General features: G+C 66.4%; 122 protein-coding genes, 1 tRNA gene and 2 pseudogenes (2 of these 125 cut by a window edge). 56 read left to right on the top strand and 69 right to left on the bottom strand.

Going from position 1 to position 108,332, the window contains the following annotated elements; genetic code table 11:
* The 3 genes in view from QQK43_RS03420 to QQK43_RS03410 are tightly spaced (at most 52 nt apart) and all read left to right on the top strand, a layout consistent with a single transcriptional unit that may run on beyond the window.
* Positions 1–602, top strand: partial view of a histone deacetylase family protein gene (locus QQK43_RS03420; RefSeq protein ID WP_234263375.1) — the 3' portion only. It extends 352 nt beyond the left edge of the window; 602 of the gene's 954 nt are visible here — the last part of the coding sequence; its start codon lies beyond the left edge, outside the window; the stop codon is at positions 600–602.
* A 52-nt stretch (positions 603–654) separates the two neighbouring features.
* A complete protein-coding gene (locus QQK43_RS03415; RefSeq protein WP_234263374.1) occupies positions 655–1,434 on the top strand; it encodes an enoyl-CoA hydratase in 780 nt (259 codons plus the stop codon).
* 8 nt (positions 1,435–1,442) lie between these two features.
* Complete coding sequence (locus QQK43_RS03410; RefSeq protein ID WP_234263372.1) at positions 1,443–2,756, top strand: mechanosensitive ion channel family protein; 1,314 nt, start codon at positions 1,443–1,445, stop codon at positions 2,754–2,756.
* A 3-nt stretch (positions 2,757–2,759) separates the two neighbouring features.
* Here the strand turns inward: QQK43_RS03410 and QQK43_RS03405 are convergent, their stop codons facing one another.
* The gene (locus QQK43_RS03405) at positions 2,760–4,046 is read right to left on the bottom strand and encodes a TRAP transporter large permease subunit (RefSeq protein ID WP_284306689.1); all 1,287 of its coding nucleotides are present in this window, start codon (positions 4,044–4,046) and stop codon (positions 2,760–2,762) included.
* Positions 4,043–4,531, bottom strand: coding sequence for a TRAP transporter small permease (locus QQK43_RS03400; RefSeq protein ID WP_284306688.1), 489 nt, complete (start codon positions 4,529–4,531; stop codon positions 4,043–4,045). The genes QQK43_RS03405 and QQK43_RS03400 overlap by 4 nt, the downstream gene beginning before the upstream one ends.
* 330 nt (positions 4,532–4,861) lie before the next feature.
* On the opposite strand from QQK43_RS03400, the gene QQK43_RS03395 reads away from it, so the two are divergent.
* The 4 genes from QQK43_RS03395 to QQK43_RS03380 all read left to right on the top strand — a co-directional run bounded on the left by QQK43_RS03395 (position 4,862) and on the right by QQK43_RS03380 (position 9,684).
* Positions 4,862–5,617 (top strand): electron transfer flavoprotein subunit beta/FixA family protein, encoded by a 756-nt coding sequence (locus QQK43_RS03395; RefSeq protein ID WP_234263369.1) that lies wholly within the window; start codon positions 4,862–4,864, stop codon positions 5,615–5,617.
* Between the two features lie 127 nt (positions 5,618–5,744).
* Entirely contained in the window at positions 5,745–6,674 is a 930-nt protein-coding gene (locus QQK43_RS03390; protein WP_284306687.1) for an electron transfer flavoprotein subunit alpha/FixB family protein, read from the top strand.
* 136 nt (positions 6,675–6,810) lie between these two features.
* A complete protein-coding gene (locus tag QQK43_RS03385; protein ID WP_284306686.1) occupies positions 6,811–8,601 on the top strand; it encodes an acyl-CoA dehydrogenase in 1,791 nt (596 codons plus the stop codon).
* 102 nt (positions 8,602–8,703) lie between these two features.
* Positions 8,704–9,684: an NAD(P)H-dependent flavin oxidoreductase gene (locus tag QQK43_RS03380; protein ID WP_234263364.1), complete on the top strand. Its 981-nt coding sequence runs from the start codon at positions 8,704–8,706 to the stop codon at positions 9,682–9,684.
* Between the two features lie 62 nt (positions 9,685–9,746).
* Here QQK43_RS03380 and QQK43_RS03375 read toward each other — a convergent pair whose 3' ends face one another.
* Both QQK43_RS03375 and QQK43_RS03370 read right to left on the bottom strand, forming a co-directional pair.
* Positions 9,747–12,035 (bottom strand): penicillin-binding protein 1A, encoded by a 2,289-nt coding sequence (locus QQK43_RS03375; RefSeq protein WP_284306685.1) that lies wholly within the window; start codon positions 12,033–12,035, stop codon positions 9,747–9,749.
* Between the two features lie 133 nt (positions 12,036–12,168).
* Positions 12,169–12,244 (bottom strand) — tRNA-Lys (locus QQK43_RS03370).
* Positions 12,245–12,576: 332 nt separating this feature from the next.
* On the opposite strand from QQK43_RS03370, the gene QQK43_RS03365 reads away from it, so the two are divergent.
* On the top strand, positions 12,577–13,212 hold the full coding sequence (locus tag QQK43_RS03365; protein WP_284306684.1) for a class I SAM-dependent methyltransferase: 636 nt from the start codon (positions 12,577–12,579) through the stop codon (positions 13,210–13,212).
* A gap of 3 nt (positions 13,213–13,215) precedes the next feature.
* Here the strand turns inward: QQK43_RS03365 and QQK43_RS03360 are convergent, their stop codons facing one another.
* The 3 genes from QQK43_RS03360 to QQK43_RS03350 are packed head-to-tail and all read right to left on the bottom strand — an operon-like array spanning position 13,216 to position 15,705.
* Positions 13,216–14,649: a sensor histidine kinase gene (locus tag QQK43_RS03360; protein WP_284306683.1), complete on the bottom strand. Its 1,434-nt coding sequence runs from the start codon at positions 14,647–14,649 to the stop codon at positions 13,216–13,218.
* A complete protein-coding gene (locus tag QQK43_RS03355) occupies positions 14,646–15,329 on the bottom strand; it encodes a response regulator (protein WP_284306682.1) in 684 nt (227 codons plus the stop codon). Before QQK43_RS03355 ends, QQK43_RS03360 begins: the two co-directional genes overlap by 4 nt.
* 10 nt (positions 15,330–15,339) lie before the next feature.
* On the bottom strand, positions 15,340–15,705 hold the full coding sequence (locus tag QQK43_RS03350) for a PepSY domain-containing protein (RefSeq protein ID WP_234263359.1): 366 nt from the start codon (positions 15,703–15,705) through the stop codon (positions 15,340–15,342).
* Between the two features lie 120 nt (positions 15,706–15,825).
* On the opposite strand from QQK43_RS03350, the gene QQK43_RS03345 reads away from it, so the two are divergent.
* The 3 genes from QQK43_RS03345 to QQK43_RS03335 are packed head-to-tail and all read left to right on the top strand — an operon-like array spanning position 15,826 to position 17,531.
* Positions 15,826–16,239, top strand: a complete 414-nt coding sequence (locus QQK43_RS03345) for a DUF1924 domain-containing protein (protein ID WP_284306681.1) — start codon at positions 15,826–15,828, stop codon at positions 16,237–16,239.
* A 28-nt stretch (positions 16,240–16,267) separates the two neighbouring features.
* Positions 16,268–16,783 carry a diheme cytochrome c gene (locus QQK43_RS03340; RefSeq protein ID WP_284306680.1) on the top strand — a complete coding sequence of 172 codons (516 nt, stop codon included), beginning with the start codon at positions 16,268–16,270 and terminating at the stop codon, positions 16,781–16,783.
* 13 nt (positions 16,784–16,796) lie between these two features.
* Positions 16,797–17,531 (top strand): cytochrome b/b6 domain-containing protein, encoded by a 735-nt coding sequence (locus QQK43_RS03335; RefSeq protein ID WP_284306679.1) that lies wholly within the window; start codon positions 16,797–16,799, stop codon positions 17,529–17,531.
* Between the two features lie 22 nt (positions 17,532–17,553).
* Here the strand turns inward: QQK43_RS03335 and gntR are convergent, their stop codons facing one another.
* A complete protein-coding gene (gene gntR / locus QQK43_RS03330; protein WP_284306678.1) occupies positions 17,554–18,573 on the bottom strand; it encodes an HTH-type transcriptional regulator GntR in 1,020 nt (339 codons plus the stop codon).
* Positions 18,574–18,732: 159 nt separating this feature from the next.
* On the opposite strand from gntR, the gene QQK43_RS03325 reads away from it, so the two are divergent.
* From QQK43_RS03325 to QQK43_RS03300, 6 genes are all read left to right on the top strand, one after another.
* Positions 18,733–19,254 carry a gluconokinase gene (locus QQK43_RS03325; protein ID WP_284306677.1) on the top strand — a complete coding sequence of 174 codons (522 nt, stop codon included), beginning with the start codon at positions 18,733–18,735 and terminating at the stop codon, positions 19,252–19,254.
* Between the two features lie 3 nt (positions 19,255–19,257).
* Positions 19,258–19,749, top strand: coding sequence for a TRAP transporter small permease subunit (locus tag QQK43_RS03320; protein WP_284306676.1), 492 nt, complete (start codon positions 19,258–19,260; stop codon positions 19,747–19,749).
* A 6-nt stretch (positions 19,750–19,755) separates the two neighbouring features.
* Entirely contained in the window at positions 19,756–21,048 is a 1,293-nt protein-coding gene (locus tag QQK43_RS03315) for a TRAP transporter large permease (RefSeq protein ID WP_234263351.1), read from the top strand.
* Between the two features lie 41 nt (positions 21,049–21,089).
* On the top strand, positions 21,090–22,106 hold the full coding sequence (locus tag QQK43_RS03310) for a TRAP transporter substrate-binding protein (protein WP_234263350.1): 1,017 nt from the start codon (positions 21,090–21,092) through the stop codon (positions 22,104–22,106).
* A 108-nt stretch (positions 22,107–22,214) separates the two neighbouring features.
* The gene (locus tag QQK43_RS03305; RefSeq protein WP_284306675.1) at positions 22,215–22,934 is read left to right on the top strand and encodes a hypothetical protein; all 720 of its coding nucleotides are present in this window, start codon (positions 22,215–22,217) and stop codon (positions 22,932–22,934) included.
* A gap of 90 nt (positions 22,935–23,024) precedes the next feature.
* Positions 23,025–24,341 carry an enoyl ACP reductase FabMG family protein gene (locus QQK43_RS03300; RefSeq protein WP_284306674.1) on the top strand — a complete coding sequence of 439 codons (1,317 nt, stop codon included), beginning with the start codon at positions 23,025–23,027 and terminating at the stop codon, positions 24,339–24,341.
* Between the two features lie 33 nt (positions 24,342–24,374).
* Here QQK43_RS03300 and QQK43_RS03295 read toward each other — a convergent pair whose 3' ends face one another.
* From QQK43_RS03295 to QQK43_RS03225, 15 genes are all read right to left on the bottom strand, one after another.
* Positions 24,375–24,860 carry a low molecular weight protein-tyrosine-phosphatase gene (locus QQK43_RS03295; RefSeq protein WP_284306673.1) on the bottom strand — a complete coding sequence of 162 codons (486 nt, stop codon included), beginning with the start codon at positions 24,858–24,860 and terminating at the stop codon, positions 24,375–24,377.
* A gap of 43 nt (positions 24,861–24,903) precedes the next feature.
* Entirely contained in the window at positions 24,904–25,284 is a 381-nt protein-coding gene (locus QQK43_RS03290; RefSeq protein WP_284306672.1) for a methylglyoxal synthase, read from the bottom strand.
* A 211-nt stretch (positions 25,285–25,495) separates the two neighbouring features.
* On the bottom strand, positions 25,496–27,094 hold the full coding sequence (gene pgi / locus QQK43_RS03285) for a glucose-6-phosphate isomerase (RefSeq protein ID WP_284306671.1): 1,599 nt from the start codon (positions 27,092–27,094) through the stop codon (positions 25,496–25,498).
* Positions 27,095–27,171: 77 nt separating this feature from the next.
* On the bottom strand, positions 27,172–27,813 hold the full coding sequence (eda, locus tag QQK43_RS03280; RefSeq protein ID WP_234263344.1) for a bifunctional 4-hydroxy-2-oxoglutarate aldolase/2-dehydro-3-deoxy-phosphogluconate aldolase: 642 nt from the start codon (positions 27,811–27,813) through the stop codon (positions 27,172–27,174).
* Positions 27,814–27,836: 23 nt separating this feature from the next.
* Positions 27,837–29,672 carry a phosphogluconate dehydratase gene (gene edd, locus QQK43_RS03275; protein WP_284306670.1) on the bottom strand — a complete coding sequence of 612 codons (1,836 nt, stop codon included), beginning with the start codon at positions 29,670–29,672 and terminating at the stop codon, positions 27,837–27,839.
* Between the two features lie 67 nt (positions 29,673–29,739).
* Complete coding sequence (gene pgl / locus QQK43_RS03270; RefSeq protein ID WP_284306669.1) at positions 29,740–30,441, bottom strand: 6-phosphogluconolactonase; 702 nt, start codon at positions 30,439–30,441, stop codon at positions 29,740–29,742.
* Between the two features lie 107 nt (positions 30,442–30,548).
* Positions 30,549–32,033, bottom strand: coding sequence for a glucose-6-phosphate dehydrogenase (gene zwf, locus QQK43_RS03265; RefSeq protein WP_234263341.1), 1,485 nt, complete (start codon positions 32,031–32,033; stop codon positions 30,549–30,551).
* Positions 32,034–32,183: 150 nt separating this feature from the next.
* Positions 32,184–32,780 carry a hypothetical protein gene (locus QQK43_RS03260; protein WP_234263340.1) on the bottom strand — a complete coding sequence of 199 codons (597 nt, stop codon included), beginning with the start codon at positions 32,778–32,780 and terminating at the stop codon, positions 32,184–32,186.
* Positions 32,781–32,849: 69 nt separating this feature from the next.
* Positions 32,850–33,497, bottom strand: coding sequence for a hypothetical protein (locus QQK43_RS03255; RefSeq protein WP_234263339.1), 648 nt, complete (start codon positions 33,495–33,497; stop codon positions 32,850–32,852).
* Positions 33,494–33,880, bottom strand: a complete 387-nt coding sequence (locus QQK43_RS03250; RefSeq protein ID WP_234263338.1) for a GtrA family protein — start codon at positions 33,878–33,880, stop codon at positions 33,494–33,496. The genes QQK43_RS03255 and QQK43_RS03250 overlap by 4 nt, the downstream gene beginning before the upstream one ends.
* Complete coding sequence (locus QQK43_RS03245) at positions 33,861–34,832, bottom strand: glycosyltransferase (protein ID WP_234263337.1); 972 nt, start codon at positions 34,830–34,832, stop codon at positions 33,861–33,863. The genes QQK43_RS03250 and QQK43_RS03245 overlap by 20 nt, the downstream gene beginning before the upstream one ends.
* Positions 34,829–35,785 carry a UDP-glucuronic acid decarboxylase family protein gene (locus QQK43_RS03240; protein ID WP_284306668.1) on the bottom strand — a complete coding sequence of 319 codons (957 nt, stop codon included), beginning with the start codon at positions 35,783–35,785 and terminating at the stop codon, positions 34,829–34,831. Before QQK43_RS03240 ends, QQK43_RS03245 begins: the two co-directional genes overlap by 4 nt.
* Entirely contained in the window at positions 35,782–36,993 is a 1,212-nt protein-coding gene (locus QQK43_RS03235; RefSeq protein ID WP_284306667.1) for a hypothetical protein, read from the bottom strand. The genes QQK43_RS03240 and QQK43_RS03235 overlap by 4 nt, the downstream gene beginning before the upstream one ends.
* Positions 36,977–37,375 (bottom strand): hypothetical protein, encoded by a 399-nt coding sequence (locus QQK43_RS03230; RefSeq protein WP_284306666.1) that lies wholly within the window; start codon positions 37,373–37,375, stop codon positions 36,977–36,979. Before QQK43_RS03230 ends, QQK43_RS03235 begins: the two co-directional genes overlap by 17 nt.
* Positions 37,376–37,470: 95 nt before the next feature.
* A complete protein-coding gene (locus QQK43_RS03225) occupies positions 37,471–38,088 on the bottom strand; it encodes a hypothetical protein (protein WP_284306665.1) in 618 nt (205 codons plus the stop codon).
* A gap of 88 nt (positions 38,089–38,176) precedes the next feature.
* Between QQK43_RS03225 and QQK43_RS03220 the strand changes: the two genes are divergently transcribed.
* Both QQK43_RS03220 and QQK43_RS03215 read left to right on the top strand, forming a co-directional pair.
* Entirely contained in the window at positions 38,177–38,767 is a 591-nt protein-coding gene (locus tag QQK43_RS03220) for a DUF2975 domain-containing protein (RefSeq protein WP_284306664.1), read from the top strand.
* A gap of 2 nt (positions 38,768–38,769) precedes the next feature.
* The gene (locus QQK43_RS03215) at positions 38,770–39,006 is read left to right on the top strand and encodes a helix-turn-helix domain-containing protein (protein ID WP_234263331.1); all 237 of its coding nucleotides are present in this window, start codon (positions 38,770–38,772) and stop codon (positions 39,004–39,006) included.
* A gap of 31 nt (positions 39,007–39,037) precedes the next feature.
* Here the strand turns inward: QQK43_RS03215 and QQK43_RS03210 are convergent, their stop codons facing one another.
* Positions 39,038–40,540 (bottom strand): protein adenylyltransferase SelO, encoded by a 1,503-nt coding sequence (locus tag QQK43_RS03210; protein WP_284306663.1) that lies wholly within the window; start codon positions 40,538–40,540, stop codon positions 39,038–39,040.
* Positions 40,541–40,739: 199 nt separating this feature from the next.
* Between QQK43_RS03210 and QQK43_RS03205 the strand changes: the two genes are divergently transcribed.
* The gene (locus QQK43_RS03205; RefSeq protein WP_284306662.1) at positions 40,740–41,507 is read left to right on the top strand and encodes a tRNA-uridine aminocarboxypropyltransferase; all 768 of its coding nucleotides are present in this window, start codon (positions 40,740–40,742) and stop codon (positions 41,505–41,507) included.
* 37 nt (positions 41,508–41,544) lie between these two features.
* Here the strand turns inward: QQK43_RS03205 and QQK43_RS03200 are convergent, their stop codons facing one another.
* Entirely contained in the window at positions 41,545–41,925 is a 381-nt protein-coding gene (locus QQK43_RS03200) for a DOPA 4,5-dioxygenase family protein (RefSeq protein WP_284306661.1), read from the bottom strand.
* A 46-nt stretch (positions 41,926–41,971) separates the two neighbouring features.
* Positions 41,972–42,295, bottom strand: a complete 324-nt coding sequence (locus QQK43_RS03195; protein ID WP_234263327.1) for a DUF2322 family protein — start codon at positions 42,293–42,295, stop codon at positions 41,972–41,974.
* Positions 42,296–42,398: 103 nt separating this feature from the next.
* Between QQK43_RS03195 and QQK43_RS03190 the strand changes: the two genes are divergently transcribed.
* Entirely contained in the window at positions 42,399–43,364 is a 966-nt protein-coding gene (locus QQK43_RS03190; RefSeq protein WP_284306660.1) for a M14 family metallopeptidase, read from the top strand.
* On the opposite strand, the gene QQK43_RS03185 is transcribed toward QQK43_RS03190, so the two are convergent.
* Entirely contained in the window at positions 43,357–44,298 is a 942-nt protein-coding gene (locus QQK43_RS03185; protein ID WP_284306659.1) for a hypothetical protein, read from the bottom strand. The genes QQK43_RS03190 and QQK43_RS03185 overlap by 8 nt on opposite strands.
* A 178-nt stretch (positions 44,299–44,476) precedes the next feature.
* Between QQK43_RS03185 and pcp the strand changes: the two genes are divergently transcribed.
* The 3 genes from pcp to QQK43_RS03170 all read left to right on the top strand — a co-directional run bounded on the left by pcp (position 44,477) and on the right by QQK43_RS03170 (position 46,261).
* Positions 44,477–45,166: a pyroglutamyl-peptidase I gene (gene pcp / locus QQK43_RS03180; RefSeq protein ID WP_284306658.1), complete on the top strand. Its 690-nt coding sequence runs from the start codon at positions 44,477–44,479 to the stop codon at positions 45,164–45,166.
* A gap of 203 nt (positions 45,167–45,369) precedes the next feature.
* Entirely contained in the window at positions 45,370–45,696 is a 327-nt protein-coding gene (locus QQK43_RS03175) for a BON domain-containing protein (RefSeq protein ID WP_284306657.1), read from the top strand.
* Positions 45,697–45,877: 181 nt separating this feature from the next.
* Positions 45,878–46,261, top strand: coding sequence for a response regulator (locus tag QQK43_RS03170; protein WP_284306656.1), 384 nt, complete (start codon positions 45,878–45,880; stop codon positions 46,259–46,261).
* Positions 46,262–46,325: 64 nt separating this feature from the next.
* Here the strand turns inward: QQK43_RS03170 and QQK43_RS03165 are convergent, their stop codons facing one another.
* Complete coding sequence (locus tag QQK43_RS03165) at positions 46,326–46,958, bottom strand: response regulator (RefSeq protein WP_284306655.1); 633 nt, start codon at positions 46,956–46,958, stop codon at positions 46,326–46,328.
* Positions 46,959–47,003: 45 nt separating this feature from the next.
* Here QQK43_RS03165 and QQK43_RS03160 point away from each other — a divergent pair, with 45 nt between their 5' ends.
* Complete coding sequence (locus QQK43_RS03160) at positions 47,004–48,356, top strand: CHASE3 domain-containing protein (RefSeq protein ID WP_284306654.1); 1,353 nt, start codon at positions 47,004–47,006, stop codon at positions 48,354–48,356.
* 147 nt (positions 48,357–48,503) lie between these two features.
* A complete protein-coding gene (locus QQK43_RS03155) occupies positions 48,504–48,908 on the top strand; it encodes a hypothetical protein (protein WP_284306653.1) in 405 nt (134 codons plus the stop codon).
* A 190-nt stretch (positions 48,909–49,098) separates the two neighbouring features.
* Here the strand turns inward: QQK43_RS03155 and QQK43_RS03150 are convergent, their stop codons facing one another.
* Positions 49,099–49,506, bottom strand: a complete 408-nt coding sequence (locus QQK43_RS03150; RefSeq protein ID WP_234263632.1) for a phage holin family protein — start codon at positions 49,504–49,506, stop codon at positions 49,099–49,101.
* Between the two features lie 348 nt (positions 49,507–49,854).
* On the opposite strand from QQK43_RS03150, the gene QQK43_RS03145 reads away from it, so the two are divergent.
* Positions 49,855–50,184 (top strand): hypothetical protein, encoded by a 330-nt coding sequence (locus QQK43_RS03145; protein ID WP_234263318.1) that lies wholly within the window; start codon positions 49,855–49,857, stop codon positions 50,182–50,184.
* A gap of 40 nt (positions 50,185–50,224) precedes the next feature.
* On the top strand, positions 50,225–51,112 hold the full coding sequence (locus QQK43_RS03140; protein WP_284306652.1) for a hypothetical protein: 888 nt from the start codon (positions 50,225–50,227) through the stop codon (positions 51,110–51,112).
* Positions 51,113–51,143: 31 nt separating this feature from the next.
* On the opposite strand, the gene QQK43_RS03135 is transcribed toward QQK43_RS03140, so the two are convergent.
* Together QQK43_RS03135 and QQK43_RS03130 are read right to left on the bottom strand one after the other, a co-directional pair.
* On the bottom strand, positions 51,144–51,470 hold the full coding sequence (locus QQK43_RS03135) for a hypothetical protein (RefSeq protein WP_234263317.1): 327 nt from the start codon (positions 51,468–51,470) through the stop codon (positions 51,144–51,146).
* Between the two features lie 79 nt (positions 51,471–51,549).
* Positions 51,550–52,440, bottom strand: coding sequence for a restriction endonuclease (locus QQK43_RS03130; protein ID WP_284306731.1), 891 nt, complete (start codon positions 52,438–52,440; stop codon positions 51,550–51,552).
* Positions 52,441–52,637: 197 nt separating this feature from the next.
* Here QQK43_RS03130 and QQK43_RS03125 point away from each other — a divergent pair.
* Positions 52,638–52,866 (top strand): annotated as a pseudogene (locus QQK43_RS03125) (3'-5' exonuclease); the annotation flags it as partial.
* A 15-nt stretch (positions 52,867–52,881) separates the two neighbouring features.
* Here QQK43_RS03125 and QQK43_RS03120 read toward each other — a convergent pair.
* From QQK43_RS03120 to QQK43_RS03085, 8 genes are all read right to left on the bottom strand, one after another.
* Positions 52,882–53,043 (bottom strand): hypothetical protein, encoded by a 162-nt coding sequence (locus QQK43_RS03120; protein ID WP_284306651.1) that lies wholly within the window; start codon positions 53,041–53,043, stop codon positions 52,882–52,884.
* The gene (locus QQK43_RS03115; protein ID WP_284306650.1) at positions 53,040–53,426 is read right to left on the bottom strand and encodes an ATPase; all 387 of its coding nucleotides are present in this window, start codon (positions 53,424–53,426) and stop codon (positions 53,040–53,042) included. The genes QQK43_RS03120 and QQK43_RS03115 overlap by 4 nt, the downstream gene beginning before the upstream one ends.
* 161 nt (positions 53,427–53,587) lie before the next feature.
* On the bottom strand, positions 53,588–54,193 hold the full coding sequence (locus tag QQK43_RS03110) for a plasmid pRiA4b ORF-3 family protein (RefSeq protein WP_284306649.1): 606 nt from the start codon (positions 54,191–54,193) through the stop codon (positions 53,588–53,590).
* Between the two features lie 9 nt (positions 54,194–54,202).
* Positions 54,203–54,550, bottom strand: coding sequence for a HepT-like ribonuclease domain-containing protein (locus QQK43_RS03105; protein ID WP_284306648.1), 348 nt, complete (start codon positions 54,548–54,550; stop codon positions 54,203–54,205).
* On the bottom strand, positions 54,540–54,848 hold the full coding sequence (locus QQK43_RS03100; protein WP_284306647.1) for a nucleotidyltransferase family protein: 309 nt from the start codon (positions 54,846–54,848) through the stop codon (positions 54,540–54,542). Before QQK43_RS03100 ends, QQK43_RS03105 begins: the two co-directional genes overlap by 11 nt.
* A gap of 103 nt (positions 54,849–54,951) precedes the next feature.
* Positions 54,952–55,140, bottom strand: a complete 189-nt coding sequence (locus tag QQK43_RS03095; protein ID WP_284306646.1) for a hypothetical protein — start codon at positions 55,138–55,140, stop codon at positions 54,952–54,954.
* 75 nt (positions 55,141–55,215) lie between these two features.
* On the bottom strand, positions 55,216–55,467 hold the full coding sequence (locus QQK43_RS03090; RefSeq protein ID WP_284306645.1) for a DUF2442 domain-containing protein: 252 nt from the start codon (positions 55,465–55,467) through the stop codon (positions 55,216–55,218).
* Positions 55,460–55,726 (bottom strand): DUF4160 domain-containing protein, encoded by a 267-nt coding sequence (locus QQK43_RS03085; protein WP_284306644.1) that lies wholly within the window; start codon positions 55,724–55,726, stop codon positions 55,460–55,462. The genes QQK43_RS03090 and QQK43_RS03085 overlap by 8 nt, the downstream gene beginning before the upstream one ends.
* Before the next feature lie 138 nt (positions 55,727–55,864).
* Here QQK43_RS03085 and QQK43_RS03080 point away from each other — a divergent pair, with 138 nt between their 5' ends.
* Entirely contained in the window at positions 55,865–57,691 is a 1,827-nt protein-coding gene (locus tag QQK43_RS03080; RefSeq protein WP_284306643.1) for a 3'-5' exonuclease, read from the top strand.
* 17 nt (positions 57,692–57,708) lie between these two features.
* Here QQK43_RS03080 and QQK43_RS03075 read toward each other — a convergent pair whose 3' ends face one another.
* From QQK43_RS03075 to QQK43_RS03020, 12 genes and pseudogenes are all read right to left on the bottom strand, one after another.
* Positions 57,709–58,590: a GIY-YIG nuclease family protein gene (locus QQK43_RS03075; protein WP_284306642.1), complete on the bottom strand. Its 882-nt coding sequence runs from the start codon at positions 58,588–58,590 to the stop codon at positions 57,709–57,711.
* A 7-nt stretch (positions 58,591–58,597) separates the two neighbouring features.
* A complete protein-coding gene (locus QQK43_RS03070; RefSeq protein ID WP_284306641.1) occupies positions 58,598–59,314 on the bottom strand; it encodes a phospholipase D family protein in 717 nt (238 codons plus the stop codon).
* A 127-nt stretch (positions 59,315–59,441) separates the two neighbouring features.
* Complete coding sequence (locus QQK43_RS03065) at positions 59,442–60,860, bottom strand: hypothetical protein (RefSeq protein ID WP_284306640.1); 1,419 nt, start codon at positions 60,858–60,860, stop codon at positions 59,442–59,444.
* Positions 60,861–60,907: 47 nt separating this feature from the next.
* Positions 60,908–61,216, bottom strand: a pseudogene (locus tag QQK43_RS03060) (glutamine--tRNA ligase); the annotation flags it as partial.
* A 218-nt stretch (positions 61,217–61,434) separates the two neighbouring features.
* Positions 61,435–62,280 carry a hypothetical protein gene (locus QQK43_RS03055; RefSeq protein ID WP_284306639.1) on the bottom strand — a complete coding sequence of 282 codons (846 nt, stop codon included), beginning with the start codon at positions 62,278–62,280 and terminating at the stop codon, positions 61,435–61,437.
* Between the two features lie 117 nt (positions 62,281–62,397).
* Positions 62,398–62,613 (bottom strand): hypothetical protein, encoded by a 216-nt coding sequence (locus tag QQK43_RS03050; protein WP_284306638.1) that lies wholly within the window; start codon positions 62,611–62,613, stop codon positions 62,398–62,400.
* A 173-nt stretch (positions 62,614–62,786) separates the two neighbouring features.
* Positions 62,787–63,371 (bottom strand): ATPase, encoded by a 585-nt coding sequence (locus QQK43_RS03045; RefSeq protein ID WP_284306637.1) that lies wholly within the window; start codon positions 63,369–63,371, stop codon positions 62,787–62,789.
* 6 nt (positions 63,372–63,377) lie between these two features.
* A complete protein-coding gene (locus QQK43_RS03040) occupies positions 63,378–65,234 on the bottom strand; it encodes a glutamine--tRNA ligase/YqeY domain fusion protein (RefSeq protein WP_284306636.1) in 1,857 nt (618 codons plus the stop codon).
* A gap of 20 nt (positions 65,235–65,254) precedes the next feature.
* Positions 65,255–66,406, bottom strand: coding sequence for a glycoside hydrolase family 19 protein (locus QQK43_RS03035; RefSeq protein ID WP_284306635.1), 1,152 nt, complete (start codon positions 66,404–66,406; stop codon positions 65,255–65,257).
* 13 nt (positions 66,407–66,419) lie between these two features.
* Positions 66,420–67,004, bottom strand: a complete 585-nt coding sequence (locus QQK43_RS03030) for a hypothetical protein (protein ID WP_284306634.1) — start codon at positions 67,002–67,004, stop codon at positions 66,420–66,422.
* Between the two features lie 15 nt (positions 67,005–67,019).
* Positions 67,020–68,153 (bottom strand): glycoside hydrolase family 19 protein, encoded by a 1,134-nt coding sequence (locus tag QQK43_RS03025; protein WP_284306633.1) that lies wholly within the window; start codon positions 68,151–68,153, stop codon positions 67,020–67,022.
* The gene (locus tag QQK43_RS03020) at positions 68,150–68,770 is read right to left on the bottom strand and encodes a hypothetical protein (RefSeq protein ID WP_284306632.1); all 621 of its coding nucleotides are present in this window, start codon (positions 68,768–68,770) and stop codon (positions 68,150–68,152) included. The genes QQK43_RS03025 and QQK43_RS03020 overlap by 4 nt, the downstream gene beginning before the upstream one ends.
* A 266-nt stretch (positions 68,771–69,036) precedes the next feature.
* Between QQK43_RS03020 and QQK43_RS03015 the strand changes: the two genes are divergently transcribed.
* Together QQK43_RS03015 and QQK43_RS03010 are read left to right on the top strand one after the other, a co-directional pair.
* Positions 69,037–69,405 carry a hypothetical protein gene (locus tag QQK43_RS03015; protein WP_284306631.1) on the top strand — a complete coding sequence of 123 codons (369 nt, stop codon included), beginning with the start codon at positions 69,037–69,039 and terminating at the stop codon, positions 69,403–69,405.
* A gap of 150 nt (positions 69,406–69,555) precedes the next feature.
* Entirely contained in the window at positions 69,556–70,008 is a 453-nt protein-coding gene (locus tag QQK43_RS03010) for a hypothetical protein (RefSeq protein ID WP_370465206.1), read from the top strand.
* Positions 70,009–70,028: 20 nt separating this feature from the next.
* Here the strand turns inward: QQK43_RS03010 and QQK43_RS03005 are convergent, their stop codons facing one another.
* The 4 genes from QQK43_RS03005 to QQK43_RS02990 are packed head-to-tail and all read right to left on the bottom strand — an operon-like array spanning position 70,029 to position 72,819.
* Positions 70,029–70,865, bottom strand: a complete 837-nt coding sequence (locus QQK43_RS03005; protein WP_284306630.1) for a LytR/AlgR family response regulator transcription factor — start codon at positions 70,863–70,865, stop codon at positions 70,029–70,031.
* A complete protein-coding gene (locus QQK43_RS03000) occupies positions 70,862–71,920 on the bottom strand; it encodes a sensor histidine kinase (protein WP_284306629.1) in 1,059 nt (352 codons plus the stop codon). The genes QQK43_RS03005 and QQK43_RS03000 overlap by 4 nt, the downstream gene beginning before the upstream one ends.
* A 48-nt stretch (positions 71,921–71,968) precedes the next feature.
* Positions 71,969–72,244, bottom strand: coding sequence for a 2TM domain-containing protein (locus QQK43_RS02995; protein ID WP_284306627.1), 276 nt, complete (start codon positions 72,242–72,244; stop codon positions 71,969–71,971).
* A 29-nt stretch (positions 72,245–72,273) separates the two neighbouring features.
* Positions 72,274–72,819, bottom strand: a complete 546-nt coding sequence (locus QQK43_RS02990) for a DUF6622 family protein (RefSeq protein WP_284306625.1) — start codon at positions 72,817–72,819, stop codon at positions 72,274–72,276.
* Between the two features lie 200 nt (positions 72,820–73,019).
* Here QQK43_RS02990 and QQK43_RS02985 point away from each other — a divergent pair, with 200 nt between their 5' ends.
* Positions 73,020–73,601, top strand: coding sequence for a DUF1439 domain-containing protein (locus tag QQK43_RS02985; protein ID WP_234265063.1), 582 nt, complete (start codon positions 73,020–73,022; stop codon positions 73,599–73,601).
* A 27-nt stretch (positions 73,602–73,628) separates the two neighbouring features.
* Here QQK43_RS02985 and QQK43_RS02980 read toward each other — a convergent pair whose 3' ends face one another.
* The 7 genes from QQK43_RS02980 to xisR form a co-directional block, all read right to left on the bottom strand.
* Positions 73,629–75,581, bottom strand: a complete 1,953-nt coding sequence (locus QQK43_RS02980) for a PAS domain S-box protein (RefSeq protein WP_284306624.1) — start codon at positions 75,579–75,581, stop codon at positions 73,629–73,631.
* Between the two features lie 108 nt (positions 75,582–75,689).
* Positions 75,690–76,529 (bottom strand): alpha/beta fold hydrolase, encoded by an 840-nt coding sequence (locus QQK43_RS02975; RefSeq protein WP_284306622.1) that lies wholly within the window; start codon positions 76,527–76,529, stop codon positions 75,690–75,692.
* Positions 76,530–76,857: 328 nt separating this feature from the next.
* Complete coding sequence (locus QQK43_RS02970) at positions 76,858–77,688, bottom strand: proteasome-type protease (protein WP_234265066.1); 831 nt, start codon at positions 77,686–77,688, stop codon at positions 76,858–76,860.
* Positions 77,685–80,363, bottom strand: coding sequence for a DNA mismatch repair protein MutS (gene mutS / locus QQK43_RS02965; RefSeq protein ID WP_284306621.1), 2,679 nt, complete (start codon positions 80,361–80,363; stop codon positions 77,685–77,687). Before mutS ends, QQK43_RS02970 begins: the two co-directional genes overlap by 4 nt.
* Positions 80,364–80,416: 53 nt before the next feature.
* Positions 80,417–81,664: a tyrosine-type recombinase/integrase gene (locus QQK43_RS02960; protein WP_284306620.1), complete on the bottom strand. Its 1,248-nt coding sequence runs from the start codon at positions 81,662–81,664 to the stop codon at positions 80,417–80,419.
* 5 nt (positions 81,665–81,669) lie between these two features.
* Positions 81,670–81,900, bottom strand: a complete 231-nt coding sequence (locus tag QQK43_RS02955; RefSeq protein ID WP_059401377.1) for a helix-turn-helix transcriptional regulator — start codon at positions 81,898–81,900, stop codon at positions 81,670–81,672.
* Positions 81,901–82,023: 123 nt separating this feature from the next.
* Entirely contained in the window at positions 82,024–82,227 is a 204-nt protein-coding gene (gene xisR / locus QQK43_RS02950; protein WP_284306619.1) for an excisionase family protein, read from the bottom strand.
* Positions 82,228–82,441: 214 nt separating this feature from the next.
* Here xisR and QQK43_RS02945 point away from each other — a divergent pair, with 214 nt between their 5' ends.
* Together QQK43_RS02945 and QQK43_RS02940 are read left to right on the top strand one after the other, a co-directional pair.
* Positions 82,442–82,753, top strand: a complete 312-nt coding sequence (locus QQK43_RS02945; protein WP_284306618.1) for an HU family DNA-binding protein — start codon at positions 82,442–82,444, stop codon at positions 82,751–82,753.
* Positions 82,754–82,824: 71 nt separating this feature from the next.
* A complete protein-coding gene (locus QQK43_RS02940; RefSeq protein ID WP_284306617.1) occupies positions 82,825–83,280 on the top strand; it encodes a helix-turn-helix domain-containing protein in 456 nt (151 codons plus the stop codon).
* A gap of 4 nt (positions 83,281–83,284) precedes the next feature.
* Here the strand turns inward: QQK43_RS02940 and QQK43_RS02935 are convergent, their stop codons facing one another.
* Positions 83,285–84,133 carry a hypothetical protein gene (locus QQK43_RS02935; RefSeq protein WP_284306616.1) on the bottom strand — a complete coding sequence of 283 codons (849 nt, stop codon included), beginning with the start codon at positions 84,131–84,133 and terminating at the stop codon, positions 83,285–83,287.
* Positions 84,134–84,550: 417 nt separating this feature from the next.
* On the opposite strand from QQK43_RS02935, the gene radC reads away from it, so the two are divergent.
* From radC to QQK43_RS02920, 3 genes are all read left to right on the top strand, one after another.
* A complete protein-coding gene (gene radC / locus QQK43_RS02930; protein WP_284306615.1) occupies positions 84,551–85,057 on the top strand; it encodes a RadC family protein in 507 nt (168 codons plus the stop codon).
* A 230-nt stretch (positions 85,058–85,287) separates the two neighbouring features.
* On the top strand, positions 85,288–85,638 hold the full coding sequence (locus QQK43_RS02925) for a DUF2958 domain-containing protein (RefSeq protein ID WP_284306614.1): 351 nt from the start codon (positions 85,288–85,290) through the stop codon (positions 85,636–85,638).
* Positions 85,598–85,981, top strand: coding sequence for a hypothetical protein (locus QQK43_RS02920; protein ID WP_440589171.1), 384 nt, complete (start codon positions 85,598–85,600; stop codon positions 85,979–85,981). The genes QQK43_RS02925 and QQK43_RS02920 overlap by 41 nt, the downstream gene beginning before the upstream one ends.
* A gap of 130 nt (positions 85,982–86,111) precedes the next feature.
* On the opposite strand, the gene QQK43_RS02915 is transcribed toward QQK43_RS02920, so the two are convergent.
* Together QQK43_RS02915 and QQK43_RS02910 are read right to left on the bottom strand one after the other, a co-directional pair.
* Entirely contained in the window at positions 86,112–86,423 is a 312-nt protein-coding gene (locus QQK43_RS02915; protein ID WP_284306613.1) for a hypothetical protein, read from the bottom strand.
* Positions 86,424–86,572: 149 nt separating this feature from the next.
* Complete coding sequence (locus QQK43_RS02910) at positions 86,573–86,794, bottom strand: hypothetical protein (RefSeq protein ID WP_284306612.1); 222 nt, start codon at positions 86,792–86,794, stop codon at positions 86,573–86,575.
* A 558-nt stretch (positions 86,795–87,352) separates the two neighbouring features.
* Between QQK43_RS02910 and QQK43_RS02905 the strand changes: the two genes are divergently transcribed.
* The 5 genes from QQK43_RS02905 (at position 87,353) to QQK43_RS02885 (ending at position 92,887) form a co-directional block, all read left to right on the top strand.
* Positions 87,353–88,177 carry a DUF932 domain-containing protein gene (locus QQK43_RS02905; RefSeq protein ID WP_284306611.1) on the top strand — a complete coding sequence of 275 codons (825 nt, stop codon included), beginning with the start codon at positions 87,353–87,355 and terminating at the stop codon, positions 88,175–88,177.
* Positions 88,178–88,251: 74 nt separating this feature from the next.
* Positions 88,252–90,324 (top strand): ParB/RepB/Spo0J family partition protein, encoded by a 2,073-nt coding sequence (locus QQK43_RS02900; protein WP_284306610.1) that lies wholly within the window; start codon positions 88,252–88,254, stop codon positions 90,322–90,324.
* Between the two features lie 61 nt (positions 90,325–90,385).
* Entirely contained in the window at positions 90,386–90,595 is a 210-nt protein-coding gene (locus tag QQK43_RS02895) for a hypothetical protein (protein ID WP_284306609.1), read from the top strand.
* Between the two features lie 314 nt (positions 90,596–90,909).
* Positions 90,910–91,782: a DMT family transporter gene (locus QQK43_RS02890; protein ID WP_284306608.1), complete on the top strand. Its 873-nt coding sequence runs from the start codon at positions 90,910–90,912 to the stop codon at positions 91,780–91,782.
* A gap of 790 nt (positions 91,783–92,572) precedes the next feature.
* On the top strand, positions 92,573–92,887 hold the full coding sequence (locus QQK43_RS02885) for a DUF736 domain-containing protein (RefSeq protein WP_284306607.1): 315 nt from the start codon (positions 92,573–92,575) through the stop codon (positions 92,885–92,887).
* 369 nt (positions 92,888–93,256) lie between these two features.
* Here the strand turns inward: QQK43_RS02885 and QQK43_RS02880 are convergent, their stop codons facing one another.
* Positions 93,257–93,550 (bottom strand): helix-turn-helix domain-containing protein, encoded by a 294-nt coding sequence (locus QQK43_RS02880; RefSeq protein WP_284306606.1) that lies wholly within the window; start codon positions 93,548–93,550, stop codon positions 93,257–93,259.
* Between the two features lie 314 nt (positions 93,551–93,864).
* Here QQK43_RS02880 and QQK43_RS02875 point away from each other — a divergent pair, with 314 nt between their 5' ends.
* The 9 genes from QQK43_RS02875 (at position 93,865) to QQK43_RS02835 (ending at position 101,319) form a co-directional block, all read left to right on the top strand.
* Positions 93,865–94,215 (top strand): DUF2958 domain-containing protein, encoded by a 351-nt coding sequence (locus QQK43_RS02875; RefSeq protein WP_284306605.1) that lies wholly within the window; start codon positions 93,865–93,867, stop codon positions 94,213–94,215.
* Positions 94,216–94,554: 339 nt separating this feature from the next.
* Entirely contained in the window at positions 94,555–95,313 is a 759-nt protein-coding gene (locus QQK43_RS02870; RefSeq protein ID WP_284306604.1) for a DUF2285 domain-containing protein, read from the top strand.
* Between the two features lie 125 nt (positions 95,314–95,438).
* Positions 95,439–95,720, top strand: a complete 282-nt coding sequence (locus QQK43_RS02865) for a helix-turn-helix domain-containing protein (protein WP_284306603.1) — start codon at positions 95,439–95,441, stop codon at positions 95,718–95,720.
* Between the two features lie 26 nt (positions 95,721–95,746).
* The gene (locus QQK43_RS02860) at positions 95,747–96,580 is read left to right on the top strand and encodes a replication initiator protein A (protein ID WP_284306602.1); all 834 of its coding nucleotides are present in this window, start codon (positions 95,747–95,749) and stop codon (positions 96,578–96,580) included.
* Between the two features lie 289 nt (positions 96,581–96,869).
* Positions 96,870–97,508 (top strand): ParA family partition ATPase, encoded by a 639-nt coding sequence (gene parA, locus QQK43_RS02855; protein ID WP_284306601.1) that lies wholly within the window; start codon positions 96,870–96,872, stop codon positions 97,506–97,508.
* A complete protein-coding gene (locus QQK43_RS02850; protein WP_284306600.1) occupies positions 97,505–97,789 on the top strand; it encodes a chromosome partitioning protein ParB in 285 nt (94 codons plus the stop codon). The genes parA and QQK43_RS02850 overlap by 4 nt, the downstream gene beginning before the upstream one ends.
* Positions 97,786–98,319: a DUF2840 domain-containing protein gene (locus QQK43_RS02845; protein ID WP_284306599.1), complete on the top strand. Its 534-nt coding sequence runs from the start codon at positions 97,786–97,788 to the stop codon at positions 98,317–98,319. The genes QQK43_RS02850 and QQK43_RS02845 overlap by 4 nt, the downstream gene beginning before the upstream one ends.
* Positions 98,316–98,915, top strand: coding sequence for a S26 family signal peptidase (locus QQK43_RS02840; RefSeq protein WP_284306598.1), 600 nt, complete (start codon positions 98,316–98,318; stop codon positions 98,913–98,915). Before QQK43_RS02845 ends, QQK43_RS02840 begins: the two co-directional genes overlap by 4 nt.
* 436 nt (positions 98,916–99,351) lie before the next feature.
* Positions 99,352–101,319: a relaxase/mobilization nuclease and DUF3363 domain-containing protein gene (locus tag QQK43_RS02835; RefSeq protein WP_284306597.1), complete on the top strand. Its 1,968-nt coding sequence runs from the start codon at positions 99,352–99,354 to the stop codon at positions 101,317–101,319.
* 127 nt (positions 101,320–101,446) lie between these two features.
* On the opposite strand, the gene QQK43_RS02830 is transcribed toward QQK43_RS02835, so the two are convergent.
* From QQK43_RS02830 to QQK43_RS02820, 3 genes are all read right to left on the bottom strand, one after another.
* Positions 101,447–101,926 (bottom strand): thiolase family protein, encoded by a 480-nt coding sequence (locus QQK43_RS02830; protein ID WP_284306596.1) that lies wholly within the window; start codon positions 101,924–101,926, stop codon positions 101,447–101,449.
* 158 nt (positions 101,927–102,084) lie between these two features.
* The gene (locus QQK43_RS02825) at positions 102,085–103,713 is read right to left on the bottom strand and encodes a PHA/PHB synthase family protein (protein WP_284306595.1); all 1,629 of its coding nucleotides are present in this window, start codon (positions 103,711–103,713) and stop codon (positions 102,085–102,087) included.
* Between the two features lie 100 nt (positions 103,714–103,813).
* Positions 103,814–104,992, bottom strand: coding sequence for a thiolase family protein (locus QQK43_RS02820; protein WP_284306594.1), 1,179 nt, complete (start codon positions 104,990–104,992; stop codon positions 103,814–103,816).
* 235 nt (positions 104,993–105,227) lie between these two features.
* Here QQK43_RS02820 and QQK43_RS02815 point away from each other — a divergent pair, with 235 nt between their 5' ends.
* From QQK43_RS02815 to dctP, 4 genes are all read left to right on the top strand, one after another.
* Positions 105,228–106,193, top strand: coding sequence for a helix-turn-helix domain-containing protein (locus QQK43_RS02815; RefSeq protein WP_284306593.1), 966 nt, complete (start codon positions 105,228–105,230; stop codon positions 106,191–106,193).
* A 143-nt stretch (positions 106,194–106,336) separates the two neighbouring features.
* Positions 106,337–106,897: a TRAP transporter small permease gene (locus tag QQK43_RS02810; RefSeq protein ID WP_284306592.1), complete on the top strand. Its 561-nt coding sequence runs from the start codon at positions 106,337–106,339 to the stop codon at positions 106,895–106,897.
* A complete protein-coding gene (locus QQK43_RS02805; protein WP_284306591.1) occupies positions 106,894–108,192 on the top strand; it encodes a TRAP transporter large permease in 1,299 nt (432 codons plus the stop codon). Before QQK43_RS02810 ends, QQK43_RS02805 begins: the two co-directional genes overlap by 4 nt.
* Before the next feature lie 22 nt (positions 108,193–108,214).
* Positions 108,215–108,332, top strand: partial view of a TRAP transporter substrate-binding protein DctP gene (gene dctP / locus QQK43_RS02800; RefSeq protein ID WP_284306590.1) — the 5' portion only. Its footprint extends 887 nt past the window's final position; 118 of the gene's 1,005 nt are visible here — the first part of the coding sequence; the start codon lies at positions 108,215–108,217; its stop codon lies off the right edge, out of view.

The raw sequence follows: 108,332 nt of genomic DNA, 5'->3' as shown, positions 1-108,332 counted from the left end.
CGGTGATCGCCGGCGAACTGGCCAACGCCTTCTGCGCCGTCCGGCCGCCCGGCCACCATGCCATGCGCGACAAGGCGATGGGCTTCTGCTTCGTCAACAACGTGGCGGTGGCGGCCAAGTACGCGCTGGAGCGGCACGGCCTCAAGCGCGTGGCCATCATCGACTTCGATGTGCACCATGGCAACGGCACCGAAGACATCGTGGCCGGCGACGATCGCATCCTCATGTGCAGCTTCTACCAGCACCCGTTCTACCCGGAATGCGAGCACTCGAACGCGCCCAACCTGGTGAACCTGCCGGTGCCGGCCTACACCCGGGGCATGGAGATCCGGGAGCTGATCGACATGATGTGGTTGTCGCGCCTGGATGCCCACCGGCCCCAGATGCTGTTCATCAGCGCGGGCTTCGACGCGCACCGCGAAGACGACATGGGCCAACTGGGCCTGGTCGAGAACGACTACATCTGGATCACCGAGCGGCTGATGGAGGTGGCGCGCCGCCATGCCGGAGGGCGCATCGTCAGTTGCCTGGAGGGTGGCTATTCGCTGAGCGCGCTGGCGCGCAGCGTCGAGGCCCACCTGCGGGTGCTGGCCGGAGTCTGAGCGCCGGCGGGCATCGGGCGCCGTTTCTCTGTCTGCCGTGGAAACCGAACGCATGAACGACGACATCCTGCTGCACACCCGCGATTCGCGGGGCGTGCACACCCTGACCCTGAACAACCCGCGTGCCTTCAACGCCCTGTCCGAGGCCATGATGGCAGCGCTGCAGCGGGCGCTGGACGCGGTGGCGGCCGATCCGCAGGCGCGGGCCGTGGTACTGGCCGCCAGTGGCCGTGCTTTCTGTGCCGGGCACGACCTCAAGGAGATGCGGGCTCGGCCCGAACTGGCCTATTACCAAGCCCTGTTTGCCACCTGTTCGCGCCTGATGCTGACGATCCGCAAGCTGGAAGTGCCCGTGATCGCGCAGGTCCATGCGCTGGCCACCGCGGCCGGCTGCCAACTGGTGGCGCAATGCGATCTCGCGGTCGCGGCCGATGGTGCCACGTTTGGCGTGAACGGCATCGACGTGGGCCTGTTCTGCGCCACGCCCGGGGTGGCACTGTCGCGCAACATGGGCACCAAACAGGCGATGGAAATGCTGCTCACGGGCGACTTCATCAGTGCCGAGCAGGCCCGGGAGCGCGGCCTGGTCAACCGCGTGGTGGCGGCCGATGATCTGGCGGCGGAAGTGGAACGGCTGGTGGTCCGCCTGCTGGGCAAGCCGCGTGAGGCCCTGGCCATGGGCAAGGGGCTGTTCTACCGCCAGCTTGAAACCGGCCTGGAGTCGGCCTACCAACTCGCGGGTCAGACCATGGCCTGCAACATGATGCACGCCGTGGCGCAGGAAGGTGTGCAGGCCTTCATCGACAAGCGCGCGCCGGCCTGGAAATCCTGAGAACGCCCATGCCCATGACCGATTCGCCCATGCTGGCACCGCGCCCCATCGACGACCTGCAGGGCTGGTTGCTGGCCTTTGGACAACCCACGGTGCTGATCGAACTGGCTGCGCTGGCGGTTTGCGCGCTGCTTGCCTGGGGGCTCGCGCGCGTGCTGCGCGGCGCCCTGTCCGAGCGGGAAAGCCGCAATTCCGTGCTGTTCGGGCGCCGCATCGTGGACGGCGCGCTGTTCCCGATGCTCTGGCTGCTCTTCGGCTACATGGCCCGCGCGGCCCTCATCGCCCACCTGCCGCTGGCGGTGTTCCGGGTCGCGATGCCCGTGCTGGTTTCGCTGGTGATCATCCGCGTGGGGGTCAAGGTGCTGCAACTGGCCTATCCGGCCGCGCCCTGGGTGCGGGTGCTCGAGCGCACCCTGTCCTGGATGGCCTGGGGCTCGATGGTGCTCTGGGTCAGCGGGCTGTTGCCGCTGGTGCTGGAAGAAATGGAGCAGATCACCTGGAAGCTCGGCACCAGCACCATCAGTCTGCGAACCCTGGTGGAAGGGGTGGTGACCGCCAGCGGCGTGCTGATCCTGGCGCTGTGGCTGTCTTCGGTCATCGAGGCGCGGCTGCTGCGCACGGCGGTGGGTGGTGACCTCTCGCTGCGCAAGGCGCTGAGCAACGCGACGCGGGCGTTGCTGCTGTTCATGGGGCTGATCATTGCGTTGTCGGCGGTCGGTATCGATCTGACGGCGCTGTCGGTGTTCGGCGGGGCGCTGGGGGTCGGTATCGGCCTTGGGCTGCAGCGCTTGGCCGCCAACTACGTCAGCGGCTTCGTGATCCTGGCCGAGCGCAGCATGCGGATTGGCGACAACGTGCGGGTCAGCGATTTCGAAGGCCGTATCACCGACATCAAGACGCGCTACACCCTGGTGCGCTCCGGCTCGGGGCGCGAAGCCATCGTGCCGAACGAAATGCTGATCACCAACCGGGTCGAAAACCTCTCGCTGGCCGACCCGCGCGTGTGGCAGTCCACCGTGGTTTCGGTGGGCTACGACAGCGATGTCGACCTGGTGCGGCGCCTGCTGGTCGAGGCTGCGCTGAGCCAGCCGCGCGTGCTGCGCGACCCCGGGCCGAGCGCAGCGCTGTCGGCTTTCGGCGCCGATGGCCTGGAGTTCACGCTGGGGTACTGGATGGCCGACCCCGAAAACGGCCAGCTCGGCCTGCGCTCGGGCATCAACCTTGCCATCCTGGCCGCGTTCCGCGAACACGGCATCGACATTCCGTACCCGCAGCGCGTGGTGACGACCAAGGTGATTGACGCGCCGGCGCGACCTGGCTGAGCTTCACGCCCGCAGGGCTGGCAGGTACAGCGCGAGCCATGGGCAGGCCAGCAGCCAGAAACCCAGCAGGGCCAGGGACAGGGCAAAAGGCCGCAGGCCCTGTTGCAAGGCGACCTGGCTCATGCCCGGCCATCGGCGCTGCAGCACTGCCGGAACCGGGCGACCCGGCGAGAGGACCGAACCCAAGGCCACCCAGGTGGCGAACAGCACGCCCAGCCAGACCGGGTGAGCGCCGGCAGCGGTCATCGCAGGGACCAGCAGGCCCAGACCGGCCAGAGCTTCGGCCAGGGGATGGCGCAGCCAGCACAGGGCGAATGCGGTCAGCAAGGCCACCAGCAAGGCCGCCGCCGTCGGGCTGGCGGCTGCCGACACGGTGTCGGCCAGCCAGTCGGGCAGGCCGGTGGCGGCCAGAAACGCCATCAGCCACAGGCTGCCCACCGCGAAGGTGAAGAGCACGGCCGTGGTCTGCACGCTTTCCAGCAGGCACTCCATGAGCCCCCGCGGCGTCATGCGCCTCCGCCAGGAGGCCAGCAGCAGCGCTGCCGCCGCGCCCAGTGCCGCCGCTTCGACCGGGCTGAACGTGCGGCTGAGCAGGCCGCCCATGGGCAGCACGAGCAGGACCAGCGGCGTCAGCAATGACCGCATGGTCTGCGCCAACGTGGCCGGCAGGCCGGGCAGTGCTGGCCCAGCGGAAGGGTCGCGCCAGACGAGGATCACTACCGTGACACACAGGCCCGCCAGCGCCAGCAGGCCAGGCACGAGCGCCGCCGTGAACAGCGCGTAGGGGGATGTGCCGGTGACCAGGGCGTAAAGCAGCAGGGTCGATGAAGGCGGCCACAGGCTGGCGATGGCGCTGCCCGATGCCAGGGCGCCAGTGGCCAGGCTCTCGCGATAGCCCTCGGCCTGCATCCGGGGATAGGCGGTCGCCGAGGTGGCGAGGGCGGTGGTCATGGAAGACCCGCAGAGACCACCGAAAGCCCCCGAGGCGAGAACGCCGGCCAGGGCGAGGCCGCCGGGCCGGTGGCCCAGACGGCCAGCGATGGCGGCGTACAGGTCGTCGGCCAGTCCCGCTCGTTGACACAGATGTCCCATGAGGCTGAACAGCGCGATGGCGGCGATCAAGGGATTCAGTGACGTGCCCATCAGCACCAGACCGATCTGCTCCGGCAGCGCCCCGGGCGTGATCAGCGCCAGGCCTGCCACCCCGGTCATCACCATGGCCATGGCCACGGGCACCCCGCAGCGGCTGAGCAGCAGCAGGGTCAGCCATCCCGAGAGGGCGAGACTCATGGTGCAGGGCCGTTGGCCGCATCGGGCAACGGGCGCGCAGGGGGGCAGAACATCCGCACGGCGTGGACCCCGGCGGTCAGCAGCAGCCAGCCGGCCATGAACCGGGTCAGCGGTGTCAAGGCGAGCTGAAGAGGGAGCGCTGGTTCCATTGGCAAAGGGGTCTGGCGGACCAGGAGGACGGCCAGGGCCGCGAAGGTGACGGCGCTGGCGAGGTGGACCAGCCGGTCCATCACGGGGCGCAGCCAGATGGGCAGGCGGATGTGTGGGGCGGTGATGGGCTCACCATGCACCGACACCAGTGGCAAGGCCGAGAACACCACCAGCACCATCAGCAGGGCACCCAGTTCAGCGGCTCCCGGGAACGGTGCACCCAACCCCCTGCGCCCCGCTGCGTCGAACAGTGTCAGGCACAGGAAGGTGAACAGGGCGGTGGCGGACAACAGGCCGGATGACCAGCGCAGCCATCGGTCAAGGGGGTAGAGCATGGAGGGAGGGGTAGGAGGCGGAAGCCGGGCGGTGCAAGCAATCGGCGTACCGGATCAGAAGCGCCGTGACTGGCGCCAGACTTACGGACTCAGGGTGTGCCGGGTTATGCCGTCGAGGCGGCGCACTGGTCGGCCACTGAACGCAATCACGCGGGCCACTTGTCTCTTATAATCGGAAAAAAGCACGATCGTTCTATTTTCTCCCGCGAAAGTAGCCGGTTTCTCCGAGGTGCGGCAGTCGGTCCCCCTACAATCGGTGTTGACGCGCACGTCAATTCGCCGGTGCCACAGGCATCGCCACAACCAGTATCGAAACAGGAGCAAGTCAACATGAAGGTCATCGTCCCCGTCAAACGCGTGGTGGACTACAACGTGAAAGTGCGCGTCAAGAGTGACGGCAGCGGCGTGGACATCGCCAACGTGAAGATGAGCATGAACCCGTTCGACGAGATCGCGGTGGAAGAGGCGGTGCGCCTGAAAGAAAAAGGCGTGGCCACGGAAGTGATCGCCGTCTCCTGCGGCGTGGCCCAGTGCCAGGAGACGCTGCGCACGGCCATGGCCATCGGTGCCGACCGCGCGATTCTGGTCGAGACCCCGGCCGAGCTTGACCTGCAACCCCTGGCGGTGGCCAAGCTGCTCAAGGCCCTGGTCGACAAGGAACAGCCCGGCCTGGTGATCCTGGGCAAGCAAGCCATTGACGACGACGCCAACCAGACCGGCCAGATGCTGGCGGCGCTGGCGGACCTGCCCCAGGCCACCTTCGCCTCCAAGGTCGAAGTCGCTGGCGACAAAGCCCAGGTCACGCGCGAAATCGACGGCGGCCTGGAAACCCTGGAAATCACGCTGCCGGCGGTGGTGACCACCGACCTGCGCCTGAACGAGCCGCGCTACGTGACGCTGCCCAACATCATGAAGGCCAAGAAGAAGCCCCTGGAGACGGTCAAACCCGAAGACCTGGGGGTGGACGTTGCTCCGCGCCTGAAGACCTTGAAGGTGACCGAACCCCCGAAGCGCGGCGCCGGCATCAAGGTGCCCGATGTCGCCACGCTGGTGGACAAGCTCAAGAACGAAGCGAAAGTGATCTGACCCCCCCGCGCCGCCTGCGGGGTCACCCCCCAGGGGGCGCGCCTGGTGACCCGGCGAAGCCGGCTCCACGGGCGCCTCGTCAAAGACCTTTTGCTCGATCCGTATCTGATTTCAAGGAATTCACGTCATGACCGCACTCGTCATTGCCGAACACGACAACCAAACGATCAAGGGCGCCACGCTCAACACCGTCACCGCCGCCGCGGCCTGTGGCGCTGAGGTGCACGTGCTGGTGGCCGGCGCCAACGCCGGTGCTGCCGCAGCACAAGCGGCCCAGATCGCCGGTGTCGCCAAAGTCATCCACGCCGACGGTGAAGGCTTCGCCCACGGCCTGGCCGAGAACGTCGCCGCCCAGGTGCTGGCCATCGCCGGTAACTACAGCCACATCCTGTTCCCGGCCACCGCCGGTGGCAAGAACGTGGCCCCGCGCGTGGCCGCCAAGCTCGACGTCGCCCAGATCAGCGACATCACCAAAGTCATCAGCGCCGACACCTTCGAGCGCCCGATCTACGCCGGCAACGCCATCGCCACCGTGCAAAGCAGCGACGCCACCAAGGTCATCACCGTGCGCACCACCGGCTTTGACGCCGCGGGCCAGGGTGGCAGTGCGGCGGTGGAAACCGTGGTGGCCGCCGCCGGCAACGGCAAGAGCAGCTACGTGGGCAGCGAGATCGCCAAGAGCGACCGGCCCGAGCTGACGGCGGCCAAGATCATCGTCAGCGGTGGCCGGGCCCTGGGCAGCAGCGAGAAGTTCCAGGAAGTGATGACGCCGCTGGCCGACAAGTTGGGCGCGGCCATCGGTGCCAGCCGTGCGGCGGTGGACGCGGGCTACGCGCCCAACGACCTGCAGGTGGGGCAGACGGGCAAGATCGTGGCGCCGCAGCTGTACATCGCTGCGGGCATCTCCGGGGCGATCCAGCATCTGGCCGGGATGAAGGATTCGAAGGTGATCGTGGCGATCAACAAGGACCCCGAAGCCCCGATCTTCAGCGTCGCCGACTACGGCCTGGAGGCAGACCTGTTTGCCGCCGTGCCGGAATTGGTCTCCAAACTCTAAGCATTCCCTTCAACCACAACGCTGGAGCCAAGGCCCCGATCCAGCGACAGCCACGGAACCGGCTTTGCCGGGCCGTTGGCTGTGCCCCCTAGAGGGGGTGACGCGCAAGCGGCGCGGGGGTGTTCCAGGAGACCTCATGAGCTACGTCGCCCCCCTCAAAGACATGCTGTTCAACATTCAGCATCTGGCCCGCATCGACCAGGTCGCGCAGTTGCCGGGCTTCGAGGAGGCCGGCCTGGAGACTGCCCAGGCGGTGCTGGAGGAGTGCGCCAAGCTCAATGAAGGGGTGATTGCGCCGCTGAACTTCGAAGGCGACAAGAACCCGTCGTTCTGGAAAGACGGCCAGGTCACGACGACGCCCGGTTTCAAGGCGGCCTACAAGCAGTACGCCGAGGGTGGCTGGCAGGGGCTGCAGCATCCGGTGGATTTTGGCGGCCAGGGGTTGCCCAAGACCATCGGTGCGGCTTGTGGCGAGATCCTCAACAGCGCCAACATGAGTTTCGCGCTGTGTCCGCTGCTGACCGATGGGGCCATCGAGGCCTTGCTCACCGCTGCCAGCGACGACCTCAAGGCGACCTACCTGGAAAAGCTGATCAGCGGCGAGTGGACCGGCACCATGAACCTGACCGAGCCGCAGGCCGGTTCGGACCTGGCGGCGGTGCGCACGCGCGCCGAGCCGCTGCCCGATGGCACCTACAAGATTTTCGGCACCAAGATCTTCATCACCTACGGTGAGCACGACATGGCCGACAACATCGTCCATCTGGTGCTGGCCCGGGTGCAGGGTGCGCCGGAGGGCGTGAAGGGCATCAGCCTGTTCGTGGTGCCCAAGTTCATGGTCAACGCCGATGGCTCGCTGGGCGCGCGCAACGACGTGCACTGCGTCTCGATCGAACACAAGATGGGCATCAAGGCCTCGCCTACCGCCGTGCTGCAGTACGGCGACCACGGCGGCGCTGTCGGCTATCTGGTTGGCGAAGAGAACCGTGGCCTCGAATACATGTTCATCATGATGAACGCGGCCCGCTACGCGGTGGGTGTGCAGGGCATCGCGATCTCCGAGCGTGCCTACCAGAAGGCCGTCGGCTATGCCAAGGATCGCGTGCAGAGCCGCCCGGTCGACGGCAGCTTCACCACCGCCGCGCCCATCATCCACCATGCGGACGTCAAACGCATGCTCATGACCATGCGCGCCGCCACCGAAGGTTGCCGTGCGATGGCCAGTGTGGCCGCAGCGGCCTACGATGCAGCGCACCACCACCCGGACGCCGGGGTGCGCAAACAGAATGCCACCTTCTACGAATTCCTGGTGCCGCTGGTCAAGGGCTACAGCACCGAAATGAGCCTGGAGGTCACCAGCCTGGGGGTGCAGGTGCACGGCGGCATGGGCTTCATCGAAGAGACGGGCGCCGCGCAGTATTACCGCGACGCCAAGATCCTGACCATCTACGAAGGCACGACCGCCATCCAGGCCAACGACCTGGTGGGCCGCAAGACCGCCCGCGACGGTGGTGCCACCGCCAAGGCCATTGCGGCACAGATCGAAAAGACCGAAGCCGAGCTGGCCGCGAACGGCAGCGCCGATGCGCTGGCCGTGGCCAAGCGCCTGAAAGCCGCGCGGCTCGCGTTCATCGATGTGGTGGACTTCATCGCCGCCAACACCAAGGCCAACCCCAACGCCGCCTTTGCCGGCAGCGTGCCTTACCTGCTGCTGGCCGGCAACCTCATGGCCGGCTGGCAACTGGCGCGCGCGCTGCTGGTGGCGCAAGCCCAGGCGGCAGCCGGCAACGATGCCGGCTTCATGCAGGCCAAGGTGATCACCGCCCGGTTTTATGCCGACCACATTCTCAGCCGCGCCCCGGGTGTGCGCGACGCGGTGGTCGAGGGCGCTGACGCCGCGACCGCTTTGGCGGCCGAAGCCTTCTAAGTTTTTGCTTGTGCTCTGTCACCACCGGCCTGTCCCCGCATCGACAGGCCGGCGGGTGGTGCTCGCCCAGAATCGATGGCAACTTTCAATCCAGGAGACGACATGACCCCCCGCCAACGCTACCTGCCCCCGGTGCTGCAGAACCTGCCGTTCCCGGTGATCGGCTCGCCGCTGTTCATCATCAGCAACCCCAAGTTGGTCATTGCCCAGTGCAAGGCCGGGGTGGTCGGCTCCATGCCCGCACTCAACGCGCGCCCGGCCTCGCAGTTGGACGAGTGGCTGGCCGAGATCACCGAAGCGCTGGCGGCGCACGACAAGGCGAACCCCGACAACAAGGCGGCCCCGTTCGCGATCAACCAGATCGTGCACAAGAGCAACGATCGCCTGGACCACGACATGGAACTGTGCGCCAAGTACAAGGTGCCGGTGATCATCACCAGTCTGGGGGCGCGCGAAGACGTGAACCAGGCTGTGCACGCCTGGGGTGGCGTGGTCATGCACGACGTGATCAACAACGTGTTCGCGCACAAGGCGATCGAGAAGGGCGCGGACGGCCTGATTCCGGTGGCTGCAGGCGCGGGAGGGCACGCCAGCGTCAAGAGCCCGTTCGCCATGATCCAGGAGATCCGCGAGTGGTTTGATGGGCCCGTGGCGCTGTCGGGCTCCATCGCATCGGGCGGTGCCATTCTGGCGGCGCAGGCCATGGGTGCCGACTTTGCCTACATCGGTTCGGCCTTCATCGCCACCGACGAGGCGCGTGCCGTGGATGGCTACAAACAGATGATCACCGAGTGCAACTCGGACGACATCGTCTACAGCAACTTCTACACCGGCGTGCATGGCAACTACCTCAAGGGCAGCATCCGCAATGCCGGCATGGACCCTGAAAACCTGCCTGAAAGCGACCCGAGCAAGATGAATTTCGCCACCGGCGAAGGCTCCAATTCGGCCAAGGCCTGGCGCGACATCTGGGGTTGTGGCCAGGGCATCGGCGCGATTCGCGAGGTGGTCCCTGCGGGGGATCTGGTGGCACGCTTCCGGCGCGAATATGCCGAAGCCAAGGCCCGGATCTGCGGGGCGTGAGAAGCGCGACCGGACGACTGGCAATCACACCCAAAAAGCCGACCTGAGGTCGGCTTTTTTTGTCAGGGCCGGAACCAGTCTTTCAGGTGGTCCAGCAGCGTCGGCGGCCCTGCGTACTGGGTGCCTCCGGCATCGGTGATGTCGGCCACCGCACCGCCCTGTTGCCATTCGGCATAGAGCCAGTCGGTTTCTGACCGGACCACCCCGGCCGGCGGAGCGGGCTCCGGGACCACCGGAACGCCCTTCAGTGCGGTGCCCATGTAGTCGAGCCAGATCGGCATCGCCAGACGGCCACCGGATTCGTGATCGCCCAGGCTGCGCGGTTTGTCGTAGCCCATCCAGACCACGGTGGCGAGCGACGGCTGGTAGCCGGCGAACCAGGCATCGACCACATCGTTGGTGGTGCCGGTCTTGCCGTGCAGGTCCGGCCGTTGCAGGGTGGCCTGGACGCGCGCGGCGGTGCCGACACGGGTCACATCGGCCAGCAGGCTGTTCATGACAAAGGCGTTGCGGGCCGGTATCGCGCGGGTCTCCTCGTTGAGGGCGGGCGGCGGCGGTGCTTCGAACAGCACCTTGCCCTGGGCGTCGGTGATTTTTTCCACCACCACGGGGTCGACCAGCCAGCCCCCGTTGGCGAACGTGGCATAGGCGCGCGTCAGCTGCATCGGCGTCACGAGGCCGGTGCCCAGGGCCAGCGTGAGGTTGTCCGGCTGGCGCGAGGCATCGATGCCAAAGCGGGTGACCCAATCGCGCGCGCGGTGCGTGCCGGTGTGCTGCAGCACGCGCACGCTCACCAGGTTGCTGGAGCGGGCCAGTGCCTCGCGCACCGAGATCGGACCGCCTGCCATGGTGCCTCCGGAATTGTTCGGGCTCCAGCCGTTCGCCGCGGTGAAGGGCAGGTCGTCGACCAGGGTGGCGGGCATGACGCGCTCTTCCAGTGCCGCCGAGTACAGGAGGGGTTTGAAGGCCGAGCCTGGCTGGCGCCAGCTCTGGGTCGCGTGGTTGAAGGGCTGGCGGCTGAAGTCGAATCCGCCGACCAGGGCACGCACGCGTCCGGTGCGGGTGTCCATCGCGACCAGGGCCGCTTCGGCTTCAGGCCATTGCGTCAGGCGCCAGGTCTTGCCCTCCTGCACGACCCGCACCACCGAGCCCCGGCGGATGCGCAAGGCCTCCTTGGCCTTGGCCCCGAGCCCGGCCTGGGCGGCGCGCAAGCCTTCGCCGGTGATGCGCAGTTGCTCGCCTGTGGCCAGTTGCACCTGGGCTTCGCGGGTCGATGCCGAGAGCACGATGGCCACGCGCAGCACTTCGTCGTCGCGGTGATCCTTGAGCGCCTCGGCCGCCGCGCGCTCCAGTTCGGCACCGCCGCCAGCCGCCAGGGTTTCCTGTGCCTCGGGGCCGCGCCAGGGTGCCCGGCGATCCTGGGCCAGGACGCCACGCTGTACCGCCGCATGCGCGGCGCGCTGATCCTCGGCGCGCAAGGCGGTGTAGACGCGGATGCCGCTGGAATAGGCTTCCGTGCCGAAGCGCTCGACCACCGTGCGGCGCGCCATCTCTGCCACGTGAGGGGCCTCGACACTGCGCTGGTTGCGTGGGCGAATCACCAGCTTTTCGGCTTTGGCGGCCGCCAGTTGGGCGTCGTCGATGACGCCGACGGTGCGCATGCGTTGCAGCACCACGCGCTGACGGGCCACGGCACGGTCGAAGTTGGCCACCGGGTTGGCGTAGTAGGGGTTCTGCGGCAGGCCGGCGAGCAAGGCGGTTTCGGCCAGCGACAACTGGTCGAGCGACTTGCCGAAATAGGTTTGTGCGGCAGCGGCAAACCCGTAGGCACGCTGTCCGAGGAAGATCTCGTTGAGATAGATCTCCAGGATGCGATCTTTGGACAGTTCGTCCTCGACCTGCAGTGCCAGCAGGATTTCCTTGGTCTTGCGCTCGATGCTGAATTCGTGCGTCAGCAGCATGGTGCGCACCAACTGCTGGGTGATCGTCGAAGCGCCCTGTCGCCGCCCGCCGGTCAGTGCGGCGACAACGGCCCGGGCAATGCCCTTCGGGTCGACCCCGCTGTGTTCGCGGAAGCGCGCGTCCTCGACCGCCAGGACCGCGTCCTGCAGGCGCTGGGGAATCCGGGTCAGCGGAACATAGATGCGGCGCTCGGTGCCGAACTGCGCGATTTCCTCACCATCGGCGGTGAGGACTTGCAGGGGCAGCTTGGGGGTGTAGTGGACGATGCGGTCGATCGGCGGCAGGTCCACCAGGGCCGCATGCGCAGGCACCGGGGACAGCGCCATGCCCGCAGCCCAGCCCGCTGGTAGCAGGGCGAGCAGCGCGCGTCGCGAGAGCTTGGAAGACATGGCCGGGATTGTCCGGTGCGTGTGTGAAGCGTGTGGGCGGTGGCGCCAGGCTGTCTGTAACGGCCTGTAAACCAAGACCCTCGAGCGCCATAGACGAAAGGCCTGCAGTCCGGAGACTGCAGGCCTTGCATTTTGGTGGGTCCTGTAGGATTCGAACCTACGACCTACGGATTAAGAGTCCGCTGCTCTACCAACTGAGCTAAGAACCCGTCGAGCCTTGAATTATAGCGTGTTTTTCGGGACTTTTGCAGGCCGGTCAAAAAAACACAAAGAGGACGGCTGGCTGGAGCGGGGCACTGTCCCGTTTTTGCACCCGAGTGCCGGGTCAGCCTGTCAAGTCTGGTCGTTGCATCGCCGCCAAATCCGTTGTGTTTAATTGTGTTTAATTAAGTGCCCGTAAGCGTGGTGCCACAATACGCCAGCCTCTGGAGGGGGGGCGGGGGGTTGCCGGCCACATGGCGGCAGCCGTGAACAACATACGCTGACACGGTACGGAATGTCGATTGCTCTGAAGCGCTGGAAACGACTGGCCAAATGCACCTTGGCCGCTTACATGCCCGAATCGGTGGTGGCGCTCCTGCCCTATGAGGTTCAACGCCACAGCGTGACGGACTGGGATGTGGCCTACGGGCAGGGGCACTGGAACTACCTTTACCGATCCAGCGAGCTGGCGCGCTACGGCACGATCGTCAGCTTCAGCCATCGCTTCACCCAGGGGGGGCCGGTGCTGGACCTGGGGTGCGGAGAGGGCATTCTGAAGCTGCACCTCAACCCCGATACCTATGCCCGCTACGACGGGGTCGACCTTTCGAGCGAGGCCATCGGCAAGGCCCAGCAGATGCCGGCCGATGGCAAGAGCCGCTTTGTGGCTGCCGACATCGAGGTCTTTGAGCCGCCCGAACCCAGCGACGTGATCATCTTCAACGAGGTGCTCTACTACCTGGCCGATCCGTTGAAGGCGGTGCAGCGCTACGAGGCCTTTCTCAAGCCCGGCGGTGTGTTCATCGTGTCGATGTTCGACATGCTGAAGTCGCGCAAGATCTGGCGTGAGCTGGATGGTCACTACGCCTTGCTGGAAGCGTCGCGCGCTGTGAATCATGGCGGGCACTCCTGGTCGATCCGGGTGTACCGGCGCCGTGTCGAGCAGGCCGAGCCAGCCGCTTTGCCGGCCGCCTGAGGGTCAGGCGGCTGCAGGCAGCGTCAGGCGCGCCAACAAGCCGCCGCCGGGCGCCGTTTCCAGGGCCAGCCGGCCCCCGTAAAGCTGGGCCAGTTCGTCGACAATGGCCAGGCCCAGGCCGGAGCCGGCCATCGACTCGTCCAGACGGGCACCGCGTGCCAGCACCGCCTGGCGGACGTCGGGTGCAATCCCCGGACCATCGTCCACCACCTCCAGTTGCAAGCCAGGGCCGTTCGTACCCGGCATGGGGGCGTGTTTCTGTGCCTGGATGCGAACGGTGTGCCGGGCCCATTTGCAGGCGTTGTCCAGCAGGTTGCCCAGCATTTCCTGCAGGTCCTGCTCTTCCCCGGCAAAGCTCAGGGTGGGCGGAATACCGGCCATGTCGATGGAAAGGTCCCGGTCGGCATGCACGCGCTGCATCACCCGGACGAGCCCCGCCACGGTGGGCGCCAGCGGGGTGCGCAGGCCGGGCAGGCGCTGGGCGCCGGCTGCGCGGGCGCGTGCGAGGTGCCAGTCGACTTGGCGCCGCACGGTATTGGTCTGCTCCTGCACCAGCCGCGCCAGCGGAGCCGATGCCTCGTTGCCCGGCTGGCCGGCGGCCTGCGACAGCACGGTCAAGGGCGTTTTGAGCGCATGCGCCAGATTGCCGGCCTGGGTGCGGGCCCTGGCCACAATTTCGGCGTTGCGGTCCAGCACGCCGTTGAAGTCGTCGATCAGGGGCTGGATCTCGGCCGCAAAGTTGCCGTGCAGGCGGGTGTCCTGCCCTTCCCGTACGCGTTTGAGTGCGGTCTGCAGGGCGCGCAGCGGGGCCAGGCCCATGCTCACCTGGGCCAGGGCGGCGATGGCCAGCAGGGCCCCGAGCAGGCCGAGCGACGCGGCCAGCACGCTGTTGAAGCGGGCCACGGCCTCGTGTGCCTCCTGGGTTTCTGATGCCACCACGAGCCGCCAGCGGGTGCCTGGCTGCTCGGCCACCGACAGCGAACGCTCCAGCATCAGCACCGGAACGCTGCGGGGACCGTGTCCCTCGTGCACATGCACCACGCCGTCGGCGACCGCGTCGTCCGGCATCTGCAGCGTGGTGTCCCACAAGGATCGCGAACGCAGCACGGCCGGCCGGATGCCATCGGCGGCGGGTGCCAGGCGGTCGATCTGCCAGTACAGCCCGCCGAAGGGCCGCTGCCAGCGGGGGTCGGTCAGCGTCTGCGTATCGATCTGGGGCTGGCCGCTGGCGTCGAATTCCAGCTGGGCGGTGAGTTGATCGAGCTGCCGGCGCAGCGCGTTTTCAAACTGGCTCATCACGTGCTCGCGGAACAGGCTGGCGAGCATCAGGCCGGCGAGCGTGAGCGCCACGGCGAGCGCTGCCAGCGTCGCGGCCAGCAGGCGCCAGCGCAGCGAACTGCGCCAGCGAGGGGTGGGGCGGGGCGGGGCGCCCGTCATGTCATCGACGGCTGGAGAGGGCTGTCGGTGGTCAGGCGGTAGCCCATACCGCGCACGGTTTCGATGCAGTCGGCGGGCAGCTTGCGCCGCAGGCGGGCCACGAAAACTTCGATCGTGTTGGAGTCGCGGTCGTGGTCCTGGGCATAGATGTGTTCGGTCAGCTCGGTGCGCGAGATGACCTGTCCGGGCCGGTGCATCAGGTAGTCCAGCACCCGGTATTCGTGGCCGGTGAGGGTCACCGCCACGCCGTCCACCGTGACGCGGCCGCTGCGTGTGTCCAGGGCCAGCGCGCCGCATTGCAGCACGGGCGAAGCCTGGCCATGGGCGCGGCGGATCAGCGCTCGCACGCGGGCCAGCAGCTCTTCCATGTGAAAGGGTTTGGTGAGGTAGTCGTCGGCACCGGCGTCGATGCCCGCCACCTTCTCGTGCCAGTTGTCGCGTGCGGTAAGGATGAGCACGGGCATGGTGCCGCCTTCGTCGCGCCAGCGGCGCAGCACGGTCAGGCCGTCGAGCACCGGCAGGCCGAGGTCGAGCACCACCGCGTCGTAGGTTTCGGTGTGCCCCAGGTGGTGGGCATCGCGGCCGTTGTCGGCGCTGTCCACGGCATAACCGGCGTCGGTCAGCGCCGCGCCCACCTGGGCACGCAGTGTCGGTTCGTCTTCGACCAGCAACAGGCGCATGGCGGCTCTCTCAGCGGTGGTTGTGGCGGCCGCGGTCTTCGCGCTGCTTGCTGCGCAGGGTCTCGGCGGTGCGGGCGTCGATTTCCAGCTTGAGCAACTGGCCATTGGTCTGCAGCAGCTTGATCTCATACACCCAGCGGCCGTCCTCGCGGTCCAGTTCGACCTCCAGCACCTGACCGGGGTGGTCGCGTTCGAGGCGTTCGAGCACGGTGCGCAGCGGCAGCACCTCGCCCGCGGTCACCGCCTGGCGGGCACGTTCGTGGTCGTCGCGGTCGGCCCAGGCCGGTGGCAGCACCAGGGCCGCCACCGCGATCAGCACCGCCGGCAGCCGGCGCCGCCGGGGCGGGGTGCGGTGGGCAGGGGGTGACGCGGGCATGCGGCCATTGTCGTTGACGGCCCTGAATGGCAGATGAATGCGGGCTTCAGCACGGGTTCAAGCAGGGTTTTCAAGAATGCCTTTCACCGCCCTTCAGGGGCTTTCATCAGGAGTTATGTCATGCCATATCCGACAAGGGCCCGCACCGCCGGGCTGATTCTGGCCGCATCCGCCGCGCTGGGTGCGCCTTGGGCACAGGCGGGTGACACCACCGCCGCCGACCAACTGATTCGCTGGAGTGTGCAGGCAGGTGCGGGGGGCGACCCGGCACGGGGCCAGGTTTTCTTTGACCGCCGGCATGGCGGTGAATGGTCGTGTGCCTCGTGCCACGGTATGCCACCCACCGGCACAGGCCGCCACGCCAGCACGGCCAAGTCCATCGCGCCGCTGGCCCCGGCGTTCAACGCCAAGGCCTTCACCGAAACGGCCAAGGTGGACAAGTGGCTGCGCCGCAATTGCAAGGATGTGCTGTCCCGCGAATGCAGCGCGGCCGAGAAGGCCGATGTGCTGGCCTATCTCTACACCCTGCGCTGATGGCGCCACGCAATCTGGGAGCCCCATCATGGTGACTGACCCGTTTTTCCGCACCGCGCTGCTGACCGCTGCCGGGACCGTGCTGTTGGCGGCATCAGCGCACGCCGACGGCCCACGCGGCTGGCCGCCGGGCATGCCGCCGGCCTATGTGCAGGAGTGCGCGGCCTGCCACACCGCGTATCCGCCTGGCATGTTGCCCGCTGCCTCGTGGCAGCGTGTCATGGCAGGCCTGGACCGGCACTACGGCACCGACGCTGCGCTTGACGAAGCCGCGGTGAAGCAGATCGGTGGCTGGCTGCAGGCCCATGCCGGCAGCCACCGCCGGGTGGCCGAGTCGCCGCCGGAGGACCGCATCACCCGTTCGCGCTGGTTTCTGCGCAAACACGACGAGATCGCGCCCGCCGTGTGGCGCCTGCCCAGCGTGGGCAGTGCGGCGAACTGCGGGGCCTGCCACACGCGCGCCGACCGGGGTGACTACGACGAAGACTTCCTGCGCATGCCCGCCGGCCTGAGTGACGGCCAGCGCCGTGCGTGGCGCGACTGAAAGGCGAATGGCGATGCACACCCCTTCATCCGACACCTTGGCCGGCGCGCCGGCATCGACCGCAGCGCCGCGTGCTGCCGCACCCACCCGCCGCGTGACCGATGCGCCCACGCGCCTGTTCCATGCCCTGTTCGCACTGTGTTTTCTGGGCGCCTACCTCACGGCCGACAGCGAGCACTGGCGACGGGTGCACGTGACGCTGGGCTACGCCCTGGCAGGCTTGCTGGTGTTCCGCGTGCTGTACGGCACGATCGGCCCCCGCCATGCGCGCCTGGGCCTGCTCTGGCGCCGGCTGGCTGGCGCGCCCGCCTGGGGGCGCTCGCTGATGGCGGCGTGGCACCAGCGCTCGTTCGCCACGGGTGCGATGCGGCAGGGCCAGAACCTGCTGATGGCCCTGGCCATGGGGGCCTTGCTGCTGCTGGCCCTGCCGGTCGCGCTCAGCGGCTACGCCACCTACAACGACTGGGGCGGACACTGGCTGGAAGAGCTGCACGAATTTTTGGCTGAGGCCATGCTGATGGCGGTGTTTGCGCACCTGGCGTTGCTGGCCGGACTGAGCCTGCTGCGTGGCAGCAACCTGGCGCGGCCCATGCTCAACGGCCGCGTCGAAGGCCGGGGGCCGGACCTCGTGCCGAACGACCGGCGCTGGCTGGCCGCCTGGCTGTTGCTCGCCGTGCTGGGCTACTTCGCGTGGGAGGGCTGGCACGCGCCCGTCGGGCAGGCGCTGTCGGGTTGGTTGCTGCCCTGACCGATCGCCCCGGGCGCCGCCCTCAGGTGCTTTCGCGCACCGTGAGTTCGAAACCCAGGTCCAGCGCCGTGGTGGCGGGCGTTTCACCGCGCATCAGGCTCAGCAGCATGCGGGCCGCGGCTTCGCCCATGGCGCGCCGCGGCGTGCGCACCGTGGTCAGGGGCGGCAGCATCTGGTCGCTGCCCGACAGGTCGTTGAAACCGGCCACCGCCACGCGCCCCGGCACCGCCACGCCCTGGCGCAGGGCGGTGAGCAAGCCACCCTGCGCCAGGTCGTCGTTGCAGAAAAAGATGGCGTCGCAGTCCGGGTGTTGCTGCAGCAGCTCGGCGAACAGCTCACCGCCCAGCCGCATCGACGAGGGCTCCGGACTCAGGCGCTCCAGCCGCGGGTCGTACAAGCCCGCCTGCCGCAGGGTGCGGCGGTAGCCCTCGGCGCGCTGCATGGTGCGCGGGTCGAGCTGCGCGGCCACGAAGGCGATGCGCCGCCGGCCGCGTTCGAGCAGATGGCGGGTGATGGCTTCGCCAGCGTCTTGCTGCGAGAAACCGGCGCAGTACACGCCCGGCGCGCGCGCCAGCTCCATCAGGTGCACGCAGGGCACGTGGCCGATGAGGCGGCGCGCGGCCTCGGTGCGGTCGAAACCAGTGAGCAGCAGGCCGGCGGGCCGGTGGGCCAGGTAGGTGCGCAGCAGTTGCTCTTCTTCGTCGGGGCGGTAGTGGGTGACCCCGATCAGCGTCTGGTAGCCGTGGGGCCAGAGCGTGGACTGCACCGCTTCCAGCACGTCGACAAACAGGGCGTTGGACAGCAGCGGCACCAGGATCGCAACCTGATGGCTGCGCTGCGACGCCAGGGCGCGCGCCGCCGGGTCGGGCACGTAACCCAGTGACTCGGCGGCCTGGCGCACGCGGTCGGCCAGCTCGGCCGCCACGCCGCGCTCGCCACGCAGCGCGCGCGAGGCGGTGATCGGGCTCACGCCGGCTTCGCGGGCCACGTCGGCCAGGGTGGTCCGGCCGCTGTGACGGCGGCGGCGTTCGGTGTTGCTCAAGGGTTTTCCCGTATGACTGGGTGAAAGACTGTCGGTAGGATAGCGCTACCAGTTTCATCGCACAAGCTGGGCCGCCGGTTGTATCCCTTGAAGGAACAAAAAAGTGGGCCCGCAACGATGGGGCATTTTTTTTGATGTTGTTTGGATAGCGCTACCAATATGTCGATATCACCCAATCCTGTGCACCTCGTGGTCATGGGTGTGGCCGGTTGTGGCAAGTCCAGCCTGGGGCAACGGCTGTCTGCCGGGCTGGCGCTGCCCCTGATCGAGGGCGACGATTTCCATGCGCCCGAGAGCGTGGCCAAGATGCGGGCCGGCCAGGCGCTGACCGATGCCGACCGCGAGGGCTGGCTGGACCGGCTGGCCGCGCAGTTCGCGGCCCATCCGCGCGGCATGGTGCTGACCTGTTCGGCGTTGAGACAGCGCTACCGTGATCGCTTGCGCCAGGCGGTGCCGGATCTGCGGTTCGCCTTTCTGGCCCTGACGCCCGAGCAGTCCCGAGAGCGTGTGGCCGCGCGCACCGCACACCTGTTTCCGGTCAGCCTGGTGGACAGCCAGTTCCAGACCCTGGAAGACCCGAGCGGCGAGCCCGGCGTGCTGCGCGTGGATGCGACGCAGCCGCTGGACGCGCTGACCCTGACCGTGACCCGCTGGCTGGCCGGCGAGCGGGTGGAGGCCTGAACCATGGACCAACCTGTTTCCCGATTCCAGTCCCTGGCCAGCCATGCCATGGCCGCCTGCCTGGCGGTCATGGCGCTGGCCGTGTTCCTCAATGTCGTGCTGCGTTATGGCTTCGGCAGTGGTGTGGCCGCCAGCGAGGAGCTGTCGCGCCTGCTGTTCGTGTGGATGGTGTTCATCGGTGCCACGGCGGCCTACGCCCGGGGCGAGCACATGGCCTTCACCGCCTTGCTGCGGCCGCTCCGCCATCGGGCTTTCATGCCGGTGCTGGCGCGGCTGATCCACGCGCTGGTGCTGCTGGCCTGCGGGTTCGTGGCCTGGGGGGCCTGGCAGCAGGTGGTGGTGGGGCTGGACAGCCACAGCGTGATCCTGAAGTACCCGACCGCGCTGCTGCCGTTGCCGGCGCTGCTGAGCACCGCGGCCATCGGGGTAATGGCGTTGGGGAACCTGTTGCGTGGGCGTCTGCCCGATTTCGGCCACGAAGCCGAGGTGGAGTGAACGGCCATGACACTGGAAGCACAAGCCTTCATCGTCTTCTGCCTGGGCATGGTGGTGTTCATGGGTATCGGTGTGCCCATGGCCTTTGCCCTGGTGCTCACCGGGGCCGGCATGGCCTGGGTGCTCGGGTTCTGGGACACCCAACTGCTGGCGCAGAACCTGGTGGCCGGGGTCGACAGCTTTCCGCTGCTGGCCGTGCCCTTCTTCATCCTGGCCGGTGAGCTGATGAACGCGGGCGGCATCAGCCGCCGCATCATCGAGATGGCGCGCGCCTGGGTCGGCCACATCCAGGGTGGCCTGGGATTCGTGACCATCGGTGCGGCCATGCTGATGGCCAGCATGAGCGGTTCGGCCCTGGCCGACACGGCGGCGCTGGCCACCATCCTGCTGCCCATGATGAAGTCGCACGGCTATCCCATGGGCCGCTCGGCGGGCCTGATGGCCGCCGGCGGCATCATCGCGCCCATCATCCCGCCGTCGATGCCGCTGGTGATTTACGGGGTGACCACCAACACCTCGATCTCGCAGCTGTTTCTGGCCGGCATCGTGCCGGGCGTCATCATGGGCCTGGGCCTGGTGATCGCCTGGAAGGTCGAGTGCCGGCGCCTGACGGTGCGGCAGGACCCGCCCATGCCACTGGCCGGTCGCCTGCGGGCCACGGCCAAGGCCTTCTGGGCCCTGCTGATGCCGGTCATCATCATCGGGGGCATGAAGACGGGGGTGTTCACGCCCACCGAAGCGGCCGTGGTGGCCGCCTTCTACGCGCTGGTGATCGCGACCCTGGTGCACCGCGAAATGACGCTGGTGCAACTGCACGGCGTGCTGTCGCGGGCCGCCAAGACCACCGCCATCGTGATGTTCCTGTGCGCCGGCGCGCAGGTGGCTAGCTACATGGTCACGCTGGCCGACCTGCCCACGGTGCTGACCGGCTGGCTGGGCGACCTGACCGAAAGCCCCAAGCTACTCATGCTGGTGATGATGCTGTTGCTGGTGGTGGTCGGCACCGCGCTGGACCTCACGCCCACCATCCTGATCTTTGCGCCGGTCATGCTGCCCATCGCCGTCAAGGCGGGCATCGACCCGGTCTATTTCGGCCTGATGTTCGTGCTCAACGGCACCATCGGCCTGATCACACCGCCCGTGGGCACGGTGCTCAACGTGGTGGCCGGCGTCGGCCGCCTGCGCCTCGACGAGGTGATCCGCGGGGTCAACCCGTTCCTGGTCGTGTATCTGGCCATCCTGCTGGTTTTCGTCGCCTTTCCGCAGATCGTCATCGCGCCCGTCGCGTGGCTGCGCTGAGGCTTTTCCTCCGCTCCCCATCCTCTTCTGGAGACATTCGCATGAAAGTGATCCGTCGCACCGTACTGGCCGCCGCTGCCGTGGCCGCCCTGGCCGCGCCCTTTGCCGCGCTGGCGCAGGACATCAAGCCCCGCCTGATCCGCTTCGGCTACGGCCTGAACGAGCAGTCCAACCAGGGCCGCGCCGTCAAGCTGTTCGCCGAAGAGGTGGAAAAGGCCTCCGGCGGCAAGATGCGCGTGCGCGCCGTGGGTGCGGCCGCGCTGGGACCGGACACGCAGATGCAGCAGGCGCTCATCGGTGGCGCGCAGGAAATGATGGTCGGCTCCACCGCCACCCTGGTGGGCATCACCAAGGAAATGGCGATCTGGGACACCCCCTTCCTGTTCAACAACGCCAAGGAAGCGGACGCCGTGCTCGACGGCCCTGTGGGCCAGAAGGTGATGGACAAGCTGCAGGAAAAGGGGCTGGTGGGCCTGGTGTACTGGGAAAACGGCTTCCGCAATCTCACCAACAACAAGCGCCCGGTGGCCAAGCTGGAAGACCTGGACGGCATCAAGCTGCGCGTGATGCAGAACGACGTGTTCCTCAACAGCTTCAAGACCCTGGGCGCCAATGCCGTGCCGCTGCCGTTCTCCGAGCTGTTCACCGCGCTGGAGACCAAGACCGTCGACGGCCAGGAGAACCCCTACAACACCATCGTGTCGTCCAAGTTCTACGAGGTGCAGAAGTACCTGACCGTGACCAACCACGTCTACAGCCCCTGGATCGTGACCGTGAGCAAGAAGTGGTGGGATGGCCTGAGCGCTGCCGAGAAGAAGGTGCTGCAGGATGCGGCCGTCAAGAGCCGCGACTTCGAGCGCCAGGACACGCGCGCCGAAGGGGCCAAGGCGCTGGCCGACCTGAAGGGCAAGGGCATGCAGGTCAACGAGCTGCCGCCCGCCGAAGCCGCCCGCATGCGCGACAAGCTCACCGCGGTGAACGCCGGCATTGCCGCCCAGGTGGGTGAAGGCCTGTGGAAAGAGGTGCAGGCCGCCGTGGCGCAGGCCCGCGGCCACTGACTTGGCGGGCTCGACCGCACGCCCGCACCGCCCAGCCGGCCCTCCGGGGCCGGCTTTTTCGGGGATGGCGGGGGCGCGGCGGCGGCAGGGGCTCGCTACCATCGCGGCATGGATCGATACACGCAAGAATGGCAGCGCCTGTACGCCGTGCCCGGCGGCGCGGCCGATGGGGCCGACCTGGTGGGTGCGCAAGGGCAGGTGCGAGCCCTGGTGCTCGAACTCGCGCGGCCGGCCGACTGGTCGCTGATCGGCGCGCTGTGGCGCGGGGTGCAGGCCGATCTGGACTGGCCCGCTCCGGCCATCGCGGTCAACGGGCGCGACGGCTACCAGCTCTGGTTCTCGCTCGCACAACCGGTGGCGCCGGCCCAGGGCCGGGCCCTGTTGCACGCGCTGGTGCAGCGCTACCTGCCCGAAGTGCCCCCGGGTCGCCTGGGCCTGTGGCCGCAAGGAGCGGCCCCGGCGGTCGAGCACGCGCCGCCCGTGCCCCGCGCCATGCCCGATGGCGAGCGCTGGTCGGCCTTTGTGGCGCCCGATCTGGCGGCTGTGTTCGGGGACGAGGCGGCACTCGACCTGCCGCCCGGTGCTGACGCCCAGGCCGACGTGCTGGCCCGGCTGGCGCCGCTGCAGCCCGGGCAATGGGCGCCGCTGCTGTCGATGGCGGCCGAAGCTCCGCGGGCGGCACCGGTTGCAGACGCTACGGACGGCCCGGCTGCCCTGGGTGAACACACCGGGCCGAGGCCGTTTCTGCTGGCCGTGATGAACGATGCCTCGGTGCCGATGGCTCTGCGCATCGAGGCCGCCAAGGCCTTGCTGGCGGCCGGCGGCTGAGCGTGGCCGGCCCGGCTCCGTTAGAGTACGCGGTTTGGCGCAGTGCGCCAGCCCCTGTCGGACACCGATAACAACAGCGAGTTAGACACCGTGAACGGTCCTATTCCCCTCACCCAACTCCCACAGCCCCACCAGTTCCGCGCCGGCGATGTGTTCGTGCTGTTCGGCGAACTGTTCGGCCGCGGTTACGCCAACGGCTTGGTGGCCGAGGCCCGCCAGGCCGGCATGACCATCATCGGCGTGACCGTTGGTCGCCGCGAGGCCGACGGCAGCCTGCGCCCGCTGACCGGTGAAGAGCTGGCTGCGGCAGAAGCCAACCTGGGTGGCCGCATCATCAACGTGCCGCTGATGGCCGGTTTCGACATGGATGCGCCGGCCGGCACCCCCACGCCGACCGAGTTGCTGGGCGCGCTGTCGATCAAGACCTGGACCGAAGACAAGCTGGACTGGGACCACATTGCGCGCTGCCGCGAGGTCGGTGTGAACCGCTTCAAGGCCTCGGTGGCGCAGGTGATGGCCACGCTCGACGGCCTGATTCCCGACGGCGCCAAGGTGTTTTTTGCCCACACCATGGCCGGCGGCATTCCCAAGGCCAAGGTGTTTCTGGCCATCGCCAACCGCGTCTACAAGGGCCGTGGCGACCGCCACCAGTCGTCCCAGGAACTGCTCGACAGCGACCTGGGCAAGCTGATCCTGCAGAACTTTGACGAAGTGTCGGCCAACACTTTCGGCCATCTCATCGACGGCAGCGCGGCGATCCGCGAGCGCATGGAGCGCACCGGCGGGCAGGTGTGTTATTCGGCCTACGGCTACCACGGCACGCGCGTGCTCATCGGCGACGAATACCGCTGGCAGACCTACAGCAACTACACCCAGGGCTACGCCAAGATGCGCCTGGAGCGCATCGCGCAGGACGCCTGGGCGCGCGGCATCCGCGCCACCGTTTACAACTGCCCGGAGATCCGCACCAATTCGTCGGACATCTTCGTGGGCGTGGAGCTGCCGCTGTTTTCGCTGCTGCGCGCGCTGCGCCGGGAAGCCCCGGGCGCCTGGACCGAGTCGCAGTGGGACGCCTGCCGCGAACTGCTGACCGACCCGGCCAGCATTGAGACGGTGATGCAGACCATTGCCGACTTCTACGCCAGCGACGTGATGCAGGCTTACGGCAACTTCGCCGCCTGGCCCATGCCCAACAGCCAGGGCCTGGCCGACCTGATGATCGGCGCGTCCGACACCATCACCGGCCTGCACAAGGACCGCTGCGCGCTCATCACCGACCTGCTGAGCACCCGTGTGATCGAGGCCACCGGCCCGCTGATGTTCAACGCCTCGGCTGCACCGTCGGGCCCGGTGCTCTGGCTCGATCACGACATCATCGCGCAGCAACTGCGCGTGCTCAACGGCTGAACACGGCCACCGCGCGGCGGCCGCGCCGCGCTTTCAGAGCCCGTGCTCGCGGCGCAGCGCGTCCAGCAGGCCGGTGCAGCTGTCTTCGATGAGGTCGAGCACCCGCTCGAAACCCGCCGCACCGCCGTAGTACGGGTCGGGCACCTCGCGCGCTTTCAGCGTCCGCGCGTGCGAAGCCAGCAAACGCAGCTTGTGGGCGTGTTCGGGCGGGCACACGTGCAGTGCGTCGCGCAGATTGGCCTCGTCCATCACCAGCACGTGGTCGGCGGCGACGCAGTCGTCGGCACCCAGGTGGCTGCCGCGCAGGTCCGACAGGTCGTAGCCCCGGCGCGCCGCATGCTGCTGGCTGCGTTCATCGGGTTCGGCGCCGACGTGGTAGCCGTGTGTGCCGGCCGACACCACCGCGATACGACCGGTCAGACCCGCCGCCTGCACCTGCTGGCGGAACACCCCGTGGGCCGTCGGGCTGCGGCAGATGTTGCCCATACAGACGAAGAGGACGCGGATGGGACGGCTCATGGCGGCTGGCTCCGGGGCAAGTGGTCAGGGCGGTTCCGCTGCTTCAGGCGCGGCTGCCGGTGGCCGCCAGGTGCTGCAACAGGATCCGCGCGGACGCCACGTTGGTGGCGCACGGCACGTTGTGCACGTCGCAGGCTCGCACCAGGGCGTTGATGTCCGGCTCGTGCGGCTGGGCGGTCATGGGGTCGCGCAGGAAGATGACCAGATTCACCTCGCCCATCGCCAGGCGGGCGCCGATCTGCAGGTCACCGCCCAGGGGGCCGCTGAGCAGGCACTCGACCGGCAACCCGGCTTCGGCCTGCAACCGGCGGCCGGTGGTGCCGGTGCCCACCAGGGTGTGCTGCCGCAGCAGCGGGGCGAACGCGGTGGCCAGGGCCACCATGTCGTCTTTCTTGTGGTCGTGGGCGATGAGGGCGATCTTCATGGCGTCAGTCCGGGTGGGGTGCGGTGCCGGGCGTGGTGCGCACCACTTCCCCTCTTCTGGATGCCCGCGTGCGCGGGCATGACGGGTGTGTGGCGCCCGCTACCCACGCGGTGGCGCGTGGGGGCCGACGACCGCAGCGAAGGGCCGCTCCCGAGCCAGGTCAGCCCCCTCGGGGGGCAGCAACCCGCGCAGCGGTGGCGCGTGGGGGCCACTACCCGTTTTCCATGGCTTTGGCCATGGTCTTGCCCAGCTCCACGCCCCACTGGTCGTAGGCGTTGATGCCCCAGATGGCGGCCTGCACGAACACCTTGTGTTCGTACAGCGCGATCAGCGCGCCCAGGCGGTGTGGGGTCAGGGCATCGAGCCAGATCACGCTGTTGGGCACGTTGCCGGGGAAGCTGCGCTGGCTCACGAACTCGGCGGCCTGTTCGGGGTCTCGGCCTTCGGCGATCAGGGCCTGCAGCGTGGCGGCTTCGTCGCGGCCCACGGCCAGTGCCTGCGACTGCGCGCGCAGGTTGAGGTTGACCACGCGGTGGTGTTCGGCGGCCAGCGGCAGCGGGGTGTCTTCGGTGTCGACGCCGATGAACTCCACCGGCACGCGGTGCGTGCCCTGGTGCAGCAACTGGAAGTAGGCGTGTTGTCCGTCGATGCCCAGTCCACCCCAGAGGATGGGGCCGGTTCCGCTGTCACAGGGCTGGCCGTCCTTGCGCACGCGCTTGCCGTTGCTTTCCATGTCCATCTGCTGCACGAAGGGCGCAAAACGGACCAGGCGGCTGGGGTAACACGCGAGCAGCTGCGTCGGGCAGTTCAGGAAGTTGCGGTTCCACACGCCGCTCATTGCCAGGATGACGGGCAGGTTCTGCGCCAGCGGGGCGGAGCGGAAGTGCGCGTCCATGGCCTGGCCACCGGCCAGGAATTCGCGGAAGGCGGTGGATCCGATGGCCAGCGCCAGCGGCAGCCCCAGCGCGGACCAGACGGAATAGCGGCCGCCGACCCAGTCCCAGAAGGTGAAGGTGTGCGCTTCGGGATAACCGGCGGCGGCCGATTTCCGGGGCGCGGCGGTGATGGCCACCAGGTGCGCGCTTTGCGCCGTGCCGGTGATGCCACCGTCGTCCAGCCAGCGCCGCGCGGTGGTGGCGTTGGTCATGGTTTCCTGGGTGGTGAAGGTCTTGCTCGCGACGATCAGCAGCGTGGTGGTCGGGTTCAGGCCGCGCAGCGTGTGGTAGACCGCCCAGGCATCGGGGTTGCTGACGAAGTGCACCCGCAGCCCGGTCTGGCTGTCGCTGCACAGCGGTGCCAGCGCGTCGGCCGCCATGCGCGGGCCGAGGTCGGAGCCGCCGATGCCGATGTTCACCACGTCGGTGAAGGCGGCGCCGGTGCTGCTTTTCAGGTCGCCGGCGCGCACGCGGTCGGCGAATTCGCACACGCGGTTCAGTTCGCTTTGCACCAGGCCCTGGATCACGGTGCCCCAGGGGGCGGCATTGCCCTTGGCGCAGGGCGTGCCGCGCAGGGCCACGTGCAGCACCGCGCGCTGCTCGCTGGTGTTGATGGCCTGGCCGGCAAACATGGCGTCGCGCTGGCTTTCCACGCCGGCTTCGCGGGCGAGGGTGGTCAGGGCGGACCAGATGGCCTCGTCAAAGGCCTGGCGCGTGAAGTCGATGCGGATGCCGGTGCCTTCGGCGGCGGCCTGCAGCGCCGCGCGGCCGGGCTGGGCAAGGCGCTCGCGCAGGTGCGGCTGCGGGGCCGCGGCCAGTTGGGCGAGTTGCTGCCACGCGGGCAGGGTGGTCGGGGACGGGACGGGCGCGTTCATGGGCGGAATCGGTAGTCCGGCAAGTGTCGCACGCGGCGGGGGCCGCGCCGCAAGGGCGAAGGTGGTGAGGCGGGTGCTCAGGCCAGCGTCGCGGCGATGTCGGTGGCTTCGCGGGCCAGGCGCGTGATGCGTTTCCAGTCGCCTGCGGCCAGCGCGTCGGCGGGTGTGAGCCAGGAGCCGCCGGCCATGGCCACGTTGGGCAGTGCCAGGAAGTCTTTCAGGTTGTCGGGGCTGACACCGCCGGTGGGGCAGAACATCACGTCGGGAAGGGGCGCACCCAGGGCCTTGAGCATGCCCAGGCCGCCGGCCTGCTGCGCCGGGAACAGCTTCATCAGCGAGAAGCCCTGTTCGCGCCGGTGCATGACTTCGCCGGGCGTCATCACGCCGGGAATGAAGGGCAGCCGGGCCGCTTCGACGGCGGCCACCAGCGCGTCCGTGGCGCCGGGCGAGAGCGCGAAGGTGGCGCCGGCGTCGATCACCTGCTGCACCTCGGCCACGCGGGTGACGGTGCCGGCGCCGGTGTGCATGTCGGGTACGGCCTTGGCCACGGCTTCGATGGCTTTCAGCGCAGCGCCGGAGCGCAGGGTGATCTCGACCACGTCGATGCCCCCTTCGAGCAGCGCGTGCGCCAGCGGCACGGCATGGGCCGGGTCCTGGAGCACGATGACGGGCACGACGCGGGAGGTGAACGCGGGGCGGGTGAAGCAGGTGGTGGTCATGGGGCGGGGTTCCTGAAAAGAGATCAGCCGAACAGCGGCGAGCCGCCCGATTCGGCTTCGCCCGCATGGGCGCGGAACAGACCGAACAGCTCGCGGCCGGTGCCGTGGGCGTTGTGCGACAGGTCGGGGTGGGTGACGCTGCGGGCCGCGAGCGTGGCGGCGTCCACCTCAAGTTCGAGCAGACCGCGCTCGCAGTCGAGCGTGATCAGGTCGCCGTTCTGCACCTTGCCGATGGGGCCGTCGCACAGGGCTTCGGGGCTGAGGTGGATGGCGGCGGGCACCTTGCCCGAGGCGCCAGACATGCGGCCGTCGGTGACCAGCGCCACTTTGAATCCCTTGTCCTGCAGCACGGCCAGCGGCGGCGTGAGCTTGTGCAGCTCGGGCATGCCGTTGGCGCGCGGGCCCTGGTAGCGCACCACGGCGACGAAGTCCTTCTCCAGTTGGCCGGCCTTGAACAGATCCTGCAGTTCCTGCTGGTCGTGCACCACCACGGCCGGGGCGCGCACCACACGGTGTTCGGGCGCCACGGCCGAGACCTTGACCACGCTGCGGCCCAGGTTGCCTTGCAGCAGGCGCAGGCCACCGTCGGCGCTGAACGGGTCGGCCACCGGGCGCAGCACGGCGGTGTCGCCACTGGTGGCGGGCACATCGCGCCAGGCGAGCTGGCTCTGGCTGTCGATCGTCGGCAGCCAGGGCTCCTGCGTGTAGGCGGTCAGGCCCGGGCCCATGACCGTGGTCACGTCGGCGTGCAGCAGGCCGTAGGCCAGCAGCTCGCGCATCAGGAAGCCCATGCCACCGGCGGCGTGAAAGTGGTTCACGTCGGCCTTGCCGTTGGGGTAGACACGCGCCAGCAGCGGCACCACGGCCGAGAGTTCGGCGAAATCGTTCCAGTCGATCACGATACCGGCCGCACGCGCCATCGCCACCAGGTGCAGCGTGTGGTTGGTGGAGCCGCCCGTGGCCAGCAGGCCGACGATGCCGTTGACGAGGGTTTTTTCGGTCACGATGTCGGCCAGCCGGATGCGCGGCTGGCCGGTCTTGCCGGTGTTGGCCACGGCGCGCTCCAGCGCGGCCCGGGTCAGCGCTTCGCGCAGCGGCGTGCCGGGGTTGACGAAGGACGAGCCTGGCAGGTGCAGGCCCATGATCTCCATCAGCATCTGGTTGCTGTTGGCGGTGCCGTAGAAGGTGCAGGTGCCGGGCGCGTGGTAGGCCTGGGCCTCGCTCTCCAGCAGAGCGTCGCGGCCCACCAGGCCCTGCGCGAACTGCTGGCGCACCTTGGCCTTGGCGTCGTTCGACAGGCCGCTGACCATGGGGCCGGCAGGCACGAACACGGTGGACAGGTGGCCGAACTGCAGCGCGCCCATGAACAGGCCGGGCACGATCTTGTCGCACACGCCGAGCATGAGCGCGGCGTCGAACACGTTGTGCGACAGGCCCACGGCGGTGGCCATGGCGATCACGTCGCGCGAGAACAGCGACAGTTCCATGCCCGCTTCGCCCTGGGTGATGCCGTCGCACATGGCGGGCACGCCGCCAGCCACCTGCGCGGTGGCGCCGACGGTGCGCGCGTGGGCGCGCAGCTGTTCGGGGTAGTGCTCGAACGGCTGGTGCGCCGAGAGCATGTCGTTGTAGGCGGTGACGATGCCGATGTGCGGTGCGCGCTCGGCGTGGATCACCAGCTTGTCGGCCGCAGGCAGCGCGGCCGTGGTGTGGGCCATGTTGGCGCAGCCCAGGCCGGCGCGTTGCGTGCCTTGATGGGCCTGCGCGTCCATGGTCTGCAGGTAGCGGCTGCGCGGGCCGGCGCTGCGCTCGGTGATGCGCCGGGTGACGTGTTCGAGGATGGGGTGGAGGAACGGCATCGGGGGGCTTTCAGGGGTGGGGCGCCAGGGCAGCGGGGCTTGTGGACGCGGGTGCTCGTGGGCGGGCTCAGCCCAGCCAGACGCTGACCGGAGTGCGGTCCTGGTTCAGCACCAGCGACACCGGCAGCGCCACGTCGGCCTGTTCGCGGGCGCGGCGGTACACCGCGTACTTGGCTTCGCCGGCCAGCGCCAGCAGCAGTTCGCGCGCACTCAGCAGGGCGTGAAGGGTGAAGGTCAGGCGCGCGTGGGGGGCGGTGTCGGACACCACCCAGGCCAACTGCTCGTCGGTGGCCATCGCGCGGGCGAAGCCGGCAGCGCCAGGAAACAGCGACGCGGTGTGCCCGTCTTCGCCCATGCCGAGCAGGGCCACGTCCAGCGGCCAGGGCAGGGGGTCGATCCGGGCGGTGGCGTCGTCGACCAGCGTGTCGAGCACGACCGCGGTCAGCTGCGGCGTGATTTCACCGAAGAACGGCAGGAACCGCGCCTGGGCGGCCGCCCCCTGCAACAGGTGGCGCTGCACCAGTCCGGTGTTGCTGTCGGCGTGGCCGTGCGGGACCACCCGTTCGTCCACCAGCACCACGGTCACGCGGGACCAGTCCAGCACCTGCCCGCGCAGGGCCTCGAACACCGGAATGGGCGATTTGCCGCCCGACACCGCCAGGCTGGCCTGCCCGCGTTCGGCGATGGCGGCCCGCAGCGCGTTGGCGATGTGCGCGGCAATGGCCGCCGATGTGGCGTTGGGGATTTCGGAGACGGCAGACGATGGCATGTCCATGGCTTTGTGTCAGAACACCGTGGAACCGGCTTTGCCGGGCCACAGGTGTGCCCCCTTGAGGGGGGATGCGGCTACGCGCAGCGAGCAAGCGACGGGGGTGGTCATGATTCTTCCACCCACGAAGACCCTTCGCGCGCCATCAGCGCCGACGAGGCGGCGGGCCCCCAACTGCCGGCGGTGTAGGGCTTGGGCTTGTCGCCCAGCTGTTCCCAGCCTTGGATGATGGGTTCGACCCAGGCCCAGGCCGCTTCCAGTTCGTCGCGCCGCATGAAGTGTGTCAGCCGGCCCTTGATGACGTCGATCAGCAGACGCTCGTAGGCTTCGGCGCGGCGTTCGGTGAAGGCCGACTGCAGGTCGAGGTTCAGGCCCACGGGCCGCAGCCGCATGCCGCTGCCCGGTTCCTTGGCCATCAGCTGCAGCTGGATGCTTTCCTCCGGTTGCAGGCGGATCTGCAGGCGGTTGACCGACTTGTGCGGCGACTCGTTGAAGATGGAGAAGGGCTGGTCGGCGAACTCGATGATGATTTCCGAGCGCCTCTCGGCCAGGCGTTTGCCGGTGCGCAGGAAGATCGGCACGTTGGCCCAACGCCAGTTGTTGATGTAGGCCTTGAGCGCGACGAAGGTTTCGGTCGTGCTTTCGGGCGGAATGTTCTCTTCCTGCAGGTAGCCGATGGCCACCTCGCCGGCAGAGGCACCGGCGGTGTACTGGCCGCGCACCGTGTCGCGGGCCACGTCGGCGGCGAGCATGGGCCGCAGCGAACGCAGCACCTTGAGCTTTTCGTCGCGCACCGCATCCGGGTCGAGCGATACCGGGGGCTCCATGGCCACGATGCACAGCAGCTGCAGAAGGTGGTTCTGCACCATGTCGCGCATGGCGCCGGTACCGTCGTAGAAGCCGGCACGGCTGCCCACACCCACGCTTTCGGCCACGGTGATCTGCACGCTCTTGATGGTGGGCGCGCGCCACAGCGGCTCGAAGATGCTGTTGCCGAAGCGCAGCACCATGAGGTTCTGCACCGTTTCCTTGCCCAGGTAGTGGTCGATGCGGAAGACCTGGTGTTCTTCGAAGTACTGGCCCACGTCGTCGTTGATCTGGCGTGCCGAGGCCAGGTCGTGTCCGAGCGGTTTTTCCAGCACCACGCGCGAGCGTTCGTCGATCAGTTCGGCCCCGTGCAGGTTGGCGCAGATGCCCACGAACAGGCTGGGCGCGGTGGCCAGGTAGTACACCCGGTCGGAGCCGGGCTGCAGATGGGCCCGCAGCTCGGGGAAGTCGCCGGGTTCGGTGGCGTCGATGCAGAGGTAGGTCAGGCGGCGCAGGAAGGTCGCCCAGGTCTGGTCGTTGTAGGCCTTGGGCTCGATGAAAGCCGGCACCTTCTCCTGGATGAAGTGGAGAAAGGCGGCCCGGTCCCAGCCCTGGCGGCCCAGGGCGTGGATGTGGGTCTGCTCGGGCAGGTTGTTGTGCAGGTGCGCCATGTACAGCGCGGGCAGCAGCTTGCGCACGGAAAGGTCGCCGACCCCGCCGAAGATCACCAGGTCCAGCGGGTTGTCGGGCAGGGTGGCAGGGGAATGGGGGGACTGGGTGCGCACGGGTTACCTCTTGGTGGCCGAGTTTAATGTAATTAAGTTACATGACGGGTACATTTTCGATCCGACCGAACGCCAGGCGGTGGCACCGGCTCCGACACGCCTGCCGCCGTGCGCCCGGTGCGGGGCCATGCAAGAGCCGTTCCCGCCCGCTCAGTGCCAGACGGTGCTGTATTCGAGCAGGGTTTCCGTGATCAGGGGACCGCTCGCGGGGGCATCGACCCGGAAGACGGCGAGGCGGCCGTGGCGTTCGCAGGGCTGGCAGAACTTTTCGGCCACCGCGTAGTGGGCGCGGTCGAAGTAGTCGTCGAAGAGCACGGTGGTGCCTGCGTCGGCGCTGATGAGCGAATGCAGGAAGCAGGCGACGCGGAAGCGCCCGTCGATCAGCACCAGATCGGGGTGCAGGCCGCGTGCGCGGGCGGTCTGCCAGGGCAGGGTCGGGTAGCGCCAGAAATCGGCCGCGTGGTCGCGGCTGAGCGGGGTTCCCCAGGGGCCTACCGGACCGAGGTCGCAATGCAGGAGAGAGCGGTCGCAGGGGCTGCCGTCGGTGGCCTGCTGCACGCGCTGCAGCCAGGCAGGGTCGGTCTCGACCGTCACGATGTGGTTCAGGCCCGGTGTCCGGCAGGCCAGGACGGTGCTGCCGCCGCTGCCGAACTCCAGGTAACAGCGGCTCTGGGCCAACGCCGTCTGGAAGCGTGCCAGCCCTTCGGGCTCCATGTGGGGCAGATGGGGGACGGGGATCTCGGTCATGCAAAAGGGGCCAGACGCCAGGAGAGAAGGCCAACGCGGGCAGTGGGGGCGCTTCGAAAGCGGTCCGGTCTATCCACCGCTCCCGGCAGCGCCGTCAGCGCGGTTCGCCGGAACCTCAGGGCGTGCCTGACAGCGGTAGTCGGTGATGGCTTCGCTGTGGCGGAAGGGGTCGGTCAGGTCGTCCGCGTACTGCCCCATCAGCAGCCGCTGGTGCGGCAGCCAGTGCGCACGGAAATAGCGGCTGAAGTGCGCGAGCCGCTCCCCTTTGGGGGTGAGCTGCACGCAGCCGTCGCGGATGTCGATGGTGCCCGAGGCCAGTTGTTCGGTCAGGCGCACGTCCACCAGGCGGTGTTCCTTCACGTATTCCTGTGTGAATACCTGGGCGAAGGCGTCCTGGCGGATGCCGCCCCCGCGCTGCTGCAGTTTTTCCAGGATGTAGAAGGAGAGCGAGCGGTCGATCACCGTGGGCACCGAGATCGCGGCGGCATAACCGGCGAGCAGCCAGATGACGAACAGCAGCCATTTCTCGAAACCACCCAGGCGCCGGAACAGACTGGTCATCAGGAACAGCGCGGTGGCCGCGGCCGCGATCACGGCGTCGCCCAGGGCGGCGTAAAACACCACGTCGACGCGGAAGAAGCGGATGTGCACCGCGTAGGTGAGCACCAGCAGCGCGACGAACAGCACCGAGGCGGCCAGCGACTGGATCAGTTTCATGTCTTGAACACCAGAAATTTGTTGCCGAGGTAGCTCAGTGTCACCTGCAGGCCGGTGGCGAGCACGAAGCCGAGGCGGTAGTCCCAGCCCTGCCAGTCGGTCCACAGCAGCAGCACCAGGCCATGCAGCAGGGCGATGGCACCGTACAGACCGGAGAAGCGCAGGAACTGGCCCGCCAGCGTGCCCTGGGCCTGCCGGAACACGAAATAGCGGTTGCCCAGGAACGAGGCGCCGATGCCGAACACCGCGCCCAGCATGTTGGCCAGGGCCGCCGACGGCAGGCCCAGCACCTTCAGGCCGATGCTGAGCACCGCATAGTGCACGGTGGTGGCGAGCACCCCGTTGGCCACGAAGCGCAGCAGTTCAGGCGCGATCAGCGTCATCGGCCGGGTGCGTGGGAATGACGGCGGCAACGAAGTCGCGGTAGCCGATGGCGGTGGTGACGGTGCCGCCCCGCACCACGCCGGTGAGCATCAGCGTCATGAGGGCCAGGGCGCCGGTCTGCAGCAGCATCAGCACCAGCAGCCCGAGCGCGACCGAGAACCAGCCCGGCGTGGAGTAGCCGGCCAGCTTGAGCAACACCGCGGCCACGATGCCGGCCAGCGCGGCCCCGGCGATCAGCCCGCAGGCGATGCCCACCCGCACCAGCACGTCTTCGGCGAACACCATCAGGCCCTTGAAACCGTGCAGCACCAGACCCACGAAATTCATCTTGGACTGCCCGGCGTAGCGCGGGCCGCGGTCGAGCGGGCAGGCCCGGGTGCGCAGGCGCGAACCCAGCACCGCACCGGCCACGTGGATCGACAGCTCCTGCATGGCCACCAGGCGCCGCGCGGCGGCGGCCTTGAGCGCCATGAAGTTGCCGAACGCGATCGGCCGGCCGGTCATCAGGCGGAAAAAGCGCTTGTAGATGGCGTAGAAGGCCTTGAAGCGCAGGGTTTCGACGCGGCGCTTGCGCTGGGCCACCACCACGTCGACCTCGGCGTCGTCCAGGCCCTGCAGCAGCGCGGGCATGGTGGCAGGCAGGTCTTCGCCGTCGGAATCCATCACGACCACGCGCTGGTGATCTTGCAGCGATTCGCAGGCATGGGCCAGGCCGATGGCGATGGCCCGCTGGTGGCCGACGTTGCGCCGCAGGCGCAGCACCGCCCCCTGCACGCCGGCCGCGCGCAGGCTGTCAATGTCCAGCGGCTGGCGCACGGAACCATCGTCCACGGCGAGCACGAACAGGCCTTGCGGGAACTGGGCGGCCAACTCCTGGAACAGCCGGGCGCTGGCCTCGCGGTCTTCGAAGACCGGCGTGACGACGATCAGGGTACGGTCGGCGGGGATCATCGGGCGAGTAGGGTGCGGAAGTAGTCGATGGTGCGCTGCAGGCCGGGCTCCAGCGCGATGCGGGGCTCCCAGCCCAGATGCTGCCGCGCCAGGCCGATGTCGGGCCGGCGCTGCTGGGGGTCGTCCGAGGGCAGGGGTTTGAACACCAGCTTCGAGGGACCGCCCACCAGGCGCAGCACGGTTTCGGCCAGTTCGCGGATCGTGAACTCGCCCGGGTTGCCGATGTTGACCGGTCCCACGAAGCCCGCGGGGGTGGCCATCATGCGCACGAAGGCCTCGATCAGGTCGTCCACGTAGCAGAAGCTGCGCGTCTGCGAACCGTCGCCGTAGAGGGTGATGTCCTCGCCGCGCAGCGCCTGCACGATGAAGTTGCTCACCACCCGGCCGTCGTTGGGGTGCATGCGCGGCCCGTAGGTGTTGAAGATGCGCACCACCTTGATGTCCACGCCGTGCTGGCGGTGGTAGTCGAAGAACAGGGTTTCGGCGCAGCGCTTGCCCTCGTCGTAGCAGGAGCGGATGCCGATGGGATTAACGTGGCCCCAGTAGCCCTCGACCTGCGGGTGCACCTCGGGGTCGCCGTAGACCTCGCTGGTGGAGGCCTGCAGGATGCGCGCCTTGGTGCGTTTGGCCAGCCCCAGCATGTTGATGGCGCCGTGCACGCTGGTCTTGGTGGTCTGCACCGGGTCGCGCTGGTAGTGGATGGGCGACGCCGGGCAGGCCAGGTTGTAGATCTCGTCGACCTCCACGTACAGCGGGAAGGTGACGTCGTGGCGCATCAGCTCGAAGTGCGGGTGCGCCAGCAGGTGGGTCACGTTGTCGCGGGCACCGCTGTAGAAGTTGTCGGCGCACAACACGTCGTGGCCGTCGGCCAGCAGTCGGTCGCACAGGTGGGAGCCCAGGAAACCGGCGCCGCCGGTGACCAGGATGCGTTTGCGGTTGGCGATGCGGTTCAAGCGGTGGGCTCCGTCAGGCGGGACAGGGAAGGGGTGGCGACGGCCGGGGCTGCGCGCCAGTGTGTGAGCGCCCAGGCCAGGAATGTCACCAGCGCCAGGTTGACCACCAGCAGCGTCCGGGACACGCTGGTGCCCAGGTGCCAGTCGAGGTTGTGCGGGGTCATGAGGTAGACGCCGAACAGCAGCGCCGCGTAGCCGAGCACCACCAGCGCGCCCCCCAGCACAGGGCGCTGCTGCCGGCCGAACCAGGCCAGCGCCAGTGCCGCCATCAGGAACGGCGCGCTGTGGCGGAGGAACTGGGCCAGGATCAGGGGGGCCGAAGTCCCGTCCCGCAGCCGCTCCAGTGCCTGCTGCAGCGGACTCCGGACGAACAGGTCGTTGCCGATCCGGGCTTGCCAGACGTGCAGTTTCCACAGCAGCAGGTAGACCAGGAAACCGGCGGCGCAGGCCGCGAGCACGCGTCGCCAGCGCGGGCCGGTGAAGGCCATCAGCGCCACCAGGCCTGCTGCGGGCAGGCCTTCGTTCTTGGTCAGCGTCAGGGCGGCGATCAGGAGCGCCAGCAGCCAAGTGAACACCGGCCGTTGGGCCGGGGGCACATCCGGCGTTTGCAAATGGGCCGCCACCGCGAGCGCGGCGCCGAAATACAGCCCGGTCAGCGCGTCGACGTAGCCATTGATCAGCAAGGGGCCGGCGAGCGCCAGCACCGCCGTGAACCACAGGCCCCAGGCCAGGGCATTCCTGAGCAGCAGCCCTATGAGCAGCAGCACCGGCGCGGTGGTGGCGAAGATGGCCAGCTTCGGAAAGATTTCGTTCCAGTGCCGTAGCCCGCGCGCGAACGAAGCGGCCATCGCCGGCACCAGCACCGGGTAGTCGTTGTGGCTCCAGGCGGCGTAGTTGTCCAGGGGCGCGGTCGCGGAGCCATCGAGGAAGATGCGTTTGGCGTGGAAGAACCAGATCGATCGCGCGTCCCAGTCGACGACGGGGTGCCCCAGCAGCAAGACCCCGAAAGCGGGCAATACCAGCAGCAAAGGCCAGAGGGTGTGGGCATGGCGGGCGGCGTAGCCCAGGGCAACCAGCCACAGCGCGGCGGGGATCAGCGGATTGAGAAACGCGCCGACGTGCCACGTCGCCAGATTGATCAGCGGGATCGCCAGGAGCAAGGCCGCCAACCAGAAACCCCCGCGCCGGATTTCAGCGCGGGCATTCATACAGCGCCACATTCTGTTGTTGATCGATCAGGCGGCAATTCGCCGGTGAATTGGTATCGGGCGCCAATAGCCAGGGGGAATGGCGGGCAATTCTGAAGGAATAAAGAAATTCGGTGGCACGCTGAAAAATCAGGGGATGTTCGACAAAAGCCTGATCAAGGCGATAGGCCGATGCCGGGTGCCGCTGAGCCAGGGCCTTCATGGCCCGGACCTCGCGGGGCACGGCGTGTTCGCCGGCATCGGGCGCCAGCGATGAGGCGAAAACATCGGCCTGCCAAGGCTGTTGCCGCACCCAATATGCCCAGTAAATGCCCATGGCCACCCAAATGATGACGACGCCGGCGATTCGGCGTCGATGGCCATGAGGAGACGGCTTCCTCATTGCGATTTCACCCTCGAATTCAATGCATCGAATGGGGGGCGAGTTTACCGTCCGATGGGGGATGGGCGGCCGCTGGCGAGCGGAAAAAAATCGGGTCAGCGCGGTGTGGGCGGGGCGGTCCGGGCTTGTGCCAGCAATTGCGCGGGGGTGCCTTCCCAGAGCATGAAAAAACCTTCGCTGCGGTGTGTCTGCACCCAGGTCTGCCAGGGGGTGTTCACCAGGGCGGGATCGGCCATGGCGGTGGCGAGGTCGTTCTGTTCGATGCCGATGCTCAGGGAGCCGCCACGATCTTCGCCGGGCGATGGCCGGGCCTGGCGGATCTGGGCCTGTACGCGGCGCAGCTCGGCCTGGGTCTCGGGTGGCAGGCTGTAGACCAGCCAGCGGCGGCCCCGTGGGGCGGGGTCGAGCCCCTGCAGCCCGCCGGTGGGAGGGCCGGCGCGCAGCGGCAGGCGAGCGTCGACCGGGTCAAAGCTGCCTGCCTTGCGGGGCGTGAGTTTGAGCAACAGCCAGGGATGGGCCTGGGGGGGCGGTGCCATGCGCACATCGAGTTGCACCGCGATGCCGAATTCGGCGGGATCTGCGTCCAGCAACTGTTTCGAGAGACGGGCCAGTCGCGGCAGCGAGCGCAGGGGGATGCCGCTGCAGCCGGCCATGAGGGCGGCTGAAGAGAGGCCCAGCAGCAGGGTACGGCGTGCGGAAGAGGTGTTTGGCATGTGGATCCTATCTTACAAGAAAATTTTTATGTAAAACAATAATATATTATTGCCTTTTAAACATTCATGATTTCTTTCAGGAGCCACCATGCCTCCCTCACTCGCTTCTTCGTCTCGAACCCCGATTGCTACCGCTTTTCGGCCGGCCCTGCGCGTGCGCCGCATCAGCCACGGGATGGTGTGGGCATGCCGGGCGTTGCTGGTGTTGCTGCCGGTCGCTTTTGCCGCTTACTGGGTGGTGGCCAGCGATGCGCAGTTGCTGGCGTTGAGCCAGCTACCGGCGCAGGTGATTCCCTCGGTGGCTTCTCTGGCACCGTGGCAGCGGCTGGTCGGGGGCGTGGTCATGGCCGTGCCACTGGGGTTGCTGCTGGTGGGGGTGTGGCACGCGCAGCGCTGCTTCGCGCGTTTTGCGCAGGGGCAGGTGTTCACGGCCGAGGCCACGGCCCGTCTGCGCCGCTTTGCCGGCTGGGTGGCCGCAGCGGCCCTGGGGGCTTTGCTGGCAGGTGTGGTGGCCTCGGTCGTGCTGACCTGGAACAACCCGCCGGGCCAGCGGCATCTGGCCATCGGCATCGGCTCTGACCACGTGTTCACGCTGTTCTTTGCCGGGCTGGTGTGGCTGATGGCCGCCGTGATCGGTGAGGGCCAGGCGCTGGCCGAAGAGAACCAGGGCTTTGTCTGAGCATGCCCATCGTCGTCCAACTGGATGTCATGCTCGCGCGGCGCAAGGTCAAGTCGCGCGAGCTGGCGGAGCATGTCGGTATTACCGAAGCCAACCTGTCGCTGCTCAAGCAGGGCAAGGTCAAGGGCGTGCGGTTCGAGACCCTGTCGAGCATCTGCGACTACCTGCAATGCCAGCCAGGCGACCTGCTGGTGTACGAGCCGTCGGAGCGTGAAGAGGCGGCCCCCGGCGCCGGCTGAGCTGTACCGTGCGGTGCCGTGGCCGCGATGTTCAGGTACCGCAGAACGTCTGGTAGCCGGCCTGCTGTTCGGGAAGGGCCGGTCGCGCGTACAAGGCGTCGGCAGCGTGCTCGCTCCAAGGATGGGTGACCGCGGCGAGCAGCCGCTCAAAGGGCTGCAGGTCCTGCGCATCGGTGGCCGCCTGGAGCGCGGCTTCGACCAGGTGGTTGCGTGGAATGTGGATCGGGTTGTGGCGGTCCATGCGGTCGGCGACGGCGTCGTCCGCCGTGCCCTGCTGCTGCAGGCGCGTGCGCCAGTGCGCCAGCCAGACCGTGAGGTCGTCGGCGCCGGCCGGGCCGAACAGCGCCTGCAGCGCACCGGGCTGGCCGCGCAGGGCGTCGGACAGCCGGCGCCAGCCGAGCGTGAAGTCGACCCGGTGGCGCTGCAGCAGGCCGAGGTAGTCGATGGCCAGGGCGTGATCGTCGCGGTCACGGTCGTCGGCGCCCGCTTCCAGCCCGAGCTTGGCGCGGTGCACCGCCAGCCAGTGCGCATCGAAGCGCGTGCCGAAGGTGTCGAGCGCTTCGGTCAGCTGCGCCACGGCGGCATCGGCGTCGCCCGGCAGCAGCGGCAGCAGGGCCTCGGCCAGGCGGGCCAGGTTCCAGTGCGCGATGCCCGGCTGGTTGCCGAAGGCGTAGCGGCCGTGGTGGTCGATGGAACTGAACACGGTGGCCGGGTCGTAGGCTTCGAGGAAGGCGCAGGGCCCGTAATCGATGGTTTCGCCCGAGACCGTGGTGTTGTCGGTGTTCATCACGCCGTGGATGAAGCCCACGCCCATCCACTGCGCCACCAGCCGCGCTTGCCGGTCGATCACCGCGAGCAGCAGTTGAAGGTCGCGGTCGCTGCGGCCGGCCAGCGCCGGGTCGTGGCGGGCGATGGTGTGGTCGGCCAGGCGGCGCAGCTTGTCGGTGTCCTGGCGCGCGGCGAAGAACTGGAAGGTGCCCACGCGGATGTGGCTGGCGGCCACGCGGGTGAGCACGGCGCCGGGCAGCGCGCGGTCGCGGCGGATGGTCTCGCCCGTGGCCACGGCCGCCAGTGTGCGGGTGGTGGGCAGGCCGAGCGCGTGCATGGCCTCGCTGATCACGTATTCGCGCAGCACGGGGCCCACGGCGGCCTTGCCGTCACCGCCGCGCGAAAACGGCGTGCGGCCCGAGCCTTTGAGCGCGATGTCGCGGCGCTGGCCCCGGCGGTCGATCACCTCGCCCAGCAGCAGGGCGCGGCCATCGCCAAGCTGGGGCGAAAAACCGCCGAACTGGTGGCCGGCGTAGGCCTGGGCCAGCGGTTGCGCGCCGTCGGGCACCTGGTTGCCGGCGAACACGGCCAAGCCTGTGTCCGAGGCCAGGGCCTGAGCGTCCAGCCCCAGCTCGTCGGCCAGCGCGTGGTTCAGCCGCAGCCAGCGTGGCGCGGGCACGGCGGCTGGTTGCCAGGGGGCGTAGAGCCCTTCCAGCTCGCGGGCGTAGCGGTTGTCGAAAGCAAAGAGCGGCGGGGTCGTGGTCACGGCGGGCAGGCAGAGCGCAGGATTCGGCGGGCCTGCCAGTGTGCCGGTTTTGCGGCAGCCCCGTCGCTGTCGCGGGCAAGTGGCGGGCTATGCCCGGGTGTGCACAGGCCTGGGCCGGGTGCGGTGTCGGGGGATGCGGAACAATGGTGGGTTTTGTGCGGCCGTGCCGGCCGCTCCCGTCCATGAATTTTTTTGTCGCATGAGCCACGCTGTCGCCCGTCTGCGCGCCGCCCGCCTGGCCGCCAGTTCCAAACCCTTCGTGGCCCGAGGTGGCGCCGGAGGGCGTTGCAGCGGCTGCCGCCTGCCACACGCCTGGTGTGTGTGCGACCTGCAGCCGCAGGCGGCAGCCCGCGCCGGGGTGTGCCTGCTCATGGGCGACATCGAAATGCTCAAGCCCAGCAACACCGGCTGGCTGATCGCCGACGTGGTGCCCGACACCTGGGCCTTCGCCTGGCAGCGCACCCAGGCCGACCCCGCGCTGCTGGCCCTGCTGGCCGATCCGCAGTGGCAGCCCTACGTGGTGTTTCCCGGCGAGTTTGTCGAACCGGCGCGGGTGGTCGCTTCCGTGCCGGTTCAGGCGCCCGGAGGCCGTCGTCCGCTGTTCGTTCTGCTCGACGGCACCTGGTCGGAAGCGCGCAAGATGTTCCGCAAGAGCCCCTATCTCGATGGTTTGCCGGTGCTCAGCCTGCAGCCGGGCCAGCTCTCGCGCTACCGGCTGCGGCGCTCGGCGCGGGAAGACCATTTCTGCACCGCCGAAGTGGCGGCCCTGTGCCTGGAACTGGCGGGCGATGAGCCCGCCGCCGAACGGCTCGACGCCTGGTTCGACGTCTTCAGCCACCACTACCTGAGCGCACGGCGCAATCTCCGTCTGGCTCGCGATACCCCGGTGCACGCGCGGCTGGCTGCGCTCACCGGGAGGGCGCCACTGGTGGAGGGCGACGCGGGCGGTTCTGAACCCACGGCCTGATGCGCGGGACTGGAGCGAACCCAGGGACGGGCGCTGCTCAGAGGTCGTAGTCGACCGAGGTCTCGGGCAGCACGCTCAGGTCCAGCGGACGCACGGCACCCATCCACAGCGCGCGGTCGCGGTGATCGATCAGGTCCTGCCCGGTCACCGGGTGGATGAACACCACCAGCCCGCGGCGGTTGAGCGCCAGCCAGGGAATCACCTCGCCGAACAGCGCGGCCTTGAACGCGAGCTGGCAGCTCCAGTCCGGGTGCGGGCCCACCGGCTTTTCATGCACCCGCCCCATCTTCAGCGGGAAACGCGCCGCAGCCGCTTCGCACAGCGCCCGGGCCTGGGCAAGCGTCTCGGCGTTGAAATAGACGTGGGCGTGGTAGCCGTGGATGGTGGGCAGGGTGTCCGGGGTGGAGGGCGTGCTCATGGCTGCATGTTCCCACAGGCCCACCCGCTGTGCCAGCGACGGGTTTTCATCCAGCGCGGGGGCGCAGGCGCACGCCGTGGGTCAACGCCCCTTGCGACCAGACGCGCAGGCGGTCGATGTTGGGGTGCTTGCCTGGGTGCGCCAGCGCGTCGGCGGTGTGCTCGGCGTACCACTGCAGGCCCCGTGCCGCGGCCTCGGGCGTGATGGCACCGCCGTGCTGGGCCGCCAGCGCGTGGTACACCGCCAGCGATCCGGCCTGGCCGGGCTTGTTCTCGATGGTGGCGACCACCGTGCCCTCGGGGCTGAGCAGGTCGAGTGCCGCCAGGTGGTCGACGGCGGGCAGGGACTGGAGGCGTTCGGCAAAATTCATGCGCCGATTGTCGCCCGCAGAGGGCGGCAGCCACCACACTGCGGGCGCGCGGATCGCCCCGCCCGGGTGGCTGCGCCTGGGCGGTGGGGCTACAGTGCCACCCATGCCCACACCCTTTGCCGACCCCATTGGCACCCCGGGCCAGCCCTGGGGGCCGGCCGAGATCGCCCGCTGGCGTGCGCGCCAGGTGCGCCAGCGCAGCCATGCCGACGATGTGCTCGCGCCGCTGGCGCGGCTGCCTGCGCCGTTCGACGCGTTCCGCTACGGTGAGCTGGTGGTGGGCGACGACCGGTACCCGCTGATGGCCGTGCGCGTCGGCACCTGGCAACCCGGTTTGCCGGGCGTGCTGGTCACTGGTGGCGTGCACGGCTACGAAACCAGCGGGGTGCGCGGCGCGCTGCATGTCCTCGACCAGCATGCCGAGGCCTGGGCCGGCCGCGTCAACCTGCTGGTGGTGCCCTGCGTCAGCCCCTGGGGCTACGAACGCATCCAGCGCTGGAATGCCGACGCGGTGGACCCCAACCGCGCCTTCCGCGAACCCAGCCCGGCGCCGGAAGCGGCCGCGCTGATGCGGCTGGTGGCACCGTGGCGTGGGCAGTTCAGCGCCCACATCGACCTGCACGAAACCACCGACACCGACGAGAGCGAATTCCGCCCGGCCCTGGCCGCCCGCGATGGCCAGCCCTTTGTGCCTGGCAGCATTCCCGACGGGTTCTACCTGGTGGACGATGCCGCGAACCCGCAGCCTGCCTTTCAGCAGGCGATCATCGAGGCGGTGGCACAGGTGACGCACATCGCCCCTGCGGACGCACGCGGCGAGATCATCGGCTCACCGGCGGTGGCGCCCGGCGTCATCCGCTACCCGTTCACGGCCCTGGGGCTGTGCGCGGGCCTGACCGGCGCCCGCTACACCACCACCACCGAGGTCTACCCCGACAGCCCCCGCACCACGCCGGAACAATGCGTGGCCGCGCAGGCGGCGGCGGTGCAGGCGGTGCTGGGCTTTGTGGTCGCGGATCGTCTGCGCCAGCCGGGCGAGGCCGCTGGCGCAGCCCAGGCGCCTACTTAGCGGCGGTGGTGGCCGCCGGGGGCGGTGTCGTGGCCGGGGTTGTTTCCGCCACAGGCAGCGGGTAGAAGGGCTGCAGCAGCACCGCAGCGCCAACGCGGGCCTGTTCCTCGGTGCCCACCGGTCGCTCGAAATCCACCAGGCCCCGTGCCACCGCGCTGGACTGCTTCTTCCAGAGCACTTCACGCCGGGTCAGGTCGATCAGCGCCACCATGTTGCCGACGGCGTCTTCGTTGGTGCTCCAGGAGGCAAAGGCGCCGCCCGTGAGGCCAAGGGTCAGGGTGGAGGTCAGGGCCACCATGCTGATGCTGCGGCCCATGGACACGTCTTGCTCCTGGATGTCCACGACCCACAGGTACGGGGCGCCGAACTGCCGGACCAGCGCGCTCGCCTCTTCCGGGGTGATGTCCAGCGCCATCGCCTTGACCTCGGTGTCGGCAGCAACATCGCGCGTGGGGGCCAGCGCGCGCAGCTTTTTCAGCAGTCCCAGCGTGGTGGTTTCCTGATCGGCCGGTAGGGCGGTCCCCGTGTTTTTGAGCGGGTAGCTGGTGATGGGCTTCTGTTCACCGCCCGGCTTGTCAACCTGGGTGAGGGTCTGCAGGTAGTCCGGCTCCAGGACGGAGCAGACGAACGGGGTATGGGTCGAGACCACCTTCACCCCCTTTTCGGTCAACGTCTTCGAGACGGCCTGGACCAGGCGGGTGGCGCCGGCTTCGCTCAAGGCGGGGTAGACGTGGCTGGTGCCCACTTCCAGGCGGTACAGACAGGTTTCGACCAGCAGGGCCGCCCCGGCCTGGGCCACCTGTTGCTGGGTCTGGTCGTAGTGGTTCCGTGCTTGGGGTGTCAGTGTGGGCGCCGCAGCGCACCCGGCAAGCACCATCCACACGCTGGCAGCACCGGCTGCCATGGCCAGCCGGCCGGCATCTTTCATCATCATGTTCATCACTCCCTGGGTTTCAAGACTGCGCCAACGGGTTGTACAACCCTGCGCCCTGCAAGGGTAATCGGCCGAGGAGCCAGCGGGCGATGGAGCCGGTCGGTTTGGTGAAAAAGTTGACGAGATGCGTGTGAGATGGAGCCGGAGGGTTTGCTTGAGGCTGCGCTACAGTGCCCCGATGCCTGCTCGCGAACCTTCGCCCATGCTTGCGCTGTCGCCGCGACAGCCGCAGGTTCTGCTCACCGGCTTCGCCCCCTTCGCTGGCGCCTCCATCAACCCGAGCTGGCAGGCGGTGCTCGCTTTGCACGGTCGGCAGGTGGCCGGGCACCGGATCGTCGCGGCGCAGTTGCCCACGGTGTTTGGCGAGGCTTTGCAGGTGCTTGAAGGATTGCTGCAGCGCCACCAGCCGGCGCTGGTGATTGCTGTGGGTCAGGCTGGCGGCCGAGCCGCGCTGTCGCTGGAGCGTGTGGCCATCAACGTGGACGATGCGCCCATTGCCGACAACGCGGGCACCCGGCCGGTGGACCGGCCCGTGGTGCCGGGGGCGCCAGCGGCCTACTTCAGCGGGCTGCCGATCAAGACCATGCTGACCGCGCTGCAACAGGCGGGGCTGCCGGCCGAGGTGTCGCAGACGGCCGGCACCTTTGTCTGCAACCACGTGTTCTTCGGGCTCATGCACGCGCTGGCCAGCACGCCGGCGCTGCGCCACACCCGGGGTGGGTTCATTCACGTGCCCTGGTTGCCGGAACAGGGCGCGCCCCACATGGCGCTGGACGACATGGTGCGTGGCCTGCGCATCGCGGTGCGGTGTGCGCTCACGGTCCCGGACGGTGCGCCGCCCGGGCTGGCCGCTGGCGCCACGCACTGATGCCCCGCATTGATGCCCCGTTCTGTGCGAATGCTGCGGGGCCATTCGCCCCGGGGTTGAAAGGTTTCTGAAGCCGGCCGTGTCAGCGCTGTCTGACACGGCGTTGCGCTGCTGGCCGATACGCCGCACGGGCCGGGTTTTCTACAGTGAAGTCACTGCCGCTGAGGCAGACCTTCAACGAACCGAAAGCCCAGGAGAACACCATGAAAACGCTGCAACCTTCCCGCCTCGTCATGGCCGCCACCCTCGCCGTGGCCGCTGTGGTCACCACCGCCGGCTGCGCGGTCGCCCGCGATCAGCAGACCGTGGGGGCCTACATCGACGACGCCACGCTCACCACCCGCGTGAAAGCCAAGTTCGCCGAAGACCCGACGGTGAGCGCTTTGGCCATCAAGGTCGAAACGCTCAACGGCGTGGTGCAGCTGGCTGGTTTTGCCAAGAGCGGCAGCGAACGCGCCCGCGCCGAAGATGTGGCCCGCACGATCCACGGGGTCAAGGATGTCAAGAACGACATCATTCTGCAGAACTGAGGCCGCGCACCGCCGCCGGCCTGGGCTCCGCCCGGCGCTGCATGCGCCCGGTGGGGCCGGGCCGGTGCATCGCGCTGTCAGACACGTCCTACAGGCGCTGCCGGCTTCCGCACCTAGAATGGGCGCGCTCCCGAGTCCACCGGTTGCCCAGGCGATGTCGGTGGGCGATCCGAGCCCAGCGATGCCGAAACTCAAAACCTTTCTTGTCGAGGACAGCCCGGTGATCCGCGCCAACCTCGTTGCTGCCCTGGAAGACCTGGCGCCGGTCGAGGTGGTGGGCCACGCGGAATCGGCGGCAGAGGCCCAGGAGCGGCTTGAAGCGCTGGTGACCGAAGGGCGGTGCGATCTGGTGATCGTCGACATCTTCCTGCGCGGCGGCTCCGGGCTCGACGTGCTGCGCCATGTGTCCCGGCGCGACTGGCCGATCCGGCCCGTGGTGCTGACCAACTACGCCACACCCGACATCCGTGCCGAGTGCCTGGCGCTGGGCGCCGATCAGGTGTTCGACAAGTCGCGCGACATCGACGCGCTGGTCGACTACTGCAACGACATGGCCACCGACTGAGCCGGTGGTGGTGACCCAGCACTTGCCGATGGCCGCGCGACCGCTGCGGCCACCGCCGCCCCGGTCACTGGATCAGGCCGTTCTTGAGCGCGTAGTAGGTCAGGTCGCTGTTGGAGCCGAGCGCCAGCTTTTCCAGCACGCGCGACCGGTAGGTGCTTACCGTCTTGACGCTGAGGAACATCTGTTCGGCGATGTGGCCGACGGTTTCGCCCTTGGCCAGGCGCAGGAACACCTGCAATTCGCGCTCGCTCAGGCTTTCGTGCGGCAGCTTCTCGGCGTTGCCCAGCACCCCGTCGGCCAGCAGCTCGGCCACCTGAGGCGTGATGTAGCGCCGCCCGCGGGCCACGGTGCGGATGGCGGTGACGATCTCCGACGGATCGCACTCCTTGTTGAGGTAGCCGCTGGCGCCCTGGCGCAGCAGCGTGGTGGCGTAGTGCGTCTCGGGGAAACCGCTGAGGATGAGCACCGGCAGATCGGGGCAGCGCACGCGGATGGCGGCCAGCGCGTCCACGCCGCTCTGGTCGGGCATGGACAGGTCCATCACCAGCACGTCGACGTCGCCGCTGCGGGCGATCTCGAGCGCGTCCTTGCCGTTGGCGCCTTCGGCGGCCACGCGCAAATCCACGTGCTCGGCGATGAACTGGCTCAGGCCGGTGCGAACGATGGTGTGGTCGTCAACGATGCCGATGCGGATCATGGGGTGCGGGTGCGTGAACGGATCGATTCAGTATAAGGTGGGTGCATGGCGTTGAATCTGGAGCGTTTGACCAAGTGGGTGTCGGGCCGTTTCATCGGCCCGGTGGCCGTCTCGCTGGCCGTGATGGTGCTGGTGATCAGTGAAGCGGGCTTCTACCGCCTCCAGGACATCAGCGACAACCGCGAGGCCAGTATCGGCACCCAGATGGTGGTGGGCGGCCTGCGCCGCACCCTGCTGTCCATGGAGAGCGCCAGCCGCGGCTACATGCTCACCGGCCGGCCCGACTACCTCAAGCCCTACCACGAGCAGGAGCGGTCGCTGTTGCAGATGCTGGGCAACGCCGAGCACCTGGCCGCCGAGGTGCCCGAGCAGCGCGACACGCTGCTGCAACTGGTGGAACTGGCCCGCCGCAAACATTCGGAAATGCAGACCGTGCTGCAGCGCTTCGACGCGGGCGACCGCGACGGTGCGATCGAACTCACGCTCACCGACCTCGGGCGCGAGATGATGGCCCAGCTCAACGACCTGACCGACCAGATCATCCGGCAGGAAGCGGCCCGCTCGGTCGCCTACAACCACAGCCGCAGCTCCGTGCTGCTGTGGAGCCGCGCCGGCATCTGGCTGCTGGTGCTGCTGTGCATCGGGGGTGCGGTGGCGCTCATGCACCTGAGCCGCCACCGCGAACGTGAGCGCCGCGTCTACATGCTGCAACTGCACGCCGAACGCGACCGGTTGGACGAAGAGGTCAGCCGCCGCACCGAAGAAACCATCGAGCTGGCGCGCCACATGGAGCGCGTGCGCGAAGACGAGCGCGCCCGCCTGGCGCGCGAACTGCACGACGAACTGGGGGGGCTGCTCACCGCGGCCAAGCTCGATCTGGCGCGCATCCGCAAGCGCATCCAGGACGAGACCGGCACCAAGCAGCAACTCGTCGAACACCTGCGCGAATCGCTCGACGCCGGCATCGCGCTCAAGCGGCGCATCATCGAGGACCTGCGCCCTTCGTCGCTGTCGAACCTGGGGCTCAAACGCACGCTGCAGATCCAGTGCGCCGAGTTTGCGCAGCGTGCCGAAGTGGCCGTCGACGTCCAGCTTGACGATGTGGTGCTGTCTCCCGAACGTTCGCTCGCCGTGTACCGCCTGGTGCAGGAGGCGCTCACCAACGTGGCCAAGTACGCGCAAGCCCGCCAGGTGCGCGTGGTGCTGCAGCGCGAAGGCGAGCAGGTGACGGTGACGGTGGAAGACGACGGCCAGGGGTTCGACCCTTCGACCGTGGCCGGGCGGGGCGGGCACGGCCTGCAGGGCATGCGCTTTCGCATCCGCGCCAGCGGCGGCGACGTGGGCATCCGCTCCGCGCCCGGGCGCGGCACCACCGTGCACGCCGTGCTGCCCCTCTGACGCGCACGCTGCCTGCCACGGCGCTGCGCCTGTAGGGGCCGTCCTACATGCGGTGGCGGCGCTGTCGGATGCCGCCGCGCCGGGGGGCTGCCTACCATGAACCCATGTCAGGCCAGGGCCTCGCGGCCCGCTTCAGAGGAGCATCCCATGACCCCCAGACTCGCCCCCCTCATTGCCGCCCTGGTGGTGGCCGCGCCGATGGCTTCCGCACTGGCCGCCGGCGACCGGGCCGGTATCGATGCACGCTACCAGCGCGAACGGCAGGCCTGCGCCAGCGTGGCCGACCCCGACAGCCGCCACGCCTGCCTGCGCGACGCCGGCGCCGCCCGCCAGGAAGCCTTGCGCGGCACCCTGGCCGGCCGGGAAGGCGACGCTGCCCAGTGGCAACGCAACGCGCTGCTGCGCTGCACCGTGCACAAGGATGTGATCGACCGCGCCCTGTGCGAGCGCATGGCCCAGGGTGAAGGGCAGGCCAGTGGCAGCGTCGAAGGGGGCGGCGTGATCCGCGAGATCGAAGTCGAAATCGACCCCGACCCCACAAACCCGCGCTGAGCGGCCTGCGCCGCCCCGCATTCCTTCAACCCCTTTTCACCCCGAGGAGACTTCCATGACCTGGACACTGTTGGCAATGTCCCTCATCGCCCTCATGGCCGCAGGCTTTGCCGCCTGGCTGTTCGGTGTGCTGACCGACCTGTTCGACTGGATGGAATGAGGCGCGCCCGCAGGTTGCGCCGCCGTTCCCTCACAACCAGAGCTGCCCTGGCGCGGGGTCGGTCTGGATGGTGAATTCGGGCGTGCCGCCCAGCACGAAAGCGCCCAGCACCAGACTCAGCAAAGCCATGAAGATGCTGGCCCAGAACGCGGTCCAGAAACCGTCGAGGTGAAAACCGTTCACCAGCTTGGCCACCAGCATCAGCACCAGCGCGTTGATCACCAGCAGGAACAGCCCGAAGGTGATCAGCGTGAGCGGCAGCGTGAGCAGCACCAGCAGCGGCCGCACCACCGCATTGGCCAGCCCCAGCAGCAGGGCCGCCACCACCAGCGCACCCGTGCTGCCGAAACGCAGCCCCTTGAACACATGGCTGGCCACCCACAGCGCGAAAGCGGTGATGGCCCAGTGGAGCAGGAAGGGAGTCAGGTTGGCGAGCATGGTGCGACAGGTGAACGGTGGAAAGCATGTTCGCCAGCACTTGGCGAACGGAACAAAGTGAATCTACCCTTGAAACTGCCACGCCGCTGCGGATACGGCCAGCGGCTGGCTATACTCCGCCAAAAAATGCCCGGGGGAGGGTCAAGAAGGCACGACCCGCGAGCATTTGCCGGGCCGTTGACTCGCCATCATGGCCTCCCTCGTCCTGCCGCAGGATTGCATCAAGGAGGTTCCATGACACCGTATCTTTCTTCCCAGGTTCGCCGACGTTGGCTCGGTGGCCTTTCCTTTTGCCTGCTCCTGCTCACCGGGACGGCCTGTTCCGGAACCCCCAACGCCAAGGACGCCATGAATACCAACACCACGTCCTCTCTCGTCCAGGCCTGGCATATCCAGCTCCGCCCAGCCGGTGACGCACAGGTGCGGCTGAGTTTCCGCCCGTTGGTGTCCAGTGCGAAGAAGTACGTGGGCGCGGACTACCGCAGCGATGGCAAAACCCTCTGGGTCACGATCAAGAGCTGTCTGGTGAACGCGCATTGCACCGCCATGAGCCCGGCGCAGCCGGTGCCAGGCTCGCCCGACCGCTTTACCTACGGCGTGGTACTGCCCTACCAAGGCGAGACCGTGATGATCCAGGGGCAGGGTGATGTGCTGGAAGTGGTACCGCTTTCGCGCTGAACGTCGTTGTTGATAGCCGTTTCGAGGGGAGGTCGGAACCATGTCAGAAGACGTCATCCTGGGCGTTCATAGCAACGTTCGCAAAGGGCAGATGGATCCCGAAACTGGTGATCCCTATGGCTTTGACGCTGGGCATGCCTGGATCTCTGTCACCCGCGATGGCAAAACCACCCGCTACGGTCTCTGGCCCGATGCACATCCCAACGTGGAAGACAACGGAGACGGCAGCGATATCCGGACCGGGATGGAGGATAGCGATACGCCGGCCGCGAGCCGCTACTACCGGCTAACCCTGGAGCAGGTGGCCAAACTCGACAGCCTGCTCAAGGCCAACGAAACCTGGGGTTACACCCACAACTGTTCTTCTTGGGCGCGCGATACGGTGGAATCGGTGACGGGTTTGCGTCTGAACGCAGACGATCCCGGCGCGCTCTGGACCGAGACGCCACGCCAACTGGGCGAGAGCATCCACCAGTTGGAACAGAAGTCGCGCACCAGCCCGGAAAGCCCGGCCGCACCTGCACCGGCGAAGCGCAGCAGCACGCTGGGTGACAGGGCCGATCTTTCCGATATATCCAGGCAGCTTCTGCAGGATGGCGAGCAACATGTGCGACAGGTCGCCGAGCGGCATCGGCTGCCCTGGGACCAGGGTATGGATAACACCGTGGCTGCGATAGCGCACCGAGCTCGCGAAGCTGGCCTCACCGGCATCACCCACTTTCAGGCAGGCGACGGCAGCATCCGCTTCGCGCAGGTCCACGGTTACGTGCTCAGAGAACAGGTGATGGACGCACGCGCCGCCGCCAACACACCGGCGCAAACCTCCGAAGCCGCGTTGGCCATGGTTGATGCGCGATCCACTGCTGCGCGCACGGCCACTGAGCCAAGCGCAGCGGCCGTGGGTATGCCGATGATGCAAAGGGTGTGAAACCGCGGCCCGCCGGCGCCGTGCCGCGCCCTCACGCCTGCCACACCCCGAACCCGGCCGAGCGCAGATCGATGCCGATCTCGATTTCGCGCTGCTGCGCCGCCTCATAGCTCATCGGGTTGAAGCCCTCGTACAGGTCGGGCAGCAGCCGCAGGCCGTACTTCATGGCGTAGGCGTTGGCCTGGATGCCCGCCTTGTGCTTGTCAAAGCGCACATCCGGGTCGAGCCCCGTCATGCCCACGTACACACACGGCTTGCCCTCGACATAACCCGGATTGCACTGGCGGAACCTGCGTTCCTGCAGCACGTCCGGGTGCAGCTCGATGACGTAAACGTGGTGGTGGGGGCGGCGGGGCATGGGCGCTGGTGCTGGTGCTGGTGCTGGTGCTGGTGCTGGTGCTGGTGCTGGTGCTGGTGCTGGTGCTGGTGCTGGGGCGTCAGGGGGCCGCAGAGCGCATCGGCAGCGTCGCTCTGCAGCGCGGGAAATTCATACAACCCCAGAATGCCGCGCCGCCGTTCTTCGGCGTGCGTTCCACCATCTTCACGCCGCAGCTCGCGCAGGTCGGGCGCCGGTAGTCACCTTCCGTGGCCACCGCCAGCAGTGCGGCCTGCTGCTCGGGTGTGCGGCTGAGGATCATGCGCAGCAGGCTGCTGCCGTCCTGTACGTTGATGCCGTTGGCCTTGGCGAAAGCGAGGGCGTCGCTCGTGAAGGTGGACGAGGTGGCATAGGTGCCGCGCTGAAGACCGTGTGACGCCATCACCCCCAGGAATTCGCGCATCTCGCGCACGCCCACCGGCTTGCCCTGCCAGTGTTTGCACTGCACCACCGCCACCGGCCCCTGGGCGTTCCTGGAATGCAGCCAGATGTCCACCCCGCCGTCGGCGCCGTGCGACTGGCTGCGGGTTTCGAAACCCGCCTGTACAAACAGGGCTTCGACCAGCGCCTCGAAGCGGCGCCACTCGATCACCTCAAAGACCTTCGAACTCCACGGGGCCGCCTTGGCCATTTCGTTCAAAGTGGGGGCCTGACCATGACCCGGGCCTTCGTTGATCGGCCTGGAGGTGTCTTGAGCGGAACGCGCCCAGGCCGAGTCATCAGCGTCGGGCTTTTTCACCACCGAAGGGTTTTTTGCGTTCTGCGTGGCGACGTTCTTGGGCGGCGAATCCTGGCCAGCCATTCGTTTCAGAACGAAGTGAACACCCAAAAGGCCGAGGCCGATGGTCAGCGGAAACCAGAGGAAGGCGCGCAAGGACTTTCCGATCGGTGCCAGCAAAGAGTCGCCACCGCTCAGCGTCGCGCCCGCCAGCCAGAACGACCCCGCCACCACCAGCAACAGCAGCCCCTTTTCGAGAAACGGTGCCGACGGGCGCTTGCGTGAGTTTCGCTTGGGGTAATGGTGTCGACTCATGGGTATTCCTCCTGAAATCATCTGAAGCCGATGATGCCGCAGCCTGAGAGGAGCGTTGTCGATGAGCCTGTCAATGTCGGCCCAAGCCAAAGCCCGCTGGCGTTTCGCTCGCTGTGTCTGGCGCGCCGACCCCCGCGCACGACAGCATCAAGGTGATGACGCTGCACGTCAGCAAAGGGCTGGAGTTCCCGGTGGTGGCGCTGGTGGGCGCCGGGCGCATGCCCGCCGAGGGCGAAGACGAACACGAGGAAGCGCGGCTGTTCTATCTGGGCGCTACGTGGGCGACGCAGCGCTTGGTGATTGGCTTGAGCGGGTGGCCGGTTTGGGCAGCGGTTGGCCGCCTGAGCGTCTGAAGCTGCGTCAGACCACCGGGTTGTTGATCGTCCCGCGCTTCCAGCCCTGGGTGGGCAACTTCAGGCCCTGTGCGGCCAGTTGCTTGCGTGCATGCGCTGCTGCTTGTTTGAGCGCTGCATCAATACGCGCCTGCTCACCCGTGGCCTGGGATGCTTGCTTGGATTTCAAGGGGCGATGGGCCGAAGCAGAAGCCATTTTTCAGAGTCTTTCACAGAAGTGCGCCGCGATGTTCCGGATGCAATGGTTTCCAAGCGACCGCTCGCATGATCAAGCACCGACCAGCGATCAGACAGCAGCAAATACAGCTCGAACAGATTGCTCAGGCTGCGTCGGAAGCGGCGATGAATGTCATCTGCCGGAATGTTGTGCTCGCCTTGCTTCACGCGGAGTGCCACCCGTTGAACCGCCAGATCGGAGGTGGGCAGCATCACGTAGGACAAGACCACCTGATAACCCGTGGCTTTGCGGTCGCGCAGGAACTTCGCGAAGCTGTGGCTCGACAGCGTGCTCTCGAAAGCGAAGCTGCCGCCCGATTGTGCCAACTCATGCAAACGCCGCAGCGGTCGACTTGCCGGCACCGTTCGGGCCGGCTATGACCACCACGGTCGGTTTTTTGGGGGGGAGCTCGCGTTCATGAGCGATGAGTCTACTGGCGTGTGCCGCCTCGGCAGACCTTCAGCAAACAGCCGCCGCGGTCCACCGGGCGGCCCCCTCACTTCACGCTGCGGGCGGGCTTCTTCAGTTTGGCGACTGCCTTTTGTAACGCCGAAAAGTCCAGGGAGCCTGGCTCGTGGTCGCCAAACATGTCGCGAGCGGTTTCATGGTCTTCATGATCGGCGTCGTACCAAGCGGCGGCCCAATACTCGGCACCCGGCGGGCCGCCGCAGTCTTCTGGCGGGCACCCATTCTGTGCCTTGAGCAAATGGGGCAATGGCACATGGGTTTCGCTGAAAGCCATCAACGTGATGGTGTGCAGCCACTCATCGCCAAAGTCGTAGAGGTACAGCAGCCGCTGTTTGGGCGCGGTCAGTAACTGAGAGAGCCTCACCTTGGCATCGTTGCCCATTGGCTCTCCCCAAGCGTCGGGGTTGGGCTTTTGCCACTTCCGCTGGTTCGGGATTTTCCAGAACGGTTCCGTCGAGCGAAGCGGCTGGGCGAAGGCATACAAATGCGCGTTCTCCCAACCCATGGCGGCCTGAATCACCGTGTGCAAGGTTCGCAGGGTGATGTTCGGGTCCACCAAGACCTCCCGGTAAATCGCCGGTTTGAAACTCTTCAGCTCAACCCGTAGCAGCAGCGCATTGTGCAAAGACGACATGGTTGCGTGTCAACTGCCCAGTTCGTCCAGCAAGGCCTGAACGGCCGACAGCAACCCCGGCAGCGTGTTCTGCGCGATGTTCCAGACCGTGTCCGGGTTCACGGTCGCGTAGCCGTGGATCAGCTGGTTGCGAAAGGCCACGATCTGCGGCACGTCCGGGATGCGGGCGGCCATCGCCGCATCCAGCTTCGCCAACTGGTTGAGCGCCTCGCCAATCACCTCGAACTTGCGCTCCACCGCCGCTTGCACCAGCTCATTGCTGACATAGTCCTTCACGTCCAGACCCGCCGTGAACGACTGGATCGCCTGCGCCGCCTCGCGCACATCCCACAGGAAGGCGCGCGGGTCACGCTGCATACACGGGCTCGCGATGGCGGTTGATGCTGGCCAGCACGTAGGGGTTGCGCACCGCACCCGGTTCCACCAGGTCCACACCCCGGCCCAGCAACTGCTCCAGCTCGGCCTTGGCGCCGTAGAAGCTGCGCAGGTCCGGCCGGGCGTCGGCGGTGAACTCGACCAGAAAGTCCGCGTCGCTGGTCTCGGCCACAAAGTCGTCGCCCCGCGCGGCCGAGCCAAAAACCTCCAGCCGGCGAATGCCGTAGCGCTGGCAGATGGCCGCGATGGACGCGCGGTGTTGGGCGATGGCGGGGTGCATGGGCGCGAGTGTACCGACGCAAACGCAAGGGCACGTCAGCAAAGGGCTGGAGTTCCCGGTGGTGGCGCTGGTCGGCGCCGGGTGCATGCCCGCCGAGGGCGGGTCAGACCACCGGGTTGCTGATGGTTCCGCGCTTCCAGCCTTGGGTGGGCAACTTCAGGCCCTGCGCAGCCACTTGCTTGCGGGCATGCGCTGCTGCTTGCTTGAGCGCTGCATCAATGCGTGCCTGCTCACCCGTGGCCTGGGATACTTGCTTGGATTTCACAGGGCGATGGACCGAAGCAGAAGCCATTTTTCAGAGTCTTTCACAGAGGTGCGGCGCGGTGTTCCGGACGCAATGGTTTCCAGGCGGCCGCTCGCAGCAGGCTCAAGCCACCTGCGCCGCATTCACCAGCTCATGGAGCCGGGCTCCCGATAGCTCCAACCCGTTCGGCCAGCACAGTGCTCCCGCGTCCACGAAACAGCGGCCGAAATATGCGGGGTCGCGCAGCGCGTCCAGCAGCGGCCCCTGTCGCGTGGCAAGGTATGCCGCCCCGTCAAAAACGCCCTGTGAGTGGTCGCTGAAGCTCAACTCCAGCGAATGGCCCTTCAGCGGCTTCACGTCCAGCAACTTAATCACGGTCGGCTCCTTGAATGCGGTCCAGTGGCTCGAAGTGCTGAGCCTTTTGCCAATTGTCGACCAACTCGGTCTGATGCAGCAAACACCACTCTTTGACGATGGATGCTACTTTGCGCGGCAATTGCCCTTGGGTGACCTCGCCTGTTGCAATGGCGACCAGCGCCTCAAACCCCTGGTACTCGACATGAATGTGGGGTGGTGGATGGTCGTCGTGCCACATGCGGACGACGATGCCGAAGAAGATGGCGATGGTGGGCATGGGACCTATTGCATGAGGTGAGCGGAATATGTTCTTCGCAACCCAGTGTACCGATGGGCACCGTTGACAGCGAGTGCGGCGGTGTTTCCTGCGAGTTGGTGCATCATCCGCCCAGGGAAACAAAAAGACACAAGTCAGATGGCCACACTCATCCCCGCCCTGGGCAGCTGCGTTGCACGCATGACGCCCGGCGAACGCCGCACCGCCGAGCGGCTGGAAGACAAGCTCGACGCCGACTACCTGCTCTGGTACGACGTGGCCGTCGGCCCCCGGCACCAGCACCCGGACTTTGTCGTCATGCACCCGCGCCGGGGCATCCTGATCCTGGAGGTCAAGGACTTCCGGCTCTCTACCCTGATCCAGGCCAACAAGCAGACCTGGGACATCCACGGCGAGCTCGGCCCCAAGACCATTCCCAACCCGCTGGAACAGGCCCGGCAGTACGCGCACCAGGTGGTGAACGCGCTGGAGCGCGACCCGCAGCTGGTGCAGCCCGAAGGCCGGCACCAGGGCAAGCTGGCCTTTCCGTGGAGCTACGGCGTGGTGCTGCCCAACATCACCCGCGCGCAGTTCGACAAGGCCGAACTCGCCCACGCCATCGAACCGCACCGCGTCATCTGCCAGGACGAGATGGGCGAACAGGTGGAACCCGAGGCGCTGCAAAGCCGGCTGTGGGACATGTTCCCCTTCATGATGGGCGGCGTCATGTCGCTGCCGCAGATGGACCGGGTGCGCTGGATCATGTTCCCCGAGGTGCGCGTGCAGGTGCAGGACCAGCTGTTTGACGACAGCGACGAAGCCGCCGAACTGCCCAGCATCATGCGGGTGATGGACCTGCAGCAGGAGCAGCTGGCCCGCAGCCTGGGCGACGGGCACCGCGTCATCCACGGCGTGGCCGGTTCGGGCAAGACCATGCTGCTGGGCTACCGCGCCGAACACCTGGCCAAGGCCCAGACGGCGGCCAGCAAACCCATCCTCATCCTCTGCTACAACGAGCCGCTGGCCCGGCAGATTGCGCGCGTGATGGCCGCCAAAGGCATTGCCGACCGCGTGCACGCCGTGCACTTCCACAAATGGTGTCGTCAACAACTGGTGGCTTACGGGCAAGACCTGCCGCCGCAGAACCTGCCTTGGGACGCCTTCTTTGAAGACATGGTCCAGCGCGTCATCACCGGCGTGGACCGCCGCCAGATCCCCAGCGGGCAATACCAGGCCGTGCTCATCGACGAAGGCCACGACTTCGCGCCCGAATGGCTGCGCCTGGTCGTGCAGATGGTGGACCCCGCCACCAACAGCTTGCTCGTGCTGTACGACGACGCGCAGAGCATCTACGACCGCACGCAGAAGAGCAAAAACTTCAGCTTCAAGAGCGTGGGCATCCAGGCGCAGGGGCGCACCACCATCCTCAAGATCAACTACCGCAACACACGGCAGATCCTTCAAACCGCCAGCCTCGTCGCGGCTGATCTGTTGACCGCCGAAGACAAGGACGACGACGGCGTGCCCCTGCTCAAGCCCGTGAGCTGCGGGCGCGACGGCGAAGCGCCGCTCATCGTGCGCCTGCCCACCCTGCGCGAAGAAGTGGCCCAGGTGGCCGAGCTGCTGGCCGCCGCCCACCGCGAAGGCCACGCCTGGGCCGACATGGCCATCCTCTGCCGCCACCACAGCGAAATGGACATGTGCGCCGAATTCCTGCGCAAACGCAAGCTACCGCACCAGCTGCGCCGCAACTCATCCAGCGTGTTCGACCCCGCGCACGACAGCATCAAGGTGATGACGCTGCACGTCAGCAAAGGGCTGGAGTTCCCGGTGGTGGCGCTGGTGGGCGCCGGGCGCATGCCCGCCGAGGGCGAAGACGAGCGCGAGGAAGCGCGGCTGTTCTATGTGGGGGCTACGCGAGCGACGCAGCGGTTGGTGATTGGGGCGAGTGGAACTGGGCGGTTCGGGCGGCAGTTGGCAGCCTGACCTGAGATCGGCTTGACTCAGTCTGGATCGGGGCTGTCTGGATCTGCCTCGACCGGTTGCCGCTTGACCTCGTCAAGCGTCTTGCCGCTCTTGTTTTTCCATTCGAGCCAGCCGTTTGCAGACCTACCCTGCAGTGCGACTGCCGCCATGCTCGGGCTAGTGAAGAGGTAGTCACGAGTCATCACCAACGCACCGTCTTGCAAGATCAGTACGCCGTCTTCAACCAGCTTCTCGCGGAAGCGCTCCCAAGACTTGCCCTGAATCGACGGAACGTTTTCCACTCGTCCGCGAGAACCCTTGTGAACGACAAAACCCTCGCTGGTGTACTCGCCGACGCCGTCAGCCCCTGAGCCTTTGCAATAGAACAGCTCCACTTCAGCCTTTGCGGCAGAAGCCGTGAGCGGCTCAAAAACGGGTTGCCCCAGCGTAGCCATCAAAGTCGCCGCAGTTTCATGGATTTCATGGCAATCAGCTTCGAGCGGTGGCGGGGTGTACGGGCGTGCACCTTCGTTGCCGTTTTCAAGTGCATACCGTGCCGCCTTGGCTGCCTCCGCGATAGAAAACCATTCCAGATACAAGGCATGGGTCTGCGTGAGGCTGTTGGTGAGCGACACCACCACCAGCGCGCGGTTCCAAAACTCTTTGGCCTGGTTGTGCTGGCTCAGGCGCTTGCCGACGTTGCCGCTCTGCCCAACATAGAGTCGTGTGAGACCGGCTTCGTTTGGATCGCCCAGCAAGAAATACACGCCGACCTGGGTGGCTTCAGGCAGTTTCATGAAGTCAGCGAGCAGGCTGCGAGGTACTTCAATCACGCGAACGATACGCGTCGTGATCTCTGCAACTCGCATCCCGCGCGGGTCGCCGGCGGGTAAGAAGATCTGGATGGTTTGAGGGCGCATGGTTTTCTCACACCGGATGGAAATCCTGCGGCCAGAGGAAGTACGGTCCAAACCGCGACTTCGCCACAAACTCCACGCCCGCCTTTTCACCCTTGGCGGTCATCACATGCTTCTCGCCATCCAGCGCCAGAAAACCCTGTTCGGTGGCGCGGTCCATGAACTGCGCGGTCTTCATGCCCAGCTTGGCCGCGATCTTGGATGAGGTCAGCTTGTCGCCGGCGGGCTCCGCGTCAGAGCCCTTGTCTGGCTCGGCTGCGGCGGCTTCGGGCTCGTTCGACACGCGCTCCAGCGAGATACGCACTTCGTCGCTGATGCGGATGATGCGCTGCGCCTCTTCGTAGGCGTCTTTGTAGAGCTGTGCATCCTCGCCCCGCTGAATCAGGATGCCCATCTCGTTGTTGTTCACCTGGCTGAACTCGTAGAGGTTCAGGCTGGTGATGATGCACATCTCCTCGTTCATGTAGCACTTGGCGTGCAGGTTCTTGCAGAAGCTGGTGCGGATGTAGGTCAGGCCGCGCAGCCACTCGATTTCCTGCGGCTGCAACTCGCTCTTGCCGTAGACGATGCGCACGTCGATCTTCAAGCGGTTTTTGTCCGCCAGAAGCTCCTTCATGCGGTCATTGAGCTTGAGGAAGGGGCTGATCAGGATCAGGCGGTCGGATGCGCCTTTGATCAATTCTTCCAGATGGTAATTGGTGCCGGTGGTGGATAGAAATTTGGCCATCTATTTTTTCTCCCTTGAAACAGGTAATTTGCCGCTCGCCTGATGAAAATCTAACTTCTAGGGGTAATTAAGGCAGAAGGCAAGACCTAACCCTGATGCCCCTCCAGCCTCCGCGGCGTGAGACCTTTTATTGGGTAAGCACCGTGTCTGTGGTTTTCTGCTTTTTGGGTTGTGCCCTCGATTTTGCGCTTTTTGGTGCTTCTGATTGCTTATTGTTAGCGGTGGTTGTCACTTCATCTGCGTCGGGAAGGTCTGATGTGATCGTGGAGCCAAATGAGTATCCAAATACGTCGAGATAGGCTTCGAGGAATTCTTGTTGCTTGCGGAAATTGAAGAATAGCGGCCAATTCCTATATGCGGACTCTGTGACTAGTTCCCCCTCTTTTCCGATCTTCCTCATTATTTGAGCTGCGTCTGAATACCTTTCTTCAAGCACCGCCCTTGCAAGAGAAAAATCTCGTAGAGTATCGCTCCAGTCTTCGGTGTTTAGATAGTCTGTTGCGGATTTTGATCCGTTTAAACGGCTAAGTGCGATTGCCTTGTTGATAACTCTGATTCTTCGGTCGACGCCGGAGGTTTGTTTGGTAATTACAGGTGACAGGCCGAATTCTGAGAGTCTGAGTGCCCCTCGAAAATTTTGTGTGCGCAACTTCTCATACACTAAATGGTTTAAATGTGAATTAGCAAGATTGTGCTCTGCTGGGAAAATTCTTCTCCACAGCGTGTGCCCAAGCATAATTCCTGTTATTTCAACAACTTCACAGGCGCGGAAAAAGTACTCAGGACTTAGAGATAGCTGGGAACCTTTTGGTTTTAGTTTTTTCGAGTCAGAACCATTCGCGCTGCAAACGGAGATATATTGATCGCTGACTATGCCGCCCACGTGTGTGAATAGGTTTCTTCTCTGGCTGGCTTCGACAAAGTCCGTCCATTCATCGAACTTTGTTAGTGTGAGTTCGTAGTCCTTCTCTAGTGTCTGGAACTGCTTTGGGTAGCTTTCTCTTCTCAGGTTCTCGATTTCTTTTTCTAATAGATCGTTTTTGAGTGCGTCTATTGTTGGAAGGCTCTTTAGTTCGCCGATTGTGATTTCGCGTTTGAGGTGGAAGAACTTTGATTCATCTAGTGTTGCGATGGAGCGAATTAGATTTCCAGTGTAGTTGTCGAATTCGCAAAAAAGTTGAATGAAAAGTCCTCGAACGATTGCATCAGGCATTTTGGATGCAAGTAGCATATCGACATTCCTAGCGGTTTCCAGGACTCCTGCGATCGCTTCTGCCTGCTCTGATCCGTTTGACTTTTTTATTGCCTCCAAGTTTTTCCTCTGTCGTGCAGCTAGCTTCCGCATGAATCTAATTTGAGTTTTTTGTGCGTGCGGGACTGCCACAGATAGTGCCCATGCGATATCGGTTACGCATGAAATCAAGGTTTCTATTGAATTTGCAATTGGGTGTTTTGAGAGGTCTGGCCCACTTGATTTGATGGCAACTTTGGGTATTGTTATGACTGAGTTTTTTGGATTTGCTGTTGCTTTTGTATTGGTTGCCATCATTTCTTCCCTTCGTGAAATGCAGAATTTTTGGCCGCTATGGACTCTCATCTGCCCCAAGAATCCTTCAACCCCGTCACCCGGTTAAACACCACTTTCCCGCCCACCCCGTGGTCCGCGCGGTCGGCCACAAAGTAGCCGTGGCGCTCAAACTGGAACTTCTGGTCCGGCTGGGCGGCGGCCAGTGACGGCTCCACGTAGGCCGTCACCACCTTCAGGCTGTCCGGGTTCAGCGCGTCCAGGAAGTTCTTGCCGCCCGCGTCGGGTTGCGGGTCGGTGAACAGGCGGTCGTAAGTGTTGGCTATGGTGGGCACTTCGGCGCTCACGCTATCGGCGGTGCCCACCCAGGTGATGGCGGTGTTGCTATGAATGTCGGTGTGCATCATTAAGCCCATACTTTGTCTGACTATCCGGCTCCGCACCAAGCCGCTTGACTTGTTTCAACGCTTCCGGGTGGCCCGCTTGTCGTGCATGCGGGCAGAAGCTGGTGGCAGCTTCGATTGGGGGCGTAATCCCTTGCCCGAGTTCATGGGTATCGCGAGGGTTTCGCTGGTTGCAGGCCGCCGAGCGCACGTTACAGGATAACCAGCTGCGCTGCCGTTCGCTTGTCCTCCACGATGAAGCGCTGCGTTCCTCTGTTTGAGCCCACCATTTCGTGTGTAACGAGGGCGTCCCCCAGATCCTCAATCAGGATAAGCTTCACAGTCACCAAGCCGGCCTTGCTCTCTTTGATGACGTTGGGTGTTTCGGCATTCAAGGACTTTTGGAATCTTCCTTGCTGATCCATGAGGATCACTTGAGCAAGTACACCGTAGGCATGGGAAAGGTGGCGGTGGAAGAGGCGGAGCTTGTCGTTGCCCCAAGCGTTGCCTGCGCCTTGAACCGGCAGTGCAAGCCCAGAGTTGTAAAGGTAAGTGCGTGTCTGGCGTTTACCTTCGGAATCCAGGAAATCCACCTTTACTTGTGGTTCAAGGTTGAAGTTGCCGTCGCCAACATGGACCATTCGCACCATCGGTGTCAGATGCATGTCCAGGTTGGCAGCATGCTGATTGCTCAGGTTCAATGTGCGAGGCTTCAACGCCTCTGCCGCCCGCTGCAATGATTGCGTGACGGCCGGTGCAAGCGTCACACCAAACTCAGGTGGAATCTGTTTGGCCAGACGCGCGTTGCCTGCGCTGGTGTTGTCCACCAGAATAACGCCCACGAAGAAGAAGCTCGTCGGAGCGCCGCTTACGTACACGTTTGATTGCGCCAAGCGAACGTCACTGCCAGGCATGTCGGTCCACATGGACAGCCCGTCGTCAGAAATGGATGCCGTCACAGGACCTGTTCCGCTCTTGTACTGAACTGTCGGTGACATGGCGCAGCCCGCAAGCAAGGTGATGGCAATGACGGCGACTGCGAAGGACTGTCTGATCAAGATATTCCCCTGATTGGTTTTCGGTTGATGGTGCGGTCCTGGGTTCCTGGTTTGGTGGCCTCGCTCTTGGTGGCGGGTATGGACCGGATCGGTCTGTGCAAGCTGGCTATACCCGGCTCAGCGGTTGGCCGCTGGGGCACCGTTGGCTTGCCGGGCCTGTTGCCCCATTCGCACGAAGTGCGAGCACTGTTCCACCCATTGCAGGCGCTGCAGTGGTGTGAGTTGAGCAAAGGCCATCAGGCGCTCGTCGCTGACGTGGTAGGTGCGCTGGCCGCGCTGTTGTCGCGCGGTGATGCACCGGTCCAGCGCGATTTCGAGTGGGGTGGCGAGCATTTGATGGGTTCGCTGTCAGTGCGCCAACGGTTTGGCGGACTTGCTGGTTGGCCGTTTCGAACTCTGGGGCTTTGGCTTCTCGGCCGGCACGGTTTGGCCGAATGCTTGGGCGAGGCGATGGGCCTTTTGTGCAGATTGATTGAGCGCCCTTTGCAAGGCGCGCGGGCTTGGGGTCAGCTGCGGGCCAGGGTTTGGAGTCTTTTCCATCTTTTGGGGTCCTCTACGATCAGTTGACCGTTTCGTAGGTGGGCCACGGCTTGGGCTGTGGTCCCACTGGAGTTGTCAAACACCATCCATTCGTTTGCTACGTCGGCATACAGGCGAAAGAAGTTGGACAGGCTGCGTCCAAATCGGCGCTTGATGTCTTCGGCGGGTACGCTATGGCCGCCTTGGGCCACCCGGTGTTTGACACGTCGCAGGGCAAGGCCGCTGCTGCTGAGTGCGAAATAAAAGATGGCGACGTGGTAGCCCTGCTGTTTGAGGCGCTGCAGAAAGGGGTGAAAGCTCCTGCTCGACAGCGTGGATTCAAACGCGAAGTCGGCTCGCGCCGCGCTCAATTCGCGCAACCGATTCAACATGATGCGGCCAGCCGCCAAAGCGACGGTCTGAGCCTGTTGTCCAGCCAAGCCGCGCGCGATGTAGTCGGCGTTGACAAAGGTGGGAATGCGCAATTCGGCCAAGATCGCGTCGGCATGGGTTGATTTGCCTGCGCCGTTGGGCCCGGCAAACACCACGACGCGAGGGGCGGGTTGCTTCATAGCCACTCACTTCCCCCAAGAATCCTTCAACCCCGTCACCCGGTTGAACACCACTTTCCCGCCCACGCCGTGGTCCGTGCGGTCTGCCACAAAGTAGCCGTGCCGCTCAAACTGGAATTTCTGGTCGGGCTTGGCCGCAGCCAGTGATGGCTCCACGTAGGCCGTCACCACCTTCAGGCTGTCGGGGTTCAGCGCGTCCAGGAAGTTCTTGCCGCCCGCGTCGGGTTGCGGGTCGGTGAACAGGCGGTCGTACAGGCGCACTTCGGCGCTCACGCCGTCGGCGGCGCCCACCCAGGTGATGGCGGCTTTGGCCTTGACGCTGTCGGCGCCGGGGGTGCCGCTCTTGGTGCCGGCAATCACTTTGGCGTGCACTTCGGTCACCTGGCCGTCGGCATCCTTGGCGCCCACGCCGGTGCATTCGATGACGTAGCCGCCCTTCAGGCGCACCACGTTGCCGGGGAACAGGCGCTTGTAGCCCTTGGGCGGCACTTCTTCAAAGTCTTCGCGTTCGATCCAGACGTCCTTGCCGATCTTGAACACGCGGTCGGGCGGGGGCGTTTGCCCCTCGGCAATGGCGCTGTGGGGCAGGGCGGGCTGGGTGCAGTCTTCGGTGTAACCGTCCGAGCCGAACACCTCGGCCCAGTTGGTGAGCACCAGCTTGACGGGGTCGAGCACGGCCATGCCGCGGTGGGCTTTGTTTTCCAGGTCTTCGCGCAGGCAGCCGTCGAGCGTGCTGTAGTCGATCCACGAATCGCTCTTGGTCACGCCGATGCGTTCGGCAAACAGCTGGATGGCTTCGGGCGTGTAGCCGCGGCGGCGCAGGCCGACGATGGTGGGCATGCGCGGGTCGTCCCAGCCACTGACCTTTTTCTCGTTCACCAGCTGCGCCAGCTTGCGCTTGCTGGTGATGACGTAGGTGAGGTTCAGGCGCGCAAATTCGTACTGCCGCGGCGGCGGGGCCTTGAGCAGGCCGCCTTCGATGAGGCGCTCCATCAGCCAGTCGTAGAAGGGGCGCTGGTCTTCAAATTCCAGCGTGCAGATGGAGTGGGTGATCTGCTCCAGCGCGTCCTCGATGGGGTGCGCGAAGGTGTACATGGGGTAGATGCACCAGGCGTCGCCCGTGTTGTGGTGCGTGGCGCGGCGGATGCGGTAGATGGCCGGGTCGCGCATGTTGATGTTGGGCGACTGCATGCTGATCTTGGCGCGCAGCACGGCGGCGCCGTCGGCCAGTTTGCCGTCGCGCATGTCGCGGAAGCGGGCCAGGTTTTCTTGGGGGCTGCGGGCGCGGAAGGGGCTGTCCACGCCGGGCTTGCCGAAGTCGCCGCGGTTGACGCGCATTTCTTCGGCGGTCTGTTCGTCCACATAGGCGTGGCCGGCGGTAATCAGGTATTCGGCCGCGCGGTACATGAAGTCGAAGTAGTTCGACGCGTAGTACAGGTGCTGTTCGGTCTTGCCGTTGAAGCTGCTCTGCCAGCCAAAGCCCAGCCACTGCACCGCGTCGAGGATGGAGTCGACGTACTCCTTTTCTTCCTTCTCGGGGTTGGTGTCGTCAAAGCGCATGTGGCAGACGCCGCCGTAGTCGCGCGCCAGGCCGAAGTTCAGGCAGATGCTCTTGGCGTGGCCCACGTGCAGGTAGCCGTTGGGCTCGGGCGGGAAGCGGGTGCGGATCTTGGCCGGGTCGGGCTGGCCGGCGTCGTGGAAGGCGGCATCGCCCGGGCCACCGCCCCACTGGCGGCTGGCGTAGGTGCCTTGCTCTAGGTCTTTTTCGATGATCTGGCGCAGGAAGTTGGAGACCTTGTGCTCGGCGCCGTCGGCGGCGGGGGCGTTGTTTTTGTGGTGGGAAGAGGTGTTGCTGGAGCTCATCCGCCCATTCTAGGGCGGCGTCAGCGCTGCAGCGCCAGCGGTTCGGTGCCGCTCGCGAAGGCGAGGTCTACACCGGTTTCCCGGGGGGCCGGGGTGGCGGCCAGGGCCAGTTGCGTCACCGATTCGCTGGCGGGCGTGTTGGCCGCATCCAGCGCGCCCATCTGCCCTTCTTGGAGCGGGCTGCCGTTGCCGTTGAACTGGGCAAAGTGGATGAGCCCCTGTTCGACCTTCAGGTGCGTGATGCCGGTCAACCCCTGCGCCTGGGCTCGCTGGGCGAGGGCGAAGACGGTGTTGTCCATGCCCGGGTCCCAGGGCAGGCGGTAGCGCTCGGCGAGGTTGCGGACGTGGTGCTCGCTGTCTTGGATGAGCTGCAGGCTCTGCGGTGAGAGGCTCAAACTGGGTTGGAGGCGAAGCGGTGTCTGCTCGGGCGGGGTTGGTGAGCGCGTTGCTTGCTCGTCAGGCAAGGGGTAGCGCGCCAGCGCTTCTTGCAGGTAGCCTTCTTTGCCAAGGGCGGCTTCCCAGGCGGCAGCATTGGCTTGGCGGTCGGCGAGGCCTTTGACCTGATTTCCGATGCTTCCCGTGTTGATGATGGAGCCCGCCTCGACGACATCGGTGCGCGCCTGTCCCTTTGATTGAACGGCGGTTTGCCAGTAGTTGATGGCCAGGAGCTCGGCGTTTGGCTCGTTGGCAGCCAGTTCAGGGTGGTTCAGCAGATCGAGGCCCGTTGATGTGGCGTAGGCAGCGTAGTTCTTCTTGCCGGTAAGTTGCACATAGCCGCGGCCCCGGTAGTTGTAGCCGTCTCCGGGTTCGGTGTTGCCCAAGGCCCTGGCACCGTAGGCGCCTCCGTAGACCTGTTCGGCAACGGTCCGAGCGCGTTCTGTTTTGTCCGGAATGGCCGCAATGTCATTTGCCCGTTGGCTAGTCAGGCCATTGCGGGGGCCGAACACGTCAAACAGGCGGCCGCCGCTGTAGTTCAGGTTTTCTTCCAACTTGGAGAAGTTCTGACTTTCGTGCTGAACCTGCCCCATGAAGTTGGCGAGTTCTTGGGGATCGGTGATACCGCTGCGGTAGGCGTGTGCCAGAAGCGACTCGGCGCGTTGCCGCTGTTGATCGCTGTTCAGATGCGGGACATACGGGGCAGGCACAAGCACTCCTTCGGTTTCCTCCGGCATTCACTCGGGTTGCTCAGTTCGTCGCAGGAGGGAGCTGGAGCAATACCGCATCGAAGTTTTCTCGATGCACTCTGTTCGTACAGTACGAATCGCCTCTCGTGGGCGCAGGCTCCACATGCCAGCCGGGAGGGAGGTTTTCAGGTGTCAGGCTGACCGGCGTCTCGGCGTCGCCATTCGCGTAAAAGAAGGTGCCTTTTTGAGAGATGGCCTTCACGTAGGGCCAAGCCGACATCGTGCTCCCTGACGACAGGTATTTTTTGTACTCGCTGGGTTTGTCCGGATAGCTGTGTTGCACTTGCCCATGCAGCGAGCCCACCACGAGGTAGGCGTAGCCCGGGTTGTCTTTGGGCTGGCCGGCGAACTTCTCAAACCCTGGCGAGGCACACAGCGACAGCAGCCGGTGATCGTGCAGTTCGCAGGAGAAGCCGACCGTTTCCTGTGGTCGGCAGTTGTGGGTCAGGGTTGGCGCGCTGTGCTGGGGGGGCGGCTGTGAAGGGCCTGCAGCGCAGGCGCTGAGCGACAGGGCAACCAGGGACCAGAACAGGACTCGACAGAGAACGGATTGTCCGATGGTGGGTGCAGGAGACGTGGCGCGCATCGGAGGACTCGGAAGTCAGTGGTGGAGAACGAAACCCGGCGCCAGGAGCTGGGTTTCCGGTGTGGTTAGGGGGCGGGGTTCTGCGCCTGTCATGGACGTCACCGACGCGTAAGCCGGCGTGTTGGCCGCATCCAGCGCGCCCATCTGCCCTTCCTTGAGCGGGCTGCCGTTGCCGTTGAACTGGGCAAAGTGGATGAGACCCTGTTCGACCTTCAGGTGCGTGATGCCGGTCAACCCCTGCGCCTGGGCTCGCTGGGCCAGGGCAAAGACGGTGTTGTCCATGCCCGGGTCCCAGGGCAGGTGGTAGCGCTCGGCGAGGTTGCGGACGTGGTGCTCGCTGTCTTGGATGAGCTGCAGGCTCTGCGGTGAGAGGCTCAAACTGGGTTGGAGGCGAAGCGGTGTCTGCTCGGGCGGGGCTGGTGAGCGCGTTGCTTGCTCGTTAGGCAAGGGGTGGCGCGCCAGCGCTTCTTGCAGATAGCCGTTGCCGATGGCCTCTTCCCAGGCGGCAGCCTTGGCTTGGCGGTCGGCGAGGCCTTTGACTGCATTTCCGATCTGACCTGTGTTGATGATCGAGCCCGCGTCGGTGACGCTAGCTCGCGCATTGCCCTTTGTTTGGACGTTGTCCTTCCAATATTGAATGGCCAGTGTTTCGGCGTTTCCCGGGTTCGCTGCCAGCTCGGGTTGATTGACCAGATCGAGTCCGGTTTTTTGTTGGTACTCTGCGTAGTTGCCTCTTCCGGTCAACTGGATGTAGCCACGGCCTCGGTACAGGTAGCCGTCACCAGGCTCAACGTTGCCGAGGCGCCTTCCACCCCATTCACCCCCATAGATCTTGTCGGCAATCGCCTGGTTTCGCTGTTGACGGTCGCCGATGGCTGCGAGCGCATTCGCTTCGTTTTCGGTCAGTCCGTTGCGAGGGGGAACTTCAGCGTCACCTTTGAAGGTCTGCCACAGCACGGAGCCCCGGTAGTTCAGGTTTTCTTCGAGGCGGGAGAAGTTCTGACTTTCGTGCTGCGTCTGCCCCATGAAATTCGCCAGTTCTTTGGCATCGGTGATGCCGCTGCGGTAGGCCGTTACCAACAGGGATTCAGCCCGCTCGCTCTGCTGGGCTGTGGCCAGTCCAGGAATGGCAGGAGTGGTGGCGCTCATGGTTGTGACGCCTTGACTTTTTCAGCTTTGCGCCGCTCCCACTCTTTGAGGCGCCACACGGAAGCGTGTGTCACCCCCATGGCGTGAAAGTTGTCGAATTCCAGCACGCGGACACAGGCGCGTGGCTTGTTTTTTTCGCTGACCGACCAACCCTCGGGCAAATTCTCCGGCGTCCATTGGCCGGCTCCGAGTGGGTCGGTGTCATCCCGTTCGGCCAGGAAAAAGAACTCTCCCTTCTCGGACGTGACGAACATGTAGGGAATGCCGTTGGAGGGCACGTCGGTGAAGAAGTGCTGCTTGTAGTCGTAGGGGTTGGGCGGGTAGCTGTATTGCACCCTCCCTTCTGAGGTGCCGACGACCAGATAAGCGTAGCCCGGGTTGTCTTTGGGCAGGCCCTTGAATATGGCGAACCCCGGCGACGCGCACATCGACAGCAGCCGGTGATCGTGCAGTTCGCAGGAGAAGCCGACCGTTTCCTGTGGTTGGCAGTTGTGGGTCAGGGTTGGCGCGCTGTGCTGGGGGGGCGGCTGGGAAGGGCCTGCAGCGCAGGCGCTGAGCGACAGTGTGAGCGCAGCCAATGCGGGCAGCGTGCCGGCGGGACGGTTGAGGAAATGCATGGCAACCCTGAATTTGTTGGGGATTTAATTCATTTTATGTACACCTTCGGGCCCGTGATGGCGCGGCCTGCCATCCGGACTGTGAGCGGATGGGCAAGGGCATGGCGGGCTGCGTCTGCCGCCGTAGGGCGGGGGCTTGCCGGGAAGTGATGGCCGGGGTGTGAGCGCTGTGGCGCCGGGCGTTTGGGGTTACGCTTTGTTTCGGCTATCGTTGCAATCCAGCCGGCTGCAAAGCCGTGCATCAGCACTGAAACTGGAGGAACCCGATGCAGCCGAACGACAACCCGGACACCGTGAGCGTAGACGAACACTCCCACTGGGAAGCCACGCAGATGGAAGATGTGTTCCTGCCGTCGGTGCGGGTGCAGCTCGGCTGGGCCGATGTGGAGAGGGCGGTGGACCGGGGCGCGATCGTGCCGCAGCACGCGCATGCGCTCTGGGCAGCCTGGGCTGCGCCGGGGGGGCCCACCCGGGTGGGCGCCGACACGCACCACCAGCCGGCGTTTGAAAACACCGTGGCCGATGACCCTGACCTGCTGCCGGCGTCTGACCCAAGCCCGTCGCCTTGGTGGCGTTGGGGTTCGTTGGTGGTGGCCGCGTTGCTGGGGGCTGGTGTGACCTTTTTCCTGCGTTGACGCAGCGGGTGCCAGCCAGCGCCCAGATTCGGCGCGCAATTTAACGTTTCGTAACGCCTTTGACCGAAGAAGCGGCATGCGTTACAGCGTGAACGCCTCTAATGCGGTCAGGACAGAACAGGTGTTTTGTCCCCCAACAGGAGCAACACGATGGAAACGACAACTTTGCGTGCGGACAGCGGCCGTGGCGCGCGCTGGCTGGCGATGGCGGCGCTGGCGGCCGGTGCCTGGGGCCTGAGTGCGATGGCCACCCAGGCGCATGCGCGGGACGACGTTTACTGGTCGATCGGTGTGAACTCGCCCGGCGTGTCGGTGGGTGTGTCCAACGCGCGTCCGGTGTATGTGCAGCCGGCACCCGTGTACGTGCAACCGGCGCCGGTCTATGTGCGACCGCCACCGATGTATGTGCAGCCGGCACCTGTGTATGTGCAGCCGGCCCCGGTGTACCGGCCGGGCTATTACGTGCAGCCGGTGGTGCAGCCGCAGCCGGTCTATGTGTACCCGGGCTGGCGCCATGGGCACAACAGGTGGCGCGATGACGACCGCCGCGGCCCGCGCCACCGTGACCGCGACGGTGACCGCCGGGGTGGCAACCGCTACTGATCGCCGAGTTCGCAGGGCGGTTACATTGCCTTGAACAGCGGGGCGTAGAGCCGGCTGATGGCCCAGCGCCCGGGGTGGTCGCGCAGCGTCAGATGCAGTTTCCCGGCCTCGTCGCGCAGCACGCTGTGAATGGCGGTGGCGCGAACCACGGTGCTGCGGTGGATCTGCCAGAAAACGCTGGCGTCGAGCTGGGGCAACAATTCCCGAAGGGGCGTGCGAATGAGCAGTTCGCCGCCCCTTTCTGCTGCGTGCGCGGTGGTGATCACGCGCACGTATTTGTCGGCCGCTTCGAACACCAGCACCTCGTCCACCGGTACCAGGCGCAGGTGAGCGCCGGCGCTGGCCTGGATCACTTTCAGCGTGGCGTGGGGCGGTGGTGCCAGCAGGGCGCGCAGGCGCTGCAGCGTGGCGTCATCGGGCTGCAGGGCGTCGCGGGAGGCGGGGGCCACCAAAGGGCGCCGTGTCGCCAGCAAGGCCTGCACCCGTTGCACCGTGCGTGCCAGTCGCTCCGGCACCACGGGTTTGAGCAGATAGTCCACCGCCTGGGCCTCGAAGGCCTGCAAGGCATATTGGTCGTAGGCCGTCACGAACACCAGCACCGGGAAGGGGGCCGTATCGGGCCCGCTGTCGGGCCACTCTTCGGCCAGCTCGGCCGCGGCCTCCAGGCCGCTCTGGCCGGGCATGCGGATGTCGAGAAACAGCACGTCGGGCCGGCAGTCCAGTGCCTGCTGAACGGCGGCCACGCCGTCGCAGGCCTCGGCCACGATGCGCAAGTCGGGCCAGGTTTGCGCCAGCTCGGCCTGCAGCGCGGCGGCGAGCAGGGGTTCGTCTTCGGCGATAAGGGCGGAGGCGTTCATGGCGATGGGGTGGCCGCTGCGGGCCGCAGCGGCAATTGCAGGCGCACGCGGGTGCCCTGGCCGCGGGCACTGTGCCAGTGCAGGCGGGCTTGCGGGCCGTAGGCGTTGAGCAGGCGCTCGCGCACATGGGTAAGGCCGAAGCCTTCGGTGGGGTCGCCGTCGCAGCCGATGCCGTCGTCGCGCACTTCGAGCCAGAGGGTCTGGCCGTCGCTTTCGGCTTGCACGGTGATTTCGCCGCCGAGCCGTGCGGGTTCGAGACCGTGGCGGATCGCGTTTTCCACCAGGGGCTGCAGCAGCAGTGGCGGCACCGGGTGGCTGGCCAGGGTGTCGGGTAGCGTCAGGGTGCAGCGCAGGCGCGCGCCCATGCGCACGCTCATCAGTGCCAGATAGTCACGCAGGCGGTCGTATTCGTCGGCCAGTGGGTGCCGGGTATTGCGCGAGGCCTGCAAAGTGGCGCGGAGGAAGCGGTTGAGCTGGTCCAGCATGGCGATGGCGCGCGGGGGATCGGTGGCGATCAGGGCCCGCAGATTGGCCAGTGTGTTGAACAGCATGTGCGGCTCCAACTGGCTCTGCAGCAGGCGCAACTGTGATTCAGCGGCCAGGCCGCGCGCCTGCAGCATCTCGCGTTCCAAGTAAGCGCTGCGGCCCCGGCTGTAGAAGTAGTAAACGCCCACCACCGCCGCCACCAGCGTGATCAGCAGACTGCGTCGGATCTCGGCCTGCAGGTCGACGGGTGTGTCGGTGCGGTACCAGCCGAAGCGTTGGCACAGCAGGTCGGCCAGGGCATTGCCCAGCAGGTAGCCGGTTGCAATACCGGCCAGCACCAGCAGCACACCCGGCCAGCCGTGTGGCCAGCCCGTGCCGCGACCTGCGGGCAAGGCGTGCCGGCCAAGGTCGATCACGGCCCAGGTGATGAGGCCGATACACAGCGAATAGGCCAGCAGGGGTTGCCAGGGTCGGTCGGGCGCAAAACCGTATTGCAGCGCCGCGATGGCCAGGCAGAAACCGGCGGTCTGGGCCGCGTGCCGTGCTGCCGATGACCAGGGAATGGGCATGCCGAGGATTCTAGAGAGGCCGGTGTGCCCGTGTGGGGCTGCGGAGCTTCAGTTGCGGGGGGGCAGCCCGAGGCGGATGCGTTCGCGCTCGACCTGTTTTTCCAGCACGTCGCTGCCGTGCAGAAACACCACCACGCCGTGGATGGCCAGACCCAGGCCCCAGCCGAGCGTGGGGAAAATGGCCCAGTCGCGGCCGGCATGTTGCGCAAGGGTCCAGAGAAGCAGGGTGACCAGCGCGTACACGCTGGCGTGCACGTACCAGCCCAGTTTCATGCCGGCACGGCGGCGGGCGAGGTGTTCCAGGGTGTCGGGGTGGGGGTGCATGGTGGGGTTTTCTCCAGTGGGTTGAGGGCTCAGGCCAGGTTGGGGGGTGTCGGAAGGGTGGGGACCGTTGTGGCCAGAGCGGTGCGCCGCGCCAGATGGAGCAGCCGCATGGCGCGACCGGCGAACAGTCCGCTGAACAGCCCGTACAGGGCACTGATGCCCCAGGCCGTGGGCGCGTGCCGAACCAGTTCCGGGTGCAGGACCAGGGCCACGCCCACGGCGTATTTGGTCAGAAAGACCGCGAGGATGAGGATCAGCGGGATCACACTGCCGGGGATGCTGAAGCGCTGCCGCACCACGTCGTAGCGGGTGCCGGCTGGCGGCGCACGGTGTGCGGTGCCGAGGTAACTCACCACCGCGGCGCCCAGCCAGACGGGGACGGCAAGGGTGTGTCCGGCGAACGTGGAGAGCACGCCGTAAAACGACAGGCTGGCCATGGCCAGGCCCATGACCAGCACGCGGCGGGAGCGGACCTCCCGCGCGAAACACTGGGTCAGACCGAGCCCGAGCAGGCCGGCCAGCAGGACGAAAACGGCAACAGGGGTGTGGCGGAGGATGTCGAGGATGGGCGGCATGGTGGGCTTCCGGGGCGAGATGGAGCGCACTGTGCCGGGTGCCGATGGCGGTCGCCACCACTTTGCGACGGGTCGCGGCTGCTGCTCGCGAAATGCCGCGCCCGTGCCGTGAAATGTCACCGCCTTTACCGGGGCGAAACCCGGCAAACGGGTGCTGGCTTCCTAGAATGGGCGCCAGCATCAGGTAGGAACAGACCGCTATGGATCGTCGGACCGGACTCAAAAGCATGGGCGCAGCGGGGCTGGCGCTGGCCTTCGGCATGGGGCTGAGCGCCTGCTCGGCCATGGCGCCGGGCCCGCGCACGGTGGAGGTCTCCGAGGCACGCCTGGCCGAAATGCTGGCGCGCCACTTTCCTGTGGACACGCGCTACATGGAGCTGTTTGATGTGTCGCTGACCCACCCGCGCCTGCGGCTGCTGCCCGCGCAGAACCGCATTGCGACCCAGATGGACTACACGCTGGGCAGCGCGCTGACCGGCGGGCGCAGCCTGCAGGGGCTGCTGGAGCTGAGCTACGGACTGCGCTTCGAACCGAGCGATGGCACGCTGCGGCTGGATGCGGTGCGTGTGGAGCGCTTCGATGTACCAGGCGTGCCGGTGGCCCAGCAACCGCGGGTCAGTCGCCTGGGTGGTGTGCTGGCCGAATCGGTGTTGCAGGACGCGGTGGTGCACCGCCTGCGGCCCGAACAGTTGCAGACGCTCGCGGGCTGGGGGTACGAACCCGGGCCGCTGCAGGTGGTGCCCGGTGGGGTGCGCCTGACGCTGATGCCGGTCAAGCGCTGAGGTCTTGCGAGGCGCTGGTCCCTTTGTTCAGATCGACGGCGGCACCGAGGGCAGGGATTCGTTGTCTTCGTCGCGCAGGGTGAAGCGGAAGGTCGCGCCTTGGCCTGGGGTCGACACCGCGGTCATCACCCCGCCATGGCGCTGGACGATGCGCTGAGCGGTGGCCAGTCCGATGCCCAGCCCGGCGAATTCGTGCGGCTGGTGCAAGCGCTGGAAAGGCTGGAAGAGCTTTTCGGCGCGCTTCATGTCGAAGCCGGCGCCGTTGTCGCTGACGCAGTAGAACGGCTGGCCGTCGACGATGTCCTCATAGACACGGATGCGTGCCTCCGGCGTTTGTGAGGTGTACTTCCAGGCGTTGTGCAGCAGGTTCTGCAGCAGGGCCTCGACCAGGGCCGGATCGGCCTGCGCCTGCAGGTGGGGCTCGACGCGCCAGTCCACGCGGCGCTCGGGCGTTTGCAGCGCCAGGTCTTCCAGCAGCCGCGTCGACACCTGGCTGATGTTCACCGGTTCGCGCCGCAGGTCGCTGCGGCCGATCTGGGCCAACTGCAGCAGGCCGTCGATGAGTTCCCCCATCTTTTTGCTGGCGCCCATGATGCGGGCCAGGTGCTTGTGGCTGACCGCGTCGAGCGCCGGGTTGTCTTCCTCCAGCGCCTGGGCAAACCCGTTGATGACCCGCAGGGGCGAGCGCAGGTCGTGCGCCACCGCGTAGGAATAGCTTTCCAGTTCGTCGTAGGCAGCGCGCAGTTTGCGCGTGCGTTCCTGGATGCGCTGTTCCAGCGAGGCGTTCAGGCGGCGGATTTCGATCTCGGCACGCTTGCGGTCGGTGATGTCCTGGGCCACGGCAAAGGCGCGCACCGCGTGCCCGTCGGCGTTGCGTTCGAATTCGGCACGGATGCCGACCCAGCGATCCTTGCCGTCGATGCGGATGCGGTAGTTGCCGTTGAACAGCGTGCTTTTGAGCGCTGCGCGCCACTCGGCCGCAAAGCGGTCGCGGTCGCGCGGATGCACGATGTTCAGCAGCTCGGTCGAGGTGTATTCCCCTTTGGGCAGTCCCAGGCGCTGGTGCGAGTTGTGGTGGGCACGGATGCGGTCGCCCTTGATGTCGGCCTCCCAGCTCGCAAACCCCGACAGGGCCTGGGCCTGCCGCAGCAGCCGTTCGTTGGTGCGCACCGTTTCTTCGGCCGCCTTGAGGCTGGTGATGTCCTGCACCACCGAGATCAGGTAGTCGGGCAGGCCATTGGGCTTGCGCACCATGGACACCGTCAGGTGCGCCCAGACCGTGCGGCCATCTTTGCGGCGGTAGCGTTTTTCCAGCGAATAGCTGCTGCGTTCGCCAGCCAGCACTTGTTTGATGAGCACCTCGTCCGGCCCGATGTCGTCGGGGTGGGTCAGGTCCTGGAAGCGCATCTGGCGCAGTTCCTCGAACGAATACCCCACCAGCCGGCAGAAGGTGCCGTTGACGCGCTGGAGCTGACCGTCAAAGCCGACGTGCGTGATGCCGGCGGCAGCATGCTCGAAGGTGTCCAGAAAGTGCTGCTGGCTGTCTCGGATGTGTTGGTTGCTTTCCTGCAGTTGCCGGTTCTGGGCCTGCATGCGCCAGATCGCCCCGACCACCACCAACTGGGTCACCAGAAACCAGGTGTTGAGCCAGAAGGCTTCGGCCGGGTTGGTGATGGCGAGCTGGAAGTACGGGTGGACGAGCAGAAAGTTGACCAGCACCATGCCCAGCAACGTGCTGAACAGGCCGGCGGCGAACCCGCCATACAGCGCCGACAGCGCGGCAGCCAGGGAAAACGTGATGAAGCGCCCGCCCGATTCGGCCGGCGCCAGCCCCTGGCGCAGCCACAGGGCGGCCAGCGTGATGAGCAGCGCCATGCCCAGCCGCTGCCAGAGGCGCAGGCGATCGGGCTGCCAGTGCAGCAGCTTGAGCCACCAGGGGCTGTCGGCGGTGGGCGCAGCTTCGGTGATCAGTCGCTTCATGAAAAGGCGCTGGGGCGCGGTGTTTGCTGCGTTATACCCAACATCTTGCCGGCGTGGTGTCGGTGACTGCACGGGGCCGCAGGCACCAGGGGCACCCGACGGGCGTTTTCAGCGGGCCAGCGCTTGCAGGCTGTTGTCGATGGCTGCCGCCGTGTCCAGCGGAATTTCCATGGGAAAGAGGTGGCTGCCGGGCAGCATGTTCAGGCGTTCAGGGTGCTGTGTGCCCACCAGACGCTGCGTCATCGCCATGCCCACCTGCTTCATTTCCAGCGATTCGGTGCCGCCCAGGAAGGCCACCGGGCACTGCAGGGGGTGCTTGCGCAGCAGGCGGTCCAGGTTGTGGGGCAGGCTGTTGTAAATGGCGGTTTCGACATCGCGGTCGAAAACCAGCTGTCGCTGTCGGCCGTTTGGTGTGTTCACGTCCACCGTGCCGTGCTCGATGTAGTCGCGCAATACCTGCGGGTCCCAGCGGGCAAAGGCCTTTTTGTGCTGAAAGTGAGCCAGTGCCTCGTCGGCGCCGGGCCAGGTGTTGCGGCGCTTGCGGCTGATCTTGCCCGGCGAGAGCGATCCCACCAACTGGGTGTGTTTGGCCAGGGCCAGCGCACGGGCGCGCCAGCCACCGAGCACGGGCGAGTCGAGCAGCAGCACCCCGCGCACCGGGTGGCCACCCAGCGTCGGGTGGCGGGCGGCGCACATGAGGCTGAGAAAGCCGCCCAGCGAATGCCCGACCAGCCAGGCACCCTTGCCATGCCGCTCGATCTCGGGACCGGCGAAGTCGGCCAGCTGCTGTACCAGGAGTGGCCAGTTGCTGGTGACCGGGTACTGGGGTGCATGCCCGAACTTCTCCACGGCCCGCACCGTGTAACCCCGCGCGCGCAGGCTGCGAAAGAGCACCCCGTACGTGCTGGCTGGGAAGCTGTTGGCGTGGGAAAAGATGATCAGCGGCATGGTTCAAGAATGCAGGGAAGCGTCAGCAGCGATCTGCGAGGCGGTGGCGTGAGGGCAGTGACTCCAGCCAGGGTGACTCTGCTGGATGCCCGCCTGCGCGGGCATGACGGCGCTTCGCCCGCGACCCGCGCAGCAGTGGCGCATGGGGGCCAGAATCCCGCGCCGGGCCGTTCCCAAGCGGGATTCGCACCCCCTCGGGGGGCAGCGACCCGCGCAGCAGTGGCGCATGGGGGCCAGAATCCCGCGCCGGGCCGTTCCCAAGCGGGATTCGCACCCCCTCGGGGGGGCAGCGACCCGCGCAGCGGCTGAGCGTGGAGGCCCACATCTTTCAGATCAGCTTTTCCTTCGGGCTGCTGATCTTGCGCAGCGGCAGTGCGCGCGCGCCTTCGCAGCGCAATGGCACTTCGGTGTGACTGCCGTCCCAGGTGGGATGTTCGATACCGTCGAACACCTCGCGCAGCTTCTCGCCCCAGACCCGGCGCACCATCAGGAAATACGGGTTGTTTTCGTCGATGCAGGTGATCTTGTCGCTTTGCAGGCGGTCGGCCTCATAGACCACGAGGTCCAGCGGCAGGCCCACCGACAGGTTGGACTTGAGGGTGCTGTCCATCGACACCAGCACGCACTTGGCGGCTTCGTCCAGTGGCGTGTCGGGGGTGATCACGCGGTCCAGCACCGGCTTGCCGTATTTGGATTCACCGATCTGGAAGAACGGCGTTTCGGGCGTGGCCTCGATGAAGTTACCGGCCGAATAGACCTGGAACAGGCGCATGCCTTCGCTGCCGATCTGGCCACCAAAGATCATGGACACGTTGAAGTCCACACCGGCGTTCTTGAGCGCCTCGCCGTCGCGTTCGAACACGTGGCGCACGGCGGCGCCCAGCACCCGTGCGGCGTCGAACATGCTGCGGGCGTTCCAGATGGTGATCGGCTCGCCGCCTTCTTCATCGGGCGGCAACTGCTCGATCTGCAGGATCTCGCGCACCGACTGCGAGATGGAGAGGTTGCCAGCCGAGAGCAGGCACATGAAGCGGTCACCCGGCTTCTCGTAGACGATCATCTTGCGGAAGGTGCTGATCTGGTCCAGCCCCGCATTGGTGCGGGAGTCGGAGAGAAAGACCAGGCCGGCCTTGAGCTTGACGGCAACACAGTAGGTCATGGGTTTCCAGCGATTTTTTTGAGGGTGTAGAGCTGCTCCAGCGCTTCGCGGGGCGACAGGGCGTCCGGGTCGATGGCGGCCAGTGCGGCCACCACCGGCGGGGTTTCGGCTTCGGGGGCGGCTGGCGGCGGCGCGAACAGGTCCACCTGCGAGCGGCTGCTTTCGCTGTGCGATTCCAGGGCCGCCAGCGCATGGCGCGCATGCTGCACCACGGCCGCCGGCACGCCGGCCAGGCGGGCGACCTGGATGCCGTAGCTGCGGCTGGCGGGCCCGGGTTCGATCTGGTGCAGGAAGACGATGCCGGCCTTGCCACCGCCTTCGGCCGCGCTCACGTGCACGTTGACGGCACCGTGGTGGCTGGCGGGGAATTCGGTCAGCTCGAAGTAATGGGTGGCGAACAGCGTGAAGCAGCGCGCCTTGTCATGCAGGTGGGCGGCGATGCCCCCGGCCAGCGCGAGGCCGTCGAAGGTCGAGGTGCCGCGGCCGATCTCGTCCATCAGCACCAGCGAATAGGCGCCCCCTGGACGGGGCTGTGCCCCGTCCTCCCCCCGAGGGGGGGCCGTAAGCTTGGGGCGGCCCGGCGCTTCCTTCGGTGTGACCGCGTTCAGGATCTGCGCCGCCTCGGTCATCTCGACCATGAAGGTGGATTGCGCGTTGGCCAGGTCGTCGGCGGCACCGATGCGGGTGTGGATGGCGTCGATAGGGCCCAGCCGGCAGCTCTGCGCCGGCACGTAGCTGCCCATGCCGGCCAGCAGTACGATCACCGCCACCTGGCGCATGTAGGTGCTCTTGCCGCCCATGTTGGGGCCGGTGATGACCTGCATGCGCGCCCTGGGGCCGAGCACGGTGTCGTTGGCGATGAAGCTGCCGCCCGAGGTCTCGTTCAGGCGCGCTTCCACCACCGGGTGGCGGCCGCCGCGGATTTCGATGCAGGGCTCGGGCGTGAAGGCCGGTTCGCTCCAGTTCAGCGTGAGCGAGCGCTCGGTGAGCGCACACAGCGCGTCCAGCGCGGCCATGGCGCGCGCCAGGCGGGTCAGCGGGTCGATGAAGGCCTGCAACTGGTCCAGCAGGTGTTCATAGAGCCACTTTTCGCGTGCCAGCGCCCGCTCCTGCGCGCTCAGGGCCTTGTCCTCGAAGGCCTTGAGTTCGGGGGTGATGAAGCGCTCGGCGTTTTTCAGCGTCTGGCGGCGGCGGTAGTCGTCGGGCACCTTGTCGATCTGGCCCTGGGTGACCTCGATGTAGAAGCCGTGTACCTTGTTGTATTGCACGCGCAGGTTGGCGATGCCGGTGCGCGCGCGTTCGCGGGTCTCCAGGTCGATGAGGAAACCGTCGCAGTTGGTCTGGATGGCGCGCAGCTCGTCGAGTTCGGTATCGAAGCCGTCGGCGATCACGCCGCCATCGCGCACCAGCGCCGCCGGTTCGGGCTGGATGGCCTGGGTCAGCAGTTCGGCGCAGCCGGCCGGTGGCATCAGATCGGCGGCGGTGCGGGCTAGCAAGGCGGGGGCTTCGGGGCCGAGGGCGCTGGCCAGCGACTGCGACAGGGCCTGCGCACGGGCCAGGGTCTGGGTCAGGCCGACCAGCTCGCGCGGGCGCACCTGGCGCAGTGCGGTGCGGGCGGTGATGCGTTCCACATCGCTGGCGCCTTTGAGCGCGCTGCGCAGGCGCTGGAACAGGCCGTCGCGCAACCGCCCGATGGCGGCCAGCCGTTCGCGGGCCTGGGTGCGCTCGCGCTGGGGCTCCAGCAGCCACTGGCGCAGGGTGCGGCTGCCCATGCCGGTGTGGCAGGTGTCCAGCAGCGACAGCAGGGTGGGCTGGGTTTCGCCGCGCAGGGTGTGGGTGAGCTCCAGATTGCGGCGCGTGTTGAACGGCAGGTCGATCAGGTCGCCACTGCGCGCCACCTGCAGGCTGCGCACGTGCGTGAGCGCCTGGCCCTGCGTGTGTTCGGCGTAGGCGAGCAGGGCGGCCGCCGCAGCGTGGGCGTCGCGCAGGTCCTGCGCGTCCCAGGCGGCCAGGCTGGCGGCCTGCAACTGTTCGAGCAGCTTGCGTTCGCCCAGCCCGGCATCGAAGGCCCAGGCCGGTCGCACCACGGCCACGGTGCGTTGGCCACTGGTCAGCGGCTGTGCCGCCAGGGCCTGCAGGCGTTTTTCGAACGTGGGCGTCACTTCGGCGCTGTAGAGCACTTCGCCGGGGTTGATCCGCGAGAGCCAGTCGGGCAGGTCGTCGCTGTCGCACTGCGCGAGGAAGACGATGCCCTGCGTGACCGAAAGCCAGGCCAGGCCCAGGCCGGTGCGCGCGCCGGGATGCACGGCCAGCAGCACCGCTTCGGCCTTTTCGGACAGCAATTCGGTGTCGGTCAGGGTGCCGGGCGTGACCACGCGCACCACCTTGCGCTCCACCGGTCCCTTGGCCGTGGCGACGTCGCCCACCTGCTCGCAGATGGCCACCGACTCGCCCAGTTTGATCAGCCGGGCCAGGTAGCTTTCCACCGAATGGAAGGGCACGCCAGCCATGATGACGGGCTCGCCGGCAGACTGGCCGCGCTGCGTGAGCGTGATGTCCAGCAGCCGCGCCGCCTTTTCGGCGTCGGCGAAGAACATCTCGTAGAAGTCACCCATGCGGTAGAACACCAGGGTGTGCGGGTACGACGCCTTGATGGCGAGGTACTGCTGCATCATGGGGGTATGCGCGGAGAAGTCTATTTTTGTCATTAAAATCAATAACTTAGGAATCACTCCGCCAGTTCTTGGTGTAATTTCGGTGTAATTTGAGCCATGTTTTGCATGCCCTCCCAGATGCGCTCAAGCTCCTTGGAGGACTCCGTGTCTATCCATCGACCGTAGACCGTCACGAGCATGGAGTAGTCCTTGTGCCCCATCTGGTTGGCGATGAAGGCCAGGTTGCCCCGCGCCGTGAGGTTCCAGCAGGCGTAGGTGTGCCGGGTCTGGTAGGCCGGGCGCGCACGGATTTCGGCGCGCCGAACCAGGTTGGCCCATTTGGTGTTCCAGGCGCTCGGCACGAAGTAGTCGTTGACGACCGCCTTGCGCGCCTGCGTCTTGGGCGACAGCAGCACGCGCACGTGGTCGGTGCGCGACTCGTGGCGGCTCAGCCAAACGGTCAGGTCGGCCGCCTCGCGTTTCTCCGCTTCGGCGACCAGCACCTTCAGGGCATCGCGTGCCGGCGGCTGCAACAGCACGGTGCGCTCCTTCTTCGTCTTGGGCACCTTGAACGTCACCGATTGCGTGATCGAGCGGCGCACGGTGATCTTGCTGAAGTCCGGCGCTATGTCCTCGACGGCCAGGGCGCACAGTTCGCCCGGCCGCAGTCCGGCATAGACGGCCACCGTCACGGCGGCCTTGTCGATCGGGTGCAGGCAACCCGTCTCGATGAGCAACAGGTATTCCTCGTAAGTCAGCGGGTCCGGGTCTTTGATGCTCTTGGTGAAGCGCACGCAGTGCTTGCCGAGTTCGCTGCAGTATTTGTTGTTCTCGCACCAGTAGAGGAAGCCGGAGAAGGTCGCCAGATAGTGGTTCACCGTGGAGACGGCGCGCGTGGCGATCAGATCCACGCGCAGCTTCTGGATGTCCTCGGGCAGCAGGGAATCCACCATGCGGCTGCGGCCGAGCGTGTCCACGCAGATGTCGAGCGCGACTTCGTAGCGCGATTGGGTTTCCGGCGTGATGTCCACGGCCTTGAGGGGCTTGTAGCGGTCGCACAGCTCGCCGACGCGCTTGCCGGGAGCCATGGTTGCGGCAGAGCGCGAGTGCGGGAAGAACTCGGACTCGTTGTAGCTGCCGCTCCTCAGCGCGAACATGGCGGCGCTGCGCAACTGGACGGCGTGCTTGATGTTGTTGCGGGTCGGCTCGAGCCGAAGCGTGTGGGTATGGCGGGCGCGTTTGAACATGAAGAAGACGCGAATCGAGCTCCCGCGTACTTCGACGCCGGGATACCCCGTATTGGTTGCCGCTGTCTTCGCCATCTGTCTTACCTCACCGTTGATTTCTCCGCTACGCCATCGAGTGGCCACTGGCCGGTCTTGAGCATGAACAGCTCGAACAACCCAGGTGGCATGGCTCGATCGCCGGCCTCCCATTGCTGCCATCCACGCATCGAGGCCCGCACGATGTGCGCGGCCTCCGTTTGCGTGAATCCCACGGCAAGGCGGGCTTTGCGGATGGCGTCGGGCGTAGGGTTGTGAGGTTTCGGGTCGTTCATGGCGCCGATAGCGAAAGCCTGAGCCGCAGGCGCGGTCGGGAGGTGCTAACGACTCGCATTATACACTCATTGAGTGTATGAAGTTCCAATTGCCTTTCGTGCTGCCTTTGCTCCCCGAAGGGGCTAGAAGGCTTTGACGAGGGCGTCGCTTTCAACCCATCGCTCGAACTCGCCAAGATTCACGAAGATGCGTCCGTCGGGGGCCTTGCGCCAGATGCGCCCCTCGATCCACACGCCGCCCTTGATCTTGTGGCGCACGGCGTTCTCGCTGTAGCCGGTGATCTCGGCCAAACGCTTGATCAGTACCCATCGACTGGCGTTGCTCATGGAGTTCTCCCGATACGGCCGCCGCGGCAGAGGTTGCCGAACCGGCATGGGGGAATTTTCCGTAGATGGCAATGCGAATGAAACCCGCACAGGCATAGAGTGGCGTAGATGGGCGTGGCGATGCAATCGGTGGCTGTTGCTACAGATTCAATTTCTTCAGGAATCGTGGCATCAGGTATAAATTGCAGATCACCTATCACTCTGAATCACCGCCATGCATCGTGCCGAACTCGTTGAAATCCTGGCTGCAAAGAACGACCTGTCGAAAGCTGCCGCCAATGCCGTGCTCGACACACTGATCGAAACCGTGCAGACCGCGGTAAAGAAGGGCGATGCGGTGCAGTTGGTGGGCTTCGGCACATTCAAGTCTGCCAAGCGTGCTGCGCGTACCGGCAAGAATCCCGCCACGGGCGCGGCGCTGAAAATCCCCGCGTCCACGGTGCCGAAGTTCGTGCCGGGCGCGAAGTTCAAGGCCGTAGTGGACCCCAAGGCCGCGAAGCGCAAGGCCGAGAAGGCCGGCAAGTAAGCTGCTCACCCTCGCGGCGATTGCCCTTGGGGCAACCGCCGCTTCGCACCATCCATCGCACAGGGTGAACGATGACTGCCTTTTCTGATGCATTCCGGGCCGAGGTCTTGCGCATGGCGCGCAAGGAAATCAAGGCGGACGTTGGGGGCCTGCGCAAGACCGTGACCGCCCAGCGTTCCGAGATCGCGGCGCTCAAACGGGATGTCAAGGTATTGACCTCTCAGTTGAAGGCCGTGCTCAAGGCAGTGGCCCGCCAGGATGGCGCAGGCAAAGCATCGGCGCCCGAGGACACCGATGCGCCGGCACGTCGCGGGCGCCGCTTCAAGTTCGATGCGCAGGTGCTGGCGGCGAAGCGCGAACAACTGGGCATCTCGCAGCAAGCCATGGCGGCCTTGCTGGAGGCTTCCATGCTTTCGGTGAGCCGGTGGGAGAGCGGCAAGGTCACGCCGCGTGCGGCGCAAGTAGAGCGCATTCAGGCTGTGCTGAAAATCGGCAAGCGCGAGGCGCGGGCCAGACTGCAGGGTTGACCGCTCAGACTTGCCTGTTCAGCCAAGCCTGCTTGAGAGCCTTGATGAAGGGCTGGGCGGCGCAAAAGGCAATCACGTTGCCTGTGGGCTTCACCCGCTCCCACTGCTGGGCGCTTTGGACGCCAATCAGCCGGTAGTCCTCGATTTTCTCGAAGGACGGCTTGATGCCGAAGATCGGACCGCCGCTCATGCCCACCAGATTGAATGGTCCATCGTGGTCCGTTGAGTCGAAATCGACCTCCGCATAGAGCCGTTGGTAGGGCGTCGGATCAAAGCCTGGCGCGGGGCCGCTGCGCTGCACCACATGAAGGGTGGCATGCCGTTTCGCCAACGCTCGTCCGTTGGCGCTCTCCACGAATTCTGAGGGGGTTCCCACCAGGAGCCAGTAGGGAAAATCTTCCAGATCGGTTTGATTCCAGATTGCTTCGGGAATGGGCCGAATGCCTTCTCTTTGCATCGCTTCGACGGCCAAAGGACTCAGCTTGAAGGCGGCATAGTCCATGCCCTTCACATCGTCGTCAAAGTAGATGACGTCCTTGTCTGGATCGAAGGCGATGTTGTAGAGCACCTTCATGTCGGTGCCGGGGTGAGGCTTGGGGTTGACGGTCGAATCGTCAATCGCCCAGTCTCTCGGCATGGCTCCGCGCGCAATCGCTTTTTTCAGATCACCGAACACATGACCGGCAGTGACGGCGATCCAGTCATTGTCGATCTGGGCCACGAAGGCGCTGAAGTGATACATCGGCGGCGTTCCTCCGTTGGCTTCCACTGCATCGGGCCGATGGTCGCGGTAGGTGATGTTGATAACGTGCCGGTGCAGGGGATGCAGAAATGCTTCTCCAAGCTCGATCATGCTTGTCTTTCCGTGGGCTCTTTTGAGGGTGAAGCCCAATATTTGAGGGCAGCTTCTCGTCGCACAAGATGGAACTGCGATTGCAGGCATTTGTGCGTCCCGGCGTTCCGCCGTCGGGCTCGCGGGCTGCGCCCCGCGCTTCGTGCCGAATCGCGGCCATCCGGCTTTGATCCCTGACGCCTCCGGCCCGACCCTCTGCGCTGGGCCTGCGCGCTGCGCTTGCCGCAATACCGGGAGGCGGGGTGCTGGGGGCGGCTTGCTGTTCCCTTCACCGTACCACGGCGTGCTCGCCGTCAAGGGCGGCGCCTGCTCGCAGGCTTGCGGCCTCACGGCCGTCTTCGACCCCTGACTGCTTGCGCTGCGCCGTGCTGGCGACGGTTCCGGGCAATCCCGCCCGATTCCGAACCGGAGCCGATCATGTCGCTGCTATCTTTTTCTTTCGATTCCTCCCTGCTGGTGCGTGACGTCGCTGGCAGCTATCGTGCGGCCGAGCCCAACGAGGTGCTGCAGGCAGCGCTGCGGGTGCTGGCGGGTCAGTTGCGCGGCAGCGAAGCGCTGTCTTCTCCGCAGGTGGTACGCGATTTTTTGCGAATCAAGCTCGGGACGCTGGAGCACGAGGTGTTCGCGGTGATCCACCTGGACGCACAGCATCGGGTCATCGAGTACGTGGAGATGTTCCGCGGCACGGTGAGCCAGACCTCGGTGTATCCGCGCGAGATCGTCAAGGAGTGCCTGGCGCGTAATTCGGCAGCTCTGATCCTGGTGCACAACCACCCCTCGGGCGTGGCCGAGCCTTCGCGTGCAGATGAACTGCTGACCCAGACGTTGAAGAACGCTCTGGCGCTGGTGGATGTACGGGTCATCGACCACCTGATCGTGGCCGGGCCGGCGATCCTGTCATTTGCGGAGCGTGGCCTGCTTTGAACCCCGGGGGCTCAGCCTCTTTTTGCTGCGCTTGCCGACACCGGGTGTGGCTGGGTGCCGGGTGTGGCGGCTTGCTGTTCTCCCATCGTGCCACGGCGTGCTCGCCGTGCAAGGGCGGCGCGCCGTGGGCGCTTGCGGCCTGCGGCCGTCGTGGACCCTTGACTGCTTGCGCTGCGCCGTGACCCGGAGGGGCTGGGCAATTCCGCCCGGCAACCTTGCAGGAGTTCAGCATGAACAACGCATTCATCACCGACGAGCAGCGTGCGCTGCTGCTGGCCAACGGCCGCGAAACCTTGGAAAACCCGGACTTCGATCCGGCCCCTGTGGTCAAGCTGTTCACGCCCGATGCCGGCGCGACCTGGCTGCTGACGGAGATTGACCCCGACGACCATGACCACGCTCACGGTCTTTGCGACCTGGGCCTGGGGATGCCGGAAATCGGCTGGGTCAGCTTGGCCGAATTGGCGAGTTTGCGCGGGCGCTTGGGCCTGCCCATTGAACGCGACCTGTATTTCCGGGCCGAGAAGCGCTTGAGCGCCTATGCGCGCGATGCGCGGCTGGCCGGGCGGATCGTTGTCTGACCTGGCCCTGGGGCGCCGCAAGGCGCTCCTTGTGCTTTCTCAATCATTTCAGGAGATCATGGCCATGAGCAGCCATCACGACTACATTCTCGAAATCACGGCGCAGCACGATGCGCTCAAGCCGTTCGCGCCGGAGAACGGCCAGCCGCTGCGCTTTGCGATTGGCGATGCGGTGATCTTCACCAATGAGTTCGGCGCGCAGTTCCGGCTCCGCGTCACCGGGTTCTACCGGCCTACGGGGCTTTCGGGGATGTACGTGCGCGGTGCGCGCTACCTGCTGGACTCGTCTTCGCCGTGGATGCCGGTTGCGGAATCCAGCCTGCGTCCTGACAACTCGGCCTGATGCCTTCGCGCCCCTGGCGGGGCGCTGCGCGCTTCGCTCGCCTCCAGGGGAAAGCCCTGCGGGCTATCCCCGCCGCGCAGGCTTGGCGCCCCTCTCGTGCAGCGAACCGGCTGGTGCCGGATCGCTCCCGTCATGCGGGCCATTCTGATGGCACGCCGGGCATGGGTGTGTTGGGTTCGTAGTCGCCCAGCCACGCGAAGAGATGTTCGATATCGCAATCCAACTGGTACAGCGTGGCCTGGGCCATCGCGTACCAGGTGGTGCCATCGTCCGTTTCCTCGGAGACGGACAGCAGAGCATTGAGCTGTGCGCGCCGCCCGAGTAGCCGTTGCATCTCGTCGCCGACCGTCTTCCGGTCGGTGCTCCAGACCAAGGTCGGCAGAAAGATGCCTCGCGGTGGCGTTTCGGGCGTTGGGGCTCCCGGTTCCATGTGATTCGGCATCGTCGTTCTCCTGAAGGTGGAGGCTTCACGATAGGGATGCCGCGCAGTTCGTGCCAGCCGGAATGGGCACTATCTGAGGGGGCTTTCGGGATCGGCCCCGATGGGCCATGGTGGCGGGCCTGCGGGCGAGCTGCTGTTTGATCCGGTGATTACCAGGGCTTCCAGCGCCGCTGGGGTGTGTGCGGCACGGCACCGAGCAGGTTCATCGGAGGCAGTGCATGGGGCGCATCGTTCCGGGGGAAGCGCCGGCGCACCTCGCGCTCCAGTTCGTGCGCGAAGCCGCGGGCGTCTTTCTCGCCGCGCAATGCCCGTTGTCGCCAGTCACGGGCCTGGGCAACCAGTTCATCGTCCTGTAGTTCTCGTATGTCCATGGCAAGCACCATTGTGCCGATGCCGTGAACAGTAGCGGTCCACTGGGATTTGGCTGAAATCATATGGGCGTCCCCGGCCTTCTGGGAGATGGCCGGGCGCGCTGTCGTGCGCGTAGCGCATCGAACCGCCTACGGCGTTTCGCCCCTGACGGGCTTCCATCGTTCCCGCGCTCCGCGCGGCTGACGCCTCCGGCCCGGCTTCCAGCTTCGGGCCTGCGCGCTTCGCTTGCCGTGCGGTCGGCGTATGGAAGGGCCGTTGCCTTGTCCAGCCGTCTTCCCTGACTTCATCACCTTGTCCGCGACTGTAGCCCGCGGCCTGGTGCCGTCAAGGCGCGCCAGGCCGTGTCCTCGCTGCGCTGCGGGCCGCACCAACCTGGCGCTTGTCTCCTTGACGGCCCCCGTCCACGGGCTCCCTTTCGTCGCGGGCGATGAACTCAGGAAAGACGGTGGCAACAGGGCCAGCCGGGTTCCTCGTGCCAACCGCACCGAACAGCCGCAAGGCTGGGCTCCGAATCTAGGAATCCGGTGTTTCTTCAACAGCCAAGTCAGGAGAAAGACATGCTCGCATCCCGTTTCGCAAACCATTCCCCCGCACTGCGCAGCGACTACCCGCTGTCCGATGACCAGATTCGCAGGGTGGCCCCGTCCATCTTCGCGGATGCCCCGCACCAAAGCCGTTCCGAACGGTACAGCTACATCCCCACAGCCACGGTGTTGACCGAGTTGCGGAAGGAGGGATTCCAACCCTTCATGGTGTGCCAGACCTGCGTGCGCCGCGATGACCGCCGCGATTTCACCAAGCACCTACTGCGCCTTCGCCACGCCAGTCAGATCAACGGCGCGGAGGCCAATGAAATCGTCCTCTTGAACTCGCACGATGGCACCAGCAGCTATCAGATGCTCGCCGGGCAATTCAGATTTATCTGTGCCAATGGGCTGGTGTGCGGCGACACCTTTGCCGATGTGCGCGTGCCCCACAAAGGCGACGTGGCGGGCCAAGTCATCGAGGGAGCCTATCAGGTACTGAGCGGCTTTGACCGCGTGAAGGAATCGCGCGACCTGATGCGCGGCATCACCTTGGACGATGGCGAATCCGAAGTGTTCGCTCGCGCTGCGCTGGCGTTGAAGTACGACGACCCGGGCAAGCCTGCACCTGTCACCGAGTCGCAAATCCTGATGCCGCGCCGCTTCGAGGATCGCCGCCCGGATTTGTGGTCGGTCTTTAACCGCACCCAAGAAAACCTCACGAAGGGCGGATTGCATGGCCGCAACGCCAACGGACGCCGTCAGCAAACCCGCCCCGTGCAGGGCATCGATTCCGACATTCGCCTGAACCGCGCCCTGTGGCTGCTGGCCGATGGCATGCGCCAGCTCAAAGCCTGACCCCCTCTGACGTTTTCCCCGCCGGAGGGGCGGTTCCCCTCCATTCCCTTGTTTCACTCGATTGGAGTTTCATCATGAATGCCACTACGCAAACCGAAGCCTGCGCCGTCAACACCGCAGCCAGCAGCGCCAACGTGCTGCAAGCCGCCGACCCGAGCAAGCACATGATTCTGGTGCCGCTGTCGCGGCTGGTGCTGCGCCCCACGGGCCGCAACGTGCGCAAAACCGTCCCGCGCATGTCCATCCCTGAACTGGCCGCGAGCATTCAGCGCGTGGGCCTGCTGCAAAACCTGATCGTCATTCCCGCCGCTGATGGTGAGCATTACGAAGTCGTGGCCGGTGGCCGACGCCTTGCTGCCCTCAAGCTGCTGGCGAAGAAACACCGCATCGCCAAGGATTGGAACGTGCCTTGCCTGCGCGTGGCCGATGGCACGGCCCGCACCGCCAGCCTGACCGAGAACGTGCAGCGCGAAGCCATGCACCCGGCAGACCAGTTTGAAGCCTTCGCGGCGCTGGTGGCCGAAGGCCGACCCATCGAGGACATTGCAGCGGATTTCTCTGTCACACCGCTGGTGGTGCAGCGCCGTTTGAAGCTGGCGAACGTCTCACCCCGACTGATGGCGGACTACCGGGCCGATGCTGTCACGCTCGATCAACTCATGGCGCTGGCCGTGACCGACGATCATGCATTGCAAGACGCGGCTTTCTATGAAGCGCCCACTTGGCAGCGCAGCCCGTCCGCCTTGCGCGAGCGCCTGACCGAGCGCGAAATCGACGCCTACCGGCATCCGCTGGTGCGGTTCGTGGGGCTGGACGCCTATGAAGCCGCAGACGGTGGCATCCGGCGTGACCTGTTCGCGGAAGACGATGCGGGCGTGTACCTGACCGATGCCGCACTGCTGGAGCGGTTGGCGCAAGACAAGCTGGCGTGCATCGCCGCCGAGGTGAAGGCCGAGGGCTGGGCTTGGGTGGATGCCGCGCCCGCCGCCACGCATGCCGATCTGCAAGCCTTCCAGCGTGCCCCGAGGGAGCGGCGCGAGCCGAACAGGCGCGAGGCGCAGCGCATCGAGAAGCTGCAAGAGAAGATGCGGGCCATCGGTGAAGCCGTGGATGCCGCGATGGACGCTGAGGACGAAGACAAGGTCGATGCCTTGCAGGAGGAAGGCGAAGCCTTGGGCGAGCAGTTGCAGGCGCTGGAAGATGGTTTGCAGGACTACGGCCCGACCGTGAAGGCCGCGGCCGGTGCCATCGTCACCATCGACCGCAACGGGCAGGCCGTGATTCATCGCGGGCTGCTGCGCGAAGCCGAAGCCAAGGCGTTGCGGACGCTGGAGAAGCTGCGCCAAGGGTTCAACGGCGCGGATACCGCGAACGACGACGAAGGCGAAGATGCCGACGACACGCTCAAGGCCGCAGCCATGTCCGACCGGCTGGCGCAACGCTTGAGCGCCCATCGCACCGCCGCGCTGCAAATCGAAGTCGCCCGGCATCCGCAAGTCGCCTTGGCCGCACTGGTGCATGGCATGGTGCAGACCGTCTTGCAGCGCCGCTACTACGGCCACGATCTGCCGCTGGGCGTGCGCCTCACAGTGCAGGACCGGCTGGAAGGTATGGCCCCGGACTGGCCGGAATCGCCCGCCGCCGTGGCCCTGCGTGAACTGCAACAGGTGACAGGTGTTGCCTTGCCGCAGGACAGCGCCGCACTGTTCGCCGCGCTGCTGGCGATGGAGCAAGGCGAACTGGTCAAGCTGCTGGCCGTGTGCGTGGCATCGACGGTAGACGTGGTGACGCCGCGTGCCACTGCGCACCAGCCGGGCGCGGAACTGGCGCAGGCCGTGGGCCTCGACATGGCCGCATGGTGGCAGCCGACTGCGGAAGGCTACTTCAAGCACGTTCCAAAGGCGGCGGTTCTGCAAGCCGTGGGCGAGTTCGCACCCGAGAGCGTGCACCGGTTGGCGAAGCTCAAGAAGTCCGACATTGCCAGCGAGGCCGAGCGGCTGGTGAATGGCAAGGGCTGGATGCCTGCCATCTTCAAGGCGCAGGCGCAGGAGCACGCGCCCGAGGAAGGCCCGCAGGATGCGGAGCAGGACGGCGCGGAGGGAGCCGCCACCGTGGCGGATGAACCCGCCGAGGTATTGGCCGCTTGACCCGCACTGCAGCAAAGCGCCCGGAACCATCCGGGCGCTTTGCTTTACGGAGAACCCGCCCATGACCCGTACCACCACCCGCTGCCCGCGCATGGCGGCGGTCTATGCGCCCGGCACCGTGCGCGCCCGCCGCTGGCACGGCGATGGCGACGTGCGCGGCTACCGCCCACCCTCGGGCTGGACGGCCCGCGCCGACCTTACCGACATTCATCCCATCACGGGCCGCGCCTTGGCGCGTGCTGTGTGGTGGATCATCGAGACGAAGGAATAACCATCGCTAGCACCGCGCCCAGGCCGTTTCGCCCTGGGCGCGGTGAACTTCAAAAATTCGGGCACGGCAGTGGCCGTGCCCGGTGTCAACGCCAAACAGCCCCAACTGCCACGCAACCGACTTCACTGACACTCAGGCACCAGGTGTTTGCCGAATACAAGGTTAACTGCTGTCACAATCTTGCGCAGAAGGTCGTATCGACCACTCAGCCAATCAGCCCTCGTAAAACTGGGGGCGGTTCAGGCCCTCCGTGAACCGTCCACGCGGTCATGGCCTGACATCCGTTGGCTTCAGCTTTCAACATTGGATACCACTTGACGACCCATCGCAGCGCGCTGGCTGCTGCGCACATAGCAGCGTTACTTTTTGGACTCACCGGAATCTTTGGGGCACTCATCAAGGCACCGCCGAGTGTGATTACCTGTGGGCGTGCGGCGTTTGCCACTTTCGCGCTCGCCATCTTCGCCTTCGCACAAAAGCGCCCACTGGTGCATCAACTAACTTGGCGCAAGGTCCGCATCTTTGTCTTCACGGGTTTGTTGCTGACGTCCCATTGGGTCACATTCTTCATCGCCGTGAAAGTTGGCGGCGTCGCCGTCGCCACGCTGGGCTTCGCCAGCTTCCCGGCGTTCATTGCGATGCTGGATGCGCTGGTGTTTCGGGAACGCATCGGGGTCAGTGAAGCCCTGTTGCTGGTTTTGGTGACAGCCGGCCTAATTCTCGTGGTGCCGTCGTTCGACTTCGGCGACAACGGCACCATCGGACTCGTTTGGGGGCTGGTCTCCGGTTTGTCATTCGCCATGCTGGCAATGACAAACCGGCGGGCCGGTGCGGGACTGGATCCGATCCAGGTGGCCTTCTGGCAGAACATTGTGGTGGCGGCTGTGCTGCTGCCCTTTGCCATCGGCGGGGTTCCTGCGCTGGGGACAACAGACTGGGTTCACCTGACCCTGCTCGGCATCGTCTGCACCGGCTTGTCGCATTACCTCTTCGTCAAGAGCCTGGGAGGTTTGAGTGCGCGCAGCGTGGGCATGATCATCGCCCTCGAACCCGTCTACGCCATCGCCTGCGCGTGGTGGCTCTTCTCGGAGCAACCGTCGGTGCGCATGTTGCTGGGCGCTGCGCTCATCATTTTCGCCATCGCGCTATCGACACGATCCAAGGCGCCGGAAATGCAGCCTGCATAGCATCAGCGTGTCGGCGCGATGCGCCGCCGGGCTATTGGGCTGCGCCCCGTGCCGACTTTGCCGTCACGGCCATTCGGCTTCAATCCCTCACGCCTTCGCGCCTGCGGCGCTGCGCGCTGTGCTTGCCTCCAGGGGAAAGCCCTGCGGACTATCCCCGCCGCGCGATGCTTGGCGCCCCTTGATACCGCCGAACCGGCAGCGCCGGATCGGCCAAGGCCAGCGCCCCGCCGCATGGGCAGTGCCCAATCGGTACGCCGGGGCTTGCTGCGGCAGGTTGTGCGAATGCGTGCCGTCCGCGACGCTGGCAGTTCGTCGCCTGTATGTCACGAAGGATGGTTCACGAATATGCCACCCGGCCTTGCATTGGGGCTCCCCACACCGCGCTGCAAGCATGGGCGCCTGCATGGGCAGGGGCATGTTCCCGCTGGTCGTTGGGGATGGCCTTGCCGAGTCAGGGGGCGTGCCGGTGAAACCGTCGTGCGGGGATGCCGAGCTGGCCATGTCTCCTTTCGGATTGGGGTGGTTCAGCCCAAGGCGTCCTTGTGTTGTTGTGAATCCTGGCGGGGGCGCGGCTGCGCCTCGGGCTTCATGGCTGCAACCGTCCAGCGAAAACAATTTCCCTTGCTTTGTCACTACGTTCGGCGCATTCCTCGCGGCACAAATTCTTTTCGCCTCCCGGTGCTCCACTGCGTTGCGCCCGCAAGCGGTGCAGCCAGCCCGTCCCCCGCCGGCCGGATCACAACAAGGACGCGATGGGCGCGAACCTTGTTCAACCGTAAGGAGATTCATCATGGCAACCATCGGCACCTTTACCGCAGACAAAGACGGCTTCGCCGGCACGCTGCGCACCCTGACCCTCAACGTCAAGGCCAAGCTGGTTCCCAACGACAAGGGGGACAACGAACACGCCCCCGATTTCCGCGTGCAGGCGGCAGGCTTCGACATCGGCGCTGCATGGCGCAAGGTCAGCAAGGCCGAACGGCCCTACATTTCCGTGACCCTGGATGATCCTTCGTTCCCGGCAACGGTCTACGCCCGCCTGATCGAGGAGGACGGCGGCACGCACAACCTGATCTGGTCGCGCAGCAAGCCCCAGGCGGCCTGACGGCCGCCGGCGCCCCGCCCACGCGGCGGGGCGCTGTGCTGCGGATGCAGCGAAGAATCGAAGACCGGAAACGCTTGGCCCGCGTGCAGCTCGGGGTGAAGCAGCGCGGTGGCAGGTCGATGGTTTGAATTCGCAGATGCAAATGCCGGGCGGGTCGGTGCTGCGCACCACCGGGCTTTGCGGGCTCCGCCCCGTGCCACCTTTGGCGTCACGGCCATTCGGCTCCAATCCCTCCCGCCTTCGCGCCTGCGGCGCTGCGCGCTGCGCTTGCCTCCGGGGGAAAACCCTGCGGGCTATCCCCGCCGCGCAGGCTTGGCGCCCCTCGATACCGCCGAACCGGCTTGCGCCGGATCGGCCCGGCAAGCGCAGCTACGCTTCGCCGCTTGCCTTCAACACCGCCTCCAGTTCCTGCCGCACCTGCGCCAGCAACTGCTCGGTCTGCTTCGGCTTCCTGCCCGCGTAGGCCAGCGTCAGCAGCGTGAGCGGGTGGACTTCCATGACTTCGCACAGCTCGGCCAGCTTGTTCAAGGTGGGGCTTTTGAGGTCGCGTTCCAGCGAACTCATGTAGGTGCGGCTGGAGACGTTGGAGAAGGCTTCCTGACTCAGACCTCGTGCATGTCGGATGGTCTTCAGTGCCTCCGATAATGTGTGTTTCGCTGCCAACCCTGGATCTCCCCAAAATCCAAGATGACAGCCGATGGCGTCCTATAGGGCTACAATCTATAGTGTTCATCGCTTGCGGCTTGCCGCTTTTGTGCTTTTGCTGAAATCCGTGTCCGTGGCTTCGGACAGAAGCGCAAAGCCACATCCGTGCTTTGTCTCAAACCCGCCAATGCGGCTTTGCGCTTTCACGCTTGGGCGGTTTCGATGCAAGGCGCATTCGTGCTTTTGCGCACGCGCTTGACGATGGTTTGCGTTTGCGTATTGGGGATCGAAGCGTGCGAGCGCATCATGCGCGTTGCGGGGGATTCAGAGCCATGACCGAACCACTCACCACCGATCAGGAACGTGCGCAGTTGCTGGCCAACGGCAGGGATCGCGCGGCGGGCCTCGCCATCGACCCGCTGCCCGTGGTGCGGCTGTTCACGCCGGACGCGCACGCCACCTGGCTGCTGGCCGCGCTCGATCCCGCCGATGGCGATACCGCTTTCGGAGTCATGGACGTGGGGATCGGCATGCCCGAGCTGGGCCACATCAAGCTGTCCGATCTGGCCTCCATCGTCGGCCCGAACAAGCTGCCGGTGGCGCGGGACCGGTATTTCAAGGCAGTGCGCCCGCTGTCGGAGTACCTGCGGCTGGCGCAGGAGAACGGCTCCATTCTGGATTGAGCCGTTCGCGCCACGGCATAGCCGGGCGGATTGAGGCTATTTTTGTCTGGCTTCAGACCTGTCAGGTCTTAATCCAGACTGTTGCAGCGAATGGGGGTGACTCAGGCGCGAACGGTCATGATGACCGGCGCGATTTGCGGCAGGGTGGACGTGGCAGGAGGCAATTCACCTCATGCGCCACCGCCGCATTCGGACGATTCATGCAATGTACCGGATTCATTGCGTCTTGACACGAAAGTTACTGACCTGCCGGTTTTCAAACGATTGGAATCTGATGCGGTAGTGCTCGCACTCTGATGGCTGGTGGCGCCTCTCCTACTCAACAAGGGAGCTTGCGTCATGACAGATCGAAGTGCCGAGCATTGGTATCCCACGGCCGCGTACCTCTACGTGCTGCATTTGGACGGCCCTGCGCTGGCCTGGGAGTACCTGCGAAGAAATCCCGAGTACCGGCTGGACTGGCTGCGCCGTGCGCGCCGCCCCGATGCCGCGCAGCGCTGGGGCCTGCGTCTGCTGGAAGACCCGGCCCTGGATGCGCGCGACGCGCATCCGGCCTGGTTCCCCGACCATGAAGCCCTGGTCTTGCTCTACCCGGACGCCGACCCGCCGCCGGATGCGCTGGTCTTCGGCTTCTGGCACCTGCCTGGCCGCAAGCACCTGATCCACGACGGCCGCCGCCTGGTGCTGGTGGCCCGCTGGCCCGGCTGCTGCCTGCGCTTCGCGCTGGCGCCTGGCCTGGATGACGGCATGGCCTGTGTCTATGCCGTGCGGGCCTGCAGGGCGCCTTGCACGCGCTACCGCGCGTTCGCGGCTGAACTGGACAAACTCGACCGGCTGACCGGCGTTGCAGCCGAGCCGCCGGCCACCCGGCCCCGGCCGATGCCTACCGCGCTGCTGGAGCTGCACACCCTGCAAGCGCTCGACGCAACCCTGGCGGGTGCGTCCTTGCGCGAGGTGGCCGAGGGCTTGTTCGGCGCTGATGCAGTGGCGGCCGACTGGTTCTCCGACGGCAGCCTGCGCTCGCGCGTGCGGCGCCTGGTGCGGCGCGGCCAGATGCTGATGGACGGCGGCTACCGCCGCATGGCACAGCTCGAATGAGCTGGGGAGGGTCGTTTTGCCCTGGCTGCAAAACGACCCTCTGCGGAACAGCCGCGTTTTCTGAGACTGCCTCCATCCGGCCGCGCTGTGTGGCCGGGGTTCACCAGCCGATGGAGGTTCACCCCATGCGTCCCGCTCCCTTGCGGCCTGCCGCCGCTCCCACGAATCCCGCTGCGCAGCCGCAGCGCTATCTCACCAACGACGAAGCCGCCGAGTATTTGCGCCTGTCGCCGCGCACGCTGGAAAAGCAGCGCGTGCTGGGTGGTGGCCCCAAGTTCCGCAAGTTCGGCCGGCGCGTCATGTACGCCGTCACCGACCTCGATGCCTGGGCCGAAGACCGCAGCTACGCCACCACCTCCGATCCCGAGTACGCCGAGTTCCATGCGGCGGACAGCCGTGCGCGCTGATCGGCGGTGCGCGGGTGGGCTTCGCCATGTCCAAACCCTCGCGGGAGCGCGAACAGCTCGACCTGTTCCGTGCCCTGCCGGGCGACATGGCGCCGCGCGACAGCCAGGACTTGATGGCCTTTCCGTTCTTCTCGCTGGCGAAGTCGCGGCGCACGGCGCCGATCGACTTTCGGGCCAGCGGCATCACGATCCGCGTGGAGGGCACGGCCGAGCACGGCATCGCCACGATTTGGGACGCGGACGTGCTGATCTGGGCGGCTTCGCAGATCGTCGAAGCACGCGACGCGGGCTTGCGCCCGTCGCGGCTGATGCAGGCCACGCCTTACGAGATCCTGCGCTTCATCGGGCGCGGTACGTCGCTGCGCGACTACCAGCGCCTCAAAGCCGCGCTGGATCGCCTGCAATCCACGACGGTAGCCACGTCGATCCGCGAAACCACGGGAAGACGGCTGCACCGCTTCTCGTGGATCAACGAGTGGAAGGAACTGGCCGATGCCAAGGGTACGCCCTTGGGGCTGGAGCTGATCCTGCCGGACTGGTTCTACGGCGGCGTGCTGGATGCCGCCCTGGTGCTGACCATCGACCCGGCGTACTTCCGGCTCACCGGTGGGATCGAGCGGTGGCTGTACCGGCTGGTGCGCAAGCACGGCGGACGGCAGGAATCTGGCTGGCAGTTCGACTTTCGGCACCTGTACCGCAAGTCGGGCAGCAGCACGCGGTTCTCGGACTTCGCCTACGACCTGCGCGCGCTGGTCGCGCGGCAGTCGCTGCCAGGCTATGCCCTGGGCATCGAACGGATGCCGGGCGATGGAGCGGAACTGCTGACGTTCCGTGCCGTGCCGCCCACGGCACGGGGATAAACGGTGCGCGGCCTGTGGACGGGCTCGTGCTATCAAGAGTACAGGGTATCGTGCTATCGGGAGTACGACCCTCGTGCTATCAGGAGTACGAATCGGCCGCAAAGCCGCGCCAGCATTGGGTTTGCGACCCCCTTAACTTATCTAACGTAATTCATCTAACTGGTAGTAGAAGCGCCGCGCCCTGGTGGACAACCGCCAAACGGCACGCGCGGGCCTGCGCATCCGGCCATCGAAATGCCGGTCTTGCAGGCCGATCAACGCCAAGTCTTCCAACACGGAGGGCCAGGCCATGATCGTTGCGCTGCTCAACCAGAAAGGCGGCGTGGGAAAAACCACGCTCGCCACCCACGTCGCCGGCGAGTTGGCGATGCGCGGCCAGCACGTCGTTCTGCTGGATGCCGACCCGCAGGGCTCCGCGCTGGACTGGACGCAGCGCCGAAGCCAGCAAGGCTTGCCACGGCTGTTCAGCGCCATGGGCCTGGCACGCGAAACGCTGCACCAGGAGGCGCCAGAACTCGCCAGGCGGGCCGATCACGTCGTCATCGACGGGCCGCCGCGCATCGCCGCCTTGGCGCGCTCCGCGCTGCTGGCGGCCGAGCGCGTGCTGATTCCAGTGCAGCCAAGCCCTTACGACCTGTGGGCCAGCGCCGAGATGGTGGCGCTGATCCGCGAGGCGCAGGTGTTTCGGCCCGCGCTGCGCGCGGCCTTCGTCATCAACCGGCGCGTCAGCACCACCGTGATCGGACGCGAAGCACGCGGCGCGCTGGCCGAGCAGCCGCTTCCTGCGCTGCGCGCGGAAGTGCATCAGCGCATCGTGTTCGCCGACAGCGTGGCCGCTGGCCGGCTGGCGCGCGAGACAGCGCCCGACAGCGCCGCCGCGCGCGAAATCACCGCGCTGGTCGATGAACTGCTGCGGCGGCCGTCATGACCGCGAAGCCATCACCCAGCAGCAAACGCGCCGCCAAGCGCGTGGGCATCGGCGCGCGTCCGCCCGCGAATCCGCACGCCGAGGCGTGGATTCGCCAGGGCGACGCCGATGCACTGGGCAAGGGCGACCTCTACACCGCACGCCTGACGCTTGACATCACGCCCGCGATGCGCTCGCGCATCAAGGTATCGGCCTTCACGCAGGGCGTGACGGTGGCCGACCTGCTGCGCGCGCTGCTGGAGCGGGAGTTTCCAGAACACCGCAGGGAGAACACACCATGACTGCATCCGCTTTGCCTGCCGCTGGCGCGGCCACGGCTGCGCTCGCAGCGCCTTCCGGCCAGCCAGCCAGAGCGCCGCTGACGCGCGTGGCGCTGGCTTACATCGAACCGCGCTTCAAGCTCTACCTGCGCTTTGGTGAACCCGCGCGCACGTTGTGGCTTGACCGCTGGCGCAGTCTCGCCGTGTTCATGCCGAACGCCGTGTTCTGCCGCATTCGCTGGCAGGCCAACGACTACGGCACTGTGCGCTGGCAACTCATGGTGATGCAGGCTTGCACGCCGCTGGACGCGGCGCAGCGCATCCCCGGTGTGCAGCCTGGCGCGCGCCTGCTGCTACATGCCGAGGGCGAAAACCAAGTCCGCGCCGTGCTGGAGTGCATTGACGCCATCGAGGTGCTGGGTATCACGCCTGTAGGCGTTTCGCCCGCGTACTGGCGCACGCTCGCCAACCGGCTCGCTGCGCGCCTGCCGTTGCCTGAATACAGTGCCGAGCGGCACGCCGCCTGGCTGACCGGGAGGGCGCTGTCATGACGCTTCCATCCGCCGTTGCCGGCGCAACCGGCATTCCGCCGCATCCTCGCTCGCGCCTGCGCGCTCGCCTTGTGCTAGCGGGCCTGTCCGCCTGCGGCCTCGCTGCGCTGGCCTGGGCGTCCTTCGTGCAGCCGCTGCCGCGCCTGACCTACAACCCGTCCGACAGCGTGGCGGTCGGCTGGTATCGCATTGATCCGCTCGACCGTCGCGCCAGCTTGCCGCCACGTTCGTTGTCCGTGGGCAGCATCGTGCTGGTGCCGCTGCCCGCCGAAGCCGCCGCGCTGGCTGCGCAGCGCGGCTATCTGCCGACGCGCATCCCGCTGCTCAAGCGCGTGGGTGCGGTCGCACCGCAGGAGGTGTGCATCACTGGGGGCCACGTCCGCATTGACGGCATGCCTTTGGCCGCCGTGCTGCCCGCGGATCGGCTGGGCCGGCCGCTGCCATCCTGGCAGCAGTGCCGCCGCCTTCGGCCTGGCGAACTGTTCCTGCTCAGCGTCACCAACCCGGCGTCGTTCGACAGCCGGTATTTCGGGCCGATCAGCGCCGCCGCCGTGATCGGTGTTGCGCGCCCGGTCTGGCAGGAGTCACGCCCATGATGCCCACCAATTCGCTGCGCATCATCGTGCTATCGGGCGTGTCGTTCCGGCTGCTGCCTCCGTGTCGTCGCGCGTGCAGTGCGAGCGCATTCGCGCTGCACTTCGCGCGGTCTTCCAACGTGCAGGCGTCTTGCCTCGAACGCGCCCGGCCTGCGGCCGTCGCCGCGTTCGCCGGCGCGCTGGCTGCTCGCGCAGCAGCGCCACCGGGCCGCAGTTGCTGGGAGCGAGAACCTGGGGTGCCAGGGGAGGCAAATGCGGAAGGCAAGATTGAAGGATGCGGCACCAGGGTGCGCGCAAAGTCAGTCTGCACGTGGGTTTCGGGCGGCACGCCCTCAATGGCGGCTTGGTGCCGCCGACAGCCCCAATGCCTTGCGGGCATTGGGAATACCGTGTGCCGCATCCGCTCGGGCGCGATGGGCTTGGCTGGGGCTTCATCATGAGCCAGCGCGGAAATCCCGCTGACGATGACCGTTTCCGCGTGCGGCCAGGCAAGCCCAAGCAGCGCGGCGACACCTTTATTGCCCAGGTGCTGCGCCAGACCAGCAAGGCCGCTGGCGTCTCTGGCCGGGGGCGCAAGACCACCGGCAAGGCACCCGGTTCGCGCCTGGGGCGCGGGCATACGGCAGCACGCTTCACAGGCCAGTCGTTGACGGCGTTTTCGCGCCGGGCTACGGTCAAGGTGCGGCTGGTGTACTTGCAGCAGGCCAGCGGCAAATCCACGGTGCAGCACCTGCGCTACATCGAGCGCGAAGGGGTGGACCGCCAGGGTGGACAGGGCCGAGCCTATGGGGCCATCACAGACGAGGCGGACACGGCCGCTTTTGAGGAGCGGGGTAGGGGAGACCGGCATCAGTTCCGCTTCATCGTCTCGCCCGAGGATGCCGACCAACTCGAAGACCTGCGCACCTACACCCGCCATCTGATGCAGCGCATGGAGGCGGACCTGGGCACCCGGCTGGACTGGGTGGCGGTGGATCACTGGAACACCGACAACCCGCACACCCACGTGGTGCTGCGCGGCAAGGACGACACCGGCAAGGATCTCATCATCTCGCAGGAATACATCACCCGCGGAATGCGCGAGCAGGCGATGGAACTGGCCACCGAATGGCTGGGGCCGCGCACCGAGCTGGAGATCCAGCGCGCCCTGGCCCGTGAGGTGGAGCAGGAGCGCTGGACTTCCCTGGACCGCACCCTGCAGCGCGAAGCGGTGGACGGACTGGTGAAGATCGAACGCTTCAACGAGCCCAAGCTGCAGCGCCAGCGCCTGCTGCTGGTCGGGCGGCTGCAGCAGCTTCAGCGCATGGGCTTGGCGACAGAAACCCAGCCCGGCACCTGGGCCGTCCATGCCGAGGCCGAGCCCACCCTGCGGGCGATGGGCGAACGCGGCGACATCATCCGCACCATGCAGCGCGCGATGGGTGGCAAGCAGCGCGACCTGGCCGTATTCCAACCGGGTGAGGATGGGCAGTCCATCATCGGCCGCGTAGCGGGCAAGGGGCTGGCCGACGAGCTGTACGACCGGGGCTATCTGGTGGTCGATGGCATCGACGGCAGGGCGCACTATGTGGCGCTGCCGCCCAGGACGGAACTGGAGCCGTACTCCGTGGGCGCAGTGGTCGAAGTAAAGGGCTCTGCCGACGTGCGCGCGGCGGACAAGAACATCACCGCGCTGGCGAGCAATGGCCTATACCGCACCGACCATCACCTGGCCATTGCACAAGGCCAGGCCAAGGATGGCTGCGACCCGCGGGAAGTGGTGGCGGCCCATGTCCGCCGCCTCGAAGCATTGCGCCGTGCGGGCATCGTCGAGCGCGTGGCCGAGGGGCTATGGAAGGTGCCGGACGATCTGCCCGAGCGGGGCCGCCAGTACGATGCGCAGCGCCTGGGCGGCGTGGCGGTGGAGCTGAAATCGCACCTGCCCATTGAGCGGCAGGCCCGCGTGATCGGTGCCACTTGGCTGGATCAGCAGTTGATCGGTGGAGGCAAAGGTTTGGGTGATTTGGGCTTTGGCAGCGAGGCCAAGCAGGCGCTGCAGCAGCGCGCCGACTTCCTTGCCGAACAGGGGCTGGCCGAGCGGCACGGCCAGCGCGTGATCCTGGTGCGCAACCTGCTGGCGACGCTGCGCAACCGGGAGGTCACACAGGCCGCCAAGGACATTGCCGCCGAAACCGGCCTGGAGCACCGCCCCATGACCGACGGCCAGCGCATAGCGGGCATCTACCGCCGCAGCGTCATGCTCGCCAGCGGGCGCTACGCCATGCTGGATGACGGCAGGGGGTTCAGCTTGGTGCCGTGGAAGCCGGTGATCGAACAGAGGCTGGGGCAGCAACTCGCCGCCACCGTGCGCGGCAGTGGTATGTCATGGGAGATTGGGCGACCACGTGGAATGCCTTCGCGCTAGACGTTGCTCAGATTTGCGCGGCAGGCTGCGGCTGAGGCCGCACTAACCGGCTTTCCATAGGTGTCGCGTAATACGCCCTTCTGTTTCTCAGTCATCAGATTTCAATTGAACCACGGTTCGTCGCAACTCATGCTTGAGAACCTTGCTCGTGGCATTCTTGGGCCGCCAGCGAGAACAGCGCCTGCGATTGCTCGGCCACTCGATGCACGTCCCATGCACCATCGAACACGGCAATGCTCTTTTCCTTGTCCGTCGAGAACAACTTGTCCACGCCCACGACGAGGCAGATATCGCTGCCGCCCGCCGCCACGCACCAGCGCGCGGCATTCAGTGCGGTGCTGGAACTGGCACAAGCGTCTTCCACGTTGGTGACCGGGATGCCGGTGATGCCCATGGCCTTCAGCGCGATCTCGCCCACCACCATGTGCTGGCCCTCGATGCAGCCCTGACCAGCGGTGGCGAAATAGGCTGCGCCTACCCAGCCCGTATCGGCTAGCGCCTCGGTCACGGCCTCGCGCGCGAGGTCCTTGACGCTCAACTCCTGCTGCTTGGCAAAGCGGGTGATGCCGACACCGGCGATATGGACGGGTGGGGTGGATGCGCTCATACCGAAGCTCCTAGGGTGATGATGGCTTCAACGTGTCCGCACTGTGCGCGCAGTTCGTCCGTGGTGCCTTGCCAGGCGCATGGGCACCTTGAGGTTCTGCTCGACGAGCACGGCGAAGCAACGGCGGCGGCACAGCGCGGCGTTGAAGGCGCAGGTATTCACGTCGCCTTGGCTTTCACATAGCGCCCTGGCGCAGGCTCGATGACGGGGAAATCGGCATTGCCGAGTGTTCCCGGGGCCTTGATTTGCGCACCCGCGTGAGAATTCAGCCACTCGCTCCACTCGGGCCACCAGCTGCCTTCGACGTTCTGCGCACCGTCCAACCAGGACTCGGCATCCGGCCTGAGCCCGCCAACCCAATGGCTGCGCTTGCGCTTGGCTGGCGGATTGATCACGCCGGCAACGTGACCACTGGCGCCCAGTACAAAACGCGTGTCGCCGCCCAGCAACCGAGTGCTGATGTAGGCAGTTTTCCAGGGCACGATGTGGTCTTCGCGCGATGCATAGACGAAGGCCGGAACCTCGATGCGCGACAGATCCACCGGCACACCGCACTGCACCGTACCGCCGGGCTCTCGCAGCCGGTTCTCCAGGTACATGTTGCGCAGGTACCAGCAGTACATCGGACCCGGCAGGTTGGTGTCGTCCCCATTCCAGAACAACAGGTCGAAAGCAGGCGGCGCCTTGCCCTGCAGGTAGCCGTTGACCACGTAGGGCCAGATGAGATCGTTGGCGCGCAGCGCCGCGAACACTTGGGCCAATTCACGCCCGTGCAGAACCCCACCGTGCCCGATCGCGGCCTCCCGTGCAGCCACCGACGACTCCTCGACCATCAGGCCGAGTTCGCCTGTTTCCGAGAAATCGAGCAGGGTCGTCAGCAAGGTGACGCTTGCCACGGGCTTCTCGCCGCGCGCGGCTGCGACGGCCAGCGCGCTCGCCAGCAAGGTGCCGCCGACGCAAAAGCCCAGGGCATTGACTTGGTCGGCGCCGCTGATCCGGTTGGCAACGGCCAAGGCCTCGAACACGCCGAGTTCGAGATAGTCGTCCCAGCGCAGATGCCCCTGCTCTGCCGTGATGTTGCGCCAGGAAACGAGGAAAACGGTATGCCCTTGCGCCACGGCATGGGCCACCAGCGAATTGTCCGGCTGCAAATCGAGGATGTAGAACTTGTTGATGCAGGGCGGGACGATGACCAGCGGGCGCTGGTGCACCTTGGCCGTGGTCGGCGCATACTGGATCAGCTGCATCAGTTCGTTCTCGAACACGACGCTGCCCGGGGTGGTGGCGACGTTGCGGCCGACCTCGAAGGCCTGGTCGTCCGTCATCGAAACCTTGCCCTTGGCCAGATCAGCGAGGAAGAGCTTCGCGCCTTCGACGAGGGTGGCGCCGCCGCTGTCGATCGCGGCCTGGATCGCTTCGGGATTGGTGGCCAGGCAATTGGCCGGACTCATGGCGTCGACGACCTGACGCAGCGCAAAACCCCACTGAGCCTTGCTGCGTCCATCCATGGGGGCCGCATCCAAAGCACGGCGCATCGACGCGGCAAGCTGTAAATAGCCTTGTGACAACTGCGCGAACCGCGGATCCTGCTGCCATGCGTCGCCTGCAAAGCGGCGGTCTGGTATCGCCTGCCCCATCGGCATCCAGGCCGAAGACCACAGCTCGGTCATCTGCTTCATGCCCTGCTGCCACGCCTGGAACGAGGAAGCCGCGCCTGGCCAGGCGGACGCCTGGGCCCATGTATCGAACCACTGCGTGGGCTCCGGATCGGATTTGGGTTCAGTCATGATGATTACCTTCTCGGATCGGGAACGCGTTGCTGGAGAAGAGGGCCCTTACCGGCCGGTGCATCCGGAAGCGCGCGTGCTCAAGAATGGCTCCGGCTCTTCAAAGCCGTTCGATGATGGTGGTATTGGCCGTACCGGAGGCCTCGCAGATGGTCTGCAGGCCATAGCGGCCGCCGCGGCGCTCGAGCTCGCACAGCAGGTCGGTGAGCATGCGTGCGCCGGTCGAGCCCAGCGGATGGCCGATGGCCACCGAACCGCCATTGACGTTGAGGCGTTCGTCGGAGATGCCGAATTCCTGCTGGAACATGAGCGGCACGCCGCCAAAAGCCTCGTTGACTTCGAACAGATCGATGTCGGCCAGGCTCAGGCCCGATTCCTTCAGTGCCTTGCGGGTGGCATCGAGCACGGCGGTGAACTGGATTACCGGATCGGCGGCGGCCACGGCGGTATTGACGAAGCGCGCGCGCGGCTTCAGGCCGTGCTGCTTGGCATAAGCGCGGCTGGCGATCAGCAGCGCGGCGGCGCCGTCGCTGATCTGCGACGAGTTGGCGGCCGTGGTGGCGCCGTCGGCGGCAAACACCGGCTTGAGCGTGGCCATCTTCGCTGGGTTGGGGTCCGCGCGCACGCCCTCGTCGGCGGTGACGACCGGGCTGTCCGGGTCGGCCGGATCCTCGGTCAGCCGCACCAGTTGATCCTTGACGCGGCCGGCCTGTGCGGCTTCGGTGGCACGCCGATGGCTGCGCACGGCAAAGGCATCCAGGGCCTCGCGCGTGAGACCGAAGCGCTTGTTCATCAACTCCGACGAAGCGCCTTGCGGCATCAGCGGGTTGTCCTGATAGCGTGCCAGCTCGCGCGGGCTGTATTGCGAGCCGAGCGGCGCGCCGGGCCTGAACGACGGCGGCATCGGCGCCTGCGACATCGACTCCACCCCGCCGGCGATGACCAGCCTGTAGGCGCCCGCCTGGATGCCGTGCACGGCAAAGCTCACCGCCTGCTGGCCGGAGCCGCATTGCCGATCGACCGTCACCGCCGGGACGGATTCGGGCAGCCCCGCCGCCAGCACGGCATGCCGGCCCAGGTTGCCGTGCTGCTGGTCCCATTGCAGCACGCAGCCGACGACCACGTCGTCCAGATCCGCCGGGTCGATGCCGGATCGCTCGACCAGCTGGCGCAGCGTCTCGCCCAGCAGATCGACGGGATGCCACTTCTGCAGGCGCCCGCCGCGCTTGCCCACGGGGGTGCGCAGCGCACCGACGATGACGGGTTCATGATCGCTCATACTGTTCTCCCAGGCCTGCTGCCACCAAGGTACATCGTTGGCAATTCGCCCGCGCGCGTCTTGCCCACCAGCGCATGGCGAGTTGACGCCAGGCGCACAAGGGAAAACCCGGGTAGGTCAGCAGCCGTTCTCGACACCGTGAACACGCGTCCTGAATGCAATGTCCCCCGGCACGGGGAGATAAAATCGACGTTGCGCAGCGCTCAGGAGACAGGAAGCGCGCAGGAGACAAAAGATGTCATCACAACAACTCTCCCTGGAGTGGTCGACGGACCATGTGGCCCCCAAAGACCGGGTCGATGCCATGGGAGCGACCCTGGAACGCAATTTCCGGCGTTGGGACTTTTCCTCCCGGGCGGAGCCCTCGACGTTCCATGCGCGGCTGCGGCGGCACGATTTTGCGGGCGCCTCGCTCTTGCGCATCTCGACCGACACCTGCGTGGGAGAGCTTCCGTCGAGCCGGACGGCGTCCGACGAAGAGATCTATCTGGGGCTGCAACTGAACCTGAGCGGGCGCGAGCGGGTGCAGATGCGGCAATGGGACGAGCAGATCGATCCGGGCGAGATGTTCCTTTGGCGTACTGATCTGCGGCAGCGCTTCGAGGTACTGGAGCGAATCCACAGCATATCGCTGATGGTGCCCTGGCAGCTCATGCGCGAGCACCTGCCGGCGCGCGCGCAGCCCCCTGCCGTCTGCCGTATCGACAACCGCGCGGGCCTGGGCTCGCTCCTGGCGCGGCATCTGCGTGCCTTAGCCAAGGAGATCGACACGGTGCCGCCCTCGGCCTACGCCGCCCTGTGCCGCACAGCCATCGATCTGCTGGGTGTTGCGCTTCCGGGGCCGGACGGCGGCGTGAAGTTCAACGCCATGGCCGTGATGCGCGAGCGTGTGCTGACCTACATCGCCCGCCATCTGCACGAGGATGACCTGAACCCGGCGCGCATCGCCGCGGCGCACGGCATCTCGTTGCGCTACCAGCAGGCGCTGTTTGCGCAAGGCGACATCACGGTGGCCGGCCATATCCTGGAAAGCCGATTGCAGGCGTGCCGGCAGGCACTCAGTGACCCGGCTTGTCGGCACTTGCAGATCTCGGAGATCGCCTTCCGCTGGGGCTTCAACTCCACCAGCCACTTCTGCCGCGCATTCAAGCAGCGCTACGGGGTGTCGCCGGGCGAGATGCGCCGCATGGCCGCCCACTGAGCGCCGGCTGAGCGCCCGGCCCGGTCGACAGAACCGGGTTTTCCCTTGTGCGCGTAGCGTCAATTCGCCATGCGCCGGCAGGCAAGACGCGAACGGCCTTGGTACCGAAGATGTCGCCTGGGTAGCACACCCAGGAGACATACATGGATACGGATAAAAAAAGCAGCGCCTGGGCGCTGGAGGAAGTCGCTGGCGTGGCCGCGATGGCACTGCTGGTGCTCATCACGCTGGTCAACGTCCTGGTGCGCTATTTCACCAGCCAGTCGTTTGCGTGGACGGAAGAGATCTCCGTTTTCCTGCTGGTGCTGATGACGCTGGCGGGCGCGGCCATTGCGGCAGGGCAAGACGGGCACATCCGCATCGAGTTCTTCTACAGCCGGGGTTCGCGCGGCCGCCGCATGGCGCTGGCGGCCCTGTCGGTGGGCGGGACGGCGCTGCTGTTCGGGTTGCTGGCGGTGCTGATCGCTCGCGCCGGCTTGTCGGAGTACGAATTCGGCGAAACGACGACGGGCCTGGGGCTACCGCGCTGGTGGTACACGGCGTCGCTGCCGCTGTTCACGGCCCTGGTAGCCCTGCGCGCCGTCACGCGCGGCTGGCGCACGGCCCGGGCGGGCACTGAAGGGCCGCCTCACGAGCCGGGAACGATACCCTCACCGGCGCGCCAGGCCGATGCGGGCGGTCGGGGCGAGGAGGGGCAGTCGTGATCGGTGCCTTCCTCATCGTCGGTTTTCTCTCGCTGATGCTCGCAGGTGTGCCCATCGCCGTTGCGATGGGGCTGATGGGCTCGGCGGTGGTCATCTTCATGGGCAGCGACATGCCCTGGTTCGGCCTCTCCACGCTGCAGCAGAGCTTCGATGCCAGCGTGGCCAAGTACCCGCTGCTGGCGCTGCCCATGTTCGTGCTGGTGGGCTCGGCCTTCGACCGCTCCGGCGTGGCCACGCGCATGGTGACTTTCGCCACCGCCGTGCTGGGCCGGGGGCCAGGCATGCTGCCCATCGTGGCCATCCTGGTGGCCATGCTGCTGGGCGGCATCTCGGGATCCGGCGCGGCGCTGGCGGCAGCCATCGGCGGGGTGATGATCGATGCCATGCGCCGCGCGGGCTACCCGGCCGCGTTCTCTGCCACGGTGATCGGCTCGGCCACGGCCACCGACATCCTCATCCCGCCCTCGCTGGGCTTCGTCATCTACGCCATCATGGTTTCGGGCGTGTCACTGCCCGAGCTATTCGCAGCGGGCCTGGTGCCCGGCGTGCTGGCCGGTGTGGCGCTGATCTTCCCGGCCTGGTGGCTATCGCGCAAGCACGGCTTCGGCGCGGTCGAATCGCAACTGCCACGCCCGCCCTTCTGGAAGAGCCTGCGTGAAGCGAGCTGGGGCCTGGTCACGCCCGTGCTCATCCTGGGCGGCATGCGCGCCGGTTGGTTCACACCCACCGAGGCGGCGGTGGTGGCCGCCGCGTGGGTGCTGTTCATCGGTCTGGCCATTCACAAGACCATCGGTCTGCGCGACCTGTACGAGGTCTTCGTGGACAGCGTGCGCACCTCGGCCGTGATCATGGTCATCCTCGGTTTCGCGGGCATATTTGCCTACTGCATCGACACCATCGGCCTGGCCGAGCCCATCGTGCACTGGTTCCGCTCGCTCGGACTGGGCAGCATCGGCACCCTGATCGTGGTGCTGGTCGTCTTCAAGCTGCTGGGCATGTTCCTGGACGGCGTGTCGCTGTTCCTGGTGTTCCTGCCGCTGCTGCTGCCGCTCATCAAGTCCTTCGGCTGGAACCCGGTGTGGTTCGGCGTGCTGATCTGCATGGTCACGGCCCTGGGTCAGTTCACGCCGCCGCTGGCCGTGAACCTGCTCGTGTCCTGCCGCCTCGCGGGCGTGCCGGTGGAGCGCACGCTGCCTTGGGTCGGCTGGTTCATGTTGAGTTTCATAGCGGCCATCGTGGCCGTGATCTTCATGCCCCAACTCGCGCTCTGGCTGCCCAGGGTGTCGGGCTACTGATTTCAACAAGGAGACAAGCACCATGATCCAACGCCGTCAACTGCTCGCCGCCGGTGCCTGCGTACTGGGGGCACCGGCCCTCGTGCGCGCGCAGGGCTACAAGGGCGAGTACCGCCTCTCGCTGGTCGTCGGCCCCGGCA

Origin of the sequence: Hydrogenophaga electricum, from assembly GCF_030160815.1 — a bacterium.
GTDB classification, from domain to species: domain Bacteria; phylum Pseudomonadota; class Gammaproteobacteria; order Burkholderiales; family Burkholderiaceae_C; genus Hydrogenophaga; species Hydrogenophaga electricum.
This window is presented reverse-complemented; position numbering and strand designations above follow the sequence as displayed.

Coding starts and splice junctions, on each gene's coding strand:
- QQK43_RS03415 (WP_234263374.1), top strand. CDS start 655: ATGAACGACGACATCCTGCTGCACACCCGCGATTCGCGGGGCGTGCAC.
- QQK43_RS03410 (WP_234263372.1), top strand. CDS start 1,443: ATGCCCATGACCGATTCGCCCATGCTGGCACCGCGCCCCATCGACGAC.
- QQK43_RS03405 (WP_284306689.1), bottom strand. CDS start 4,046: ATGAGTCTCGCCCTCTCGGGATGGCTGACCCTGCTGCTGCTCAGCCGC.
- QQK43_RS03400 (WP_284306688.1), bottom strand. CDS start 4,531: ATGCTCTACCCCCTTGACCGATGGCTGCGCTGGTCATCCGGCCTGTTG.
- QQK43_RS03395 (WP_234263369.1), top strand. CDS start 4,862: ATGAAGGTCATCGTCCCCGTCAAACGCGTGGTGGACTACAACGTGAAA.
- QQK43_RS03390 (WP_284306687.1), top strand. CDS start 5,745: ATGACCGCACTCGTCATTGCCGAACACGACAACCAAACGATCAAGGGC.
- QQK43_RS03385 (WP_284306686.1), top strand. CDS start 6,811: ATGAGCTACGTCGCCCCCCTCAAAGACATGCTGTTCAACATTCAGCAT.
- QQK43_RS03380 (WP_234263364.1), top strand. CDS start 8,704: ATGACCCCCCGCCAACGCTACCTGCCCCCGGTGCTGCAGAACCTGCCG.
- QQK43_RS03375 (WP_284306685.1), bottom strand. CDS start 12,035: ATGTCTTCCAAGCTCTCGCGACGCGCGCTGCTCGCCCTGCTACCAGCG.
- QQK43_RS03360 (WP_284306683.1), bottom strand. CDS start 14,649: ATGACGGGCGCCCCGCCCCGCCCCACCCCTCGCTGGCGCAGTTCGCTG.
- QQK43_RS03355 (WP_284306682.1), bottom strand. CDS start 15,329: ATGCGCCTGTTGCTGGTCGAAGACGAACCGACACTGCGTGCCCAGGTG.
- QQK43_RS03350 (WP_234263359.1), bottom strand. CDS start 15,705: ATGCCCGCGTCACCCCCTGCCCACCGCACCCCGCCCCGGCGGCGCCGG.
- QQK43_RS03345 (WP_284306681.1), top strand. CDS start 15,826: ATGCCATATCCGACAAGGGCCCGCACCGCCGGGCTGATTCTGGCCGCA.
- QQK43_RS03340 (WP_284306680.1), top strand. CDS start 16,268: ATGGTGACTGACCCGTTTTTCCGCACCGCGCTGCTGACCGCTGCCGGG.
- QQK43_RS03335 (WP_284306679.1), top strand. CDS start 16,797: ATGCACACCCCTTCATCCGACACCTTGGCCGGCGCGCCGGCATCGACC.
- QQK43_RS03325 (WP_284306677.1), top strand. CDS start 18,733: ATGTCGATATCACCCAATCCTGTGCACCTCGTGGTCATGGGTGTGGCC.
- QQK43_RS03320 (WP_284306676.1), top strand. CDS start 19,258: ATGGACCAACCTGTTTCCCGATTCCAGTCCCTGGCCAGCCATGCCATG.
- QQK43_RS03315 (WP_234263351.1), top strand. CDS start 19,756: ATGACACTGGAAGCACAAGCCTTCATCGTCTTCTGCCTGGGCATGGTG.
- QQK43_RS03310 (WP_234263350.1), top strand. CDS start 21,090: ATGAAAGTGATCCGTCGCACCGTACTGGCCGCCGCTGCCGTGGCCGCC.
- QQK43_RS03305 (WP_284306675.1), top strand. CDS start 22,215: ATGGATCGATACACGCAAGAATGGCAGCGCCTGTACGCCGTGCCCGGC.
- QQK43_RS03295 (WP_284306673.1), bottom strand. CDS start 24,860: ATGAGCCGTCCCATCCGCGTCCTCTTCGTCTGTATGGGCAACATCTGC.
- QQK43_RS03290 (WP_284306672.1), bottom strand. CDS start 25,284: ATGAAGATCGCCCTCATCGCCCACGACCACAAGAAAGACGACATGGTG.
- pgi (WP_284306671.1), bottom strand. CDS start 27,094: ATGAACGCGCCCGTCCCGTCCCCGACCACCCTGCCCGCGTGGCAGCAA.
- eda (WP_234263344.1), bottom strand. CDS start 27,813: ATGACCACCACCTGCTTCACCCGCCCCGCGTTCACCTCCCGCGTCGTG.
- edd (WP_284306670.1), bottom strand. CDS start 29,672: ATGCCGTTCCTCCACCCCATCCTCGAACACGTCACCCGGCGCATCACC.
- pgl (WP_284306669.1), bottom strand. CDS start 30,441: ATGCCATCGTCTGCCGTCTCCGAAATCCCCAACGCCACATCGGCGGCC.
- QQK43_RS03260 (WP_234263340.1), bottom strand. CDS start 32,780: ATGACCGAGATCCCCGTCCCCCATCTGCCCCACATGGAGCCCGAAGGG.
- QQK43_RS03255 (WP_234263339.1), bottom strand. CDS start 33,497: ATGAAACTGATCCAGTCGCTGGCCGCCTCGGTGCTGTTCGTCGCGCTG.
- QQK43_RS03250 (WP_234263338.1), bottom strand. CDS start 33,880: ATGACGCTGATCGCGCCTGAACTGCTGCGCTTCGTGGCCAACGGGGTG.
- QQK43_RS03245 (WP_234263337.1), bottom strand. CDS start 34,832: ATGATCCCCGCCGACCGTACCCTGATCGTCGTCACGCCGGTCTTCGAA.
- QQK43_RS03235 (WP_284306667.1), bottom strand. CDS start 36,993: ATGAATGCCCGCGCTGAAATCCGGCGCGGGGGTTTCTGGTTGGCGGCC.
- QQK43_RS03230 (WP_284306666.1), bottom strand. CDS start 37,375: ATGAGGAAGCCGTCTCCTCATGGCCATCGACGCCGAATCGCCGGCGTC.
- QQK43_RS03225 (WP_284306665.1), bottom strand. CDS start 38,088: ATGCCAAACACCTCTTCCGCACGCCGTACCCTGCTGCTGGGCCTCTCT.
- QQK43_RS03220 (WP_284306664.1), top strand. CDS start 38,177: ATGCCTCCCTCACTCGCTTCTTCGTCTCGAACCCCGATTGCTACCGCT.
- QQK43_RS03215 (WP_234263331.1), top strand. CDS start 38,770: ATGCCCATCGTCGTCCAACTGGATGTCATGCTCGCGCGGCGCAAGGTC.
- QQK43_RS03205 (WP_284306662.1), top strand. CDS start 40,740: ATGAGCCACGCTGTCGCCCGTCTGCGCGCCGCCCGCCTGGCCGCCAGT.
- QQK43_RS03200 (WP_284306661.1), bottom strand. CDS start 41,925: ATGAGCACGCCCTCCACCCCGGACACCCTGCCCACCATCCACGGCTAC.
- QQK43_RS03195 (WP_234263327.1), bottom strand. CDS start 42,295: ATGAATTTTGCCGAACGCCTCCAGTCCCTGCCCGCCGTCGACCACCTG.
- QQK43_RS03190 (WP_284306660.1), top strand. CDS start 42,399: ATGCCCACACCCTTTGCCGACCCCATTGGCACCCCGGGCCAGCCCTGG.
- QQK43_RS03185 (WP_284306659.1), bottom strand. CDS start 44,298: ATGATGATGAAAGATGCCGGCCGGCTGGCCATGGCAGCCGGTGCTGCC.
- pcp (WP_284306658.1), top strand. CDS start 44,477: ATGCCTGCTCGCGAACCTTCGCCCATGCTTGCGCTGTCGCCGCGACAG.
- QQK43_RS03175 (WP_284306657.1), top strand. CDS start 45,370: ATGAAAACGCTGCAACCTTCCCGCCTCGTCATGGCCGCCACCCTCGCC.
- QQK43_RS03170 (WP_284306656.1), top strand. CDS start 45,878: ATGCCGAAACTCAAAACCTTTCTTGTCGAGGACAGCCCGGTGATCCGC.
- QQK43_RS03165 (WP_284306655.1), bottom strand. CDS start 46,958: ATGATCCGCATCGGCATCGTTGACGACCACACCATCGTTCGCACCGGC.
- QQK43_RS03160 (WP_284306654.1), top strand. CDS start 47,004: ATGGCGTTGAATCTGGAGCGTTTGACCAAGTGGGTGTCGGGCCGTTTC.
- QQK43_RS03155 (WP_284306653.1), top strand. CDS start 48,504: ATGACCCCCAGACTCGCCCCCCTCATTGCCGCCCTGGTGGTGGCCGCG.
- QQK43_RS03150 (WP_234263632.1), bottom strand. CDS start 49,506: ATGCTCGCCAACCTGACTCCCTTCCTGCTCCACTGGGCCATCACCGCT.
- QQK43_RS03145 (WP_234263318.1), top strand. CDS start 49,855: ATGAATACCAACACCACGTCCTCTCTCGTCCAGGCCTGGCATATCCAG.
- QQK43_RS03140 (WP_284306652.1), top strand. CDS start 50,225: ATGTCAGAAGACGTCATCCTGGGCGTTCATAGCAACGTTCGCAAAGGG.
- QQK43_RS03135 (WP_234263317.1), bottom strand. CDS start 51,470: ATGCCCCGCCGCCCCCACCACCACGTTTACGTCATCGAGCTGCACCCG.
- QQK43_RS03110 (WP_284306649.1), bottom strand. CDS start 54,193: ATGTCGTCTTTGCACAATGCGCTGCTGCTACGGGTTGAGCTGAAGAGT.
- QQK43_RS03105 (WP_284306648.1), bottom strand. CDS start 54,550: ATGCAGCGTGACCCGCGCGCCTTCCTGTGGGATGTGCGCGAGGCGGCG.
- QQK43_RS03100 (WP_284306647.1), bottom strand. CDS start 54,848: ATGCACCCCGCCATCGCCCAACACCGCGCGTCCATCGCGGCCATCTGC.
- QQK43_RS03095 (WP_284306646.1), bottom strand. CDS start 55,140: ATGGCTTCTGCTTCGGTCCATCGCCCTGTGAAATCCAAGCAAGTATCC.
- QQK43_RS03085 (WP_284306644.1), bottom strand. CDS start 55,726: ATGCCCACCATCGCCATCTTCTTCGGCATCGTCGTCCGCATGTGGCAC.
- QQK43_RS03080 (WP_284306643.1), top strand. CDS start 55,865: ATGGCCACACTCATCCCCGCCCTGGGCAGCTGCGTTGCACGCATGACG.
- QQK43_RS03075 (WP_284306642.1), bottom strand. CDS start 58,590: ATGCGCCCTCAAACCATCCAGATCTTCTTACCCGCCGGCGACCCGCGC.
- QQK43_RS03070 (WP_284306641.1), bottom strand. CDS start 59,314: ATGGCCAAATTTCTATCCACCACCGGCACCAATTACCATCTGGAAGAA.
- QQK43_RS03065 (WP_284306640.1), bottom strand. CDS start 60,860: ATGGCAACCAATACAAAAGCAACAGCAAATCCAAAAAACTCAGTCATA.
- QQK43_RS03050 (WP_284306638.1), bottom strand. CDS start 62,613: ATGCTCGCCACCCCACTCGAAATCGCGCTGGACCGGTGCATCACCGCG.
- QQK43_RS03045 (WP_284306637.1), bottom strand. CDS start 63,371: ATGAAGCAACCCGCCCCTCGCGTCGTGGTGTTTGCCGGGCCCAACGGC.
- QQK43_RS03040 (WP_284306636.1), bottom strand. CDS start 65,234: ATGAGCTCCAGCAACACCTCTTCCCACCACAAAAACAACGCCCCCGCC.
- QQK43_RS03035 (WP_284306635.1), bottom strand. CDS start 66,406: ATGCCGGAGGAAACCGAAGGAGTGCTTGTGCCTGCCCCGTATGTCCCG.
- QQK43_RS03030 (WP_284306634.1), bottom strand. CDS start 67,004: ATGCGCGCCACGTCTCCTGCACCCACCATCGGACAATCCGTTCTCTGT.
- QQK43_RS03025 (WP_284306633.1), bottom strand. CDS start 68,153: ATGAGCGCCACCACTCCTGCCATTCCTGGACTGGCCACAGCCCAGCAG.
- QQK43_RS03020 (WP_284306632.1), bottom strand. CDS start 68,770: ATGCATTTCCTCAACCGTCCCGCCGGCACGCTGCCCGCATTGGCTGCG.
- QQK43_RS03015 (WP_284306631.1), top strand. CDS start 69,037: ATGCAGCCGAACGACAACCCGGACACCGTGAGCGTAGACGAACACTCC.
- QQK43_RS03010 (WP_370465206.1), top strand. CDS start 69,556: ATGGAAACGACAACTTTGCGTGCGGACAGCGGCCGTGGCGCGCGCTGG.
- QQK43_RS03005 (WP_284306630.1), bottom strand. CDS start 70,865: ATGAACGCCTCCGCCCTTATCGCCGAAGACGAACCCCTGCTCGCCGCC.
- QQK43_RS03000 (WP_284306629.1), bottom strand. CDS start 71,920: ATGCCCATTCCCTGGTCATCGGCAGCACGGCACGCGGCCCAGACCGCC.
- QQK43_RS02995 (WP_284306627.1), bottom strand. CDS start 72,244: ATGCACCCCCACCCCGACACCCTGGAACACCTCGCCCGCCGCCGTGCC.
- QQK43_RS02990 (WP_284306625.1), bottom strand. CDS start 72,819: ATGCCGCCCATCCTCGACATCCTCCGCCACACCCCTGTTGCCGTTTTC.
- QQK43_RS02985 (WP_234265063.1), top strand. CDS start 73,020: ATGGATCGTCGGACCGGACTCAAAAGCATGGGCGCAGCGGGGCTGGCG.
- QQK43_RS02980 (WP_284306624.1), bottom strand. CDS start 75,581: ATGAAGCGACTGATCACCGAAGCTGCGCCCACCGCCGACAGCCCCTGG.
- QQK43_RS02975 (WP_284306622.1), bottom strand. CDS start 76,529: ATGCCGCTGATCATCTTTTCCCACGCCAACAGCTTCCCAGCCAGCACG.
- QQK43_RS02970 (WP_234265066.1), bottom strand. CDS start 77,688: ATGACCTACTGTGTTGCCGTCAAGCTCAAGGCCGGCCTGGTCTTTCTC.
- mutS (WP_284306621.1), bottom strand. CDS start 80,363: ATGATGCAGCAGTACCTCGCCATCAAGGCGTCGTACCCGCACACCCTG.
- QQK43_RS02960 (WP_284306620.1), bottom strand. CDS start 81,664: ATGGCGAAGACAGCGGCAACCAATACGGGGTATCCCGGCGTCGAAGTA.
- QQK43_RS02955 (WP_059401377.1), bottom strand. CDS start 81,900: ATGAACGACCCGAAACCTCACAACCCTACGCCCGACGCCATCCGCAAA.
- xisR (WP_284306619.1), bottom strand. CDS start 82,227: ATGAGCAACGCCAGTCGATGGGTACTGATCAAGCGTTTGGCCGAGATC.
- QQK43_RS02945 (WP_284306618.1), top strand. CDS start 82,442: ATGCATCGTGCCGAACTCGTTGAAATCCTGGCTGCAAAGAACGACCTG.
- QQK43_RS02940 (WP_284306617.1), top strand. CDS start 82,825: ATGACTGCCTTTTCTGATGCATTCCGGGCCGAGGTCTTGCGCATGGCG.
- QQK43_RS02935 (WP_284306616.1), bottom strand. CDS start 84,133: ATGATCGAGCTTGGAGAAGCATTTCTGCATCCCCTGCACCGGCACGTT.
- radC (WP_284306615.1), top strand. CDS start 84,551: ATGTCGCTGCTATCTTTTTCTTTCGATTCCTCCCTGCTGGTGCGTGAC.
- QQK43_RS02925 (WP_284306614.1), top strand. CDS start 85,288: ATGAACAACGCATTCATCACCGACGAGCAGCGTGCGCTGCTGCTGGCC.
- QQK43_RS02920 (WP_440589171.1), top strand. CDS start 85,598: ATGCGCGCGATGCGCGGCTGGCCGGGCGGATCGTTGTCTGACCTGGCC.
- QQK43_RS02915 (WP_284306613.1), bottom strand. CDS start 86,423: ATGCCGAATCACATGGAACCGGGAGCCCCAACGCCCGAAACGCCACCG.
- QQK43_RS02910 (WP_284306612.1), bottom strand. CDS start 86,794: ATGGACATACGAGAACTACAGGACGATGAACTGGTTGCCCAGGCCCGT.
- QQK43_RS02905 (WP_284306611.1), top strand. CDS start 87,353: ATGCTCGCATCCCGTTTCGCAAACCATTCCCCCGCACTGCGCAGCGAC.
- QQK43_RS02900 (WP_284306610.1), top strand. CDS start 88,252: ATGAATGCCACTACGCAAACCGAAGCCTGCGCCGTCAACACCGCAGCC.
- QQK43_RS02895 (WP_284306609.1), top strand. CDS start 90,386: ATGACCCGTACCACCACCCGCTGCCCGCGCATGGCGGCGGTCTATGCG.
- QQK43_RS02885 (WP_284306607.1), top strand. CDS start 92,573: ATGGCAACCATCGGCACCTTTACCGCAGACAAAGACGGCTTCGCCGGC.
- QQK43_RS02875 (WP_284306605.1), top strand. CDS start 93,865: ATGACCGAACCACTCACCACCGATCAGGAACGTGCGCAGTTGCTGGCC.
- QQK43_RS02870 (WP_284306604.1), top strand. CDS start 94,555: ATGACAGATCGAAGTGCCGAGCATTGGTATCCCACGGCCGCGTACCTC.
- QQK43_RS02865 (WP_284306603.1), top strand. CDS start 95,439: ATGCGTCCCGCTCCCTTGCGGCCTGCCGCCGCTCCCACGAATCCCGCT.
- QQK43_RS02860 (WP_284306602.1), top strand. CDS start 95,747: ATGTCCAAACCCTCGCGGGAGCGCGAACAGCTCGACCTGTTCCGTGCC.
- parA (WP_284306601.1), top strand. CDS start 96,870: ATGATCGTTGCGCTGCTCAACCAGAAAGGCGGCGTGGGAAAAACCACG.
- QQK43_RS02850 (WP_284306600.1), top strand. CDS start 97,505: ATGACCGCGAAGCCATCACCCAGCAGCAAACGCGCCGCCAAGCGCGTG.
- QQK43_RS02845 (WP_284306599.1), top strand. CDS start 97,786: ATGACTGCATCCGCTTTGCCTGCCGCTGGCGCGGCCACGGCTGCGCTC.
- QQK43_RS02840 (WP_284306598.1), top strand. CDS start 98,316: ATGACGCTTCCATCCGCCGTTGCCGGCGCAACCGGCATTCCGCCGCAT.
- QQK43_RS02835 (WP_284306597.1), top strand. CDS start 99,352: ATGAGCCAGCGCGGAAATCCCGCTGACGATGACCGTTTCCGCGTGCGG.
- QQK43_RS02830 (WP_284306596.1), bottom strand. CDS start 101,926: ATGAGCGCATCCACCCCACCCGTCCATATCGCCGGTGTCGGCATCACC.
- QQK43_RS02825 (WP_284306595.1), bottom strand. CDS start 103,713: ATGACTGAACCCAAATCCGATCCGGAGCCCACGCAGTGGTTCGATACA.
- QQK43_RS02820 (WP_284306594.1), bottom strand. CDS start 104,992: ATGAGCGATCATGAACCCGTCATCGTCGGTGCGCTGCGCACCCCCGTG.
- QQK43_RS02815 (WP_284306593.1), top strand. CDS start 105,228: ATGTCATCACAACAACTCTCCCTGGAGTGGTCGACGGACCATGTGGCC.
- QQK43_RS02810 (WP_284306592.1), top strand. CDS start 106,337: ATGGATACGGATAAAAAAAGCAGCGCCTGGGCGCTGGAGGAAGTCGCT.